The following is an 84,046-nucleotide window of genomic DNA, read 5'->3' on the forward strand; positions in this document are numbered from 1 at the left end:
TCGCGCAATTGCGCCAAGGCCACATTCGAATCATCCACCAGTAGCACTTCACGGCCCCGCGCGCGCTCGAGCACTGGGTCTTCGAGTTTCTCGCGGGACACCTTGGCGTTGTACGGAACAATCTCTGCCAGGACTTTCTCGACATCGATGATTTCCACCAACTGGTCATCAACCTTGCTGATCGCGGTCAGGTAATGCTGACGTCCGGCGCTGGTGGGCGGAGGCAGGATGGCTTCCCAATTCATGTTGACGATGCGGTCTACGCCACTGACCAGGAACGCCTGCACCGAACGGTTGTATTCGGTGACGATGATCGTGCTGGTCGGTCCAGGAACCAGAGGCCGCATGCCGATAGCCTGGGACAGGTCGATCACCGGCAAGGTCTGCCCGCGCAAGTTGACCACGCCGCAGACAAAAGGATGACGCTGGGGCATCAAGGTCAGCTTGGGCAACTGCAACACTTCCTGAACCTTGAACACGTTGATCGCGAACAATTGCCGACCCGCCAGGCGGAACATGAGGATCTCCAGGCGATTCTCACCCACCAGTTGCGTGCGTTTGTCTACCGTGTCGAGAATGCCGGCCATCATGACTCCTGGGCGTGTGCGGATGAATTCATTATGAGGTTATCGGCTATATGAAGCAGATCTTGACCCGTTCATGAAGATGCCACGCCCGGGCATTGATGTCACATTAACATCATGCTCTACTGCCATAGATCCTCCTCCCTGCGCTGGCGCACGCGACAACTCCTCGCTCCCCAGGTTCCCTTGCCTAAGGGTTACCCCTACCCGCAATCAGGCCCCACCTGATATTCGTCCTATCCGATAGCCATTAATGTGATGCCTTTCTCATTGCACGAGTGGAGTCGGCATGCGAATCGACCCTAAGGCGTGGGCTCAGCGGTTCACCGATTTTCAAGTCGAGGCGGAACTGCTGTTGGCCAAGACAGAGGAATGCCTGACTCATTTGCAGCTGATCAGCAATGACAAGGATGCGATCGACTGCATCCTCAGCACCCTGCTCAAATTGGCGAGCAAGGCTGATGCGCTCGCCCTCGTAGCGGTGTCGAGCTTTGCGCTGCAGGTTCACAGCGTGCTCAACCATGCTCACCACCACATGCCGCTGCACGACGAGGCGCTCGCCGCGTTGAAAGACTGCCTGACGCTGATCGCCTGGCAACTTGAGCTGATCGATCGCAGCACCGGCCAGCTATTCCTCGATGACAGCGAACAGACCGAGCTGATTGAAGCCTTTGCCTTTCAGGTCGGCCACCACCCGTTCCAGCCCCCCATGAGCGCAAAGCCATTTACGCTGGTTGGTTTTCCGACCGTTCACGCCTGACCTGCCGCAACTAAGCGTAAAACGGAGGAAAACCGTCGGTATAAGCGTGGGGCCTGACGGTTTAGCCCTCTGATGGCTGCGCGACCAGCGGTATCTTCGGTGCTATCATGCCGACCGTTAATTGACGTCAATTAATGGCGCATTGATTCCACACCCGGATAGGCCACTGCACTTGGCTATCTTCCCCAGCGAACATCCATTGGCTCCATCCGCTATGTACGCCAGCCTGAAGTCAATCATCCCGTGGCCACCCTCCCCCGTGAATGCGCGACGGCTGACGCTGCTGCTGTGCGGCGGCTCGGTGCTGGGCAACCTGCTGGTCTACTGTTTGTCCCTGGAGCTGCCGGCGGGGTTGCTGGCGTTGAACTTCGCGACGCTGTTGGCCCTGTGCCTGCAACATCGCCTGACCAGTCGCATGATCAAGTTCCAGCCCCAGGAGTTGGCTGACCGGCTGCTGCAGGTTCAGGAGAATGAACGCCATCGCCTCAGTCGCGAATTGCACGACGACATTGGCCAGCTGCTCACGGCAGCCAAGCTGCAAAGCGATTGGCTCAAACGCCGTATGCCCGAAGAGCTGCAAGGCCACTGCGCGATGCTCTGCGAAACGCTCGAGGAAACCCTGTTGAAGGTTCGCGATCTGTCGGCGATCCTCAATCCCCGACAGCTCGCCAGCCTGGGCCTTGAAGCCAGTTTGCGCGCGCACTTGCTCAAGACTCTGGCCAACACGCCGGTTCATTGGAGCCTGGAATGCCAGCAGCGTCTGACCGGGATTCCCGAGGAAACGGCCGTTGCGGCTTTTCGACTGACCCAGGAAGCCGTGACGAACGTGCTGCGCCATGCCAGGGCGAAAAACCTGGTGGTGCGCCTGCAGCGCCTGTCCCAGGGGCTTTCACTGTCAATCTGCGATGATGGCCAGGGCTTCACTCCCGCTCCCGATCCAGCGCGCGAGGGACAACGCGGCATGGCCGGCATGGCGGAACGGGTGGAACAATTGGGTGGCACCTTGTTGGTCACAAGCGAACCGGGCAATGGCACGCGCCTCGAAGCACTTTTCCCCTGGGCGCCCCGTGCGCTTGAACGGGCCAGCACGAATAAGGTTCTGCATTGACTTGTAACTTGCTTCTGGTGGACGACCACTCGCTGATCAGGGCTGGCGTGCGCGCCCTGGTACTGGATATCCCTGGTTACTCAGTAGTGGGTGAAGCCAACGACGGCTCACTGCTGGTGGAGATGGTCGAGCGACTGTCGCCGGACATCGTCCTGCTGGATATATCCATGAAGCAAACCGGCGGCCTGGAGGCGTTGCAGCACCTCAAGCGCGTGCGTGCGCAATGCAAGGTGCTGATCCTTTCCATGCACACCGATCCCGCCTTGGTCATGCAGGCGCTGGAGGCCGGCGCTCATGGCTACCTGCTCAAGGACATGACCGCTACCGAACTCGAACAAGCGCTCGATGCGCTGCGAAATAACGAACGCTACCTGAGCCCGGGCATTGCCCACACCGTGATCAACCAGGCGCTGGTGCGCAACCGCACCAGCCAGGCGCCCAGCATCGACACCCATAACTTGACGGCGCGTCAGCTGGAAATCCTGCGCCTGATCGTTCGCGGAAAATCCACCCGGGAGATCGCCAGCGGACTTGGGCTGAGCATCAAGACCGTGGAAACCCACCGCTCGCAGATCATGAAGCGCCTGCAGATCTACGACGTGGCCGGGTTGGTTCTGTTTGCCGTGCGCGAGCAGATCATCAGTCTGGATGACTGACGACGGTCGATCCGCTCAACAAAGGTGAATCCGCCGGCAGATGCACTCGAAGGGCTGCCGGGCGCGCCGCAAAGCGCAGGTTGTCGCCTTCCAGCGGTTCGCCATCGAGGTTGATGTACAGGCCTTCGGAAACCTTGATTTCGACCCAGGGCAAGCGAGCGCGCACAAACATACTATCCAGGCCAAAGCCATCAGCCAGCAGGTTCTTCAAGGTGCCAACCAACTCCTGGGGCGCAGGCAGGATGCTGATATCGAGCAAGCCGTCGTCAGCCAGCGCCTCGGGACACAGGACGTGACCGCCACCGGCCTGTCGACCATTGCCGATGCCCAACGCCAGGAGCTCACCGCTCCAGTGAAAATCAGGCCCCTGCAACTCGCCATAAGCCGCGTGCAATTCGCTGAAGCGCGACAATCCGGTAAACAGATAGGCCGCCCCGCCGAGGACTTTTTTCAGATCTTCCGACGTGTTGGCGGTAACCTGGCTGCCGAAGCCGCCCGTGGCCATATTCAGGAATACCTGATCGCCGGCTTCGCCCAGGTCGATGGCGCTGGCCGGACTATCGAGCAACTCCAACGCCGGTCCAGGCTCCAGCGGCACACCTGCGGCGCGGGCGAAATCGTTGGCGGTGCCCAGGGGCATCAGTACCAGGCTGGCGTCTGCCGAGTGGTTGGCGATTGCTTCGGCGATATCGCGCAGGGTGCCGTCACCGCCCCCGGCAATGATCTGCGAATAGCCTGCGTTGAGCGCTTCATCAACCAGTCGCTGAGCATCGCCAGCCTCCCAGGTCACCCGTACAGCCAGGTCCCAGCCCTGTTGCCGTTTTTCTTCAACTGCGGTACGCACCGCTTCGTTGAGCGCTTGCTTGCCGTGCAGAATCAACAGCGCTTTGCGTTCGCTCATGGCAGTCACTCCCAGGATTGGATTCCGTATGGCAGATGTTGACCTCGGCCGCGTCCAAAAAAGCCGTAAAAAAACCAATTATTTAAGCGATGTCAGAGCAGCGTCCTACAACACGGTATTTTTTCTTACAAAAGGACAGGAATCGGCTCAATTGACCATCCGGATTGATTGGTCCACTTTGGCAACTTCTGTTACCAAATACCCGGAAGAGAAGTGGATATGGAATCTCGCGTCGTTGAACTGAAGGCCCACCTTACGCACATCCATCGAGAAATGGATGAACTGCGCAGAACCGTCAGGATCATCAAGCACCGCCTCGCCTATTCAGCGGGCGCAACAGTCGTGGTCCTGGGTGTACTGGGATGGATCGCCAACAGCCGTTTTGATCAAGTGGTGAACTTGCTGGCTCGCTGAACCGGCGCCCTACACGCCACCTGTCATGCAGACTCGCCGTTGTATCGAGCGAGTCTGCATGACAGGCATGAGCGAGGCGTCAGCCCAGCACTTCGCTCAGAGGAATGAAACCGACAGACTCACCTTCGACCAACGTACGATCTTCGCGCACTTCCACGAGTCCCTCGGCCCACGCGGCACTGCGCAGCACACCCGAGCTCTGGTTCTTGTAGATAATCGCCCGCCCGTTCTCCAGGCGCCCACGCAGGTATTCGCGGCGATTGCCTGCCATTGGCCAATCGAAACCCGCTGGTACCTGGAACTTCAGGGGCTCAATGTCCCGCACGCCTTGACGGCGCAACAGGTAAGGCCGGGTCAGCAAGGCAAAGGTCACCAGGGTCGAGGCCGGATTACCTGGCAGGCCGATTACCGGCACCCCACGAAAATGCCCGAAGGTCAGCGGTTTGCCTGGCTTGATCGCAAGCTTCCACAGGGTCAACTCGCCCTCCTCGCGCAAGGCGATGCCGAGAAAATCAGCCTCACCTACCGAGACACCACCGGTGGAAAGGATCAGGTCAACATCGTTGAGCTGGCCGAGGCGAGCGCGGGTGGTGGGCAGATCGTCGGGGAGAATACCGGCGTCGATCACCTCGCAACCCAGGCGCTGCAACCAGCTGCAGAGCAACACCCGGTTGCTGTTGTAGATTTGCCCTGGGCCGAGGGGCTGACCGGGCTCGATCAGCTCGTCACCCGTGGACAGCACCGCAACGCGAACCTTGCGAATGACTTCCAGCTCGGCACAGCCCAGCGAAGCCGCCAGCCCCTGTTCAATTGGACCCAATCGAGTGCCGGCGGCCAGCACCTGCTCACCTGCTGTGGTTTCCTGGCCCTGGGGACGAATGTTCTGGCCGATACTCATGGCCTGGATGAAACCTACCCGCCCGTCCGACTGGACCTCGGCGTTCTCCTGCATCTCGACGCAATCGGCGCCAGCAGGCACCGGGGCGCCGGTAAAGATTCGCGCACAAGTACCTGGCTGCAGAGGTGGCGGCGCGTTACCGGCAAAAATCTTCTGGCTGACCACCAGCGGTTCGCCGGTCCAGTCGGACAAGCGCAGGGCATAGCCGTCCATGGCGCTGTTCGGCCAAGGCGGTAAATCCAGGGTCGATAGCAAATCCTCGGCCAATACCCGCCCCTGTAGCTGGGCCAACGGCAAGCGCTCGCGCTGCAGGATCGGCGTGGCATCCGCGACTTCCAGCAGGCGTGCCAGCGCCTCTTCGACCGGCATCAGCGTGCCCTTCTTACCTGGCTTACCCGCGGGATTCACAAGGCGCCGCCTGTTTCAGGTGAGCTACGAAGTTGCAAGGGCGGTGGCGCGAGTCCAACTGCTCGGCAAGGATGCCATCCCATCCGGTGCGCACCGCATTGGTCGAACCAGGCAGGCAGCAGACCAGTGTGCCATTGGCCAGGCCGGCCAGCGCCCGGGACTGCACGGTGGACGTGCCGATGTCGGCTACTGAAATCTGCCGGAACAGCTCGCCAAATCCGTCGACCTGCTTGTCCAGCAGGCAGCTCACCGCTTCTGGCGTGCTGTCGCGACCAGTGAAACCTGTGCCGCCCGTGATCAGTACGACCTGCACGACGTCTTCGGCAATCCAGTGGGCGACTTGCGCTCGAATTTTGTACAGATCATCTTTGAGCAAGACCCGCTCCGCCAGGTTATGCCCGGCAGCGCTCAGGCGGTCGACGAAGACCTGGCCAGAAGTGTCGGTTTCCAGGGTACGGGTGTCGCTGACCGTGAGTACCGCAATATTAAGCGGTGCGAAAGGTACTTCAGCCTTGGCTTTCATCGGCTCGTCCAGTTGTAGGAAAAACAGGCCGGTGTTATATCACAGCCCCCACTTTTTTCGCCGCCCCCATGGAGGCCCGCCATGACTCTCGCAACCCCGTTGCCGCCCTGCTCGATTCTGCTCCTGGCCGGCGGACGCGGCCAACGCATGGGCGGGCAGGACAAAGGGTTGCTGGACTGGCATGGCGAGCCGCTGATTGCGCATCTGCAGCGCAAGACCCGGCAGTTGAGCGACGACCTGATCATTTCCTGCAACCGCAACCTGGACAAATACACCCCTTACGCCGACCGCCTGGTGCATGACGATGAAGGGGATTTCCCCGGTCCCCTGGCAGGGATTCGCGCAGGCCTGCACGCCGCGCGGCACCCTTTCATGATGGTCTTGCCCTGTGATGTGCCGCGCATTGATGCCGCGCTGCTGCAGGCCATGCGCGAAACGGCCAGCTTGCATCCGGACAAGCCCTTGATGCTGCGCCATGGCGAGCATTGGGAACCGCTGCTGTGCATCATTCCCGTGGCCCTGCGCGAGGCATTTGATGAGGCCTGGAGCGAGGGGGAACGCAGTCCGGGTCGTATAATGCGCAAACTGGGTTCGATCGCCCTGCAATGCCCGGAAAATGACCCGCGACTAGCCAACCTGAATACTCCGGAGCTATTACGCACCCCGGGCACTGTGTCAGACTGACACTAGCCAAGGAACTTGCGCGCGCTGTACACGTCTACAAGCTCAGTAACCAAAGAATTCATCTCGGAGACACACTCATGACTCAACGGACCCTCGCCACTTTCATGCTCGCACTGGGCCTTGCGACCCTTGCCGGTTGCTCTTCGCCTACCGTGATCACCTTGAATGATGGTCGCGAAATCCAGGCTGTCGACTCGCCAAAGTATGATGAAGATTCCGGTTTCTACGAGTTCCAACAACTCGACGGTAAAGAAACCCGCATCAACAAGGATCAGGTTCGTACCGTTAAAGAGCTGTAATTTTTTCGGCACCGCCCTGATACAGAAAAGCCCGCTTCGGCGGGCTTTTTCGCGACTGGAGAACGGTAATTACCAATCCAGAACCAGCGAGCTTTCGAATTCACGCACCTGGCCGGTCAGCGGATCGATGAAACGCAAGCCTTGGGCCAGCAACTTCAGGGGATTGGCATAGTCATCGACAACATCCGGCAGCACCAGGGGATAGAACGGATCATTGCAGATACCCGCGCCCAGTGCTGACATGTGCACCCGCAGCTGGTGTTTCTTGCCCGTGACTGGATACAGCGCATAACGCCACAGATCGCCGTGTTTTTCCTTCACCTCTACCGCTGTCTCGGTATTACTCACGCCCGGACCTTCCTGCATGCGAAAAAACGGCTCGCCCTCAACCAGCCGGCTTTTGTGCAGCCGAGGAAAAGACAACCCGGGCAATGCAGGGGCAATGGCTTCGTAGCGTTTTTCGATCTGCCGGGTCGGGAACAGCGACTGATAAGCCGAGCGGCTGTCAGGGTTGGCCGAAAACAAGACCAGCCCGGCGGTGTGGCGGTCGATGCGATGCAGCGGCACCAGGTGCGGGTTGTCCAGGCGGCGGATCAACCTGCGCAGCAAGGTTTGCTCGACGTATTCGCCCGCAGGCGTGACTGGCAGGAAGTGCGGCTTGTCCGCCACCACCAGATGCTCATCTGCGTAGAGGATTGATTCGATCACCGGGATCGGCTTTTCATCCGGGACTTCCCGGAAATAATGAATGCGCAGACCTTCCTTGTAGGGCAGGTCGAGGGGGATGGGTTGGCCCGAGCCGTCCAGTACACGCCCTCGGGCAATGCGGTCGAGCCACTGCTCGCGACCGATGGCGCTGAAATGTTCGCACAGGCAGTCCAGCACGGTCGGCCACGCCCCTGGTGGCAAGTACAGCGTGCTGGCCTGTGAATGCGCAGCTGAAAAAGATGAAGTGGACATACGAAAGCTCTAACCCCCTAATGCAGGTCGGCATTATCCAGCAGTGGTCAGAACGAACCTAGAAGAGATTCCTACGCCGCCGGAATCCGGTCGCGGGCGGCAGCTTCGGTGAATTCCTTGAGCCAGCGCAGCACGTCCACCGCCTCCCAGCGGCCAGGGTCATACAACGCGTACAACAACCCCTGGTAGCCGACCACATCCAGTTGCCGGTGATACCCCGCACGCTGGAACAAGGCTTCGATTTCGGCGAAACAGGTATTGAAATGCAGTTTATTGAACGGCGTTTTCCCTTCGGTAACCAGCCCGTCCAGGCGTAATTCGAGCACGGCTTCTCGCACCACGTCCGCCGACATGCGGTTCACGCTGTTCTTCAACTGTTCGACATTGACCATGACTCATCCTCTGACTCGCAGGATCGCCCGCAAGACAGGCCATCCGAATAACTGTATAGGCATACAGTAACTGAATCAGTGAGTTTTCGCCAACGGATCAATCAGGCATAACGACAAATGGAAGTCAGCCTAGAGCAAAAAAGCGACTACCTGCTCGGCGTCAAATGGCCAGTCCAGCTCCGCCCCCGTATCCACACGGCGCAGCACCGGGATCCGCAAGCCGTAGTCCTCGACCCAGTCTTCGTGTTCGGCGATGTCGATCAACTCGACCAGCAAACCGTGCTCGACCAGAGGCATCAGCTCTTCTTCGGCAAGTTCACACAGATGGCAACCAAGGGTGCCGAACAGCTGGCATTCAGGAGGCATGACCGAGGGTCCAGGCAAAGTAGGCGTTCATTCTAGGCCCACGATCCAACCCAGTCGAGGCGAAGGCTGCAGCTTCTGATTAGAGGGAACCGGCAATCCCCTGACTCAAATCATTCGCGGCAAATGCCATATGAGTGATGCTCGGTATTTTTTTGCCTCTACGCTTCAGTAGGCAACTTCAACGTCGGAGAATTCGTGTTCACCAACCTGCTGATCATTCTTGCCTCCTCCCTGGTGGTGATTGCACTGTTCCAGCGACTGCGCCTGCCGCCGGTCCTGGGCTACTTGTGCGTGGGCCTGATGATCGGACCCACTGCGTTTAATTGGGTCAATGAAAGCGAAGAACTGCCGGACCTCGCCGAGTTGGGCGTGGTGTTCCTGTTGTTCTCCCTGGGGCTGGAATTTTCCCTGTCGAAGATGCTGGCCCTGCGCCAGGTAGTGTTCGGCCTTGGCAGCCTGCAAGTGCTGGCGTGCACGCTGTTGCTGGGCGGCTTGCTACTGCTGTTCGGCATGCCAGGCATACCCGCATTGCTGCTAGGTGCAGGACTGGCGCTGTCTTCCACTGCCATCGTCAGCAAGGAGCTGGGCAGCCTTGGGGAAATTTTCAGCAGCCACGGCCAGAACGCCATCGCTGTGCTGTTGTTTCAGGACGTGGTCGCGGTATTGCTGCTGACCCTGGTCCCGGTCTTTGCCGGCAACAGTGAGCAGCCCTGGTACTGGGCGCTGCCCCTGACGCTGGGCAAAACCGTGGTGTTGTTTATCGGCCTGCTGATGGCCAGTCGCTGGCTCTTGCCGCGGTTGTTCCATGAAGTGGCGGCGGCTCGATCCGCAGAGCTGTTTGTATTGCTGGCGCTGGTGATTGTCCTGCTCACCGCCTGGTTGACTCACTTGCTCGGCCTATCGCCGGCGCTGGGTGCTTTTCTCGCCGGCATGCTGCTCGGGGAAAGCCACTACCGGCATCAGATCGAGGCTGACATCCGGCCCTTCCGCGACATTCTCCTGGGGTTGTTTTTCGTCAGCATCGGCATGCTGATCGACTTGCAGCTGTTTGCCAGCCACGGTCTGCTGATCCTGGGGCTGACCCTGGCATTGCTGTTGATCAAGGGCAGCGTCGTCGCGTTGCTGGTCAAATGGCGTGGTAGCGACGCAGAAACAGCCTGGCGCAGCGGACTGGCCCTGGCCCAGGGCGGTGAGTTCTGCTTTGCGCTGATGGCGCAAATGCAAACGAGCAAGATGCTCCCGGCAGACTTCGCCGGAATGCTCCTGGCGGCGACCTTCTGCTCAATGCTGGTCACGCCATTGCTGTTACGTGCGGCGCCGCGCATAGCGGCGCACCTGCACCGCAAACCCAACGAAGAAGCGCAGCTGGAACACATCAGCGCGCTGAATGCGAGCCTCGACGGCCACGTGGTGATCTGCGGATACGGCCGTGTGGGCCAGTCCATCGGCCGCTTCCTGCGCCACGAACAGCAAGCCTACATTGCGCTGGACAGCGACCCGGTGCGAGTGCAGGAAGCCGCCGTCAACGAAAGTTGCGTGCACTACGGCGACTCCCGCCGCGGCGAACTGCTGGTCGCAGTAGGGCTGGACCGCGCCCGGCTGCTGGTGATTGCCGTGGACCGCGCCGACATCGCCATGCTGATTCTCCAACAGGCCCGGCAGCTCAACTCGAGCGTGCCGATCCTGGTGCGCACTCGCGACGACAGCCAACTCGCCGAACTGACTGCCGCCGGTGCCAGCGAGGTAGTGCCGGAGCTCCTCGAATCGAGCCTCATGCTCGCCTCGCATGCGTTGATCATGCTGGGCCTGCCCGCACAGCAGGTGAAGGACCGGGTGGATCAGGTCCGCAGCGATCGCTATCGCCTGCTGCACGGTTTCTATCCGGGATCGAACGACGATGAACGCTGAATCAGTCCTGGCTCACGGCGCCAATCTTGTGGATCGCCAGGTCTGCGCCGTGATACTCGTCTTCCTGGCTCAACCGCAGGCCATGCAGCGCCTTTATTACGCCATAGATCACAAAGCCACCGAGCAGCGCCACGATCACGCCCAGCGCAGTGCCGATCAACTGGCTGATCAGGCTGACGCCGCCCAGGCCTCCCAGCGCAACCTGGCCAAAAATCCCGCAAGCGATACCGCCCCAGACGCCGCACAGACCGTGCAACGGCCACACGCCCAGGACATCGTCGATGCGCCATTTGACTTGCGCAGCGGTAAAGCACCAGACAAACAGTGCCCCGGCGATCGCCCCCGTGAGCAGCGCTCCCACCGGGTGCATCAAATCGGAACCGGCGCAAATCGCCACCAGGCCGGCCAACGGACCGTTATGCAGGAAGCCCGGGTCGTTGCGCCCGACAAGCAGCGCCGCCACGGTACCGCCGACCATGGCCATCAGCGAATTGACTGCCACCAGGCCGCTGACATTATCCAGGGTCTGCGCGCTCATGACGTTGAACCCGAACCAGCCAACGATCAGGATCCACGATCCCAAGGCCAGAAACGGAATGCTCGACGGCGCGAACGCAACCAGCCGGCCTTCGCGATAACGTCCCTGCCGCGGCCCCAGCAGCAACACGGCCGCCAGCGCCAGCCAGCCACCCATGGCATGAACCACCACCGACCCGGCAAAATCGTGGAAGCTGGCGCCGAAGCGTTCCAGCAGCCAGGCCTGCAGGCCATAGTTGCCATTCCACATCATGCCTTCGAAGAACGGGTAGATAAACGCCACGATCAAGGCGGTCGCGCACAGCTGCGGGGCAAACCTTGCGCGCTCGGCGATGCCGCCGGAAATAATCGCGGGGATCGCTGCGGCGAAGGTCAGCAGGAAGAAAAACTTCACCAGTCCATAACCATGGTCCGCCGTCAGCACCGCCGCCGGCTGCATGAACGTAACCCCATAGGAAATCCAGTAGCCTATAAAGAAATAGGCAAGGGTCGAGATGGCGAAGTCACTGAGGATCTTCGACAGGGCATTGACCTGGTTTTTCTGGCGAACCGTACCGACTTCGAGAAACGCGAAGCCTGCATGCATGGCCAGCACCATCACCGCGCCGATCAAAATGAACAACGTATTGGAGCTATGGACCAGACTGTCCACAGCGCTTTGCAGATTTTCCATGGATTGGCAGACCTGAAGGCTAAAAAAGCACCAAAGCAGTTCGCGCAGAAGATTCATGCACCAAGTTGCAACCCCTCAGGCTTAATGTTCGAAGCCCATCGAGCCGATTTGGTGCGCAAGGTCACGACCTTTGCGCGGGTTTGATTTATTTGAGTTAAGGTTTTGCTCGAATCATGCCCAGCAACAGCGCAACGGCGCGGGCTGGCGCACCATGGCAAAGCAAAAGCTGTACCAGTCATTTGTACTGAACCTTCACCCATCGCTCATACTCGAAAGCAACAGACGCCACTTACGGAGATCACCAATGGCCAGCATCAAGGCAAAGACTGCTCAAGAAATACTGATGAATGATTTTCAGACATTGGTCAGCGACACCGAACGGTTGCTGGAACACACCAAGACCATCGCTGGTGATCAGGCTGATGAGTTGCGCGACCAGATCCATGACAGTCTGCTGCGTGCCCGGGAAACCTTGAAGCTGACCGAAGACTCCCTGCGCGAACGCGGGCTGGCTGCGGTTACTGCGACAGAGGATTATGTCCAGGCCAACCCATGGCAGTCGGTCGGTATTGCTGCAGGCGTAGGTTTCCTGATCGGCCTTCTGGCCACTCGGCGCTGATATGGCGATCGGCGAATCCAGCTCGTCCGCGACGGGCACAAGCTCCTCACCGCGGCGCCTGGGTGCCGCTTTTCTCGGATTGCTGCACAGTCATGTCGAGCTCTTCGGCATTGAGTTGCAGGAACAGAAAGCCCGCACCGTAAGCCTGTTGCTGTTTGCAGGCCTCGCGCTGGTGTTTGCCCTGTTACTACTGGTGGGCCTGTCGACCCTGGTAATGATCCTGTTCTGGGATACCTACCGACTGGCAGCGATCATCGGACTCTGTGTTTTCTACACGCTGGCGGCGATCTTCTGTGCCGTGCGCCTGAAAGCAGCGATTTTCGATGAGTCCTCGCCATTCCACGGCACGCTGGAAGAACTGGCCAATGACCGGGAGCGCCTGTTGCCATGAATTTGCCCGAACTGCCACACAACACTTCGCGCACTGAAATGCGCAAGGCGCTGATCCGCCTGCGCATGGAAATGCATCGTCAGGAAATTCGTCACGAATCCGCGCAATTGCTGCAGCCCTTGCAGCGAGTGCGCGGGATGAGTCAAAGCATTCAGGGCGGGTTTGGCATCAAGCATGCGCCGCTGTGGGGCGTTGCAGCAGTAACATTGCTGGGCTTTCTGACCGGCAAAGGTGCCAAGAGCGGCGGCGCCAGCAGCGTGACCCGACTGATTCGCCTGAGCACTACCTTGGGCCCCTTGATCAAATTGGTCATGCAGGGTTCAACGCGCAAGCCCTAGGCAAGCTGGCTGTATTCTTGCAACACCACGCGGGGTTGAAACTCTTTGACCGGAGATTCAACCCCGCGTGCATACGCCTGCGTGCCTGACCGGTACCCGGATTATTCCAGAACAAGAATTTAGCAAGGAGGCCTTGTGATCGACGGGCAACCGCTCGCCTGTTTCCAACCGTTCATAGATACCGCCACCGGTCGCATCGCAGGCGTCGAGGCCTTGGGTCGGCTACGCCAGGCGGATGGCCAACTGACCTCGGTCGGCCCCCTGTTTGCCGACTCCAGAATTCCCGCAGCCGCCCTGCGGCGCCTCGATCGACAGATCCGTGACCACGCCTTGAGCCGCCTGCACCAAGCGCCGGCTGACTGGTTCCTGAGCCTGAACATGTCACCGCGTTGGGTCAATCGCTTGCGCCCGGATCAGGACCTGCCCAGTCTCAAGCAGATGGCCAGGCATGGCGTCGACCCGCAACGCATCGTCTACGAGATCACCGAGCTGGGAGGCGACATTCAGCGCCTGGCAGACGTAGTCGCGCGGTACCGCCGGGCTGGCGCCAGGATTGCCATCGATGATTTTGGTGCCGGCTATTCCCAGCTCGATCGCGTGTTGGCGCTGCAACCGGACATTCTCAAGCTCGACATGCGCTTATTCCAGGCTGCCGCGCTAGGCGGTCCGAGTAGCGATGTGGTCAAGGCCCTGGCGCAAATGGCGGAAAAGACGGGCTGCTGGATCATCGCTGAAGGGGTGGAGACCGATGCCCAGCTCAACTTCGCGCTTGAGTGCGGCTCGCGTTATGTCCAGGGTTTTCTGTTCGCCCGGGCTCAGGAAGACTTCTTTGCCACCGATGCATTCGTCGAGCGCTTCGCCGAACTGCGCCACCGCTATGTTCAGCAGAAACTGCTCGAGCGCGGCCGACTCATGCTCATGCGCCAGCAACTCGGTGAGCTGATGGGCATTCTGCAAGACTGGGCCCAGGCCCGCGCACCGCTCAGCGCCTTGCCGCGTCTCGATGCCTTTCCCTGGTTGCTGCGCTTTTACCAATGCGACCGGCACGGCACACAACTGACACCGAACCTGGAATGGGGGCCACATGGCTGGAAAGCTGATAATCGCTACCTGGGCCATAACTGGTCATGGCGCCCGTACTTCTACCATCTGCTGGCCGAAGGCTGGGAGGAGCGCCGCCTGACGCTTTCCAACACCTACCGCGATGCCACCAGCAACCAATACTGCCTGACCGCCGGGCAATTTTTCGCCAATGGTGAAAGGCTGCTGCTCATCGATATCGACGCTGCCGGGCTTTAGTAGCGCTTGCACGTCCCGAGCTGAACCCGGAAGCTTAGGCCATCAGTCACCTGACGGAGAGAATCAGCCTTGGATTGGCAAACCCTGCTAACTCGCGAACGCCTCGGAAAACCTCTGCATAGCCCCGAAGAACTCGGGCGCAGTCCCTTTCACAAGGACCACGACCGGATTATTTTTTCCGGAGCGTTCCGTCGCCTTGGGCGCAAGACCCAGGTGCACCCTGTCACCAGCAACGACCACATTCACACGCGCCTGACGCACTCGCTGGAAGTCAGTTGCGTCGGGCGTTCACTGGGCATGCGGGTGGGCGAGACCATCCGTAGCGCCCTGCCCGACTGGTGTGAGCCCAGCGACCTGGGCATGGTGGTGCAGTCGGCTTGCCTGGCTCACGACATTGGCAATCCGCCGTTTGGGCATTCCGGCGAGGACGCCATTCGCCATTGGTTCCAGCAGGCCGCAGGCCGGGGCTGGCTGGACGCGATGAGCGAAGTCGAGCGTAATGACTTCCTCAATTTTGAAGGCAACGCCCAGGGTTTTCGGGTGCTCACACAGCTTGAATACCATCAATTCGATGGCGGTACCCGCCTGACCTACGCCACCCTGGGAACATACCTCAAGTACCCATGGACGGCGAAACACGCCGATTCACTGGGCTACAAGAAGCACAAGTTCGGCTGCTACCAGAGCGAGTTGCCGCTACTGGAGCAGATTGCTCATAAACTCGGCCTGCCGCAGCTTGAAGACCAGCGCTGGGCGCGCCATCCGCTGGTCTACCTGATGGAGGCTGCGGATGACATCTGCTACGCGCTGATCGATCTGGAAGACGGCCTGGAAATGGAGCTGCTCGAGTACGCGGAAGTCGAGTCACTACTGCTGGACCTGGTCGGTGACGACCTCCCCGAAACCTACCGCCAACTCGGCCCGGCTGATTCGCGACGGCGCAAACTGGCGATCCTGCGCGGCAAGGCCATTGAGCACCTGACCAACGCCGCCGCCCGTGCGTTTGTCGAGCAACAGGATGCGTTGCTGGCCGGCACGCTGCCCGGCGATCTGGTGGAGCACATGCACGGCCCGGCAAAACGCTGCGTGTTGAATGCCAAGGACATGGCGCGTAAAAAAATCTTCCAGGACAAACGCAAGACCCTGCATGAGATAGGGGCGTACACGACACTGGAAATCCTGCTCAACGCGTTTTGCGGCGCCGCACTGGAGCAGCACGACGGTCGTACTCCTTCCTTCAAAAGCCGGCGCATCCTTGATTTGCTCGGCAACAATGCACCCGACCCACATGGCCCGCTGCATACATCATTCCTGCGCATGATCGACTTCATCGCTGGCATGACGGACAGCTACGCCAGCGAAATGGCTCTGGAAATGACTGGTCGCTCCAGTCACTGAACCGCCCCTGCTGATCGCCATTACGCCCTGCGTAACGGCCGATCAGCCGTGAGGGGTGCCGATACGCTCAAAGCTCGCCGAATCGCCCTACAGCTGTTGTCGAGCTGGCTGATCGATTGCCCCTACCTGCTGCGAAATAATAATGCTCCGTCCGTCCGACGGCTCAGGTGTGAGTATTCCGATGAACGAAGCAGACTGGCGCATCCTGTTAGTTGAAGATCACCGCTTTCAACTTGAAGCCACACAAATCCTGCTCGAAAGCTACGGCTTCGCGCACATCACTACTGCCGACAGTGCCCAGGTTGCGCTGCAGAAAATGCACGAGGCGGCACTGCCCTACGACATCCTGTTGTGCGATCAATGTTTGCCCGATTTGCGCGGACTACAATTGATTGAGGCAGCTACCAAGCTGGGAAAGATCAAACACGCGGTATTGCTAAGTTGCCTGACAACCGTAGAACTGGACGAATTAGCAAAGTCGGCGAGCAAACTGGAATTACCGTTGTTAGGCTTTCTAGTAAAACCACCGAAACGTTTTGAGCTTATAACTCTATTGACTTCTACCAGATAAACAAAATCGAAAATATGCAGACTAAAACTCAGACTAACCCGCCCACGGATATGATTTCATGCAACTTGGGAAGCTGATCTAAATTCTTAAAACCCTGACAAGTCTGATAAAAACACTAGTTGATACGTAGTACTTTTCTTGTTCTCTTGTAGGACTCATCTGATATTACGGATAGAGCTCTGCCTGTTCATGCGATGGCGGAACTATCTGAGCTAAGGTGCGCGCTTTATTTACGTTCGCATGGGATTTGATTATGAACTCCGTTTTTATCGTCGACGACCACCCAGTTATCCGCCTTGCCGTAAGAATGTTGCTGGAGCACGAAAACTTTAAAGTCGTCGGTGAAACGGACAATGGGGTTGACGCGATGCAGATGATTCGCGAATGCATGCCTGACCTGGTCATTCTGGACATCAGTATTCCCAAACTTGACGGGCTGGAAATTCTTACCCGGCTCAACGCCATGAGCACCCGCACTCGAACCCTGGTATTGACGGCACAGAGCCCGAAACTGTTCGGCATCCGTTGCATGAAGTCGGGGGCCTCGGGATATGTGTGCAAACAGGAAGAATTAAGTGAACTGGTCAGCGCCATAAAAGCTGTATTATCAGGATACAACTATTTCCCCAGTGCGGCTTTAAACCCTGTTCGAGAAGGCGACATTTGTTACGCCGAACTCGAACTATTCAAGTCAGTCAATGATCGAGAATTGATGGTGCTGCAGCTTTTCGCCCAAGGCCGCAGTAGCAAGGAAATCGCCAAAGGCATGTTCCTGAGCAACAAGACCGTCAGCACCTATAAAAAAAGACTCATGCAAAAGCTGAAGGCCAGATCCCTGGTAGAGCTCATCGAGATGGCAAAACGCAACGCACTCGTGTGAGAACCAGCATGCCCAGTCGCGCAAAGGAATACCTGATGCTGATGGCCGTGGCCCTCTTGCCGAGCGGTTCGGTGCACGCCGCGCAAATCGACAGCCAAAGCTACACCTTGCTCAGCCGGTCCACGGCCGCACAACTGGAAGTTCCACTGGATAGATCGCAACGCCTCTGGGCCAGGAGCCGATCCGAGCTGATCCTCGGCACCTCGGCACCCGACTATCCGCCCTTCGACATGACTATCGACAGCAGCCAGGATTACGAAGGGTTGACCGCCGACTACGCAGGTCTTCTCAGCGCGACCACCGGACTCCCCATCAAGGTCAGGCGGTTTTCCTCCCGGAACGACGCCATTGAGGCGCTGGAAAATGGCGAGGTCGATCTGCTGGGCACTTCGAATGGCTTCGAGGCTGAGCGTTCGGAGATTCTCCTGCCGACACCCTACGCCGTTGATCAACCGGTACTGGTCACGCGGGAGGAAGAAACCCGATCCCTGACTGATGGGCTCAGGGGCTTGCGATTGAGCATGGTCTATCACTATCTGCCGCTGGAAGAAGTCAGTCGGCTCTATCCCAACGCGGTCATCACGCCCTACCCCTCTTACCAGAATGCGATCAATGCCGTGGCCTTCGATCAGGCCGATGTGTTTCTCGGCGACACAATTTCAACTCACTACATGATCAACAAGGGCTACCTGAACAACATCCGCATGGCCAGCTTCGGCAAGCACGAGGCGCACGGTTTCAGCTTTGCGGTGCATAAAGACAATCGGCAATTGCTCGGCATCATCAACTCGATGCTGGCCGCTTTGCCGACCAGTGAAAAAGACAACATCGGCAAGCGCTGGAGTGCCGGCAGTGACATCCTCCTCAGCGATCACAACCTGCAATTCACCGACCGCGAAAAACGCTGGATCGCCACCCACCCAGTGGTGCGCGTGGTCGTGAACGAAGCTTACGCACCGCTGACGTTTTTCGACCGCGATGGCAACTTTCGTGGAGTCACAGCCGATCTGCTGGAGTTGATCAGGCTGCGCACCGGCCTGCGCTTCGATGTTCAGCGCAGCCGTAACGATGGCGAGATGATCAGGCTGGTCGACGAGAAGCAGGCCGACATGATCACCGCCCTGCTGCCCAGCGCTCAACGTGAAGCCACGCTGAGTTTCACCCGCCCCTACCTGCAGAACTCGTTTGTCCTGCTGACGCGAAAACTCGCGGATAGCCCGCGCAATCTCGAACAGATGCGCGACAAGCGCCTGGCCATCGCCCAAGGCAACCCGATGGTGGAGTACCTGCGTCGCGAATTCCCGCAAATCAAACTGATCGAGACTCCCGACACCTTCAGCGCCGTAGAAATGCTGTCGGACGGTCGCGCAGACGCTGCGGTCAACTCACTGGTGATCGCCAACTATTTCATGTCCGCACGGATCTTCGAGCACGAGCTGCAGATCAGCACCACCATCGGCACCCAACAGGCGGCGTTTTCACTTGCGACCGCGCGGGATGCCAAGGAGCTGAACTCGATTCTCGACAAGGCACTGCTGAGCATTGCCCCGGACGAACTGGGGGTGATCAACAGTCGCTGGCGCGGCTACTCGGCATCCGCGCAGGACTCCTGGCAAAACTATCACCGGATCTTTTACCAGGTCGTCATCAGCGCCGGTGTCCTGCTGTTGATGTCAGTCGCCTGGAACGCTTACATGCGTCGCCAGATCAAGCAGCGCCAGGCCGCCGAGCGCGCGTTGAATGATCAATATGAATTCATGCGCTCGCTGGTCAACGGCACACCTCATCCGATCTATGTTCGCGACCGCCAGGGTTTGCTGCAAAGCTGCAACGACAGCTACCTCGAGGCGTTCAACGCCAAACGCGAAGACGTCATCGGCAAAAGCGTGATGCAGGGCAACATGAGCAACGCCTTCGAGGCGCGGGAATATCAGGCCGATTATCAACGCGTAGTCGCCGAAGGCGTCCCGCTGGTGCTCGACCGGGCACTGCACATCGGTGGACGCCGGCTGACCATTTATCACTGGGTACTGCCCTATCGTGATTCGCGCGGCAAGGTCCAGGGCATCATCGGCGGCTGGATCGACATCAGTGACCGGCGCCAACTGTTCGAGGAACTGCGGCTTGCCAAAGAGCGCGCCGATGAGGCCAACCGCGCCAAAAGTACCTTTCTGGCGACCATGAGCCATGAAATCCGCACTCCGATGAACGCCGTCATTGGCATGTTGGAATTGACGCTCAAGCGGATTGAACAGGATCACCCGGATCGGCCCGCGATCGACGTGGCCTACAACTCCGCGCGAGACCTGCTGGAGCTCATCGGCGACATTCTAGACATTGCACGCATCGAGTCCGGGCGCCTGGAATTGAACCCGGAACGGGTCAACCTCCATGAGGTCGTAGCGTCGGTCGTGAAAATCTTCGAAGGCCTGGCACGGCAGAAACAACTCGAGCTACTGCTGGAATTTCACTGCGCCAACCCCGACATTGATGTACTGCTGGACCCTATGCGGTTCAAGCAGGTGCTGTCCAACCTGATCAGTAACGCTATCAAGTTCACCACTCATGGCCATGTCAGGATCGTCGTTGAACTGAGCCCCACCGAGGCCGACGAGGTACGCCTGAATCTGAACGTGGAAGACAGCGGTATTGGCATCAGCGAGGAAGATCAGCGACGGCTGTTCTCTCCTTTCGCTCAGGCAGACAACTCCGCCAAGGCCGGCCGTGGCGGAGCAGGCCTGGGGCTGATGATCAGTCGCAGCCTGTGCAAGCTGATGGGCGGCAGCCTGCGGTTGAGCAGTCGTCCGGGCACTGGCACTCAAGTCATGGTTGCCCTGCACCTGCCAGCACTACCCCGGAAACCGGCGGTATTGACCATTGAACAGGCGCCCCAACCGCCCAGGACCGCACTCAAAGTCCTGGTGGTCGATGACCACCCTGCCAATCGCCTGCTGATGTGCCAGCAACTGGAGTTTCTCGGGCATGTGTCGCAGGTTGCAGAGGATGGCGCAGCGGCGCTCTGCCTGTGGAAGAGTGAGGCATTCGACCTGGTGATTGCCGACTGCAACATGCCAGTCATGAGCGGGTACGAGCTGGCTCGCGCCATTCGCAGCGAGGAGCGGCGCTCGCAACGTCCGCCCATGGTCATCCTGGGGTTCACTGCCAATGCCCAGCCGGAAGAAATCACCCGCTGCAAGGAGGCCGGTATGGATGACTGCCTGTTCAAGCCGCTGACCCTGACCGCTTTGAGCCACTGGATCGAAAACCTCAACACCGAGACGCACAGCCCGGCATTCAGTCTCGAGGGGCTGCAGCAACTGACAGGCGGGAATCCGCTGTTGGACCTGCGATTGCTCAACGAGCTGCTCAAAAGCAATCGTCTGGACCGGCAGGAACTGCTGGCCGTGGCGAGCACGTCTGAGCCACAGGCATTCCTGGACATTGCCCACAAAATCAAGGGCGCCGCGCGGATTATCCAGGCCACGCGCCTCATCGACAGCTGCGAATTACTGGAGGCCGCCTGCCAGGGTGCATTCGATCCCGGCGCAGTAGCCGACTGCATCGAGGCAATGGAAAGCGCCATGCTGCAACTGGAAGTGGCCCTCGAACAGCAAATAAGCACCCACGAGCGCAGCACAACGATGGAGCCTTAACTATGCTTGGGCGCTGAGCAGTGAGTTAAACCCCTTATGGAGACACTGCAATGCCCAGCCCACTGCGCCCTGATCCGCGGCGATTGCCGCTGCATATCCACATCAGTGTCATGTTCACCTTGCTGTTGTTGCTCACGGGCGTGGTACTGGGGCTTTTCAACTATCACCAGACCACGCAGATCATTTTGTCGAGCAGTGAAAAGCTCTTCGAGCGGATCGAGCAGGACGTCCGGCTAGACCTGCACACCACCTACCAACCCATCCGTCATCTGTTGCGACTGCTGGCCGATAATCCGGCTACCCAGGCGCCAGACCTCGAGCAGCGACTGGCATTGCTCAAGCCCTTCAGCCAGTCACTGACCGATAATCCCGACCTGGCTTCGCTGTACCTGGGCTATGGCAACGGGGATTTTTTCATGGTCCGGCCCTTGCGCACAGCCGAGCTGAAAGCGCGCACCAAGGCGCCGGACGCTGCCGCATTCCAGGTCTGGAGCATCGAGCGTCAGCGCAGCGATGGTCAGATCAAGTCCCAGTCGCTGTTTTTTGATCGCGACCTGCAGCTCATCGACCGCCTGGACCATCCCGACGAAACCTATGACCCGCGGGCTCGCGCGTGGTTTTCGAGTGCTCGCACCGAGCAGGAACAGATCACGACCGAGCCTTATGTATTCTTCTCCACCCACAATGTCGGGACCACCTTGGCCCGGCGCAGCGGCGAGCAAGCGGTGATGGGCGCCGACCTGACCTTGGCCGAACTCTCCGCCACCCTGGCCAAACACGTGGTGACCCCGGCGACTGAAATCGTGCTGTTCGACGCCCAGGGCAATGCCATCGCTTATCCCGACAGCAGCCGGCTTATTGTTGACGACCAGAGCGCCCGCCTGATCAAGGCCGCCGATTTGAGCCCCAGCCTCGCCGCCCTGCTGGGCAATCCAGCGGCGGGCAATCGGCTGGAGGCCGGTGGGCGGCGATGGATTGTCGCCCAAAGCAGCATGCAGGAAGGTGGACCCCAGGGTTTGCATTTGGCCTTGCTGGTGCCTGAAGACGAGTTGCTGGTCGATGCGTACCGCCTGCGCTGGCAAGGTGCGCTGGTGACCCTGGCCACGCTGTTGCTGTGCCTGCCGCTAGGGTGGCTGACCTCGCGAATCCTGGTCAAACCCCTGCGTGCGCTGGTGCAGGAAGCCGACGCCATCCGTAGTTTCGACTTCAATTTTCCCGCCACCAAGCGTTCACCCGTTCTCGAAGTGGACCAGTTGGGTGTGTCGATGGCGCGCATGAAAGACACCTTGGCGAGTTTTTTCCAGATCACTGACAGCCTCAGCGCCGAGACCCGTTTTGGCCCGCTGCTGGAACGGGTGCTGTTTGAAACGGTGAAAATCGGTCAGGCCCAGGCTGGCCTGATCTACCTGCGGGAAAACGATGGTGACCGCTTCGTTCCCCTGGGCCTGGTGATCGAAGGTGCATCCCGGGACCTGGCCGCGTTCGACATTCAGGGACACGAGCCGCAGTCCGCGGAAAGTCCCGAATGGCTGCGGCAATTGGCCGAGGTCGACAGCATCGTGACCAGCCTGGGATTCGAGCAGGCCGAGGATTTGCGTAAAGTACTGCTGGAGCTGGAAAGCCCGCGGGTCCACCTGATCGGAATTCGCCTGCACAACCGGCATAACGAGACGGTCGGCCTGCTGGTGCTGCTCCTGGCCGACAGCGGCCATCCGATTGACCTGGAAAAACTGCGTCCGGATCGCATCGCCTTTCTTCAGGCGGTGTCCGGAGCCGCAGCGGTCAGCATCGAAAGCCAGCGCCTGCAAACCAAACAAAAACAGCTGCTGGATTCTTTCATCCAGCTGCTGGCGGGTGCGATCGATGCGAAAAGCCCCTATACCGGTGGCCACTGCCAGCGTGTACCGGCCTTGACCCTGATGCTCGCGCAAGCGGCGGCTGCCAGCCAGGAGCCGGCTTTCAAAAGCTACCAGCCAACCGAAGACGAGTGGGAAGCCTTGCACATCGCCGCCTGGCTGCATGACTGCGGCAAGGTCACTACCCCGGAATATGTGGTCGATAAAGCCACCAAACTGGAAACCCTGAACGACCGTATCCACGAGATCCGCACGCGATTCGAAGTGCTCAAGCGCGACGCCTGGGTCAACTACTGGCAGGCCATGGCCCTGGGCGCGGATGAGCAGCAATTGGCCGAGCTGCGCGATGCCAGCCTGGTCGCACTGGATGATGACTTCGCGTTCATCGCCCGCTGCAACCTGGGCAGCGAAGCCATGGCTGAAGACGATTTGCAACGTCTACGCAACCTGGCGCAACGTACCTGGACCCGCACCCTGGACGATCGACTCGGCGTTTCATGGGAAGAGAACCGCCGTCAGGCGCGCACCCCCGCGCCGATCCTGCCAGTCAGTGAACCGCTGCTGGCGGACAAACCCGAACATCTGTTCGAGCGCGCCGAGAGTGAATTGATTCCTGCGGAAAACCCCTGGGGCTTCAAGCTCGACGTTCCGCGCTACAAGTACAATCGCGGCGAGCTGTACAACCTGAGCATTGCCCGGGGCACCCTGACACGAGAGGAACGCTACATCATCAATCACCACATGGTGCAGACGATCCTGATGCTCAGCCACCTGCCCTTCCCCGGTCACCTCAACAACGTCGCGGAGATCGCTGGCGGCCATCACGAAAAAATGGACGGCACCGGTTACCCCAAGCAATTGAGGCGCGAAGAAATGAGCCTGCCGGCGCGGATGATGGCGATTGCCGATATCTTTGAGGCACTGACAGCTGCCGATCGCCCGTACAAGAAGGCCAAGTCATTGAGCGAAGCACTGGGCATCATGGCCACGATGTGCCGGGACTCGCACATCGATCCCGAGTTGTTCGAACTGTTCATCGACGCTGGTATCTACCGGCAATACGCCGAGCAATTCCTCGATCCACAGCAGATCGATGCGGTGGACACGGCAAGCCTGCTGGTCAAGGCAGGCTTGCAGCGGTGATCAGCAATCGGTCAAGCGCAGGAAAATCGCGGCCAATTGCTCGATGCCAGCCTGATCCTGTGCGGTAAAACGCGCCAGTTTCGGGCTGTCGAGATCGAGCACGCCGATGAGCCGACCGTCCTTGACCAGAGGCACTACCAACTCGCTGTTGGAGGCGCTGTCGCAGGCGATATGCCCGGCAAATGCATGAACATCCTCGACCCGCTGAGTCTGCAAGGTGGCCGCTGCGGCCCCGCATACACCCCGCCCGAAGGGAATGCGCACGCAGGCGATCTGGCCCTGGAACGGCCCCAGCACCAGTTCTTCGTTACGGTTGAGGTAGAAGCCTGCCCAGTTCAAATCATCCAGCTGGTTGAACAGGAACGCGGAAAACTGCGCGGCGTTGGCAATGAAATCCCGCTCGTCCGCCAGCAGCGACTCCAGCTGCGCATGCAACATGCCGTAGCCTTCGAGGCCCTGGCCGCTCTGTTGTAAATCGATCATGCCTTGTGCTCCAACAGCTTTAACCCGACCCAATAACGGGCAAATTGATAGGCGCAACGGCCGTTGCGGTTGCCGCGCCCGGTGGCCCAGCGCACGGCGAGGATATCCAGCTCCTCGTCACGCTGCCATTTGAGGCCAGCCTTGTCGGCCAATTGCCCGATCCAGTGCTCGACCACGTTCAGGAAGTGTTCCTGGGTGAACGGATAAAACGATAGCCACAAGCCGAAGCGGTCCGACAGCGCGATTTTGTCTTCCACGGCTTCGCTGGGGTGCAGTTCACCGTCGACGCGTTTCCAGTTTTCGTTATCACTTTCCTTTTCCGGCACCAGGTGCCGGCGATTGGACGTGGCGTACAGCAATACGTTGTCTGGCGCCTGTTCAAGGGAGCCGTCGAGTACGCTCTTGAGCACCCGATAGTCGCCCTCGCCCGACTCGAAGGACAGGTCGTCGCAAAACAGCACAAAACGCTGGGGCAGTTTGGCGATCTGCTCAACCACGCGCGGCAGGTCGGCCAGGTGATCGCGCTCAATCTCGATCAGCCGCAAGCCTGCATCGGCATGTTCGGCCAGGAGCGCGCGCACCAGCGATGACTTGCCGGTCCCCCGGGAACCCCACAGCAGCGCGTGGTTGGCGGGCATGCCATCGAGGAATTGTTGAGTGTTGCGGCCCAACTGCTCCAGCTGGCGGTCGACGCCGATCAGGTCGGACAGGCGCATGTCGAGGCTGACTTCCAGGGGCAGCAGAAACCCGCTGCGCCCCTCGCGCTGCCAGCGTGCAGCCAGGCAAGTGGTCCAGTCGATGGCCTGCCGAGGTGCGGGCAGCAGCGGTTCGATACGGGCTAGAACGGCATCGGCACGCTCCAGAAAAGCATTCAATCGGGAATCCACGTCTTCTCCTCGGGCACGTTCACATTGATGATTACGCTACAGCGATGATCCACAGCCAGCGGATGCCCGCTTCAACCCATGCTTCAGGGCTCGCGACAACCGCAGTATCCATGCATCATCGACTATGCTTGAGCAGCGAAGGGAAACGGAAGTGGTTCAACACCCTATGGATATCAAATTCACCAACCGGCTTTCTTACAAACAAGCCCGGCTGACCGTGCTCGTCGGTTTCATTCTTGGCACGCTGCTCAGCCTGCTGCAGATTGGCATCGATTATGCCAGTGAAGATGCCTCCATCAACCGTGAAATCCAGTCTTTGCTGGAAATCAGCCACAACCCGGCGTCGCGCATCGCCTACAACATCGACGCTGAACTCGCCCAGGAGCTGACTCTGGGGCTATTGCGCTCGCCGGCCATCATTGGCGCGCAGTTGATCGATAACAACGGCACGGTGCTGGCGAAGGTCAAGCGACCAGAGCAACAAAGCAGTTACCGGGTGATCAGCGACTTCCTGTTTGGTGCCGAGCGCCAGTTCGAAGATCGCCTGTACCTGGATCACTTGCCCACAGAATCCCTTGGCACCCTGCGCCTGGAAGTCGACACCTATGCATTCGGCAGCCGGTTTCTGCGCCGGGCCGAAGTCACGCTGCTCAATGGATTTGCCCGGAGCCTGTTGTTGACCGGCATCCTGCTCGCGCTGTTCTACGTGATGCTGACCAAACCGCTGGTGCGGGTTATCCGTGAGCTGAGCGGCCGTGACCCACGCAGTGTCGAACCGACCTGGCTGGAATACCCGGCGGGCCATCAGCACGATGAAATTGGCGTATTGGTTAAAGTGGCCAATCAGCAATTCGAGAACATCGCCACGGAAATCCAGCAACGGCGCAATGCTGAAAACCGCCTGACTGACTACCTCGCGCAACTGGAAAATATCGTTTCCGCCCGGACCGCAGAACTCAAGGCGATCAACAATCGCCTCAGCCAGTCCAACCAGGAACTGGAAACCGCCCGCAGCACCGCCCTGGATATGGCCGAAGCACGCTCGGTGTTCCTCGCCAATATGAGCCACGAAATTCGCACGCCACTCAACGGTCTGCTGGGGATGATTGCGTTGTCCCTGGACGGTCCGCTCAATGCTGAACAGCAGCAGCAACTGTCCATCGCCCATGACTCGGGCAAGGTGCTGGTAGAGTTGCTCAACGACATTCTCGACCTGTCGAAATTCGACGCAGGCCAACTCGAGCTCGAGCACATTCCATTCGACCTCGGAGCGCTGGTCGAGGACACCGCCAACCTGCTATCGCAGAACGCCGCGCCCAGTGTCGAACTGACCTGCCTGATCGATCCGCACTTTCCAGCACTGGTGCTGGGTGATCCGACCCGGGTTCGGCAGATCGTCAGCAACCTGCTGTCCAATGCGCTTAAATTCACCCGTTTCGGCCGAGTCGACGTACGCCTTGGCACCTTCAGGGACGGCGTCAGAATTGAAGTCTGCGACACCGGCATCGGCATTCCCCTGGATGCCCAGGTGAAGATTTTTCAACCGTTTACCCAGGCAGGCGCCGGTATTACGCGGCAATTCGGCGGGACCGGGCTGGGCCTGGCGCTGACCTACAACCTTTGCGAAGCCATGCAGGGGCGACTGTCCATCAGCTCGGAAGCAGGGTTCGGCAGCCAGTTCTGTGCCGACTTGCCGCTGCCCTGCCACACCCGCGCCCTGCCTCCTGTGGCCTTGCATGGCAGGGTTATCGCCATCACTGCGGCGAGCAGCGGCCTGGCGGAGTTGCTAAAGACTGTGTTGCCGGTGTGGGGACTTGAATATCAACAGCGCTCGATCGATGACTCGATGATTGGCCTGGACCCCGACGTGGTCATCACCGACTGCCCGGAATGCCTGTTTGTCCTGCGCCCCGCCTGCACCGCACCGATCCTGCTGGTGACCGCCTACGGCAGTTTCATGCCCAGCGAACAAGCCAGCGCCCTCGCCCCGTTGCAACAGCAAGCGCGGCCATTGGCGCGCAACGCGCTGTTCCAGACATTGCGCCGGGTCCTGCAACCGGAGATCAACACGATCAACGATGCGCGATTGGAAGCACTGTCACCCCAGCGCCGCGGGCGGGTGTTGCTGGTGGAGGACAATCCGGTTAACCAGTTGGTGGCCAAGGGCATGCTGGGCAAGCTTGGCTGCGAGGTGATAGTCGCGGCGCATGGCGCCGAGGCCCTGGATCAACTGGAGCAGCACGAGTTCGACCTGGTGCTGATGGACTGCAACATGCCGGTGATGGATGGCTATGAGGCCAGCCGACAGATCCGCCGCAGCGGGCGCTGGCCGCAATTGCCGATAGTGGCGTTGACTGCAAATGCCATGTCCGAAGAGCGCGAACGCTGCCGGGCGGCGGGCATGAGTGACTATCTGGCCAAACCGTTCCGCCGCGAGGAACTGGCGGCCCTGCTGGATTCATGGATGCCGGCTACGACAACGCCTTGATCTGTCCCAGCAGATGATCCAGCCCCTCACGCAAGTCGTGCAGCCGATCCAGATCGACGCCGCTGTCGCACAACAGCCGGGCCTTGAGCGGCCCGACCCGATCACGCAATGCCTGGCCCGCAGGCGAAAGACTCAGGTGCACTTCGCGCTCGTCCCGGGATGAACGTTGGCGCTGGACCAATTGCAGCTGTTCGAGTCGTTTAAGTAATGGCGTGAGAGTCCCGGAATCCAGGGCCAGGCGTTCGCCCAAGGCCTTGACCGTCGGCTGCTGCGGGGCCTTTTCCTGCCACTCCCATAGCACCAGCATTGCCAGGTACTGCGGGTAGGTCAGTCCGAGCTGGTCGAGCATCGGCTTGTACGCGCGGATCACTGCCCGGGAGGCGGCGTACAGTTTGAAGCAGAGCTGGCTGTCGAGCTGCAGGGAGTCGAACGGCGGTTTCATTTGAGCAGGGCTTCGATCTCGCGGCTCAGGTCCTGCGGTTTGGTCGCTGGGGCGAAGCGCTTGACCAGTTGTCCGTCCTTGCCGATCAGGAATTTGGTGAAGTTCCATTTGATGCCTTGGGAACCCAGTACTCCGGGAGCGCGTTTTTTCAGCTGGACGAATAGCGGGTGGGCGCCTGCTCCGTTGACTTCGATTTTTTTGAACAGCGGGAAGCTGACGCCGAAATTGAGCTCGCAGAATTCGGAAATCGCTCCGTCGTTACCGGGTTCCTGTTTGCCAAACTGGTTGCAGGGGAAGCCCAGCACTACCAGGCCCTGGTCCTTGTAGGTTTGCCATAGCGCCTCGAGTCCTTTGTATTGAGGGGTGAAGCCGCATTTGCTGGCGGTGTTGACGACCAGTACGGCCTTACCTGCGTAATCGGCCAGGGTTTTCTGCTCGCCGGTGATGGTGGTGCAGGGGATGGTCAGCAGGTTGTCGGTCATGGTTGGGCTCTGGGCTATCTTTGAGGGGGGGTTGGTTTAAGATAGTTGGCGATTTAATTGTGTGCAATTTAATTTTGACTGGCTTGGCGTTATTGGGGGCATATCCGTTTTTTTTGTTATGGCTGCTTAGGGTTCCGCTCTTACAGCGGGTTACTTTGAAAAGGCTGCGCGCCCCGGCGCAAAGTAACCAAACGCTTTCTGCCCCACCACTCGGCACCTCGCCTAGGCTCGGTGTGCCCTCACTCCGGCATTGCTCCGCGGGTCGCCGCGATGGGGCATCCCTGCCCCAGCGCGGCTAAACCGGCATCCATGCCGGTTTACCCGCTACGCAATGCCTGCGTTCGGCCAGCGTGGTTAATGGGCGCCTGCAATCCAAAGCTCGCCGTGGCGGCCTTCGGGCCGACCAAGGCATCAAGCCGGCGCGCTGCGCTGGTTTGATCGTGCCTGTCCTCTGGCCGTGCCGCCCCCCCTGCTCGCGATGGACGTGAACGATTACGCATACTTACTGAATAAACACGCCCCTGTAGGAGCCTGGCTTGCCAGCGATAGCGCCCGCGAGATCGCCATCGCCGGCAAGCCGGGCTCCTACAGGGGATTTTGGTTGTGCCAAAAATTGCCTTCACGTAACACCGCCGATGCAAAGCCGAACTTCGTGCCAGGTCGGCTTTCAGGCCGCCTCGGCCCGGTTGTTGATCGCGGACGCCCCGTTAACCACGATGGCCGAACGCAGGTATTGCGCAGCGGGGAACCGGCAAGGATGCCGGTTTAGCCGCGCTGGGCCAGGGATGGCCCATCGCGGCGACCCGCGGAGCAATGCCTGCGTTCGGGCACACCGAGCCTAAGCGAGGTGCCGAGTGGTGGGGCAAAAAGCGTTTGGTTACTTGGCGCTTTTCCAAGTAACCCGCCGTAAGGGCGGAACCCTAAGCAGCCATAACAAACAAAACGGATATGTACACGGTCAAACCCAGCCAAACCGCAGTCAAACCGCGGTCAACCCCGAGGCACAAGCTCCAAACAAACCGAGTTAATGCAATACCGCAACCCAGTAGGCGGCGGCCCATCCGGGAACACATGCCCCAGATGCGCATCGCACTTGGCGCACACCACCTCGGTACGAATCATCCCGTGGCTGACATCACGAATCTCAACCATCGCACTGTCACCAATCGGCGCATAAAAGCTCGGCCAGCCACAGCCTGAGTCAAATTTGGTCTCCGAATCAAAAAGCGCCTCGTTGCAGCAGATACAGTGGTAAACACCATCGGTTTTGGTGCCATTGTATTTACCGGAAAACGGCCGTTCGGTGCCCTTGAGACGGCAAACGTTGTACTGCTCCGGATCGAGCATGGCCTTCCATTCTTCCAGGGTTTTTTCCAACTTTTCCATCGTCACACCTCAGCAGCTGAAAAAGCCCGATCTGTACCTTTTCCACGGATCGGGCGGCACGTATGATTGCGCCTCGTCAAACGCCAGTCTGGCAGCCAGACCACGCGCATTCAAACGGATTTACGGGTGCCGCATCTCAAGGCGCCAGGCCTGTGCGAATACGCAGGATTCCCAGTACGGTAGTTCATACGCCGCCTGGATCGTTCATTTTCGGGAACACATCGCCATGCAGGTCAGCAAATCGAACAAGCTCGCCAACGTCTGCTACGACATTCGCGGCCCAGTGCTCAAGCACGCCAAACGCCTGGAAGAGGAAGGCCATCGCATCCTCAAGCTGAACATCGGCAATCCTGCGCCTTTTGGTTTCGAAGCGCCGGACGAAATTCTCCAGGACGTGATCCGCAACCTGCCTACTGCCCAAGGCTACAGTGACTCCAAGGGGCTGTTCAGCGCACGCAAGGCCGTCATGCAGTACTACCAGCAAAAGCAGGTGGAAGGCGTCGGCATTGAAGACATCTATCTGGGCAACGGCGTTTCCGAGCTGATCGTGATGTCGATGCAGGCCCTGCTCAACAACGGCGACGAAGTGCTGGTGCCGGCCCCGGACTATCCGCTGTGGACCGCTGCAGTCAGCCTGTCCGGCGGCAACCCGGTGCATTATCTGTGCGATGAACAAGCCAACTGGTGGCCCGACCTGGCCGACATCAAGGCCAAGATCACGCCGAACACCAAGGCACTGGTGATCATTAACCCGAACAACCCAACCGGCGCGGTGTATTCGAAAGAAGTCCTGCTGGGCATGCTGGAGCTGGCCCGCCAGCACAACCTGGTGGTTTTCTCCGACGAGATCTACGACAAGATCCTGTACGACGATGCCGTCCACATCTGCACCGCCTCCCTGGCCCCGGACCTGCTGTGCCTGACGTTCAACGGCCTGTCCAAATCCTACCGCGTGGCGGGCTTCCGTTCCGGCTGGATCGCCATTTCCGGCCCGAAACACCACGCCCAGAGCTACATCGAAGGCATCGACATGCTGGCCAACATGCGCCTGTGCGCCAACGTGCCAAGCCAGCACGCAATCCAGACCGCTCTGGGCGGCTACCAGAGCATCAATGACCTCGTGCTGCCTCAAGGCCGTCTGCTGGAACAGCGCAATCGGACCTGGGAACTGCTCAACGACATCCCCGGTGTGAGTTGCGTCAAACCTATGGGCGCCCTTTACGCCTTCCCACGAATCGATCCGAAAATCTGCCCGATCCATAACGACGAGAAATTCGTGCTCGACCTGCTGCTTTCGGAAAAGCTACTGGTGGTGCAGGGCACGGCGTTCAACTGGCCGTGGCCGGATCACTTCCGGGTTGTGACGCTGCCTCGAGTGGATGACCTGGATATGGCCATAGGCCGCATCGGCAATTTCCTCAAATCCTATCGTCAGTAAGACCGAGGTTCACCGTGCGAGCCCGTCGCACGGTGACTAATTCAGCAATACATATTCCCCCCCTACCCTGCATAACCAAGGCGCTCCTCAACCGAAGCCCGAATTCAGGCTAAGGTCTAACAACGGCGGGGGCCGGACCTGGGAAATGCCTGACATGCATTTCCTTCGGTGTCGTCGGAAACGCCCTTCAAGCAGCTAATCTGTTGCCGTAGGACACAGTTTGAAATAGTCACCCGGTTGAATAGCCCGTTGCAGCACCTTATATACCCCGCAGTACGCTACATCTTTAGCTTGAGGAGATTTCTACAACCATGATGCGCATCCTGCTGTTTTTGGCCACTAACCTGGCGGTCGTGCTGATTGCCAGCATCACCCTGAGCCTTTTCGGCTTCAACGGGTTCATGGCGGCCAACGGGGTTGATCTCAACCTCAATCAGCTGCTGATTTTCTGTGCGGTCTTTGGTTTCGCTGGCTCCCTGTTCTCGCTGTTCATCTCCAAGTGGATGGCGAAGATGAGCACCAGCACCCAGATCATTACCCAGCCGCGCACACGTCACGAGCAATGGCTGCTGCAAACCGTGGAGCAACTGTCCCGGGAAGCCGGGATCAAGATGCCAGAGGTCGGCATTTTCCCGGCCTATGAGGCCAACGCCTTCGCCACCGGCTGGAACAAGAACGACGCGCTGGTCGCGGTCAGCCAGGGTCTGTTGGAACGTTTCTCGCCGGACGAGGTGAAAGCGGTTCTGGCCCACGAAATCGGCCACGTTGCCAATGGCGACATGGTCACCCTGGCGCTGATCCAGGGCGTGGTGAACACCTTCGTGATGTTCTTTGCGCGAATCATCGGCAACTTCGTCGATAAAGTGATCTTCAAGAACGAAGAAGGCCAGGGCATCGCTTATTACATCGCGACTATCTTCGCCGAACTGGTGCTGGGCATCCTGGCAAGCTCGATCGTCATGTGGTTCTCGCGTAAACGCGAATTCCGTGCTGACGAAGCCGGTGCGCGCCTTGCCGGTACCAGTGCGATGATCGGCGCCTTGCAACGCCTGCGTGCAGAACAGGGACTGCCGGTACACATGCCGGACACGCTGAATGCGTTCGGCATCAACGGTGGGATCAAGCAAGGGTTTGCTCGCATGTTCATGAGCCACCCACCGCTGGAAGAGCGTATTGATGCACTGCGTCGTCGCGGCTGACAGGCTCCGCCAAAACAGAAAGGCCCGCAGAGATGCGGGCCTTTTTATTTGTCTGGATCAGTGGTGCTGATTCAGGCCATCAACTACCTGGCAGAAACCCGATACACCCGCTCCTCAAGCTGCGTCACGCCGGCCTCGGCAAACTTCCATTCCTCCCCCAGAACATCCTGGTCCTCCAGAATCTTCAACGCCCAATAATTGCCAAACAGGCGCTGTACCTCATCATCGAGCACGGCAAACGGCGGACCGTCCTTCTGCGCCTGGTCGTAATCGAGGGTAATCAGCAGCCCCAACGCTTCCTTTGGCAAAATCCGGTTCAGGTGGGCCGCGTACTCCTCGCGCATCTTCGGTGGCAGCGCAATCAGCGCAGCGCGGTCATATAGACCGGCGCAGTCAGCCACATCCCCTGCGGTTAAATCGAAGAAATCTCCACACCACAGCTCGATCGAACCGGCACGGTAGACCTTGAATGGCCCCTGTTCGCTGACATCCGGGTCGAATTGATGTTCACTGAAGAAGTCCTCGACGGCCTTTTCCGACAGTTCAATCCCCAGTACTTCGTGCCCCTGACCAGCGAGCCACAGCAGATCCAGACTTTTCCCACACAACGGCACCAACACGCGAGCGCCCTCTTCCAGGTCCAATTGGCGCCAGAACCGTTGCAGATAAGGATTCACTTCCCGCAGATGGAAGCCGATCTGATTCGACTGCCAACGCTTGTGCCAAAACTCCGGCTGCATAAATAACCCCGAAAATTCGATCAAAACACCCTAAAACTTATATTAGATTTAGATCAATGATCTGACTGAAGATGAGCCCATCTTAACTCTCAGGAGCTCTCTCATGTTCCCCAGCCTGTATATATCCCACGGCTCGCCCATGCTTGCGCTGCAACCGGGGGCGAGCGGCCCCGCCCTGGCGCGGCTTGCTGGCGAATTACCGCAACCCAAAGCCATCGTGATTGTTTCGGCGCATTGGGAAAGCACCGAACTGCTGGTCAGCGGCAACCCACAACCGGCTACCTGGCACGACTTTGGCGGTTTTCCCAAGGCGCTATTCGAGGTGCAATACCCTGCGCCCGGCGATCCGCAACTGGCGCTGGAGATTGTTGAACTGCTCAAGTCTGCCGACTTGCCCGCGCGCATCGACGCCAAAAGGCCATTTGACCACGGAGTCTGGGTACCCCTGTCGCTGATGTACCCACAGGCAGATATCCCGGTGGTGCAGGTCTCGCTGCCCACCCGTGGCGGCCCCGCGTTGCAGACCCGCGTTGGCCAGGCCCTCTCAAGCCTGCGTGAACAAGGGGTACTGTTGATCGGTTCAGGCAGCATCACCCATAACCTTGGCGAGCTTGACTGGCACGCAGGGCCAGAAAGCGTCGAGCCTTGGGCCGAGACGTTCCGTGAATGGATGATCGAGAGACTCGCCGCCAACGATGAAGTCGCGCTGCACGATTACCGCCGGCAAGCCCCGAACGCGGTGCGTAATCATCCCAGCGATGAACACCTGCTGCCGCTGTACTTCGCTCGCGGCGCCGGAGGACCATTCAGCGTCAGTCACAAAGGTTTCACCATGGGCGCCCTGGGGATGGACATCTATCGATTCGGCTGAGCAGGTCAGGTGACATCGACGCCGACATGAATGGCATCGTGTCGCCAGAACTCCAGGTCGCAGTCGATCAGCCGCTCGTGCTGGTCGTAATTGACCCGGGCAATGCGCAAGCCCGGGCTGCCCACCGACACCCGCAGCGCGGCTGACGCGTCTACCGAGAGCGCCGTCGGCACGATCTCGAAGCGCACCCTGCCGTAATGCAGGTCGTAATGCCGGGCATACAGCTCGGTGATGGACTGATTCAGATCAAAGTCGAGAATTCCGGGGAAAAACCGTGGATTGAGGTAGTGCTCGACGTACAGCACCAGCCGCTCGTCAATCCGCCGCGCCCGGCGAATCTGGATCACACTGGACAGCGCCGGCAACTGCAGCCAGGCACAGACCGCCGCTGACGCCGGCTGCAGGCGAGCGCTGATCACTTCAGTCGACGGCACCCGGCCCTGGGCGCTGACCATCGCGTGAAAATGGCTGCGTTGCATCAGGTTGTAAGCCAGGCGTGGCGGCGAAACAAACCAGCCCCGGCGCTCTTCGCGATAGATCTGCCCTTGCGCTTCCAGCTGCAACAGCGCCTCGCGCACGGTAATCCGGGTGGTACCGAACAACTCACTGAGCTTGCGCTCCGCTGGCAGTTTGCTTCCGGGTGCCAACAGTCCGTGATCGAGTTGCTCCTGCAGCACCTGCCCGATTGCTGTCACCGCTTTGGTGGTCTCGATGTGCATCAACGTTACCTATCTGGACTAGACCAGCACTATTTCGGGGCGAGACCCGCACGGTTCTCGCCTGCAACCAGCCTAGGCACTGCATGTGACTGGCGGATGACAAAAATGCCCAACGGCACTGATGGTTGCCTGCAATAACACGGCCATCTCCTTTCATATCAGCCCCTTAGCCATGGTCTACGCTTACTTCGCAGCCTGAGGTTTTCGTCTCTGGAAATACTCGCAGGCCGGCCATCGACATCAAAATGTCATCCAGGCCGCCTAAATTGGCTCAGGTATTGCTGACCTAGACCAACACAACCGCAATCGCAGCGTTGAAAACGCCCAAAAGGAGCTTCGGATGAAACAGCTTTTCCTGGCATCACTGTTAGGCTCGACCATTGCCATGTGCACCGCCGCCATGGCGGCTGATGATTTGAAAACCCTTGAGGCCGCGGCGAAAGCGGAAGGCGCGGTCAACAGCGTCGGCATGCCCGATGACTGGGCCAACTGGAAAGGCACCTGGGATGACCTCGCCAAGACCTATGGCCTGAAACACATTGACACCGACATGAGCTCCGCTCAGGAAATCGCCAAGTTCGCCGCCGAAAAAGATAACGCCAGCGCGGACATTGGCGACGTGGGGGCAGCTTTCGGCCCGATCGCGGTCAAGCAAGGCGTAGTGCAACCGTATAAGCCGACCACCTGGGACCAAATACCTGAATGGGCCAAGGACAAGGACGGTAACTGGGCGCTGGCCTACACCGGCACCATCGCATTCATCATCAACAAGAAGCTGTTGCACGGTTCCGAAGCTCCAACCAAGTGGGCGGACCTGAAGAACGGCAAATACAAGGTCTCCATTGGTGATGTCAGCACCGCGGCCCAGGCAGCCAACGGAGTACTGGCTGCTGCCCTGGCCAATGGCGGTGACGAGAAGAACATCCAGCCCGCCCTGCTGATGTTTGCCGACATCGCCAAGCAAGGGCGCCTGTCGATGGCCAACCCGACCATTGCCACCATTGAAAAGGGCGAGATCGAAGTTGGCGTGGTCTGGGATTTCAACGGCCTTAGTTACAAAGCCAAGATGGCGAACCCGGATGACTACACCGTGCTGATTCCTTCCGATGGTTCGGTCATTTCCGGCTACACCACCATCATCAACAAATACGCAAAAAACCCTAACGCCGCCAAGCTCACCCGCGAGTACATCTTCAGCGATGCCGGCCAGACCAACCTGGCGCGCGGCAACGCCCGTCCGATCCGCGCCGAACACGTGAAGCTGCCGGATGACGTCAAGGCCAAGCTGTTGCCAAACGAGCAGTACAAAGGCGTGACGCCGATCAAGGACGCGGACGCGTGGGAAAAGACCTCCAAATCGCTGCCGCAGAAGTGGCAGGAAGAAGTGATTATCAACATGCAGTAATGCTGCATCCGTAGGAGCTGCCTCAGGCTGCGATCTTTTGTTTTTTTCAAGCAACATCAAAAGATCGCTGCCTGCCACAGCTCCTACACCGTTCAGCACTGATTTTGGAGTCATCGCCCCTATGAAACACAACGTCATCCTTGTCGTGCTCGACGGCCTCAACCATGAGGTCGCACGTCACGCCATGGGGCACCTGCAGGCGTATGTCGGCGCAGGACGCGCGGCGCTCTACAAGCTGCAATGTGAACTGCCGGCCCTATCCCGTCCGCTTTACGAATGCATCCTCACCGGCGTCGCGCCGATCGACAGCGGCATCGTCCATAACAATGTCTCGCGCCTGTCCAACCAGCGCAGCATCTATCACTACGCCCGCGATGCCGGTCTGAAGACTGCCGCCGCGGCTTATCACTGGGTTAGCGAGCTGTACAACCGATCACCGTTCGTGGCCGCCCGGGACCGGCATACCGACGATCCTGCCCTGCCTATCCAGCACGCGCACTTCTACTGGAATGATCACTACCCCGATTCGCACCTGTTCGCCGACGCCGAACACCTGCGCCTGCAGCACTCGCCGAATTTCCTTCTGGTCCACCCGATGAACATCGACGACGCCGGACACAAGCATGGCTTGGACTCCTCGCAATATCGCAACAGTGCGCGTTCCGCTGACATCATCCTCGCCGATTACCTGCAAGGCTGGCTCGACGCCGGGTACCAGGTGCTGGTGACCGCCGACCACGGCATGAACAATGATCGGTCGCACAACGGCCTGCTGGCCGAAGAACGCGAAGTGCCGCTGTTCGTACTCGGCGATGCCTTCAGTCTCAACGCCAATGCTGCGCCGCAGCAGCTTGAGATCTGCGGCACGGTCTGCGAACTCCTGGGCGTGGCCCACGACAAACCTGTGTGCCGGGAGCTCCTCAAGTGACCACCATGACTCGCGGCAAATGGTTGGCGGCCCTGTGCCTGGTGCCTTTTGCACTGTTCTTTATCGTGTTTCAGATTGCCCCGCTGCTGTGGGTCATGATCAATAGCCTGGAGTCGCAGGAGTATGGCTGGGGCCTGGCCAACTTCACGAAAATCTTCAACTCGAAGTTTTATCTGCAGGCGATCCAGTACAGCCTGGAGATCAGTTTCTGGTCGAGCGTATTCGGCATCATCATCGCGGTGCTTGGCGCCTACTCGCTGCGCCGGGTCGATTCCAGGCTACGCAACTTCGTCAATGCGTTCGCCAACATGACCAGCAACTTTTCCGGCGTCCCCCTGGCGTTTGCATTCATCATCCTGCTGGGCTTCAACGGCAGCTTCACCATCATGCTCAAACAGGCCGGGATCATTCAGGATTTCAACCTGTACTCGAAAACCGGGCTGATCATTCTCTACACCTATTTCCAGATTCCTCTCGGCGTGCTGTTGCTGTACCCGGCATTCGATGCATTGCGTGAAGACTGGCGCGAGTCCGCCGCACTACTCGGTGCCAACGGCTGGCAGTTCTGGCGCCACATCGGCCTGCCGGTGCTGACGCCTGCGCTGCTGGGCACTTTCGTGATCCTGCTGGCCAACGCACTCGGCGCCTACGCCACGGTGTTCGCCCTGACTACCGGCAACTTCAACGTGCTGCCGATTCGAATCGCCGCCATGGTTTCCGGCGACATTTCCCTCGACCCGAACCTCGCCAGCGCCCTGGCCGTGGTGCTCGTGGCGTTGATGACCCTGGTGACCATCGTGCATCAGCTGCTGTTGAAGAGGAGCTACCATGTCTCGCGCTGAACTGGGTCCGGCCGGCATTTACCACCGGGTCGTGGTGTACCTGCTGTTTGCGATGCTATTGCTGCCGCTGGCCGGCACCCTGATCTATTCAATCGCCAGCAGCTGGTCGGCGACCATCCTGCCCAGCGGCTTCACGTTCAAGTGGTATGTGCAATTGTGGAGTGATCCGCGCTTCCTCCACGCATTTGGCCAGTCGCTGCTGGTGTGCGTCGGCGCGCTGATTCTGGCGGTAGTGCTGATCCTGCCGCTGCTGTTCGTGGTGCATTACCACTTCCCAAAACTCGACGTGCTGATGAATATCCTGATCCTGCTGCCCTTCGCGGTGCCGCCGGTGGTGTCGTCGGTGGGACTGTTGCAGCTTTATGGCTCAGGTCCGTTCGCGATGGTGGGTACTCCGTGGATTCTGATCGGCTGCTACTTCACTGTGGCACTGCCCTTCATGTACCGGGCGATCACCAATAACCTGCAAGCGATCAACCTGCGCGACCTGATGGACGCCGCCCAGTTGCTCGGCGCCAGCACCTGGCAGGCCGCCTTCCTGGTGGTGCTGCCGAACCTGCGCAAAGGCCTGATGGTGGCACTGCTGCTGTCGTTCTCGTTCCTGTTCGGTGAATTCGTGTTCGCCAACATTCTGGTCGGCACCCGCTACGAAACCCTGCAGGTCTATCTCAACAACATGCGTAATAGCAGCGGCCACTTCACCAGTGCGCTGGTAATTTCCTACTTCTTTTTTGTGCTGGTTCTGACTTGGGTGGCCACTATCTTGAACAAGGACAAAAGCGAATGAGCTACGTCAGCGTCCAACATCTGGAGAAAAATTACGCGGGCACCACGGTGTTCAGCGACATCAACTGTGAAATTCGCAAAGGCGAGTTCGTCACCCTGCTCGGCCCTTCCGGCTGCGGCAAGTCCACCCTGTTGCGCTGCATCGCCGGGCTGACCCCGGTCGACGGCGGGAAAATTTTGCTGGACGGTGTCGACCTGGTGCCTGTGAGCCCGCAGAAACGCGGGATCGGCATGGTCTTCCAGAGCTACGCATTGTTCCCGAACATGACCGTAGAGCAGAACGTGGCATTCGGTCTGCGCATGCAGAAAGTCAATGCCGACGACAGCCACAAACGAGTCGCCGAAGTACTGGGGCTGGTGGAGTTGAACGATTTCGCCAGTCGCTATCCGCACCAACTGTCTGGCGGCCAATGCCAGCGCGTTGCCCTGGCCCGCTCCCTGGTAACTCGCCCACGCTTGTTGCTGCTGGATGAACCGCTGTCGGCGCTGGATGCGCGAATTCGCAAGCATTTGCGCGAACAAATCCGGCAGATCCAGCGTGAACTGGGCCTGACCACGATCTTTGTTACACACGATCAGGAAGAGGCCCTGACCATGTCTGACAGAATTTTCCTGATGAATCAGGGAAAGATCGTACAGAGCGGCGATGCAGAAACTTTGTACACCGCGCCTGTCGACGTGTTTGCCGCAGGCTTCATCGGCAACTACAACCTGCTGGATGCGCACAGTGCATCAAAATTGTTGCAAAGACCGGTGAGCGGACGCATCGCCATTCGTCCGGAAGCCATCGAGCTCAGCCTCAACGGAGAGCTGGATGCCCAGGTGCGCAGCCACAGCCTGCTGGGCAATGTGATTCGCTACCGAATCGAAGCCCGGGGCGTGGAATTGGTAGTGGATGTGCTGAACCGCTCCGCCGCCGATCTGCACCCTGATGGTCAGCGCCTGGCGCTTTCCATCGATCCGACTGCCCTGTGTGAGGTAGCCTGATGACCTTGCTGATGTTGAAGAGAGAAACGTACTGATGGCCCTGGCAATTTTTGATCTGGACGAAACCTTGATTCACGGCGACTGCGCCACCCTCTGGAGCGAACAGATGGGGCGGTTGGGGTGGGTCGATCCCGAATCGTTCATGCGGCAGAACAACGAGCTGATGGACGCCTACAGCCACGGCAAGCTGCGGATGGAGGATTACATGACCTTCAGCCTGGAACCCATGATCGGCCGCACCCCGGAAGAGATCGATCATCTGGTGGGGCCATGGGTGGAGGACTATATCGAGCCGATCATCTTCAGCGATGCCACCAAAACCATCGCTGCCCACCGCAAGGCAGGCGACCGGATCCTGGTGATCTCCGCCTCGGGCACTCACCTGGTCAGGCCGATTGCCGACCGCCTGGGCATCGATGAGATTCTCGGGATCGAACTGGAAGTGGCGCACGGTGTGTACAGCGGCAACACCGTCGGCACCCTGACCTACCGCGAAGGCAAGATTACCCGGCTGCTGGAATGGCTGGATGCCGAAGAGGAGAACCTGGAGGGTGCGAGTTTCTACTCGGACTCACGCAACGATTTGCCGCTGTTATTAAAGGTAGATTTCCCACACGTGGTGAACCCGGATCCGGTGTTGCTTGAGCATGCCGAAAAAGCCGGCTGGCCGATCCATCTCTGGAAATAACCCACTCCCTGTAGGAGCGAGCCTGTGGGAGCAAGGCTTGCCCGCGATGAACGATAACGCGGTCCAGCCCGTGAATCACAGCGCTTCCATCGCGGGCAAGCCTTGCTCCCACAAAGTCAGTCTTCTCCAACAGGATCTGGGTTGTCAGGTAAGGGTTTCGTCAATTATCAGGACTAACTTCCCGGCAACCTGATTGCTAGCCAGCTCGGCAAACGCCGCTTCCGCATCTCCAATCGCATAAGTCTTCGCCAACTGCGGACTCAACCGCCCCTGCGGACTCAACCGCCCCTCCGCAAACAGCGGCCACACGTGCTGATTCAAGTCGCTGAACAGGTCGGCCTTGAACTGGTCATCCCTGGCGCGCAAGGTCGAACCCAGCAGTTGCAAGCGCTTGGCCAGCACCTGGGCCAGGTCCAGCTTCGCCTCACGGCCGCCCATCAATCCGATCAGGACCCATCGGCCATCACTGGCCAGCAGCTTGAGATTGAGCGCTGAATAATTGCCCCCGACAGGATCGAGGATGACATTGAATGGCCCGAGGTCATTCAAGCTGTCCAGATCACTGCCGCGGATTACGCCACCCTGGGCGCCCAACGCCTCGCAGTAGGCCAGACGCTCCGAAGAGCCGACGCTGACCCAGCACGGGTTGCCAAATGCCTTGCACAGCTGAATGGCGGCTGAACCGATTCCACTTGCTCCGGCGTGCAGCAGAACTTTCTCACCGGGTTTGAGCCCTGCAAGTTGAAACAGATTCAACCAAACGGTGGCATAGACCTCAGGAAGCGCTGCGGCTTCAGCCAAAGACAGGCCTTGCGGAACTGGCAACACATGCCGCCCGTCGACAACCACCTCTTCGGCCATCCCGCCCCCGGCCAGCAAGGCGCAGACTCGATCACCCACCTGCCACGAAGAGCCCGCGCCCACCTCGCTGATGATCCCCGAACACTCTAGACCCAGCACATGGCTGGCTCCCGGCGGAGGCGGATAAAGCCCGGCTTTTTGCAATAAATCCGCTCGATTCAGTCCCGCAGCCGACACACGGATGCGAACTTGTCCTACATCACAGGTAGGACTGGGCACTTGCGCCCATACCACTTGACCTTCCACGCCTTGCAATGCTTTCACAGTGCCTCCATAGTGAGTCTGGACTGAGCCCGTAGCTGTAGCGTCGGGCTTTCTTGCATTATGCGACCGGCCCTCGTGGAACCGGCGACTTCAAAGACGGCCTAATATGCGTGATCAATTGTCCCCGCGTCGAATCAGCATGAAGCATTTTTTCCCCAGCACCGCCCTAGCTCTAGTCATTGGTATCGGCCTGCTGCCGATGTCGACCAATTCGTTTGCAGCCAATAGCTGGGACAAGCTTCAGCCTGATCGTGACGAAGTGATCGCGAGCCTGAACGTCGTCGAGTTGCTCAAGCGCCATCACTACAGCAAGCCGCCGCTCGACGACGCGCGCTCGGTGATCATCTACGACAGCTACCTGAAGCTGCTGGATCCGTCGCGCAGCTATTTCATGGCAAGCGACATCAACGAATTCAACAAGTGGAAGACCCAGTTCGACGACTTCCTGAAAAGCGGCGATCTCAACGCCGGGTTCACCATCTACAAGCGCTATCTGGACCGCGTCAAGGCGCGCCTGGACTTCGCCCTTGCCGAGCTGAACAAGGGCGTCGACAAAATCGACTTCACGACCAAGGAAACCTTGCTGATCGACCGCAAGGACGCTCCATGGCTCAAGTCCACCGCCGAGCTTGACGACCTGTGGCGCAAACGCGTCAAGGACGAAGTGCTGCGCCAGAAGATCGCGGGCAAGGACTCCAAGCAGATCCAGGAAACCTTGACCAAGCGCTACAAGAATCAACTGGCGCGTCTGGACCAGACCCGCGCGGAAGATATCTTCCAGGCGTACATCAACACCTTTGCCATGTCCTACGACCCGCACACCAATTATCTGTCGCCGGATAACGCGGAGAACTTCGACATCAACATGAGCCTGTCCCTCGAAGGCATCGGCGCCGTGTTGCAGAGCGACAACGATCAGGTGAAAGTCGTGCGCCTGGTGCCTGCGGGCCCGGCCGACAAGACCAAGCAGGTCGCGCCGGCGGACAAGATCATCGGCGTTGCCCAAGGTAACAAAGAGATGGTCGACGTGGTCGGCTGGCGCCTGGACGAAGTGGTCAAGCTGATCCGCGGCCCGAAGGGCACCGTGGTGCGCCTGGAAGTGATTCCGGCCAGCAATGCGCCAAACGACCAGACCAGCAAGATCGTGCCGATCACCCGTGAAGCGGTGAAGCTTGAAGACCAGGCGGTGAAGAAGTCGGTCCTCAACCTCAAGCAGGATGGCAAGGATTACAAGCTGGGCGTCATCGAGATTCCAGCGTTCTACCTGGACTTCAAGGCCTTCCGCGCTGGTGATCCGGACTACAAGAGCACCACTCGCGACGTCAAGAAACTGCTGACCGAGTTGCAGAAAGAAAAAGTCGATGGCGTGGTCATCGACTTGCGCAACAACGGCGGCGGCTCCCTGCAGGAAGCCACCGAGCTGACCAGCCTGTTCATCGACAAAGGTCCGACCGTGCTGGTGCGTAATGCCGACGGCCGCGTCGACGTCCTTGAAGACGAGAACCCTGGCGCGTTCTACAAGGGCCCGATGGCATTGCTGGTCAACCGCTTGTCGGCCTCGGCTTCGGAGATTTTCGCCGGCGCCATGCAGGACTATCACCGCGCACTGATCATCGGCGGCCAGACCTTCGGCAAAGGCACCGTGCAAACTATCCAGCCGCTGAACCATGGCGAACTGAAGCTGACCCTGGCCAAGTTCTACCGGGTATCCGGCCAGAGCACCCAGCATCAGGGCGTCCTGCCGGACATCGACTACCCGTCGATCATCGACACCAAGGAAATCGGCGAGAGCGCACTGCCGGAAGCCATGCCGTGGGACACCATCAAGGCCGCCATCAAGCCGGCAGCCGATCCGTTCAAACCGTACCTGGCGCAGCTCAAATCCGAGCATGACCTGCGTACCGGCAAGGACGCGGAGTTCGTGTTCATCCGTGACAAGCTGGCACTGGCGCAGAAGTTGATGGAAGAAAAAACCGTCAGCCTCAATGAAGCCGAGCGTCGCGCTCAACACGCCGATATCGAAAACAAACAGCTGGTCATGGAAAACATCCGGCGCAAGGCCAAGGGCGAAGAACCGCTCAAAGAGCTGAAGAAAGAAGACGAGGACGCCATCGCGGCGGAGCCGGACAAGACCAAGCCGGAAGACGACGCTTATCTGAGCGAGACGGGTCGTATTCTGCTGGACTACCTCAAGCTCAATACCGCAGTGGCCAAGCACTAAGAGGATGGCAATACCGGATGATGCTCTGCGGAGCGTCATCAAATAGTCATCATTCTGTCGTGAAATACGGGACCGGACGCGCGCTTGACCAAGCGCTCGTCCGGTCCTTTTTTTTCGCCAGAGATTGCCATGACCACGACCGAACAGCTGAGCGCACTGGGTTCAATACTGACTCAGGGTGGATTGCACAGCCTGTTCCAGCCGATTGTCTGCTTATCGGAAAAACGCGTGATCGGCTATGAAGCCCTCACTCGCGGCCCATCCAACAGCCCTCTGCACTCCCCCCTTGCACTGTTCGCCGTGGCCCGCCAGGCAGGTCGCCTGAGCGAGCTGGAGATCGCCTGTCGCGAGAGTGCCTGCCGCCGCTTCAACAAGCAGCAACTGCCCGGCAAGCTGTTCCTGAACGTCTCACCGGAATCCCTGCTCGAAGCTGCGCATCAACCTGGGCGCACACTGCAGCTGCTGCAGGATTTCGCAATTCTGCCCAGCCAGGTGGTAATCGAGCTCACCGAACAGACCCCGACTGACGACTTCCAGCTGTTGCAAACTGCTTTGCATCACTACCGGGCCATGGGGTTTTCCATTGCCCTGGATGACCTGGGCGCAGGGTATTCCAGCTTGCGGCTGTGGTCGGAGCTGCGCCCGGACTATGTGAAGATCGACCGACACTTCATCGACGGCATTCATCAGGACGCGCTCAAACGGGAATTCGTCGGCTCGATCCTGCAAATCGCCAAAGCTTCTCGTGCGCAGGTGATCGCCGAAGGCATCGAGCTGGTGGAAGAACTGGCAGTGCTGACGGAGATGGGTGTCGACCTGGTCCAGGGTTATCTGCTGTGCCGTCCCCAGGAGCAACCGCCGCGGGATGCACGCACTATGCTGCCCAAGCACGAGAGCAACACCGTGGCGCTGCACGACGAAGGCTGCGACCTCAGCGCCCTGCTCAACGAACAACCGGCCGTGGCTCGCGACACGCCGACAGCCACGGTACTGGAAGCCTTTCGCCGCCAGGCCAACCTGAATTCGCTGGCAGTACTGGACGCTCAGGGCCGCCCGTGTGGCATCGTGCACAGGCATTCTCTCTCGGACGCACTGCTCAAACCCTTCGCCACCGACCTGTTCGCCCGCAAGCCGATCAGCCGGTTGATGAGCGATGACTTTCTTGCCGTGGAGATGAGCCAATCGCTGCAGCAAGTCAGCCGTCTGATCACCAGTCGGGCGCGACAGCGCATCGAGGAGGATTTCATCATCACCCTCAATGGCGGCTATCTGGGGCTGGGCCGGGTGATCGACGTGCTCAAGCTGATCACCGAACTGAAGATCCAGCAGGCCCGATACGCCAACCCGCTGACTTTGCTGCCCGGCAACGTGCCGATTCAGCAGTGCCTCACGCGTGTGCTCCAGGAGCAACGCGAATCAGTGATCTGTTACGTGGACATCGACAGCTTCAAGCCTTTCAACGACATCTACGGCTATGGTCGTGGGGATGAAGTGCTGCTGTGCCTGGCGCAATGCCTGAATGATCGGGTGGACCCATCCCGCGACTTTGTCGGGCACATCGGCGGCGACGACTTTTTGCTGGTACTCGGGCCGGAAGACTGGCGCAAACGTTTGAACCAACTGCTGGATGACTTCCAGAGTCAGTGCCGGCGTTTCTACCGCAGCGAGCACTTGGAGGCCGGCTGCTTTATCGCCCCGAATCGCCAGGGTGTGCGCCAGGAGTTTGCATTGCTGTCATTGTCGATTGGCGTGGTGCACCTGCATCCACAGGCCTGCAGCCAACTCGATGCGAGCCAATTGGCGGAGATGGCTTCCCAGGCCAAGCATCAGGCGAAGAATGTGCCGGGGTATAGCGTGTATTTGATTGATAGTTTGGTGGCGGTCAGGCCGGAGAGTGAACGGCTCGTAGGCCAGCGGTGATTGCATTGGCGCTATCGCGAGCAGGCTCACTCCTACATCGCAACTTCCACAGCCGACTCAGAACCCTGTAGGAGTGAGCCTGCTCGCGATGGCGTCGGCGAAGTCACCTCAGACTGAAGGAGGCGCTTCGAAACCGCGAGACGCCAGCTCTTGCAGCTTGATCTCGGCCAACGGATGCCCCGCCTTCGCCGCAATCCCCCAGAACCGCGCCGCTTCGACCGGATCCGGCGCCTTGCTCGCTGTCCCCGCCAGGCTGAACACGCCTACCTGGTAAGCCGCCTTGGCATCCCCCGCCAACGCCGCCAGACGCAGCAATCGCACGCCTTCCTCTCGAGCACCCAGGCCGACTCCACGAAAGGCCAGAATGTGCCCGTAAAAGCTTTGCGCGCCGACATCACCCAGGTTGGCCATGCGGGCAAACTGGCCTTCGAGCCAACTCCACCCGCGGGGCTGGCGAACCAGCCACGGCCAGTGAAACAGCCGGCGGGCCAGCCAGTAACTGGCCCGGGCCTTGAGTTTGAGGAACATTCAGGCCTCTGCCGATTCGGGGTATTCGTACTCAAACACCCGAACCACTTCCGAAGCGTGCCAGGACGCTGCCGCCACCCCATCCGAGGGCCCGGAGAAACGCCCCAGGCGCTCAACGCATTCAAAAAAACCAGTGCGTGGCAGGCGGCTGGCACCCTGGCTGATCACCAAGGAACTGCGCAATGGTTGCTCCGCCTTGGCGTCCAGCGCAGCCAGGTGCTCAAGTGCAGCAGTCAAGGTCTGCATTGCCGGGGTCGGCAGCTGCAAACGCTCCAGCAATGCGCGATAAGTCAGCAGGTGCCGCTGTCGTCGCGCCTGATCCAGTTCACCAAGCAACCCATCCCAATGTTGACGACTGATGCGTACGCTCACGATTCGTCCCTCCACCCTGGCACCGTCAATTCCCAGGCCAGGCTGCGGCGAATCGCAGCGTCGGGTTGACGCTCGCCACTTTCAATCAGGGCCAGATAAGACGGGCTGATGCCTACCGTGCGGGCGAGCGCCTCGATGGCGATGCCCTTGCCTTCGCGCAAACTGCGTAGTTGATCCAGACCTGGAAGAATCTGGTCTGGTGTTGCCGCAGGAGGTTGTGGTGCGACCCGCGGCGAGGGTTGATCGATGCCTGCTGCTTTCAGTAGAGCCTGGTACTGAGCCCACGGCAAAACCGCATATTCGGGCTCGCCTTCGCGTGTGATTATCTGAATATCCATGACTTCCCCGTAGGACAACGACACTTTGCGAGTCGGCACTTTTCCCTTGAAGTGTAATCCTAACAGCGACCGTGGTCGCGGACCAAGGTCACGAGGTGCATGAATATAGGGGTTATCGTCTATTGGATCAGGGTTTTTTCGGCTTTTGCAGCTGAAGTTGCTCCGGCGTGTCAGGCAGCCGCTCAACCACCGCGAGCTTCTCTGGCAACTGGCGCTTGCGCCACGCACGAAATGCCGACAGCTCGTCGTCCAGCACTTTCATCAACCAGGCCAGCACCGCGATGTCGTCGAGCATGCCGAACATGGGGATGAAGTCCGGGATCGCATCTACCGGGCTCAGGAAATACATCAGGCCGGCCACCACCGAAATCAGCGCTTTGGGGCTGATGGCCCGGTACTCTCCACGCCAATAGGCCAGGCACAATGCCTGCAGCAGGCGCAGGTCGTCCTTGAGCTTACCCAGACGGTTGCCCTGGCTGGCACCTTTGCTGGCGACGGCGAACAACAGGGTGGGCAATCGACCGCGGGCAAGCAGTCGACCGGCCAATGGCAGGAAACGGGCAAAATTCCAGGGTGCTTTCATATTTCCTCCCGCTGAAATGTTATCCACACAAATTGTGGATAACCTTGTGAACAGAGCTGCATTTTGCCGCTGAAGCCCCCGTTTCATAAGGGCTGAGCTCAGATCGGGCGTTTTTTACTCACATAAAAAAACCCAACATTTCATTGACTTGGCGCCTCGGCGCGGCTAGCGCAAGCGTCTTCAAAGGCTATGACTGCAACCTGCCCCTTCGGTTCGTTTTGTTTGGCCGCGGCAAATCCCGAATGCAACAACGCCCCGCATGAGCGAGGCGTTGATTTACAGCAGACGCAAGTTACTTGGCTGCGTCGTCCTGTTTTGCCGGATCCTTGATCGCCAGCAGTTCCAGGTCGAATACCAGCACCGAGTTGGCCGGAATTGCCGGGCTTGGGCTTTGCGCGCCGTAAGCCAGTTCGCTTGGAATGTAGAGCTTGTACTTCTCGCCAACGTGCATCAGTTGCAGGCCTTCGACCCAACCCGGGATCACGCCGCTAACTGGCAGATCGATCGGGCTGCCACGCTCGACGGAGCTGTCGAATACGGTGCCGTTAGTCAGGGTACCGGTGTAGTGAACAGTCACTACGTCGGTTGGCTTAGGCTGGGCACCGTCGGCTTTCTTGACGACTTCGTACTGCAGGCCAGAAGCAGTGGTGGTGACACCCGCTTTCTTGGCATTGTCTTCGAGGAATTTCTTGCCAGCGGACGCCGACTCTTCGCTCATTTTGGCCATGCGCTCTTCAGCACGCTTCTGCAGCGCAGCGAAGGCTTCGACCAGCTCTTCATCCTTCAGCTTCTGTTCTTTCTTGCCAACGGCATCTTCGATGCCCTGGGCAACGGCTTTGGAGTCCAGATCATCCATGCCTTCCTGAGCCAGGCTCTTGCCCATGTTCAGGCCAATCCCGTAGGAAGCTTTTTGCGCCGGGGTTTTCAGCTCTACGCTGGTCTGCGAATCACAACCCGCAAGTACCAGGCTAACCAGGGCCACCGCCGCCGCCAACCGATGCTGTTTCATGCTATTTCCTTGTTCATGCGCCTAAAGGGCAATCGAGTAAAGCCGCGAGCTTATCAGGCGGCCACGACCAATGGCTACCGGCATGAGAGCAGGAAACATCTGATAAGTTCAGGTGTTGTAACGCATTTCGGGATTCTGCGGGTGAAGCTTCTGTCATCTTCTTCCCACAGCGACGATTGTCTTGCGCCGGTGCAATGACACGGTCAGGGCAAATGGCAAATCGCAGACGAAAAAAAGCCCGCACTAGGCGGGCTTTTCCGTGGTGACCTGGCGTTCAGCGTTCCAGGTTACCGAATATGGCGCAGCGGACGGGACTCGAACCCGCGACCCCCGGCGTGACAGGCCGGTATTCTAACCGACTGAACTACCGCTGCGCGAAACGCTTGAAACGAATGGTGGGTGATGACGGGATCGAACCGCCGACATTCTGCTTGTAAGGCAGACGCTCTCCCAGCTGAGCTAATCACCCTTCGCTTCGTTACGGGACGCATTATGCCACAAGTTTTCGTAATGTGTTGATTTAATTGAATATTTTTTCAAATAAATCCGAAAACCAGTAAAACGACACATCCTGCAGGAACAACGTACAAACTTGAGGCAGAAAAAAACCCGCCTAAGCGGGCTTTCCGTGGTGACCTGGCGTTCAGCGTTCCAGGTTACCGAATATGGCGCAGCGGACGGGACTCGAACCCGCGACCCCCGGCGTGACAGGCCGGTATTCTAACCGACTGAACTACCGCTGCGCGTAACACTGAATGCGAATGGTGGGTGATGACGGGATCGAACCGCCGACATTCTGCTTGTAAGGCAGACGCTCTCCCAGCTGAGCTAATCACCCTTCACGTTCGGTGTGGCGCGCATTCTACGGAGCACCCCGGACTCTGGCAAGCACTTTTTTAATTAATTTTCCGAGGCCTTCCAAAGGCTTAGAGAAGGGTTGGCCTATGGCACCGCGAAGAGAATAATGCCCCCCTTTGCATATAAGGAGAGACTCACCCCATGTGGTTCAAAAACCTGCTTATCTATCGCCTGACCCAAGATCTGCCTTTTGATGCCGAGGCGTTGGAAACTGCACTGGCCACCAAACAGGCGCGTCCATGTGCAAGCCAGGAGTTGACCACCTACGGTTTTGTTGCGCCGTTCGGCAAGGGCGAAGATGCGCCCCTGGTCCATGTCAGCGGTGACTTCCTGCTGATCTCGGCTCGCAAGGAAGAGCGCATTCTTCCAGGCAGCGTCGTGCGTGACGCGGTCAAGGAAAAGGTCGAGGAGATCGAGGCCGAGCAGATGCGCAAGGTCTATAAGAAGGAACGCGACCAGATCAAGGATGAAATCATCCAGGCCTTCCTGCCTCGCGCATTTATCCGTCGTTCGTCGACCTTCGCTGCCATCGCACCAAAACAGGGGCTGATCCTGGTCAACTCCGCCAGCCCGAAACGTGCCGAAGACCTGCTTTCCACCTTGCGCGAAGTCATTGGCACGCTGCCGGTGCGCCCGCTGACCGTAAAAATGTCGCCGACCGCCACCATGACCGAATGGGTCACCACCCAGAAAGCTGCGGACGACTTCTTCGTGCTGGACGAATGCGAGCTGCGTGACACCCATGAAGATGGCGGCATCGTGCGTTGCAAGCGTCAGGACCTGACCAGCGAAGAAATCCAGTTGCACTTGAGCACCGGCAAGGTGGTCACCCAGCTGTCGCTGGCCTGGCAGGACAAACTGTCTTTCGTCCTCGACGACAAGATGGTGGTCAAGCGCCTGAAGTTCGAGGATCTGTTGCAGGATCAGGCGGAACAGGACGGCGGCGAAGAAGCCCTCGGCCAGCTGGATGCCAGTTTCACCTTGATGATGCTGACATTTGGCGACTTCCTGCCGGCGCTGGTGGAAGCGTTGGGTGGGGAAGAGCTTCCCCAGGGAATCTAAAGTCTGGTGATGTCCCCTGTGGGAGCGGGCTTGCTCGCGAAGGCGGTGTTTCAGTTAATGAATACTTACCTGGCACACCGCCTTCGCGAGCAAGCCCGCTCCCACATTTGGAACGTCGTGCAACTTCAAAAATAAGGATCAGGCCATGCGCGCACTGGCTGCACTGAGTCGCTTCGTCGGCAACACCTTCGCTTACTGGGTACTGATTTTCGCCGTGGTAGCGTTCCTCCAGCCCGCGTGGTTCGTCGGCCTCAAGGTGGCCATTGTGCCGCTGCTGGGGCTGGTGATGTTCGGCATGGGCCTGACCCTCAAGCTCGATGACTTCGCCGAGGTCGCGCGCCACCCGTGGCGCGTGGCCCTGGGCGTAGTCGCACATTTCGTGATCATGCCTGGCATGGCGTGGTTACTCTGTCAGGTTTTCCACTTGCCTGCAGAAATCGCCGTCGGCGTGATCCTGGTCGGCTGCTGCCCGAGCGGCACCTCCTCGAACGTCATGACCTGGCTGGCCCGCGGCGACCTGGCGTTGTCGGTAGCCATCGCGGCGGTGACCACCCTCCTCGCCCCGTTGCTGACCCCGGCGCTTATCTGGCTGCTGGCCTCAGCCTGGTTGCCGGTCTCCTTCATGGAGCTGTTCTGGTCGATCCTGCAAGTGGTGTTGCTGCCGATCGTCCTCGGCGTGCTGGCCCAGCGCGTGCTCGGCGAGCGGGTTCGTCACGCGGTGGAAGTGCTGCCGCTGATTTCGGTGGTGAGCATTGTGATCATCGTTGCCGCTGTGGTGGCGGCCAGCCAGGCGAAGATTGCCGAATCGGGCCTGTTGATCATGGCGGTGGTAATGCTGCACAACAGCTTCGGTTATCTGCTGGGTTATTTCACCGGGCGCCTGTTCAAGCTTCCACTGGCCCAGCGTAAATCCCTGGCGCTGGAGGTGGGCATGCAGAACTCCGGTTTGGGTGCCGCGCTGGCCAGCGCGCATTTCTCGCCGCTGGCAGCGGTGCCGAGTGCGTTGTTCAGTGTGTGGCACAACATTTCCGGGGCGCTGCTCTCGACCTGGTTCCGGCGAATGAGTGAAAAACAGGATCGCGAGATCGCAGCGCGGCAAGCCGCTGACTGAGTTGGAAACTTGATCGCCCGGTTAATAATGGGCACTATACTGCGCATCGCGAGGACGACCTTGCGGCTCGATCGAGTCATTATCTGGGGACGACCCCGTCAATCGATGGAGGTCTCACATGTCCTGGATCATTCTGTTCTTCGCCGGCCTGTTTGAAGTCGGCTGGGCGGTCGGCCTGAAGTACACCGATGGTTTCAGTCGGCCGCTGCCCACCGCCCTGACCATTGCGGCCATGGCCATCAGCCTTGGTCTGCTGGGGCTGGCGATGAAGGAGCTGCCGCTGGGCACCGCCTATGCCATCTGGACAGGCGTCGGCGCGGTCGGCACGGTCATCGCCGGAATCATTCTGTTTGGCGAGTCGATGGCGTTGTTCAGGCTGGCCAGTGTCGCCCTGATCATCGCTGGCCTGGTCGGACTCAAGATCAGCGCCTGAGCAATCAGCCCGCCATGAAAAAGCCCGCCCCGTCGTCGACCCAGACAGCGGGGCGGGCTTTTTTACACCGGGTCACTGCCGATCAACTTTCCGCCAGCGCCATGCGCTCACGCGTAACCGGTGCCCGTTCCGCCAACTCAAGCACCATGCACCGTTCCAGGAACAGGTACATGTAGTCATAGCTCTTGCAGATAGCCTGGCGCAACTCTGCCTGCAGCGCCTGGCTCGGATTCAGGCCTGCCAGGGTACAGATGATTTCCAGCGCCTCCCACGGATGGGCGTCGTCGTACTGGGCGTGCATCTTCAGCCACTTCATCGCGCGCTTGCGCTCCTCCTCAGGGAAGGATGCTGCGTACACGCCATTGGAACAGACCACGGCCGACCACTCCCCTGTCGCCCCTTCAATGGCGTAGTTGGTAGCGGCAATGGCCACGATCAGTGAATCGGACGAGCTGGTGTGCCAGCACCAGTGGCTCAACGCATGGAGTTCCGGGGCGACACTTTGTGCCTGCAATTCTTCCAGGGTTACGCCATGCGCACGGCTCCAGTGCACCCAGTAGTCGGCATGATTAAGTTCTACCCGAATATTGCGCATCAACCAACGGCGCGCCATGTCCTCGCCAGGGTGGCGGGCAAAGCGCGTCTTGGTCAGGTTCTGCGCCATATACAAAGCAAACTGTTCAACCACCGGCCAGCCACCAATAAGGTAGTGGCGCATGGTCTTCGCACTGAGCTTGTTGTCACGCAGTCGTTGATAGAGTTCATGTTCAACTACCCGGCGCTTGTTCTCGCTGCAATCCTGAATCAGCCGCTGGGCCCAGGCTGGATAACTTGCAGCTTCCATGAGAGGTCCGGTTCTGATGAATGTGTCGATCACTGTCGAGCTCCTTTTGATTGTGATTTTTTAAGGATCGGCAAGATGTTTCAGCGGAAGGTACCCGGGGCCTTGAACAACAAAGGCTGAGGCCGCGCCGGACGACTTTGCAAACTTTCGCAGGTAAACAGATGCGGGCGTTCAATCACATACCCCTGAGCATAATCGACCCCAATCTCCAGCAGTGCCTGCTCGATCTGTGGTGTTTCGACAAACTCGGCAATCGTGCGCTTACCCATTACATGGCCGATGTGGTTAATCACTTCGACCATGGCGAGGTTAATCGGGTCGTCCAGCATATCCTTTACGAAACTCCCGTCGATCTTCAGGAAGTCTACAGGCAAATGTTTCAAGTAGGCGAATGAAGACATTCCGGCACAAAAATCATCAAGTGAGAAATAGCAACCTAACTCTTTGAGTTCATTAATAAATCTTATTGCACTACCCAAATTTGATATCGCACTGGTTTCAGTAATTTCAAAACAAATCATTTCAGGTGGTATTGAGTAAACAATAAACTGTTGACGCAGGAAGTCCAGAAATGCGTCATCTCCTATAGTAATGCCTGACAGATTAATCGCACACATGGCCAAAGGACCTTTATGCTGTTCTTCTATGCACTGCGCAATAATCTTGAAAACGTTTTCCACTACCCAACGGTCAAGGGAAGTCATTAACCCATAACGCTCCGCTGCCGGAATGAAACTGTCCGGTAGAATCATTCGCCCTGCTTCATCATGCAGGCGCAAGAGTATTTCGATGTGTCCGCCGTCGTGTTCGGCATGCCCGAGCGGTGCGATCTGTTGGGCGTACAGACAGAACCGGTTGTCTTCCAGGGCCATGTGCAGGCGCTGGACCCAGGCCATCTCGCCGAAGCGCAGGGACAGTTCCGAATCATCGGCGTGATACACCTGAATCCGGTTGCGCCCCTTCTCCTTGGCCATGTAGCAGGCCATGTCGGCGGCACGCAAGGAGGCTTCGAGGGTGGTCGGATGCTGAGCGACGTGCACCAGCCCGATGCTCACAGTGGTCACGAACGGCCGGCCTTTCCACACGAAGTGCAGGTTCTGTACGGTCTGGCGCAAGCTGTCGGCGATCTTCTCGGCAGCGTCGGGCGCGCAGTTTTCCAGAAGGATGCCAAATTCGTCGCCACCCAGCCTCGCCAGGGTGTCGCCGGCACGCAAGCCTGATTGCAACAGGGCACAGATATGCCGCAACAACTCATCGCCAGCCGCGTGGCCACAGGTATCGTTGACCAGCTTGAACTGATCCAGGTCGAGAAACATCAGTGAATGACGCCCGGCCTGACGCGTCAGGTTGTGCAGGGCCTGCTCCAGGCGAAATTCGAACTCGCGGCGGTTGGCCAGCCCGGTCAGGGCATCGTGCGTCGCCTGCCACGACAGATTGGCAATGTACTGGCGCTCCTGGGTCATGTCGTGCAGCACCAGCACGGTTCCGCTGACCTTGCCGGCGTTGCGGATGGGCGCGCCCACCAGGGTGACCGAGACGGTGCTGCCATCCAGGCGCTGGATCAGCTTGGAATGCTCGCTGCCTCCGCGCAGCTGGCCGCTGAGGATATGTTCGATCAAGGTGAAGCCGTCGGCCTGGGCATTTTCATCGAGTAAATTGAACAGCGCCGCCAGCGGCAATCCCGCCGCCTGTTCGGCCTTCCAGTGGGTCAGTGCCTCGGCGGCCGGGTTCATGTAGGCAATCGCTCCGTCGACGTCGGTCGTGATGACCGCATCGCCGATCGACTGCAGGGTGATCTGCGCCCGATCCTTTTCCAGCTGCAGGGCATCGGCAAACGCGTGCCGCTGCTTGAGCAGCTTGTGGGTGCGCATCAGCGCCAGCGCAATCAGGCCCAGTGCGGTGGCAAGGTTGATCAGCAGCAGCAGGCGAAGGATCATTCGCGAGCCTTCGCCCAATGCATCGCTGAATGCCTTGGCCGCAGGCGTTACGCCGTCATTGATGGCAAAAATTCGGTCTTTCCAGCGAGTGACATCGGCACTGGACGCCTGGCCGTCGGTAATCCGCTGGTGCATTTCGTTGGCAACTTCATCGAGCTGCCCCAGGTAGGAGTCGCCTACAGTCCACAAGTCGATGGCCTTCTCCAGGTAGCTGAAGTGGCGGAAATTGAGGTAGAGCCAGATCAGGCTGGACACATCGTCCGGGTGATTGCCCCCTTTGAGAATGGCTACACGGGCCGCCTCGAGGTTGGGCGGCTCGTGATCCAGCGCCAGGCGCAGCTCATGCCCGCCATGGGGCACTGCTATCGCGGTCTGGTATTTGAGGAAAATTGCCTCGTCGCGATTTTCCGCGTAGAGGTTCAGGTAATAGATGGCATCTTTCTGCCCTTTCGACCACAGGCTTTCGCCAGCTACATAGCCGCGAACCGCCGATAGTACGTAGAGGCTGAAGCCGCCAAGCAACGCCTGAAATAACACGACGGCAATAAATGGCCAGACGATGCCCAGCAACCGTGGAGTTCCGAGAGTCCGCGTTTGATTCATGAGGTCCCTTGTATTAGCACTGCCAGATCAGCATCCCGACGTGATCGCTACACCCAGACTAGGGGGCGTTCTCGCTCCCGGCAAGTTGGACCCCTGCCGGCGTGACTAGTGCTGCTGCAAATGCCCGTAGAGCTTGGCGTATAAGCCACCGTCGGCGATCAGCTGCTGATGGTCGCCATCCTCGGCGATCTGCCCACCGTCGAACACCAGCACCCGGTCCGCCTGTTTCACCGCGGACAGTCGGTGGGCGATGATCAGTGTGGTGCGATGGCTGAGGAACCGGGTCAACGCCTGGTGCAGGTTGTATTCGGTGGCGGCGTCCAGCGCCGAGGTGGCCTCGTCGAGGATCACTACCTTGGGCTCGGCCAGGACCATGCGGGCAATCGCCAGGCGCTGACGCTGGCCGCCTGACAAGCGCACGCCGGATCGGCCGACGATGCTGTCCAGGCCATTGGGCAATTCGCGCACGGTGTGATCCAGCTGGGCAATTTCCAGGGCCTGCCAACAGGCTTCGTCGCTGCGTTCGCGGCCCATGGTCAGGTTGGCCCGCACGGTGTCGTTGAACAGTGCCGGATGCTGCAACACCACCGCGACATTTTCGCGCACGGTTTCCAGGCCGATTTCTTCCTGGGTCGAACCACCAAAGCGAATCGTCCCGGCCAGCGGCGTGTACAGGCCCAGCAGCAGCTGCACCAACGTGCTCTTGCCGCCGCCACTGGCACCGACAATCGCGACCTTTTCGCCCGGGGCGATCGACAGGTTCATCTTGTTCAGGACCAGGTCATCACCATAACTGAAGCTCAGCCCCTGGACTTCGATGCCCACGGTTTCACGGCCCTGGAACGGGTCGACGCCGCCCTGGTACTGCGGTTCATCCGCCCGGGCCAGCAGTTCGTTGATCCGCGACAGAGCCCCACCAGCGGCATAAAAGGCGTATTGCAGGTTCAACAGCTGCTCCACCGGGCCAATCATGAACCACAGGTAACTGAAGACCGCGAGCATCTGGCCGATGGAGAGGTCGGAAAACAGCACGGTGAGCATTGCTGCGGCGCGAAAGATATCGATACCGAACTGGAACAGCAGGCCGCTGGCGCGGTTCGACGCATCGGTCTTCCATTGGGAGGTGATCGCGTAGTCCCGCACTTCCCGTGCGCGCTGCCCGAGACGGCCGAGGAAAAAGCCCTGGCGGTTGCCGGCACGCACTTCCTGGATGGAGTCGAGGGTTTCGGTAAGGGCCTGGGTGAAGCGCGAGGTGCTGTCGTTCTCCAGCTTCTTCAAGTGCTTGACCCGTTTGCCCAGCAACACCGTGGCGTAGATCACCAGCGGGTTGAACAGCATGATCAGCAACGCCAGCTTCCAGTGCATCCACACCAGGATGCTCGCCGTTCCGACCAGGGTCAGCATGGCCACAAGGAACCGGCTGAGGGTCTCGCCGACAAATTTGTCGAGGGTGTCGAGATCGGTCACCAGATGCGTGGTAACCGTACCGCTGCCCAGGCTTTCGTATTCCCCCAGGGAGATTCGCTTGAGCCGTTCGATCAGGCGCAAGCGAATGCGGTAGACAATGTCCTTGGCCAGCGCCGCGAACAGGCGCGCCTGCACCACGTTGAACAACAGGGCCGCGCAACGCAGGCTCAGGGTCACCAGCAGCATCAGGCCAATGTAGCCAGCCGCTTTCTGCCAATGTTCAGGCAGTGCGTGGTTCATGATTTGCAGCGCAGAATCGCCGTGCCCCAGCAGCACTTCATCCACGAGCAGTGGCAGCAGGAGGGGAATAGGTACGCTGCACAAGGTAGCCAGTACCGCGACGCCGTTGGCGATCCACAAGGCTTTTTTATGCTGCAGGGCCAGGCGACGTATTTCAGCCCAGCTCAGTCGATCGATACGCTTGGGAGATGGCTCATCGTCGGGCAGGTCATGCACAGGCGGCGCGCTCCAGCCAGCGGCCGAGTAATGGCGACAGCTCGCTGAACGGTTGATAACCATTGGTCAACAGTGCCAATTGCCCGTCCCGCTCGGCCAGCAGAGTGGGAAAGCCGGCAATTCCCAGATCCTGGACCCAGGTGAAATCGGCAGCGGTCGCGGCGTGTTGATCGGCACGGTCAAATGCCGCTGCGAACTCGATGCGCGGTACCCCGGCCTGTTCCGCCAACTCGACCAGGACACTGGCCTGGGTCACATCGCGACCTTCGGCATAAAACGCATGCTGAATCAAACCCAGCAAGTTCCACGCACAATCCGCTGCCAGGCTGCGCGCGGTGACCAGCGCCCGGCACGCCGGTTCGGTATCGTAGACAAAACCGTCGGGCAATGCCCCTTCCAGCTTGAACGGTTGGCCGGTGGCGTCAGTCACCGCCTGCCAGTGTTCGAGAATATAACGCCGGGTGGTCGGCTCCAGCGCCGAACCGCTACCGGTGCGCAAGCCGCCCACCACCAGATGCACCTCAACTCCCGCTGCACGCGCCTGCGCGACCAGTGCTTCGGCCACTGGCGCAAAACCCCAGCACCAGGAGCACATCGGGTCCATCACATAGAGCAGGCGGCGCGCAGACATGGGATCAAGCCTCGGTAGGAGTTTGCTTGTAGTTGTAGCCGATCGGGTGCGGCATGTTGCGTGCCTTCGCCAGTTCGATCTGCTTCTGCCGATCGATGGCGCTACGGCGAGTTTTCTCGCTCAGCTTATCCCAGCAATGCGGGCAACTGATGCCTGGCACGTAGTGCTCGGATGCGCGGTCTTGCACGCTGACCGGGGTACGGCAGGCATGACATTGATCGTAGTCGCCTTCGCTCAGGTCGTGGCGCACCGTGACCCGGTTGTCGAAAACAAAACAGTCGCCCTGCCATTTGGTCTCTTCCTGCGGTACTTCTTCGAGGTACTTGAGGATGCCACCCTTGAGGTGATAGACCTCATCGAAGCCCTGGCTGAGCATGTAGCTCGAAGCCTTTTCGCAACGAATGCCGCCGGTGCAGAACATCGCGACCTTCTTGTGCACCGCCGGGTCGAAGTGTTCCTTGATGTAGTCGGGGAACTCGCGAAAGCTGGTGGTCTTCGGATCAATGGCGCCTTCGAAGGTGCCGATGGCGACTTCGTAGTCGTTGCGGGTGTCGATCAACAGCACTTCAGGGTCGCTGATCAGGGCGTTCCAGTTCTCTGGATCGACGTAAGTCCCGACTTTTTTGTTCGGGTCCACGCCTTCGACGCCGAGGGTGACGATTTCTTTCTTGAGCTTGACCTTGGTGCGGTTGAACGGCTGCTCGTCGCAGTACGACTCCTTGTGATCGATATCGTCCATGCGCGGGTCGTTCTTGAGCCAGGCCATCAGCCCGTCGATGCCTTCGCGGCTGCCGGACACGGTGCCATTGATGCCTTCTTCGGCGATCAGCAGCGTGCCTTTGATGCCGTTGTCGGCCATTGCCTGCAGCAGGGGCTCGCGCAGGGCGACGTAATCTTCCAGGGTGACGAACTTGTACAGTGCCGCCACAACAATCTGTTGCGTCATCAGGTGCTTCTCCAGGTGGCTACCCTCGTAAGGGGTGAACCGGATTCAAAAAAAAACGCGCCGGGTTAGCGGCGCGTTGCGGATTCTAGCAAAAAAAATGTGGTTTCTGTAGGAGCAAGGCTCGCCCGCGATGGCGATCTTGAGGACGCTATCGCCGGCAAGCCGGGCTCCTACAAGTGCTGATTTTAGTGCTTGCTACCGCCAGCACAGGTCGGCGAGGCCGGGGCCGCGTCCATCTGTGCCCATTCCTCAGGCGTGTAGGTATGCAGCGCCAACGCATGAAACTCGCCCATCAGCTCGCCAAGCGTGCCGTAGACTTTCTGGTGACGCTTGACGCGGTTGAGCCCCTCGAACTGCTGACTGACAACCACGGCCTTGAAGTGAGTCTGTAACCCACGACTGTGCATGTGGCTCTCATCCAGCACCTGCAGATGCTCGGGTTGTAACAGGCCCAGCGTCGATTCAATGCGTTGTTGCATGGTCATACCTGGCTCCGCTTAAGGCTTTTTCTTGGCCGGAGCAGCGCCTTTAGGCTCGAGCTCCGCAGTCATGTCAGCCAGCAGCTTGTTGACCACAGGCACCGCGCTTTCGAGCTTGGCCTGAGTCATCTGGGCCGATTGCTGGGTCAGCTGAGGCATTTTTTCCAGGACTTTCTTGCCCAGTGGCGACTGGTAGAAAGCGACCAGGTCCTTGAGCTCGGATTCGCTGAAGTTGGTGGTATAGAGCTTGACCATGTCCGGCTTCAGCTTGTTCCAGCCAATGGCTTGGTCCAGCGCTGCGTTAGCCTTGGCCTGGTACGTTTCCAGCAGGGCTTTCTTCGACTCAGGGGCTTTGGTTTGTTGAAAGCGCTGAGCGAACATTTGCTGCACTTGCATGTACACCGGAGTGCCCAGTTTGTCAGCGTGCGCCAGGGTCAGGAAAGCCTCGGCACTTGCGTTGTGGCTGGCGGTATCGGCAAAAACAGGGCCGCTGGCGCAAACCAGTGCAACCGCGGTACAGATGGCACGAAGACGAGTCATCGAGTTTCCTTTTCTAGCAGGCGAGGTAAAACCCCAAGGGCGTCCATTCTGCGCCTAAAAAACTCTGTCACTCAACCCCAAGCCTTGTGGGGCCTTATTTAGAGGGGGCAGGGAGGCAAATTCGACACCGATGGAACCACCATAGACGATCACGGCCTAAACTGCGCTAACAGACCTACAGGAGTGTGCAGAATGAGCCGTATCGAAACCGACAGCCTCGGCCAGGTTGAAGTCCCGGATGAGGCCTACTGGGGCGCTCAGACGCAACGCTCGCTGGTCAATTTCGCCATTGGCAACGAACGCATGCCACTGGCGGTGCTGCATGCGCTGGCCTTGATCAAGAAAGCTGCGGCGCGGGTCAATGACCGTAACGGCGACGTGCCGGCCGACATTGCCCGGCTGATCGAACAGGCGGCCGACGAAGTGCTCGACGGCAGCCACGATGATCAATTCCCTCTGGTGGTCTGGCAGACCGGCAGCGGCACCCAGAGCAACATGAACGTCAATGAGGTGATCGCCGGTCGCGCCAATGAATTGGCCGGCAGACCGCGCGGCGGCAAGTCGCCAGTACACCCCAACGATCATGTCAACCGCTCCCAGAGCTCCAACGACTGCTTCCCCACTGCCATGCATATTGCGGCGGCCCAGGCTGTGCAACAGCATTTGCTGCCGGCGATCAACGAACTGTCCGGTGGCCTGGCCGAGCTGTCCGCCCGCCATATGAAACTGGTGAAGACTGGCCGGACGCACATGATGGACGCCACACCGATCACCTTTGGCCAGGAACTGTCGGCATTCATCGCGCAGCTGGACTACGCCGAACGAGCGATCCGCAGCGCATTGCCCGCCGTCTATGAACTGGCCCAGGGCGGCACTGCGGTGGGCACCGGATTAAATTCGCCGCACGGCTTCGGCGAAGCGATCGCGGCCGAACTGGCGGCTCTCTCCGGCCTGCCATTTGTCACCGCGCCCAACAAATTTGCCGCGCTGGCCGGGCATGAGCCTTTGACCACCTTGTCTGGCGCGTTGAAGACCCTTGCCGTGACCCTGATGAAAATCGCCAACGACCTGCGCCTTCTGGGGTCGGGACCACGCGCCGGTTTTGCCGAAGTGAAATTGCCAGCCAACGAGCCAGGCAGCTCGATCATGCCGGGCAAGGTCAATCCGACCCAATGCGAGGCCTTGTCGATGCTGGCTTGCCAGGTCATGGGCAATGACGTCGCCATCGGTTTTGCGGCAAGCCAGGGGCATCTGCAACTGAACGTGTTCAAGCCGGTGATCATCCACAACCTGCTGCAATCGATCCGCCTGCTGGCCGATGGCTGCAGCAACTTTCAGCAGCATTGCATTGCCGGGCTGGAACCGGATGCGCAGAAAATGGCTGAGCATCTGGAGCGTGGCTTGATGCTGGTGACGGCGTTGAACCCGCATATTGGCTATGACAAGTCGGCGGAGATCGCCAAGAAAGCCTACGGCGAAGGGCTGACGTTGCGTGAGGCGGCTTTGCAGCTGGGCTATCTGACAGATGCCGAGTTCGATGCCTGGGTGCGGCCGGAGAATATGTTGGAGGCTGGAGCCAAGGGTTAAATGATGTAGCGTCTGGTGGCCAGTCATCGCGGGCAAGCCTTGCTCCCACAGGTTCAGTGCTCACACATAGGTCCTGTGTCTACACATAGGTCCTGTGTCTACACAATAGGTCCTGTGTCTACACATAGGTCCTGTGTCTACACAATAGGTCCTGTGTCCACACATAGGTCCTGTGTATACACACCGACCCTTCTGTGCTTACACACAGGTCCTGTGTCTCCACACTGAACCTTCTGTGCTTACACACAGGACCTGTGTCAACACACTGAATCTGTGGGAGCAAGGCTTGCCCGCGATGAACGATTACACGGTCTAACTGGCCGCCAACCGCGCCCTGCGCGCCCGCAGCCCGGCAATCAACGAAGGCCCCAACGCCACCAGCGCCGAGCCCAAGACCACCAGCACTGCCCCGCCATACCCCAGGCCATTGATGGTTTCGGCATGCACATACTCAGGCCACAGCCAGGCCGCCATCGCCACTGCCGCAAAGGTCACCAAGGGCGTGATCGCCAGCGTCGCACTCACCCGCGAAGCCTCCCAATGGGCCAGCGCCTCGGCAAACGCGCCATAAGCGATCAATGTGTTCATGCAGCACGCCAACAGCAACCAGCCCTGCAGCGGGCTCAGTTGCAGCACTTCCAGGGGATGCACCCAGGGTGTCAGCAACAAGCCGCAAAACAGGTAGATCACCATCATGACCTGCAGCGAATTCCATACCGTCAGTAATTGCTTCTGGCCCAACGCATAGAAGGTCCAGACCGTGGACGCCAGCAACACCAGCAGCACCCCAGCGGTGTAATCGCTCAGGGAAGTGAGCAACTCAGTCAGGCGCTGGTTGAAAAACAGTCCGAAGCCAATCAGCAGCACCAGCAGCCCAACCCCCTGCCCTACGCTGAAACGCTCCTTGAACACAAACAGGCTGGCAATCAGCAACATGATCGGGCCCATCTGCACCACCAGTTGCGCCGTGCCGGGGCTAAGCAGGTTCAGGCCCATCAGGTACAGCACATAGTTGCCCACCAGCCCCAGCACGGCCATCAGCACCAGCCAGCCACCGCGCGGGCCGAGCACTTTGCGACTGGGCAGGCGCCTGGTCGCCGCCAGGTAAATGAACAGGCAACTGCCGGACACCATCAGGCGAAACCAGGTCACCGTTACCGGGTCCATGACCAGCAGGACTTGTTTGAGCTTGATCGGCAGGATTCCCCACAACAGCGCGGTCAACAAGGCCAGGAACAGGCCGTAGACCCAGCGACCGGATGAAATGTGCATGCGTACCTCAACAAGGCCAGACGGCTAGAACGGTCATTCTAGGCGCATGTACTGCAGGTACACAGGCACAGTTGCCAGTTTGCCGCGCATGCAACTGTGCAGGTCGCATGCCGTCGATCGGTTGATTGAGCGCGCGAACGGGTTCAGACATAAGCTGATTGGATCCACCCATCGGACTGCACTTTCAGGAGAACCTCATGTACGGCATGCGCGCCCAGGACAACGCCCCCGCTACGCATTTTCGCAGTGACCGGTTGTGTCGAGTAAACGGCGAGCTTTATTTCAGTACTCGGGAAAACACCCTGGAGGGGCCGTTTGAAAATCCTGAAGTAGCAGCTCGCGAGATTCAGGCTTATATCGAGCGGATGCAGAGGATGAGTGCCCGGCGCTAGACCGAGGTGCGACCATTCGCGAGCAAGCCCGCTCCCACAGTTTTTTGATGAGTAGATCATTTTGTGGGAGCGGGCTTGCTCGCGAACGCTATTTCACAATCTGCACAAAAATGCCGGTCATTAGCGCACCGCTTCAAACAACCCGGTAGCTCCCATGCCCCCGCCAACGCACATTGTCACCACGCCATAACGCAGTTTGCGCCGCTGCAACTCACGCACCAGATGCCCGACCTGCCGCGATCCGGTCATACCGAACGGGTGCCCGATGGAAATCGAGCCGCCGTTGACGTTGTACCTGGCGTTATCGATTTCCAGACGGTTACGGCTGTAGAGGCACTGCGAAGCAAACGCTTCGTTGAGTTCCCACAGATCGATATCGGCTACCTGCAACCCTTTGGCCTTGAGCAATTTCGGCACCGAGAACACCGGGCCAATGCCCATTTCATCAGGTTCGCAACCCGCCACGGTGAAGCCGCGGAAGAACGCCATGGGCTTCAACCCCAGCTCCAGGGCTTTCTCCAAGCTCATTACCAGGGTCATGGAAGCACCGTCAGACAACTGCGAGGAGTTGCCGGCAGTCACCGAACCGTCTTCGGCAAACACCGGCTTCAAACCTGCCAGGCTTTCCAGGGTGGTGTCGGGGCGATTGCAGTCGTCGCGATCGACGATGCCGTCGAGGATTTGCACCTCACCGCTGTTCTTGTCCTCGACTCGGTATTTCACCGCCATCGGCACGATTTCATCGTCGAACAATCCAGCGGCCTGGGCCTGCGCCGTACGCTGCTGGCTTTGCAGCGCATAGCGATCCTGTTCTTCGCGGCTGACGTTATAGCGCCGCGCAACGATCTCGGCGGTCTGGCCCATGGGAAAGTAGATACCCGGCACCTGCTCCTTGAGCAATGGGTTGATCAGGTTGTCAGTATTGACGCTTTTCATGGTCAGGCTGATCGACTCGACGCCGCCCGCAACGATGATGTCGCTGCAGCCCGAAGCGATCTGGTTGGCGGCGATGGCAATCGCTTGCAACCCCGACGAACAGAAACGGTTGAGGGTCATGCCGGCGGTGCCGATGCCCAGGCGCGACAACACCGCCACGTTACGGCCGATGTTGTAACCCTGGGCGCCTTCGTTGGAACCGGCGCCGACGATGCAATCCTCGACGCTGGCCGGGTCGATGCCCGTGCGCGCCAACAATGCGTTGACGCAATGCGCCGCCATATCGTCAGGTCGGGTCTGGTTGAATTTGCCGCGAAAGGATTTGGCCAGGCCGGTCCGTACGCTGTCGACGATCACCACTTCACGCATGGCATACCTCATTGTTGTTGTCGGTTGAGAGTGGACTGAGCATAGATCCACCCCACAACCGGCCGCGACAATCATTCACCTCGCATATGCGCAACTATCGGTTCACTTCTTGCTTTTCTTGGCTTTGCGGTCGGATTTTTCAAACGCTTCCTCCAGCGCGCTGTTGATCGTGCGCAGCACTTTGACCCGCGCCCAGCGCTTGTCATTGGCTTCCACCAGGGTCCACAGCGAAATATCGGTGCTGGTGCGATCCACCATGTCACCCACCGCAGCGCGATAGGCATCCCACTTTTCGCGGTTGCGCCAATCGTCCTCGGTGATCTTGAAGCGCTTGAAGGGAATCGCCTCCCGAGCCTGGAAACGCTCCAGTTGAGTCTGCTTGTCGATGGCCAGCCAGAACTTGACCACAATCACCCCGGAATCGACGATCTGTTCCTCGAAGTCATTGATCTCGCTGTAGGCGCGCAACCAGTCCGCCGGGGGGCAGAAGCCCTCTATTCGCTCCACCAGCACCCGCCCGTACCAGGAGCGATCGAACACGGTGAACTTGCCCTTGGCCGGGATGTGCCGCCAGAACCGCCACAGATAGGGCTGAGCCCGTTCCTCTTCGGTCGGCGCGGCAATCGGCACGATGCTGTACTGCCGCGGATCCAGGGCCGCCGCCACCCGGCGAATCGCCCCGCCCTTGCCTGCGGCGTCATTGCCTTCAAAGACCGTGACCAGCGCGTGGCGACGCATGCGTTTGTCGCGCATCAGGCCGGAGAATCGCGCCTGTTCGGTGATCAGCTGTTCTTCGTAATCGTCCTTGTCGAGGCGCAGGGTCAAGTCCAGGCTGTCGAGCAGGTTCAACTGGTCGACGCTGGTGGGCAGCGGTGCGGCGTTGACTTTCTCCGGGTGCAGCGATGAGCGCTTGAGCGCGCCTTGCAAGCCGGCGAGCAGAATTCGCCCCACCGCCAGGCTGCGGTAGTGCGGGTCAACGCCTTCGATCACGTGCCAGGGCGCATAGTCGCGGCTTGTACGGCGCATGATGCGCTCGCCGTATTTGACGAATTTGTCGTAGGTCTGGGATTGCTGCCAGTCCAGCGGACTGATGCGCCAGCTGTGCAAGGGATCGTCCGCCAGCGCCTTGAGGCGCGCCTTCATCTGCTTCTTGGACAGGTGGAACCAGAACTTGAAGATCAGCGCGCCTTCGTCGCACAACATCTGTTCCAGGCGTTCGGCGGCGTTGATGCTTTGGTCGAGCCGCGGATTCTTGATCACGCCATGGACTCGATCCTGGAGCATCTGGCTGTACCAGTTGCCGAAGAAAATCCCCATGCGGCCCTTGGCCGGTAGCATCCGCCAGTAGCGCCAGGCCGGTGGGCGGGCCAGCTCTTCGTCGGTCTGCTGATCAAAGGTGCGCACTTCGATCAGGCGCGGGTCCATCCACTCGTTGAGCAACTTGACCGTCTCGCCCTTGCCGGCGCCTTCGATGCCGTTGATCAGGACGATGACCGGAAAGCGTTGCTGCTGCTGGAGTTCGAACTGAGCTTCAAGCAACGCCTCGCGCAACGCGGGCACTTCGGCCTCGTAGGTTTCTTTATCGATGAAATGACCGATTTCAGCAGATTCGAACATGGATGGCTCCCTTCCCGGATTGAGCAAGACTAGCGGATTGACCTCCCCTGCGTGCTAGAAATCCCTCTGTCGTACTCCTGTAGCAGCTGCCGAAGGCTGCGTTCGAGCGCGTAGCGGTCGTTAATCCTGAAGTCCCGTGGCACCTGAAAAATACATTGAATGGTTTGGCGACCGCTCCGCGCTCGAACGCAGCCTTCGGCAGCTGCTACAAGGTTGCATCGGCTAGAATGGCGTCCTTGACGATGCCGAGCCTGCCATGAAATCCGTATTACCCCACGCCCAGCTCGACTGGGACGACCAGGGACTCCCACGTTCGCGGGTGTTCGACGACGTATATTTTTCCGATCTGTCGGGGCTCGATGAAACCCGTTACGTGTTCCTTGAGCAAAATGCTCTGAGCGAGCGATTTGCCGCGCTGCAGGCCGGTCAGCGGCTGGTGATTGGCGAAACTGGATTCGGCACCGGCCTGAACTTCCTCTGTGCCTGGCAGTTGTTCGAGCAACAGGCAGTGCCTGGCGCGCGACTGCATTTTGTCAGCGTCGAGAAATATCCGCTGAGCCTGCCAGACCTGCAGCGCGCGTTGGCGCTGTGGCCTGAGCTCAAGTTGTTCGCCGATCAACTGCTGGCGCAATACGTGGCCATCCATCAAGGCTTCCAGCGCCTGGTCCTGGACAACGGCCGCGTCACCCTGACGCTGCTGATCGGCGATGCACTCGAACAATTGCCGCAACTGGACGCGCAAATTGATGCCTGGTTTCTCGATGGCTTCGCTCCGGCAAAAAACCCCGACATGTGGACCGCCGAACTGTTTGCCGAACTGGCCCGCCTGGCGGCGCCCGGCTCCACCATCAGTACCTTTACCAGTACCGGTTGGGTGCGCCGCTTGCTGAATGCGGCGGGTTTCAAGATGAAGCGCACTCCCGGCATTGGTCATAAATGGGAAATACTGCGTGGAGTGTTTGTCGGCTGGCCGCCAGATGCAGCCCCGCCGCCTCAGCCCAAACCGTGGTTCGCGCGTCCGCAGCCACTGGCTGGCGAGCGCCATGCCCTGGTAATCGGTGCGGGGCTGGCCGGCTGTGCGACGGCTGGCAGCCTGGCGGCACGCGGTTGGCGCGTCAGCCTGCTGGAGCGTCACGCTGCGCTGGCGCAGGAAGCGTCGGGCAATCCCCAGGGCGTGTTGTATCTCAAGCTTTCGGCCCATGGCACGGCATTGTCACAGCTGATTGTCAGTGGTTTTGGTTACACCCGGCGTGTGCTCGAACATCTGCAACGGGGCGCCGACTGGGACAATTGTGGGGTTCTGCAACTGGCGTTCAACGCCAAGGAAGCCGACCGCCAGGCACAACTGGCGGCCGCCTTTCCCGCCGACCTGCTGCACGTAGTGGATCGCGAATACGCCGAGGTTCGCGCGGGCATCGCGCTGCCATCAGGCGGCCTGTTTTATCCCGAGGGTGGTTGGGTGCATCCGCCAGCCCTGTGCGCCTGGCAGGCCGCTCATCCGAATATCGAAGTCCTGCCCCATCACGAGGCGATGCAACTGCGCCGTGTCCATGGGCAATGGCAAGCGTGGGACGGCGACAGGTTGCTGGCCGAAGCGCCAGTGGTGGTGCTGGCCGGCGCTGCCGAGATTAAACGTTTCGACTTCAGCAGCGACTTGCCGCTCAAGCGGATTCGAGGCCAGATCACGCGCCTGCCCCAGACGGTAGACAGCCAAAGCCTGAGCACGGTGGTATGCGCCGAAGGCTACGTTGCACCGGCACGCCTGGGAGAACACACCCTGGGCGCCAGCTTCGATTTCACCAACGACGACCTGACTCCGACGGCGGCCGAACATGTCGGCAACTTGCAGATGCTCGAGGAAATATCCAACGATCTGGTCACCCGCCTGGGTGCAGGCAATTTGCAACCGGAGGCACTGGAAGGCCGCGCTGCGTTCCGCTGTACCAGCCCGGATTATCTGCCGATAGTCGGCCCGCTGGCCGCCGCCCAGGCTTTCACCGACGCCTACAGCGTGCTGGGCAAGGATGCGCGGCAGACGCCGGACATTCCTTGCCCATGGCTGGAGGGTGTGTACATCAACAGCGGTCACGGTTCCCGGGGCTTGATCACCGCGCCGTTGTCAGCCGAGCTGCTGGCAGCCTGGCTGGACAACGAACCCCTGCCGTTGCCCAGGGCCGTGGCCGAGGCGTGCCATCCAAACCGATTTGCCTTGCGGCGGTTGATTCGGGGAAAGGCTTGAAGCAGTCAATCCAGGGCAAAGCAGGTTTTCGCTTCGTCCGCCTCCATCGCCGCCTGGGTCAAGCGCTTTAACAAGCCGGTCTCAGCTGTATTCAGTTCGTCTGCGATGGCGTCGACCCGGGTTCGGTACTGCGCACCAAATGTCGTCTCCTTGGCGATGATGGCCTCCATGCGGGTATGGAAAGGTGCGGTGAGATCGCTGAACTCCTGGCTGTGATGCTCTCTTAGAAAGTCGCTCCAGAACGTGCGACCGCTGATGAACGTCGACAGTTCGGGGGACAGTTCCGCAGTAATGACTTTGCTGTAGGCGGTATCCAAGTCTGCCGGCTTTACACCACCCAGATCCGCGTAACGCATGTGCAGCGGTTGGCCGACGAGTTCGAGCCTGTCAGCCAGGCCGGTGCGGTAAGCCAGTTCCACTTCCACCGGGTCGAGCTTGGGATTGGCACGGGAATACTCACGGGCAATTGTCGCGAGTTTTTCCAGGCGGAACAGGCGCCGCCCAAGATCCAACAATCGGGCGGCACGATCATGGGCATTAGCGGACTGGCGGACCACCGTGTGAATATCCACGGCCACCTCAAGGTTACTGAAGATAGTGGCCGCCGAATCAGCGCAATTGGCCCTGACCGCCATCGCCAGCAATTGCTCGCACAACGCCTTGTCGCTGCGGGTTGCCTCGATGACCTCCCACACCCTGCGGGTCATGTCCTCATGCACGAAGCGGCTATCTGCAGTGCCCCCGACCTCTGCCAGCAACTCGAAGAATTCTGCCGATTTGGGTTCGTTTTTCAACGCCAGCCATGCGCGGTTACGCTCGACATAAGACTGTTCGACACGTTTGGGCATCCACAAGTCCCGAGCCCTCACCTCATTGAGCACCGCAGTAGAATTGTCCAGCAGGCCCATTCCGATGCCCAAATTATCACGGTAGGCTCTCAGCTTCTCGAGACTGGCAGCAGAGACCGGGTTGCCCCTGAGGTTGATGGCTTGCGCAAATCGTGGAGGCATTTGAAACAGCCAGTCTGGTAACTCGAGTATCTTGTTGGTTCGCAAGTCGACGAAGTCCAAATACGGCAGGCGCGAAAGCCCGACCGGCAGTTCTGTGGTGTGGGTATCGCTCAGAAACAAAGTCTGCAGATCAAACATCTTGCTGACGTCAATCGTGGCGCCCAGGCGATTGCCGCCGAGGCCCAGCGTGCGCAAATTGCGCAGGTCGGCCAGCTTACGCAAGGTATGTTCGGTCAGACTTATCTGATTGCCATCCAGCCGCAGTTGTTCGAGGTTGGGCATGTGGGAGATCACTTCCGGCAATCGAGTGAGTTGATTGCGCTGCAGCTCCAGACTCTCCAGCCCTTTGAACGGCCGAAGAAAATACGCCAGCTCATCACCGGCCTGCATGTCGTTGATGGCCAGGTTGCGCACATGCGCGACATCGGCTTCTGTCAGGGCCGGCAACGGGCCGGTCGGATTGCTCGCCAGCGTCAGCGTTGTGACCGGCTGGTTGCGCGGCCAAAATGGATGCGAGACCCGGCGCCAGCAGTTTTCGATGGCATTGGCTACCTGACGCCGGCTCACGCGAAAATCCTCGAGTTTGCCTGTCAGCTTTTTCATCTGCGCTTCGTCGTCGCGCCAGGCGTGCAACACCTTGCGCAGTTGGCGCAGTTGCTGGGCCAATTCCTTGATTTTGTTTACCCGCTGCATGTGGGTAGTGCCGGCCTCGTCGAGAAACGCCGAAACCTGTGTTTCAGTGAACAGCGGATAGAGCTTTCTGACTTTACGGATCAGGCTTCGTGGGTAAACATTCGCTACCGGGGTATCTGCCTGGACACACGCAGCGAGGTGTTTGGGTATCTCGCTACGCTCACCTCGCAGCACCTGGCCGCTATGCTGAGGATCGCCAGAAGCAGCTCGCACCAACCGTGATCGAAGGGTCGCGACATCTGCGGCAGCGGTACCCGTGAACCCCATGCGCGTGCGTTGACTGGCAGGCAATCTATCCAGGATCGCCTCAACCAGCGTGGCGCGGGTCAGGGTCGAAGAAACGTCGCCGGTCATTTGGGTGACTTGATATCCCGTGCTGGTCTTGACGATCACGCCCCGCGACAGGGCGTCGGTTTCGCCCACGGAATCGAGCAGGGTACCGGTCGTGGTGCCCTCGCGTACTTCCAGTCGATAGCCATCGTCCCAACCTTGCACACGGTCCATCAGCCCCAGCGCCAGTTTGTCGGTGTCGGCAGTGGCAAGTTGCGGGCGATACAGCCCCATGAGGGCCCGGTCCATTTTTACTCCGGCGCGAGCCGCACCGAGCTGTCGATCCAGATCCACCCCTGGCATTTTGCGGTCACGCAAAAAGCTGCGATCCCTGGCTGAGGCCTGCTCCAGCACTTCCTGGCTCACGCGGGTGGGAAGGCCTGCGGCGTGCTCGCCCAGGGTCGCAACGTCACCGGAGGCCTTGCCGTCATACCGCTTGTAAAGCCATTCATGCAGCGCTCGCCGATCGCTGCTGAGGTGTGCCGCGATCTTCTTTGCCAGTAACGACGCTTGCGACTCAGTGGTCGAGCTGCCGATCATGGCTTCGACTTCTTCGGGATAGAGACCTTCGATAACTGTATCGAGCAGGCTGCCGGCATCTTTCTCGGCTGATGTCACATGCACGCTGTTGGCGTCATCATCTTCCGGAGCGGTTTCTGGAAAGCGGGACTCGACCAGGTCATCAGCGTCCCATACTTCAATAAAGCGGTCAGCCGGCCAGCCCGCCAATCTGGGCAGCGTATGCAGTTGCTCCTGGGCAAAGGCCGGGTTCGCCGTCTCGCCCTGCTCCATTGCGGCGATCAGTCGGGTAATGCGCTGATCAATGTTAAACCGCTCGATGCAGTCGTTCAGTCGCTGCGGCAACGCGAGGTTGCTTTCATGCAGGTAGTGCAAGTCGTCCGGCGTAACTGCGCAGATGTCGGCGATGGCCTGCACGTCGCTTTCCAATGCAGGCAGGCGCCGACTTGTGCGCCCCAACGCGTAGGCACCGTCGCGCCACTCGTGCGCGTGCTCATAAACATGGCGCCATCCACCTTCCACATTTTTCTCGACCGCTGGCTGGAAGGCGTCCTTGTGTACGGGATGGTTAATATTCCATGACGAGCCGTCAGCGTTTCGGATAACTTCGTATCGCGCCCCATCCATGACGAGCGAAGTCCGGCCTCCATGGTGGTACAGCCCCGAAGAGTCAGGCTGCACATTCGCTGGCAGGGTCGCGGTCTGCTTATATGATTCGAGGTCGGGCTTCCACAATCTGGTTTTGCCATCGGCGCGAGTTATGGCCTCGAAGCCGTCGAAGAACTTCGCCTGCTCCTTTATTCCTCTTTTGAATGCTGTCGAGATGACCTTGCCCCCCGCAGCAAATGCCGCCATTTGCGCGAGGTTCTCAACGATATTCAGCACATGTGACAAGGCCGACTTGCGCTCATCATGTGTCCAGTCCACTACCCCTTCGTACACCTCGATGACGATATCGCCCACGGCCGTCAGCAACATCAGGTTGCCAATCACGGGCACGAACAGAGCGGCCGCGTTCAGCAGCACAAGACCGCCGTCGAGCAGCATTTGAATGGTTTTTTCCCGTTGTTGCTCGTCGACCTCTGCTGTGGGCACCGCAAGAATTTGCGCGTCGAGCTGGGTTTTGCTAACGAAGCTGCTGTAGAAAAAGTCCGCGACGCAGGTATCCGCAGGAGTCGCAGTGAGCGCGCCCAGCGTCCTGCCCTTATCAAATTTCTTTAAGAAGTCGGCTTTATCGTGACCGTGCAGGTACTGCTCGACGAAAAATTTTCGGTAACTTTTACTCTGCAGTTTAAGCGTGAGGTAAACCTTGAACTCATCCAGCGAGGCGTATTCAAAGAGCGGCCGTCGCGGTTCGTTCGGCATGTACACCACGCACTTGGCCTTAGTGTCGGTATCGATGGAAACCTTGGTGAATACCAGTACGCCGCAGATGCAAGTGTCATGGATGGTCAATCCCTGCCAGAGCACCGGCCCGCCATCGAACCGCGCATCTTTCGTTTGAGCCGCAGGGACATCTTGTTCAATCACGCTCGACAGCAGGGTGTAGACCGCCGGGCTGATGTCTTTTTTTAGCCGGGCGATGTGAAGGGCCACTTGCATATCCAGCACCTTCAAGCGGCGGATATCCAAGGTGGAGGGGCGATCATCGGCAGGTGTAGCCGGGGCAGGTCTGGCCGGCAGCGCCAGGGCCGTAGTGATGTGTTGCTGGTAGCGAGCCCCCAGGTCGAGCTCACGACACAGTGCCGCGAATTTTTCCGCGGTGACTTCATTGTCTGTTGAAGCTTTGGCATTGATCAGTAACTTGGCGTCCTTTAACGGACCACCGGGTGTCGCCTGCGCTTGAGTGAAGTTTTCCATGGCGGCCTGCAGCAGGCTGCATGAGGTGGTCGTAACGGTATCCTGCGCGCCAAAGACCGGGAGAGTTCCCGTTGAGGTATATCGCGTTGTAGTGATCGACAGCGTGTCACGCTCGACGTCGAAATCGAGCGTCCACTTGCCTTTGAGGAAAGTGGTCAGTTGCGCTTTGCAAAAGCCATCCAGCGACGTGAGCTTTTCCAGGGCCGTCTTGACCCGCGCTTGCGTATCGAATGACTGCTGGAACGACGACTTCAGCGCCTGCACTATCGTCAGGTCTGCGCTCGCCAACCATTGCGGTATGGCCGTTTGCAGTACTTGAGCCTTGTCCAGATCGGCGGTGTGTTCCACTAACGCCTCCAGGCGTTCGGCGGATGTCATCGGCGCAACCGCAGAAGTGGATTCATCAGTTTCAGTGGGCATGGGCAATTTCCTTATTGCGTTGACAGTCCCCCAGTTTATGAAGCGCCTTAGGCTATTAAAAACTCGAAAAGCTGATCGAACAGCAGCGCCTATGCGCAGCATTTCTCATGCATCACATAATTAATTACCACCGTCGCAATGCGTGTTTTTGCCTTGGTGCGTTTCGCACAACCATGCACCCTTATTACTTATCGATCTAAAACTCCCATGATCTGCACGGGTCAGTTTCTGAGTGCCCGCTATTTTTGGCCGGGTATCGATTGAACCTCCCCAACGGAAAAACCGGTAAGGACTTTATGTGCGGATTAGCTGGCGAGTTACGCTTTGACAATCAACCTGCGGACCTTGCAGCCGTTGAACGAATCACCCATCACCTGGCACCTCGCGGACCCGACGCGTGGGGTTTCCACAGCCAAGGGCCGATTGCCCTGGGCCATCGCCGCCTGAAAATCATGGACCTGTCGGATGGCTCGGCGCAGCCGATGATCGACAACCAGCTGGGTCTGTCCCTGGCATTCAATGGCGCGATTTACAACTTCCCGGAACTGCGTACCGAGCTTGAAAGCCTGGGCTACGCCTTCTATTCCGGCGGTGACACCGAAGTGCTGCTCAAGGGCTATCACGCCTGGGGCGAAGCACTGCTGCCCAAGCTCAACGGCATGTTTGCGTTTGCTATCTGGGAGCGCGACGCCAAGCGCCTGTTCATCGCCCGTGACCGTCTCGGGGTAAAACCGCTGTACCTGTCGCGCACCGGCCAGCGGCTGCGCTTCGCGTCAGCTCTACCGGCACTGCTCAAGGGCGGCGACATCAACCCGATCCTCGATCCGGTGGCGCTCAATCACTACTTGAATTTCCACGCGGTGGTACCCGCTCCGCGCACCTTGCTGGCCGGCATCGAGAAACTGCCGCCGGCTACCTGGATGCGCGTCGAAGCCGATGGCCGCACCGAGCAGAAAACCTGGTGGACCCTGCCCTACGGGCCCCGTGCCGATGAACTGAACCTGACGCTGGAAGACTGGCGCGACCGCGTGCTGGACAGTACCCGAGAAGCAGTCGCGATTCGCCAACGTGCAGCGGTCGACGTCGGCGTATTGCTCTCCGGCGGAGTCGATTCGAGCATGCTTGTGGGCCTGTTGCGCGAAGTCGGGGTGGAAAACCTGTCGACCTTTTCCATCGGCTTTCAGGATGCGGGCGGCGAACGCGGAGACGAGTTCCAGTACTCGGACCTGATTGCCAAGCACTACGGCACCCAACACCATCAGTTGCGCATTGACGAAAAAGAAATTATCGAGCAACTGCCGGCGGCATTCCGCGCCATGAGTGAGCCGATGGTCAGCCATGACTGCATTGCGTTCTACCTGCTGTCGCGCGAAGTGGCCAAACACTGCAAGGTGGTTCAAAGCGGCCAGGGCGCGGATGAGTTGTTCGCCGGTTACCACTGGTATCCGCAAGTGGACGGCGCGGCCGATCCATACGCGGCGTACCGCGAAGCGTTTTTCGACCGCAGCTACGAAGACTACGCAGCGACCGTGCAGCCGAAATGGCTGACAGCGAATGACGCCGCCGGCGACTTCGTGAAGGAACATTTCGCCATGCCGGGCGCCGATGCTGCCGTGGACAAGGCCTTGCGCCTGGACAGCACCGTAATGCTGGTGGACGACCCGGTCAAACGCGTCGACAACATGACCATGGCTTGGGGCCTGGAGGCTCGCACCCCGTTCCTGGACTATCGCCTGGTGGAATTGTCGGCGCGGGTACCCGGCAAATTCAAGCTGCCCGATGGTGGCAAGCAGGTGCTCAAGGAAGCGGCGCGCCTGGTCATTCCAAGTGAAGTGATCGACCGCAAGAAAGGCTACTTCCCGGTCCCCGGCCTCAAGCACTTGCAGGGCGATACGCTCAACTGGGTGCGTGAACTGCTGCTAGACCCAAGCCAGGATCGCGGCCTGTTCAATCCGGCCATGCTTGACCGCCTGCTGACGGACCCACAAGGCCAGTTGACGCCACTGCGCGGTTCCAAGTTGTGGCAACTGGCAGCCCTGAACCTGTGGCTCAGCGAACAAGGAATCTGATCGATGAAACCCCACGCCACGGCTTACAGCCAACGCTTGTTGCGCGGTCAGGCACCTACTTACGAACGCTTGCAGGCGCGCCTGGCTGAAGATGGCAGTGAACCGAGCGCGGCACCGATTGCGCTGCATTGCGGGTGGGGTCGATTGCTGATCGGCCACACCTTCGCCGACCCTGCCAGCCTCGCCCGGGAACTGCTCAACGAAAAACCCGGCGAGCGGGACATCGCGCTCTACGTTGCCGCGCCCCAGCAAGTGTTGGGGCTGGAACCGGCGCAACTGTTCCTCGACCCTTCGGACACGTTGCGCCTGTGGTTCACTGACTATCGCCCGTCCACCCGAGTGTTTCGCGGCTTCCGCATTCGTCGCGCACAGAGTGAGGCGGACTGGCAGGCGATCAATACGCTGTACCAGGCCCGCGGCATGTTGCCCATCGATGCCACCCTGCTGACTCCGCGTCATCTCGGTGGCCCGGTGTACTGGCTGGCCGAGGATGAGGATAGCGGCGCGGTGATCGGCAGTGTGATGGGGCTCAATCATCACAAGGCCTACAACGATCCGGAAAACGGCAGCAGCCTGTGGTGCCTGGCGGTCGACCCGCAGTGTTCACGGCCAGGGGTTGGTGAAGTGCTGGTTCGCCACCTGGTCGAACACTTCATGAGTCGCGGCTTGAGTTACCTGGACCTGTCGGTGCTGCATGATAATCGCCAGGCCAAGAACCTCTACGCCAAGTTGGGTTTTCGCAACCTCTCGACCTTCGCCATCAAACGCAAGAACGGCATCAATCAGCCGCTGTTCCTCGGACCGGGCCCGGAAGCCAATTTCAACCCTTATGCGCGGATCATCGTCGAGGAAGCCCATCGGCGGGGTATTGATGTGCAGGTCGATGACGCCGAGGCCGGGATGTTCACCCTCAGTCATGGCGGGCGTCGGGTGCGTTGCCGCGAGTCCCTGAGCGACCTGACCAGCGCCATCAGCATGAGCCTGTGTCAGGACAAGAGCCTGACGCACAAAGTACTCAAAGCGGCCGGGCTGAAACTGCCATCCCAGCAACTGGCGGGCAATGCCGATGACAACCTGGCATTTCTCGACGAACACGAGCGCGTGGTGGTCAAGCCGCTGGACGGCGAACAGGGGCGCGGCGTAGCGGTGGATTTGCAGACGATCGAAGAGGTTCAGCAAGCCATCGAGTCAGCCCGCCAGTTTGATACGCGGATCCTGCTGGAAAGTTTCCATGAAGGCCTGGACCTGCGAATTCTGGTGATCGGTTTTGAGGTGGTCGCTGCCGCTATTCGCCGACCGGCTGAAGTCGTAGGCGATGGTCAGCACAGCGTCGGCGCACTGATCGAGGCGCAAAGTCGCCGTCGTCAGGCTGCCACTGGAGGTGAAAGCAAAATCCCCCTGGACCACGAAACCGAGCGCACCCTTGCCGCTGCCGGTTACGACTACGAGAGCATTTTGCCGGCAGGTGAGCATCTGTTCGTGCGGCGCACGGCGAACCTGCATACCGGGGGCATTCTTGAGGATGTCACCGGCATCCTGCATCCGACCCTGGTCGATGCGGCTGTGCGGGCCGCCCGGGCGCTGGACATCCCTATGGTCGGGCTCGACCTGCTGGTGCCGGCGGCGGATCAGCAGGAGTACGTGTTTATCGAAGCCAATGAACGCGCCGGGCTGGCCAATCATGAACCGCAACCGACTGCAGAACGCTTTGTGGATTTGCTGTTTCCGCATAGTCAGCCGGCTGTTTCGTAATGATTAAGTGATCCACCGACCCCATCGCGAGCAGGCTCACTCCTACAAGAGTTCGCGGCCGAATTTGAGGAGTGAGCCTGCTCGCGATGACAGTCTCACAGACACACATTTTCCAGACTCATCGAAACCATCGATGCGCTCAACTCATCAGGAGTTTCCATGACCAGTAAAATTCCGGAACCCGATCTCAACTACCTGCAAAAAGTCCTGCTGGAAATGCTCGCCATTCCCAGCCCTACAGGCTTCACCGACACTATCGTGCGTTATGTCGCAGAACGCCTTGAAGAGCTGGGCATTCCCTTCGAAATGACCCGGCGCGGCACCATCCGTGCCACCCTCAAAGGCAAGAAAAACAGCCCCGACCGCGCAGTCTCGGCGCACCTGGACACCATCGGCGCGGCGGTCCGTGCGATCAAGGACAATGGACGCCTGACCCTGGCACCGGTTGGCTGCTGGTCCAGCCGCTTTGCCGAGGGCAGCCGGGTCAGCCTGTTTACCGACAACGGCGTGATTCGCGGCAGCGTATTGCCGTTGATGGCTTCCGGACACGCCTTCAACACTGCCGTGGACGAGATGCCGATCAGCTGGGATCACGTCGAGCTGCGCCTCGATGCCTACTGCGCCACCCGTGCGGACTGTGATTCGCTGGGCATCAGCGTCGGCGATTTCGTGGCCTTCGATCCTCTGCCGGAGTTCACCGAAAGCGGTCACATCAGCGCGCGTCACCTGGACGACAAGGCCGGTGTGGCTGCCCTGCTCGCGGCCATGAAGGCAATCATCGACAGCGGCGAAGAGCTGATGATTGATTGTCACCCGCTGTTTACCATCACCGAGGAAACCGGCAGTGGCGCAGCAGCGGCTTTGCCCTGGGACGTCAGTGAGTTTGTTGGCATCGACATCGCCCCAGTCGCCCCTGGCCAGCATTCCAGCGAACATGCCGTGAGCGTCGCCATGCAGGACTCCGGCGGGCCGTATGACTATCACCTGTCCCGCCACTTGCTGCGCCTGGCCAGCGACAACGAGTTGCCGGTGCGTCGCGACCTGTTCCGCTATTACTTCAGCGATGCGCATTCGGCCGTGACCGCCGGGCATGACATCCGTACCGCCCTCCTCGCCTTCGGCTGCGATGCTACCCATGGCTACGAGCGGACCCATATCGACAGCCTGGCCGCCCTGAGTCGCCTGCTTGGCGCCTACATCCTCAGCCCGCCGGTATTCGCCAGCGATGCGCAGCCGGCGAAGGGTTCGCTGGACCGGTTCAGTCACCAGATCGAACATGACACCCAGATGGAAAGTGATACACGGGTGCCATCGGTAGATAGCCTAGTGGGGCAACGTAACGACAGCTAGGCCTGCTCGGTCGCATTCACTCCCACAGGCTACGAGCCGTCCCGTGAGTACGCGGTCAAATGTGGGAGTGAGCCTGCTCGCGATGGCGGTGGCGATATCGCCACAGTAGTCGAGGGTAGCCGCAGTCATCCAATCGCCGTAGCATCGCGCCATTGTTAAACCGAGGTGCCCATGCTGATTCCCTACGACCAACTTGAAGTCGACACTCTCACCCGCCTGATCGAAGACTTCGTAACCCGCGACGGTACGGACAATGGCGACGACACTCCGCTGGAAACCCGGGTCTTGCGCGTTCGTCAGGCCTTGACCAAGGGCCAGGCGCTGATCGTGTTCGATCCCGAAAGCGAACAATGCCAACTAATGCTCAAGCATGATGTGCCCAAGCATCTGTTCGAGTGAGATGTCCTTTACCGGCGCTTCCTGGGTTTCTTTTCGTTCTGGATGCGCTCGTAGATCTCGCTGCGATGAACGGTAACGTTGCGTGGCGCTTCGACTCCGATGCGCACACTGTCGCCACTGACGGCCAGGATTCGTACGGAAATGGTGTCGCCAATCGAGATCAACTCGGGGGCTACTCGGCTGAGAACTAGCATGGGGTTAGGTCCTACTGGGTTACAGGACCTTGAAGATGCCCGGCAGGTCGCGGCCCATCAATGCGCTGTAGGCAAATCAGTTTTGCCCTACAAGCTTGAGGGAAACACACCGTAGGACGAATCCGACAAAAACGCAGAATGTAAGACTTTTCCTTCAGGAAGCCGATAGGCGCGGACCGAAAAGAATCACCGTCGCGCCAATGACACACAGGGCCACCCCAATCCAGTCCGAGCTCAGCGGCCGTATTCGCTCCACCACCGCCAACCAGCCAATGGACGCCACGATATAGATGCCGCCGTAGGCAGCGTAGGCGCGGCCGGCATAGGTCGCTTCCACTCGGGTCAGCAACAGTGCGAACAGGGTCAAGCTAAGCAGTGCGGGCACGACCCACAGGGCGCTCTTGCCCTGGCGCAACCACATCCAGAACGCGAAGCATCCGGCAATTTCAAACAGGGCGGCGAGGAAGAACCACAGGTAGTTGAGCATAAGGGTCTCGCGAGAATGGCCGATGGCGGCCACCCTAGCGAGGGGCGGAGATTCCGACAAGCTTAGCCTGCGGTTTGTTTGGCTTTGGCGCGCATCTTATCGGCCATGACCGTCATTTCGTTGTACAGCAGTTGCGGATTTTTTTGCTTGATCGCCCAGGCCATGCGGCCTTGCTCATGGGGCAGAATCATGAATTCACCCGCAGCGACCTGTTGATAGATGTAATCGGCAATATCGGCAGCGGTGATCGGAGAGCTTTCGAGCAGCTTACCTACCTGCGCCTTCATCGCGGGTGTCGGGCCACGGAAGGAATCCAGCAAGTTGGTCTGGAAGAACGATGGGCACACCACATGCACTCCGACTTCCTGCTGCGCCAGTTCGATCAGCAGGCTTTCGGACAACGCCACCACGCCAGCCTTGGCCACGTTGTAGTTGCTCATGGCCGGCCCCTGCATCAGCGCGGCCATGGAGGCGATGTTGATGATCTTGCCCTTGCTCTTTTCCAGCAGCGGCAGGAACGCCTTGCAGCCCTTGACCACACCCATCAGGTTGATCGCAATCTGCCAATCCCAGTCCTCCAGGGACAGCTCGCTGAAGAATCCGCCGGAGGCCACGCCGGCGTTGTTGACGATGATGTCGATGCCGCCAAGCTTCTCTTCGCAAGCCTGGGCAAACGCCGTCAGCTGACTGTAGTCGCGAACATCACAGCGCTGGATGAACCCATCGCCACCGGCCTCGCGCACCAGCTTCAGGGTTTCCTGCAGGCCCGGGTCACTGACATCCGACAAAGCCAATTGCCAGCCTTCGCGCGCCCAGCGAAGCGCGATTTCGCGACCCAGGCCCGAGCCTGCGCCAGTGATCATCATGCGATTTTGCATAGCAAACAGCCTTGTTGTTCCGGGAAAGATCTGCCGAGTGTAGCGAAGGACCTGGGCCGAGCCACGCTGCATCAGATTGCTGAATAGGCTGCTCAAACCCTGGGCGCGGGCGGATCAACTAAGCCAATAAAAAAGAAATAAGGCTTTCTTCGAAAAAACATTAAAAAACTTGGAATTTTCCTGTGATGGCCGCAGTCGGATCGTTTAAGCAGCTAGGATTTAATTACATTCCTGCTGATAGTTTTAGCTAGGTCATTCCGGAACACTTTCAACAAGGAAATAGACATGGGCACAATTCTAATCGTTATTCTGATCCTTCTTCTGGTAGGCGGTTTGCCGGTCTTCCCACACTCCAGAAGTTGGGGTTATGGCCCGTCGGGTATCATCGGTGTAGTGCTGGTGGTGCTGTTGATCCTGCTCTTGCTTGGCAAGATATAAAGCTTTAACAGGTACAAAAAAAGAGGCCCTGAAAAGGGCCTCTTTTTTATTGCCTGAAGTTTTAGTCCGGCTTGCCGTCAACCACACCGGCGGTGTTATCGATCAAGCTCTTGGTCGCCGTCTGCAGGAAGGCTTCAAGTTTCTGCTTGAGCTCGGCCGTACGCGGTGCATCCGGGATGACCTCGGCCTTCGGTGTAGCGCCCAACTGGTACTGGTACACCTTAGGCGCCATTTCTTTTTCCTTGGGCAGAACCAGCACTTCATCAGCGGTGATGATCGCAGTGGTCTGCTCGCTGCCCGATGGCTTGATCACACCAAAACCGCTGTCGCCTTCGGGCAGGTTCAGCAGATCGCGGCCCCAGCACTGATGGCGCACTTCGCCACCGATGCGGCCCATGATGGTCGGTACGATATCGATCTGGGTGCCCACGGTGTGGTTACGCTCACCGAATTTCTCCTGGATGCCCGGAGCGATCAGCAGCATCGGCACGTTGAAGCGGCCCAGGTCCATTTCAGTGATCTGGCGTTCGTTGCCAAAGCCGTGGTCACCCACGATGACGAACAGGGTGTCCTTGAAGTATGGCTCCTTGCGAGCCTTCTCGAAGAACTGACCCAGGGCCCAGTCGGCGTAGCGCATGGCCGTCAAATGCTCGTTCAGGCTGCCGCGATCAGTCACGCGCTCGACCGGCAATGGCGACGGCAAGGCGTATGGCGTGTGGTTCGACAAGGTCTGCAGCAGCGCATAGAACGGCTTGCCGTTTTCCCGGGCCTTGAGCTCGACCAGGCCGCGGTCGAACATATCCTGGTCGGACACGCCCCAGGTCGGATCGGAGAACACCGGATTGACGAAGTCATTGCGACCAATGAAGTTGGTCATGCCCTGGCTGCTGAAGAAGCCCGACTGGTTATCCCAGGCAAAGTCGCCGTTATAAACGTACACATCGTCGTAATCACGGGCGCTGAGCAGTTGCGGCAGGCCGGACAGCTTGTGGCTGCCTTCCGGAGTCTGCATCAAGTATTCGAAACCTGGCAGGTTCGGGAAGCACGCCATGGTGGCGAACATGCCTTGATGGGTGTGGGTGCCGTTGGAGAAGAAACGGTCGAACAGCAGGCCTTCCTTCGACAGCTTGTCGAGATATGGCGTGATGTTGCCCGAAGCGCCCAGAGCGCCCACCGAGTGACCGGCCATGCTTTCCATCAGGATCACGACGACGTTCTTGATCGGCAGGGTCTTGTCAGCCGGCGGCGTGTAATCACGACGCACCGCTGCAGTGTCCGGGTCTACCAGCTTGTCGTCGGCCATCACCAGCAGGTTACGCACGATTTGCTGGGCTTCTGGCTGCGGCAAAGTGGCCTTCCAGATGTTGTCACGATCTTCGGACATGCGACTCTTGGCGGCAGCAACCAGCGACAGCGTGCCGTTCAGGCCCAGCTGGTTGGCGAAATTGGAGTCGGTGGTGTAGACATCACCCCAACGCAGCGGCGGGCCTTGGCGCAAGGTGCCACGAGCCGCAACCACGCAGATCAGCAGGCAAACCACGAACACCGCAATGCGTGCATACCACGGAGCGACCTGGCGAGTGCTGATGGTGCCGCCGCTGAACGGACCGCGCGGACGAGTGGCGCGATCGGCGCCCTTGAACGCCAGCGCGAGGATCACTGTGCCGCCGACCCATGCCAACAAGTAGCGAACCACCGGAAAGCCGTACCAGAGCATGCTCATGACGGTTTTCGGGTCTTCCTTCACGTACTGGAAGACCAGGCCGTTGAGGCGCTGGTGGAATTCGCGGTAGAAGTCCATTTCCATAAGGCCGAGGAACAGCGCGATGCTCGACGCCACCGTCAGCCACAGGCGAAAGAACCCCCGTGCCGCCATGGCGCGCACGCTGAACAGTGCCAGTACCAGCGGAATGCTGAGGTAGACCACCAGGCGCAAGTCGAAACGCAGACCGTTGACGAATGCTTCGACGAAGGTCGAGGCCGGTGTATCAAGGATCATTTCGCTGTTGTAGACCAGCAGCGCGAGGCGCAGCAGGCTGAACATGACCATCATGACCAGGGCGCACAGCAAGGTGTAGGCCAGGTGCGATTTGACGGTTGGTTGCAGCAGGCGACTTGAAGCTCGCTGCTGTTTCAGGGCGTCCGGGTTTGCCATGTCGTTTTAGGACCCATTGGAAGTTGAAGTTGCAAAAAATACAGCGGCGCTTAGCCCTCTGTTGGTCGATTCCTGACCCCGGGGCTTGCGCGGTGCGCAAATGTTGCACGATCACCCGCAGCATTGCCATTGATTACTGTTTGGGATTGGCGCGGGCGGGATTGTCTTGGACGGGTTGTGAAAATTTTGTGCAGCGAATATTCGGATACAAAAAATAGGTTTGGCGGGGGCTGCGACCTTTTGATTTTGTCTTGGGTGCATATCCATTGCTGCGGTTACGGCTTCTATTGGTTCCGCCCTTACGGCGGGTTACTTGGAGAAGCGCCAAGTAACCAAGCGCTTTCTGCCCCACCACTCGGCACCTCGCCTAGGCTCGGTGTGCCCTCACTCCGGCATTACTCCGCGGGTCGCCGCGATGGGGCGTCCCTGCCCCAGCGCGGCTAAACCGGCATCCTTGCCGGTTTACCCGCTACGCAATGCCTGCGTTCGGCCAGCGTGGTTAATGGGCGCCTGCAATCCGAAGCTCGCCGTGGCGGCCTTCGGGCCGACCAGGGCATCAAGCCGGCGCGCTGCGCGCGTCTGGTCGTGCCTGTCCTGTCGCCGTGCCGCCCACCTGTAGGAGCGAGC

The 84,046-nt window shown here is 59.4% G+C and carries 74 protein-coding genes, 4 tRNA genes and 1 pseudogene (1 of these 79 running past the window's edge); 39 read left to right on the plus strand and 40 right to left on the minus strand.

Annotated elements, in window-relative coordinates; all coding sequences use genetic code 11:
- Positions 1-587: the 5' portion of a chemotaxis protein CheV gene (locus tag ORL50_RS21080; RefSeq protein ID WP_266017738.1), read on the minus strand. It extends 349 nt beyond the left edge of the window; the window shows 587 of its 936 coding nt (coding positions 1-587); the start codon lies at positions 585-587; its stop codon lies beyond the left edge, outside the window.
- Positions 588-873: 286 nt separating this feature from the next.
- On the opposite strand from ORL50_RS21080, the gene ORL50_RS21085 reads away from it, so the two are divergent.
- From ORL50_RS21085 to ORL50_RS21095, 3 genes are all read left to right on the plus strand, one after another.
- Positions 874-1,344 (plus strand): hypothetical protein, encoded by a 471-nt coding sequence (locus ORL50_RS21085; protein WP_266017740.1) that lies wholly within the window; start codon positions 874-876, stop codon positions 1,342-1,344.
- Between the two features lie 214 nt (positions 1,345-1,558).
- The gene (locus tag ORL50_RS21090; protein ID WP_266017846.1) at positions 1,559-2,452 is read left to right on the plus strand and encodes a sensor histidine kinase; all 894 of its coding nucleotides are present in this window, start codon (positions 1,559-1,561) and stop codon (positions 2,450-2,452) included.
- The gene (locus ORL50_RS21095) at positions 2,449-3,108 is read left to right on the plus strand and encodes a response regulator (protein ID WP_266017743.1); all 660 of its coding nucleotides are present in this window, start codon (positions 2,449-2,451) and stop codon (positions 3,106-3,108) included. The genes ORL50_RS21090 and ORL50_RS21095 overlap by 4 nt, the downstream gene beginning before the upstream one ends.
- On the opposite strand, the gene yegS is transcribed toward ORL50_RS21095, so the two are convergent.
- Positions 3,092-4,009: a lipid kinase YegS gene (gene yegS / locus ORL50_RS21100; RefSeq protein WP_266017746.1), complete on the minus strand. Its 918-nt coding sequence runs from the start codon at positions 4,007-4,009 to the stop codon at positions 3,092-3,094. The genes ORL50_RS21095 and yegS overlap by 17 nt on opposite strands.
- A gap of 201 nt (positions 4,010-4,210) precedes the next feature.
- Here yegS and ORL50_RS21105 point away from each other — a divergent pair.
- A pseudogene (locus ORL50_RS21105) lies at positions 4,211-4,423 on the plus strand (hypothetical protein); the annotation flags it as partial.
- 79 nt (positions 4,424-4,502) lie between these two features.
- On the opposite strand, the gene ORL50_RS21110 reads toward ORL50_RS21105, so the two are convergent.
- Both ORL50_RS21110 and moaB read right to left on the minus strand, forming a co-directional pair.
- A complete protein-coding gene (locus ORL50_RS21110) occupies positions 4,503-5,690 on the minus strand; it encodes a molybdopterin molybdotransferase MoeA (RefSeq protein WP_266017847.1) in 1,188 nt (395 codons plus the stop codon).
- Between the two features lie 22 nt (positions 5,691-5,712).
- Positions 5,713-6,252 (minus strand): molybdenum cofactor biosynthesis protein B, encoded by a 540-nt coding sequence (moaB, locus tag ORL50_RS21115; protein ID WP_266017749.1) that lies wholly within the window; start codon positions 6,250-6,252, stop codon positions 5,713-5,715.
- A gap of 81 nt (positions 6,253-6,333) precedes the next feature.
- Here moaB and mobA point away from each other — a divergent pair, with 81 nt between their 5' ends.
- The gene (gene mobA, locus ORL50_RS21120; protein ID WP_266017750.1) at positions 6,334-6,936 is read left to right on the plus strand and encodes a molybdenum cofactor guanylyltransferase MobA; all 603 of its coding nucleotides are present in this window, start codon (positions 6,334-6,336) and stop codon (positions 6,934-6,936) included.
- Between the two features lie 77 nt (positions 6,937-7,013).
- Complete coding sequence (locus tag ORL50_RS21125) at positions 7,014-7,235, plus strand: YgdI/YgdR family lipoprotein (RefSeq protein ID WP_247292467.1); 222 nt, start codon at positions 7,014-7,016, stop codon at positions 7,233-7,235.
- A 69-nt stretch (positions 7,236-7,304) separates the two neighbouring features.
- Here ORL50_RS21125 and ORL50_RS21130 read toward each other — a convergent pair whose 3' ends face one another.
- The 3 genes from ORL50_RS21130 to ORL50_RS21140 all read right to left on the minus strand — a co-directional run bounded on the left by ORL50_RS21130 (position 7,305) and on the right by ORL50_RS21140 (position 8,953).
- On the minus strand, positions 7,305-8,195 hold the full coding sequence (locus tag ORL50_RS21130) for a pseudouridine synthase (protein ID WP_266017753.1): 891 nt from the start codon (positions 8,193-8,195) through the stop codon (positions 7,305-7,307).
- A gap of 71 nt (positions 8,196-8,266) precedes the next feature.
- Positions 8,267-8,587: a transcriptional regulator gene (locus ORL50_RS21135; protein WP_266017755.1), complete on the minus strand. Its 321-nt coding sequence runs from the start codon at positions 8,585-8,587 to the stop codon at positions 8,267-8,269.
- 129 nt (positions 8,588-8,716) lie between these two features.
- Positions 8,717-8,953, minus strand: coding sequence for a glutaredoxin family protein (locus tag ORL50_RS21140; protein WP_266017757.1), 237 nt, complete (start codon positions 8,951-8,953; stop codon positions 8,717-8,719).
- 195 nt (positions 8,954-9,148) lie between these two features.
- Between ORL50_RS21140 and ORL50_RS21145 the strand changes: the two genes are divergently transcribed.
- Positions 9,149-10,861: a cation:proton antiporter gene (locus tag ORL50_RS21145; RefSeq protein ID WP_266017759.1), complete on the plus strand. Its 1,713-nt coding sequence runs from the start codon at positions 9,149-9,151 to the stop codon at positions 10,859-10,861.
- Between the two features lies 1 nt (position 10,862).
- On the opposite strand, the gene ORL50_RS21150 is transcribed toward ORL50_RS21145, so the two are convergent.
- Positions 10,863-12,071: an ammonium transporter gene (locus ORL50_RS21150; RefSeq protein WP_266017760.1), complete on the minus strand. Its 1,209-nt coding sequence runs from the start codon at positions 12,069-12,071 to the stop codon at positions 10,863-10,865.
- A gap of 304 nt (positions 12,072-12,375) precedes the next feature.
- Here ORL50_RS21150 and ORL50_RS21155 point away from each other — a divergent pair, with 304 nt between their 5' ends.
- The 9 genes from ORL50_RS21155 (at position 12,376) to ORL50_RS21195 (ending at position 24,219) form a co-directional block, all read left to right on the plus strand.
- Positions 12,376-12,690 carry an ElaB/YgaM/YqjD family protein gene (locus ORL50_RS21155; protein WP_266017762.1) on the plus strand — a complete coding sequence of 105 codons (315 nt, stop codon included), beginning with the start codon at positions 12,376-12,378 and terminating at the stop codon, positions 12,688-12,690.
- 1 nt (position 12,691) lies between these two features.
- On the plus strand, positions 12,692-13,081 hold the full coding sequence (locus ORL50_RS21160; RefSeq protein ID WP_266017764.1) for a phage holin family protein: 390 nt from the start codon (positions 12,692-12,694) through the stop codon (positions 13,079-13,081).
- Entirely contained in the window at positions 13,078-13,419 is a 342-nt protein-coding gene (locus ORL50_RS21165; RefSeq protein WP_266017766.1) for a hypothetical protein, read from the plus strand. Before ORL50_RS21160 ends, ORL50_RS21165 begins: the two co-directional genes overlap by 4 nt.
- Positions 13,420-13,554: 135 nt before the next feature.
- A complete protein-coding gene (locus tag ORL50_RS21170; RefSeq protein WP_266017768.1) occupies positions 13,555-14,718 on the plus strand; it encodes an EAL domain-containing protein in 1,164 nt (387 codons plus the stop codon).
- Between the two features lie 69 nt (positions 14,719-14,787).
- Positions 14,788-16,116 (plus strand): deoxyguanosinetriphosphate triphosphohydrolase, encoded by a 1,329-nt coding sequence (locus tag ORL50_RS21175; protein ID WP_266017769.1) that lies wholly within the window; start codon positions 14,788-14,790, stop codon positions 16,114-16,116.
- Between the two features lie 181 nt (positions 16,117-16,297).
- Positions 16,298-16,687 carry a response regulator gene (locus ORL50_RS21180; protein ID WP_266017771.1) on the plus strand — a complete coding sequence of 130 codons (390 nt, stop codon included), beginning with the start codon at positions 16,298-16,300 and terminating at the stop codon, positions 16,685-16,687.
- Between the two features lie 253 nt (positions 16,688-16,940).
- Complete coding sequence (locus ORL50_RS21185) at positions 16,941-17,567, plus strand: response regulator transcription factor (protein WP_266017773.1); 627 nt, start codon at positions 16,941-16,943, stop codon at positions 17,565-17,567.
- Positions 17,568-17,575: 8 nt separating this feature from the next.
- Complete coding sequence (locus tag ORL50_RS21190; protein ID WP_266017775.1) at positions 17,576-21,220, plus strand: transporter substrate-binding domain-containing protein; 3,645 nt, start codon at positions 17,576-17,578, stop codon at positions 21,218-21,220.
- Positions 21,221-21,270: 50 nt separating this feature from the next.
- A complete protein-coding gene (locus ORL50_RS21195; RefSeq protein ID WP_266017777.1) occupies positions 21,271-24,219 on the plus strand; it encodes an HD domain-containing phosphohydrolase in 2,949 nt (982 codons plus the stop codon).
- Here ORL50_RS21195 and ORL50_RS21200 read toward each other — a convergent pair whose 3' ends face one another.
- Both ORL50_RS21200 and ORL50_RS21205 read right to left on the minus strand, forming a co-directional pair.
- Positions 24,220-24,702 (minus strand): GAF domain-containing protein, encoded by a 483-nt coding sequence (locus tag ORL50_RS21200; protein WP_266017778.1) that lies wholly within the window; start codon positions 24,700-24,702, stop codon positions 24,220-24,222.
- Positions 24,699-25,589 carry an ATP-binding protein gene (locus ORL50_RS21205; protein ID WP_266017779.1) on the minus strand — a complete coding sequence of 297 codons (891 nt, stop codon included), beginning with the start codon at positions 25,587-25,589 and terminating at the stop codon, positions 24,699-24,701. The genes ORL50_RS21200 and ORL50_RS21205 overlap by 4 nt, the downstream gene beginning before the upstream one ends.
- A gap of 166 nt (positions 25,590-25,755) precedes the next feature.
- On the opposite strand from ORL50_RS21205, the gene ORL50_RS21210 reads away from it, so the two are divergent.
- Complete coding sequence (locus tag ORL50_RS21210; RefSeq protein ID WP_266017781.1) at positions 25,756-28,077, plus strand: hybrid sensor histidine kinase/response regulator; 2,322 nt, start codon at positions 25,756-25,758, stop codon at positions 28,075-28,077.
- Here ORL50_RS21210 and ORL50_RS21215 read toward each other — a convergent pair.
- The 3 genes from ORL50_RS21215 to msrB all read right to left on the minus strand — a co-directional run bounded on the left by ORL50_RS21215 (position 28,061) and on the right by msrB (position 30,387).
- Complete coding sequence (locus ORL50_RS21215; RefSeq protein ID WP_266017783.1) at positions 28,061-28,519, minus strand: MarR family winged helix-turn-helix transcriptional regulator; 459 nt, start codon at positions 28,517-28,519, stop codon at positions 28,061-28,063. The genes ORL50_RS21210 and ORL50_RS21215 overlap by 17 nt on opposite strands.
- Entirely contained in the window at positions 28,516-29,001 is a 486-nt protein-coding gene (locus ORL50_RS21220) for a glutathione peroxidase (RefSeq protein WP_266017785.1), read from the minus strand. Before ORL50_RS21220 ends, ORL50_RS21215 begins: the two co-directional genes overlap by 4 nt.
- A gap of 990 nt (positions 29,002-29,991) precedes the next feature.
- Complete coding sequence (msrB, locus tag ORL50_RS21225) at positions 29,992-30,387, minus strand: peptide-methionine (R)-S-oxide reductase MsrB (RefSeq protein ID WP_266017787.1); 396 nt, start codon at positions 30,385-30,387, stop codon at positions 29,992-29,994.
- 226 nt (positions 30,388-30,613) lie between these two features.
- Here msrB and ORL50_RS21230 point away from each other — a divergent pair, with 226 nt between their 5' ends.
- Both ORL50_RS21230 and htpX read left to right on the plus strand, forming a co-directional pair.
- Entirely contained in the window at positions 30,614-31,825 is a 1,212-nt protein-coding gene (locus ORL50_RS21230) for a pyridoxal phosphate-dependent aminotransferase (protein ID WP_266017789.1), read from the plus strand.
- A 311-nt stretch (positions 31,826-32,136) separates the two neighbouring features.
- A complete protein-coding gene (gene htpX, locus ORL50_RS21235) occupies positions 32,137-33,024 on the plus strand; it encodes a protease HtpX (protein ID WP_045058082.1) in 888 nt (295 codons plus the stop codon).
- A gap of 83 nt (positions 33,025-33,107) precedes the next feature.
- Here htpX and ORL50_RS21240 read toward each other — a convergent pair whose 3' ends face one another.
- Positions 33,108-33,764: a thiopurine S-methyltransferase gene (locus ORL50_RS21240; RefSeq protein ID WP_266017791.1), complete on the minus strand. Its 657-nt coding sequence runs from the start codon at positions 33,762-33,764 to the stop codon at positions 33,108-33,110.
- Positions 33,765-33,867: 103 nt separating this feature from the next.
- On the opposite strand from ORL50_RS21240, the gene ORL50_RS21245 reads away from it, so the two are divergent.
- Entirely contained in the window at positions 33,868-34,635 is a 768-nt protein-coding gene (locus ORL50_RS21245; protein WP_266017793.1) for a DODA-type extradiol aromatic ring-opening family dioxygenase, read from the plus strand.
- Between the two features lie 5 nt (positions 34,636-34,640).
- On the opposite strand, the gene ORL50_RS21250 is transcribed toward ORL50_RS21245, so the two are convergent.
- A complete protein-coding gene (locus tag ORL50_RS21250; protein ID WP_266017795.1) occupies positions 34,641-35,354 on the minus strand; it encodes a UTRA domain-containing protein in 714 nt (237 codons plus the stop codon).
- A 340-nt stretch (positions 35,355-35,694) separates the two neighbouring features.
- Between ORL50_RS21250 and ORL50_RS21255 the strand changes: the two genes are divergently transcribed.
- The 6 genes from ORL50_RS21255 (at position 35,695) to ORL50_RS21280 (ending at position 40,990) form a co-directional block, all read left to right on the plus strand.
- A complete protein-coding gene (locus ORL50_RS21255; RefSeq protein ID WP_266017797.1) occupies positions 35,695-36,759 on the plus strand; it encodes an ABC transporter substrate-binding protein in 1,065 nt (354 codons plus the stop codon).
- 121 nt (positions 36,760-36,880) lie between these two features.
- Complete coding sequence (locus ORL50_RS21260) at positions 36,881-37,687, plus strand: alkaline phosphatase family protein (RefSeq protein ID WP_266017799.1); 807 nt, start codon at positions 36,881-36,883, stop codon at positions 37,685-37,687.
- Positions 37,688-37,692: 5 nt separating this feature from the next.
- On the plus strand, positions 37,693-38,529 hold the full coding sequence (locus tag ORL50_RS21265) for an ABC transporter permease (protein ID WP_266017848.1): 837 nt from the start codon (positions 37,693-37,695) through the stop codon (positions 38,527-38,529).
- A complete protein-coding gene (locus ORL50_RS21270) occupies positions 38,516-39,316 on the plus strand; it encodes an ABC transporter permease (RefSeq protein WP_266017801.1) in 801 nt (266 codons plus the stop codon). Before ORL50_RS21265 ends, ORL50_RS21270 begins: the two co-directional genes overlap by 14 nt.
- A complete protein-coding gene (locus tag ORL50_RS21275) occupies positions 39,313-40,302 on the plus strand; it encodes an ABC transporter ATP-binding protein (protein ID WP_266017803.1) in 990 nt (329 codons plus the stop codon). The genes ORL50_RS21270 and ORL50_RS21275 overlap by 4 nt, the downstream gene beginning before the upstream one ends.
- Before the next feature lie 34 nt (positions 40,303-40,336).
- Complete coding sequence (locus ORL50_RS21280; protein WP_266017804.1) at positions 40,337-40,990, plus strand: HAD family hydrolase; 654 nt, start codon at positions 40,337-40,339, stop codon at positions 40,988-40,990.
- Between the two features lie 144 nt (positions 40,991-41,134).
- Here ORL50_RS21280 and ORL50_RS21285 read toward each other — a convergent pair whose 3' ends face one another.
- Positions 41,135-42,115: a zinc-binding dehydrogenase gene (locus tag ORL50_RS21285; protein ID WP_266017805.1), complete on the minus strand. Its 981-nt coding sequence runs from the start codon at positions 42,113-42,115 to the stop codon at positions 41,135-41,137.
- Positions 42,116-42,254: 139 nt separating this feature from the next.
- On the opposite strand from ORL50_RS21285, the gene ORL50_RS21290 reads away from it, so the two are divergent.
- Together ORL50_RS21290 and ORL50_RS21295 are read left to right on the plus strand one after the other, a co-directional pair.
- A complete protein-coding gene (locus tag ORL50_RS21290) occupies positions 42,255-44,336 on the plus strand; it encodes a carboxy terminal-processing peptidase (protein ID WP_266017850.1) in 2,082 nt (693 codons plus the stop codon).
- Positions 44,337-44,465: 129 nt separating this feature from the next.
- A complete protein-coding gene (locus ORL50_RS21295) occupies positions 44,466-46,256 on the plus strand; it encodes a bifunctional diguanylate cyclase/phosphodiesterase (RefSeq protein WP_266017807.1) in 1,791 nt (596 codons plus the stop codon).
- Positions 46,257-46,364: 108 nt separating this feature from the next.
- On the opposite strand, the gene ORL50_RS21300 is transcribed toward ORL50_RS21295, so the two are convergent.
- The 9 genes from ORL50_RS21300 to ORL50_RS21340 form a co-directional block, all read right to left on the minus strand.
- Entirely contained in the window at positions 46,365-46,784 is a 420-nt protein-coding gene (locus ORL50_RS21300) for a sel1 repeat family protein (protein WP_266017808.1), read from the minus strand.
- Positions 46,785-47,156, minus strand: coding sequence for a hypothetical protein (locus ORL50_RS21305; RefSeq protein ID WP_003223109.1), 372 nt, complete (start codon positions 47,154-47,156; stop codon positions 46,785-46,787).
- Positions 47,153-47,494, minus strand: a complete 342-nt coding sequence (locus ORL50_RS21310; RefSeq protein ID WP_266017815.1) for a helix-turn-helix domain-containing protein — start codon at positions 47,492-47,494, stop codon at positions 47,153-47,155. The genes ORL50_RS21305 and ORL50_RS21310 overlap by 4 nt, the downstream gene beginning before the upstream one ends.
- A 127-nt stretch (positions 47,495-47,621) precedes the next feature.
- The gene (locus ORL50_RS21315) at positions 47,622-48,077 is read right to left on the minus strand and encodes a YkvA family protein (RefSeq protein WP_266017816.1); all 456 of its coding nucleotides are present in this window, start codon (positions 48,075-48,077) and stop codon (positions 47,622-47,624) included.
- 292 nt (positions 48,078-48,369) lie between these two features.
- A complete protein-coding gene (bamJ, locus tag ORL50_RS21320; protein ID WP_266017817.1) occupies positions 48,370-49,086 on the minus strand; it encodes a BamJ family beta-barrel-assembly machinery protein in 717 nt (238 codons plus the stop codon).
- Between the two features lie 297 nt (positions 49,087-49,383).
- A tRNA-Asp gene (locus ORL50_RS21325) sits at positions 49,384-49,460 on the minus strand.
- A gap of 19 nt (positions 49,461-49,479) precedes the next feature.
- Positions 49,480-49,555: transfer RNA gene (locus ORL50_RS21330), tRNA-Val, on the minus strand.
- 197 nt (positions 49,556-49,752) lie between these two features.
- A tRNA-Asp gene (locus ORL50_RS21335) sits at positions 49,753-49,829 on the minus strand.
- Between the two features lie 19 nt (positions 49,830-49,848).
- Positions 49,849-49,924 (minus strand) — tRNA-Val (locus ORL50_RS21340).
- A 161-nt stretch (positions 49,925-50,085) separates the two neighbouring features.
- On the opposite strand from ORL50_RS21340, the gene rdgC reads away from it, so the two are divergent.
- The 3 genes from rdgC to sugE all read left to right on the plus strand — a co-directional run bounded on the left by rdgC (position 50,086) and on the right by sugE (position 52,550).
- Complete coding sequence (gene rdgC, locus ORL50_RS21345) at positions 50,086-51,006, plus strand: recombination-associated protein RdgC (protein WP_266017818.1); 921 nt, start codon at positions 50,086-50,088, stop codon at positions 51,004-51,006.
- A 145-nt stretch (positions 51,007-51,151) separates the two neighbouring features.
- A complete protein-coding gene (locus tag ORL50_RS21350) occupies positions 51,152-52,117 on the plus strand; it encodes a bile acid:sodium symporter family protein (RefSeq protein ID WP_266017820.1) in 966 nt (321 codons plus the stop codon).
- 118 nt (positions 52,118-52,235) lie between these two features.
- Positions 52,236-52,550 (plus strand): quaternary ammonium compound efflux SMR transporter SugE, encoded by a 315-nt coding sequence (gene sugE / locus ORL50_RS21355; protein ID WP_045061667.1) that lies wholly within the window; start codon positions 52,236-52,238, stop codon positions 52,548-52,550.
- An 82-nt stretch (positions 52,551-52,632) separates the two neighbouring features.
- Here sugE and ORL50_RS21360 read toward each other — a convergent pair whose 3' ends face one another.
- The 7 genes from ORL50_RS21360 to ORL50_RS21390 form a co-directional block, all read right to left on the minus strand.
- A complete protein-coding gene (locus ORL50_RS21360; protein ID WP_416236039.1) occupies positions 52,633-53,394 on the minus strand; it encodes an iron-containing redox enzyme family protein in 762 nt (253 codons plus the stop codon).
- An 80-nt stretch (positions 53,395-53,474) separates the two neighbouring features.
- Positions 53,475-55,934 carry an EAL domain-containing protein gene (locus ORL50_RS21365; RefSeq protein ID WP_266017822.1) on the minus strand — a complete coding sequence of 820 codons (2,460 nt, stop codon included), beginning with the start codon at positions 55,932-55,934 and terminating at the stop codon, positions 53,475-53,477.
- A 105-nt stretch (positions 55,935-56,039) separates the two neighbouring features.
- Positions 56,040-57,857: an ABC transporter ATP-binding protein gene (locus tag ORL50_RS21370; RefSeq protein WP_266017823.1), complete on the minus strand. Its 1,818-nt coding sequence runs from the start codon at positions 57,855-57,857 to the stop codon at positions 56,040-56,042.
- Entirely contained in the window at positions 57,850-58,452 is a 603-nt protein-coding gene (locus ORL50_RS21375) for a DsbA family protein (protein ID WP_266017851.1), read from the minus strand. Before ORL50_RS21375 ends, ORL50_RS21370 begins: the two co-directional genes overlap by 8 nt.
- Positions 58,453-58,492: 40 nt before the next feature.
- Positions 58,493-59,434, minus strand: a complete 942-nt coding sequence (gene trhO / locus ORL50_RS21380; protein WP_266017824.1) for an oxygen-dependent tRNA uridine(34) hydroxylase TrhO — start codon at positions 59,432-59,434, stop codon at positions 58,493-58,495.
- A gap of 185 nt (positions 59,435-59,619) precedes the next feature.
- Positions 59,620-59,919, minus strand: coding sequence for a BolA family protein (locus tag ORL50_RS21385; RefSeq protein ID WP_054051883.1), 300 nt, complete (start codon positions 59,917-59,919; stop codon positions 59,620-59,622).
- 12 nt (positions 59,920-59,931) lie between these two features.
- A complete protein-coding gene (locus ORL50_RS21390; RefSeq protein WP_266017826.1) occupies positions 59,932-60,453 on the minus strand; it encodes a DUF2059 domain-containing protein in 522 nt (173 codons plus the stop codon).
- 192 nt (positions 60,454-60,645) lie between these two features.
- Between ORL50_RS21390 and ORL50_RS21395 the strand changes: the two genes are divergently transcribed.
- Complete coding sequence (locus ORL50_RS21395) at positions 60,646-62,040, plus strand: class II fumarate hydratase (RefSeq protein WP_266017827.1); 1,395 nt, start codon at positions 60,646-60,648, stop codon at positions 62,038-62,040.
- Positions 62,041-62,352: 312 nt separating this feature from the next.
- Here the strand turns inward: ORL50_RS21395 and ORL50_RS21400 are convergent, their stop codons facing one another.
- Positions 62,353-63,312, minus strand: a complete 960-nt coding sequence (locus ORL50_RS21400) for a DMT family transporter (RefSeq protein ID WP_266017828.1) — start codon at positions 63,310-63,312, stop codon at positions 62,353-62,355.
- Positions 63,313-63,509: 197 nt separating this feature from the next.
- Between ORL50_RS21400 and ORL50_RS21405 the strand changes: the two genes are divergently transcribed.
- Positions 63,510-63,704: a DUF6316 family protein gene (locus ORL50_RS21405; RefSeq protein ID WP_266017829.1), complete on the plus strand. Its 195-nt coding sequence runs from the start codon at positions 63,510-63,512 to the stop codon at positions 63,702-63,704.
- A 120-nt stretch (positions 63,705-63,824) separates the two neighbouring features.
- Here the strand turns inward: ORL50_RS21405 and ORL50_RS21410 are convergent, their stop codons facing one another.
- Entirely contained in the window at positions 63,825-65,009 is a 1,185-nt protein-coding gene (locus ORL50_RS21410) for a thiolase family protein (RefSeq protein WP_266017831.1), read from the minus strand.
- 102 nt (positions 65,010-65,111) lie between these two features.
- Positions 65,112-66,626 carry a polyphosphate:AMP phosphotransferase gene (pap, locus tag ORL50_RS21415; protein WP_266017832.1) on the minus strand — a complete coding sequence of 505 codons (1,515 nt, stop codon included), beginning with the start codon at positions 66,624-66,626 and terminating at the stop codon, positions 65,112-65,114.
- Positions 66,627-66,882: 256 nt separating this feature from the next.
- Here pap and mnmC point away from each other — a divergent pair, with 256 nt between their 5' ends.
- On the plus strand, positions 66,883-68,865 hold the full coding sequence (gene mnmC, locus ORL50_RS21420) for a bifunctional tRNA (5-methylaminomethyl-2-thiouridine)(34)-methyltransferase MnmC2/FAD-dependent 5-carboxymethylaminomethyl-2-thiouridine(34) oxidoreductase MnmC1 (protein ID WP_266017833.1): 1,983 nt from the start codon (positions 66,883-66,885) through the stop codon (positions 68,863-68,865).
- Positions 68,866-68,870: 5 nt separating this feature from the next.
- Here mnmC and ORL50_RS21425 read toward each other — a convergent pair whose 3' ends face one another.
- The gene (locus ORL50_RS21425) at positions 68,871-73,625 is read right to left on the minus strand and encodes an NEL-type E3 ubiquitin ligase domain-containing protein (protein WP_266017834.1); all 4,755 of its coding nucleotides are present in this window, start codon (positions 73,623-73,625) and stop codon (positions 68,871-68,873) included.
- Positions 73,626-73,993: 368 nt separating this feature from the next.
- On the opposite strand from ORL50_RS21425, the gene ORL50_RS21430 reads away from it, so the two are divergent.
- From ORL50_RS21430 to ORL50_RS21445, 4 genes are all read left to right on the plus strand, one after another.
- The gene (locus ORL50_RS21430) at positions 73,994-75,766 is read left to right on the plus strand and encodes an N-acetylglutaminylglutamine amidotransferase (protein WP_266017835.1); all 1,773 of its coding nucleotides are present in this window, start codon (positions 73,994-73,996) and stop codon (positions 75,764-75,766) included.
- A 3-nt stretch (positions 75,767-75,769) separates the two neighbouring features.
- A complete protein-coding gene (ngg, locus tag ORL50_RS21435; RefSeq protein ID WP_266017836.1) occupies positions 75,770-77,518 on the plus strand; it encodes an N-acetylglutaminylglutamine synthetase in 1,749 nt (582 codons plus the stop codon).
- A gap of 159 nt (positions 77,519-77,677) precedes the next feature.
- On the plus strand, positions 77,678-78,868 hold the full coding sequence (locus tag ORL50_RS21440) for an osmoprotectant NAGGN system M42 family peptidase (RefSeq protein ID WP_266017837.1): 1,191 nt from the start codon (positions 77,678-77,680) through the stop codon (positions 78,866-78,868).
- A 171-nt stretch (positions 78,869-79,039) separates the two neighbouring features.
- The gene (locus ORL50_RS21445) at positions 79,040-79,267 is read left to right on the plus strand and encodes a YheU family protein (RefSeq protein WP_266017839.1); all 228 of its coding nucleotides are present in this window, start codon (positions 79,040-79,042) and stop codon (positions 79,265-79,267) included.
- An 8-nt stretch (positions 79,268-79,275) separates the two neighbouring features.
- Here the strand turns inward: ORL50_RS21445 and csrA are convergent, their stop codons facing one another.
- The 3 genes from csrA to ORL50_RS21460 all read right to left on the minus strand — a co-directional run bounded on the left by csrA (position 79,276) and on the right by ORL50_RS21460 (position 80,826).
- Positions 79,276-79,461, minus strand: a complete 186-nt coding sequence (gene csrA / locus ORL50_RS21450; protein ID WP_266017841.1) for a carbon storage regulator CsrA — start codon at positions 79,459-79,461, stop codon at positions 79,276-79,278.
- A 154-nt stretch (positions 79,462-79,615) separates the two neighbouring features.
- Entirely contained in the window at positions 79,616-79,948 is a 333-nt protein-coding gene (locus ORL50_RS21455) for a YnfA family protein (protein WP_266017842.1), read from the minus strand.
- Between the two features lie 62 nt (positions 79,949-80,010).
- The gene (locus tag ORL50_RS21460; RefSeq protein WP_266017843.1) at positions 80,011-80,826 is read right to left on the minus strand and encodes an SDR family oxidoreductase; all 816 of its coding nucleotides are present in this window, start codon (positions 80,824-80,826) and stop codon (positions 80,011-80,013) included.
- 279 nt (positions 80,827-81,105) lie between these two features.
- Between ORL50_RS21460 and ORL50_RS21465 the strand changes: the two genes are divergently transcribed.
- On the plus strand, positions 81,106-81,264 hold the full coding sequence (locus ORL50_RS21465) for a DUF3309 family protein (protein ID WP_169858239.1): 159 nt from the start codon (positions 81,106-81,108) through the stop codon (positions 81,262-81,264).
- 61 nt (positions 81,265-81,325) lie between these two features.
- On the opposite strand, the gene ORL50_RS21470 is transcribed toward ORL50_RS21465, so the two are convergent.
- Positions 81,326-83,419: an LTA synthase family protein gene (locus tag ORL50_RS21470; protein ID WP_266017844.1), complete on the minus strand. Its 2,094-nt coding sequence runs from the start codon at positions 83,417-83,419 to the stop codon at positions 81,326-81,328.
- Positions 83,420-84,046 lie beyond the last annotated feature (627 nt).

This window comes from Pseudomonas sp. RIT-562 (genome assembly GCF_026241895.1).
GTDB classification, from domain to species: domain Bacteria; phylum Pseudomonadota; class Gammaproteobacteria; order Pseudomonadales; family Pseudomonadaceae; genus Aquipseudomonas; species Aquipseudomonas mandelii_F.

Coding starts and splice junctions, on each gene's coding strand:
- ORL50_RS21085 (WP_266017740.1), top strand. CDS start 874: ATGCGAATCGACCCTAAGGCGTGGGCTCAGCGGTTCACCGATTTTCAA.
- ORL50_RS21090 (WP_266017846.1), top strand. CDS start 1,559: ATGTACGCCAGCCTGAAGTCAATCATCCCGTGGCCACCCTCCCCCGTG.
- yegS (WP_266017746.1), bottom strand. CDS start 4,009: ATGAGCGAACGCAAAGCGCTGTTGATTCTGCACGGCAAGCAAGCGCTC.
- ORL50_RS21110 (WP_266017847.1), bottom strand. CDS start 5,690: ATGCCGGTCGAAGAGGCGCTGGCACGCCTGCTGGAAGTCGCGGATGCC.
- moaB (WP_266017749.1), bottom strand. CDS start 6,252: ATGAAAGCCAAGGCTGAAGTACCTTTCGCACCGCTTAATATTGCGGTA.
- mobA (WP_266017750.1), top strand. CDS start 6,334: ATGACTCTCGCAACCCCGTTGCCGCCCTGCTCGATTCTGCTCCTGGCC.
- ORL50_RS21125 (WP_247292467.1), top strand. CDS start 7,014: ATGACTCAACGGACCCTCGCCACTTTCATGCTCGCACTGGGCCTTGCG.
- ORL50_RS21130 (WP_266017753.1), bottom strand. CDS start 8,195: ATGTCCACTTCATCTTTTTCAGCTGCGCATTCACAGGCCAGCACGCTG.
- ORL50_RS21135 (WP_266017755.1), bottom strand. CDS start 8,587: ATGGTCAATGTCGAACAGTTGAAGAACAGCGTGAACCGCATGTCGGCG.
- ORL50_RS21140 (WP_266017757.1), bottom strand. CDS start 8,953: ATGCCTCCTGAATGCCAGCTGTTCGGCACCCTTGGTTGCCATCTGTGT.
- ORL50_RS21150 (WP_266017760.1), bottom strand. CDS start 12,071: ATGGAAAATCTGCAAAGCGCTGTGGACAGTCTGGTCCATAGCTCCAAT.
- ORL50_RS21155 (WP_266017762.1), top strand. CDS start 12,376: ATGGCCAGCATCAAGGCAAAGACTGCTCAAGAAATACTGATGAATGAT.
- ORL50_RS21160 (WP_266017764.1), top strand. CDS start 12,692: ATGGCGATCGGCGAATCCAGCTCGTCCGCGACGGGCACAAGCTCCTCA.
- ORL50_RS21165 (WP_266017766.1), top strand. CDS start 13,078: ATGAATTTGCCCGAACTGCCACACAACACTTCGCGCACTGAAATGCGC.
- ORL50_RS21180 (WP_266017771.1), top strand. CDS start 16,298: ATGAACGAAGCAGACTGGCGCATCCTGTTAGTTGAAGATCACCGCTTT.
- ORL50_RS21185 (WP_266017773.1), top strand. CDS start 16,941: ATGAACTCCGTTTTTATCGTCGACGACCACCCAGTTATCCGCCTTGCC.
- ORL50_RS21190 (WP_266017775.1), top strand. CDS start 17,576: ATGCCCAGTCGCGCAAAGGAATACCTGATGCTGATGGCCGTGGCCCTC.
- ORL50_RS21195 (WP_266017777.1), top strand. CDS start 21,271: ATGCCCAGCCCACTGCGCCCTGATCCGCGGCGATTGCCGCTGCATATC.
- ORL50_RS21200 (WP_266017778.1), bottom strand. CDS start 24,702: ATGATCGATTTACAACAGAGCGGCCAGGGCCTCGAAGGCTACGGCATG.
- ORL50_RS21210 (WP_266017781.1), top strand. CDS start 25,756: ATGGATATCAAATTCACCAACCGGCTTTCTTACAAACAAGCCCGGCTG.
- ORL50_RS21215 (WP_266017783.1), bottom strand. CDS start 28,519: ATGAAACCGCCGTTCGACTCCCTGCAGCTCGACAGCCAGCTCTGCTTC.
- ORL50_RS21220 (WP_266017785.1), bottom strand. CDS start 29,001: ATGACCGACAACCTGCTGACCATCCCCTGCACCACCATCACCGGCGAG.
- msrB (WP_266017787.1), bottom strand. CDS start 30,387: ATGGAAAAGTTGGAAAAAACCCTGGAAGAATGGAAGGCCATGCTCGAT.
- ORL50_RS21230 (WP_266017789.1), top strand. CDS start 30,614: ATGCAGGTCAGCAAATCGAACAAGCTCGCCAACGTCTGCTACGACATT.
- htpX (WP_045058082.1), top strand. CDS start 32,137: ATGATGCGCATCCTGCTGTTTTTGGCCACTAACCTGGCGGTCGTGCTG.
- ORL50_RS21240 (WP_266017791.1), bottom strand. CDS start 33,764: ATGCAGCCGGAGTTTTGGCACAAGCGTTGGCAGTCGAATCAGATCGGC.
- ORL50_RS21245 (WP_266017793.1), top strand. CDS start 33,868: ATGTTCCCCAGCCTGTATATATCCCACGGCTCGCCCATGCTTGCGCTG.
- ORL50_RS21250 (WP_266017795.1), bottom strand. CDS start 35,354: ATGCACATCGAGACCACCAAAGCGGTGACAGCAATCGGGCAGGTGCTG.
- ORL50_RS21255 (WP_266017797.1), top strand. CDS start 35,695: ATGAAACAGCTTTTCCTGGCATCACTGTTAGGCTCGACCATTGCCATG.
- ORL50_RS21260 (WP_266017799.1), top strand. CDS start 36,881: ATGAAACACAACGTCATCCTTGTCGTGCTCGACGGCCTCAACCATGAG.
- ORL50_RS21265 (WP_266017848.1), top strand. CDS start 37,693: ATGACTCGCGGCAAATGGTTGGCGGCCCTGTGCCTGGTGCCTTTTGCA.
- ORL50_RS21270 (WP_266017801.1), top strand. CDS start 38,516: ATGTCTCGCGCTGAACTGGGTCCGGCCGGCATTTACCACCGGGTCGTG.
- ORL50_RS21275 (WP_266017803.1), top strand. CDS start 39,313: ATGAGCTACGTCAGCGTCCAACATCTGGAGAAAAATTACGCGGGCACC.
- ORL50_RS21280 (WP_266017804.1), top strand. CDS start 40,337: ATGGCCCTGGCAATTTTTGATCTGGACGAAACCTTGATTCACGGCGAC.
- ORL50_RS21290 (WP_266017850.1), top strand. CDS start 42,255: ATGAAGCATTTTTTCCCCAGCACCGCCCTAGCTCTAGTCATTGGTATC.
- ORL50_RS21295 (WP_266017807.1), top strand. CDS start 44,466: ATGACCACGACCGAACAGCTGAGCGCACTGGGTTCAATACTGACTCAG.
- ORL50_RS21300 (WP_266017808.1), bottom strand. CDS start 46,784: ATGTTCCTCAAACTCAAGGCCCGGGCCAGTTACTGGCTGGCCCGCCGG.
- ORL50_RS21310 (WP_266017815.1), bottom strand. CDS start 47,494: ATGGATATTCAGATAATCACACGCGAAGGCGAGCCCGAATATGCGGTT.
- ORL50_RS21315 (WP_266017816.1), bottom strand. CDS start 48,077: ATGAAAGCACCCTGGAATTTTGCCCGTTTCCTGCCATTGGCCGGTCGA.
- bamJ (WP_266017817.1), bottom strand. CDS start 49,086: ATGAAACAGCATCGGTTGGCGGCGGCGGTGGCCCTGGTTAGCCTGGTA.
- rdgC (WP_266017818.1), top strand. CDS start 50,086: ATGTGGTTCAAAAACCTGCTTATCTATCGCCTGACCCAAGATCTGCCT.
- ORL50_RS21350 (WP_266017820.1), top strand. CDS start 51,152: ATGCGCGCACTGGCTGCACTGAGTCGCTTCGTCGGCAACACCTTCGCT.
- sugE (WP_045061667.1), top strand. CDS start 52,236: ATGTCCTGGATCATTCTGTTCTTCGCCGGCCTGTTTGAAGTCGGCTGG.
- ORL50_RS21360 (WP_416236039.1), bottom strand. CDS start 53,394: ATGGAAGCTGCAAGTTATCCAGCCTGGGCCCAGCGGCTGATTCAGGAT.
- ORL50_RS21365 (WP_266017822.1), bottom strand. CDS start 55,934: ATGAATCAAACGCGGACTCTCGGAACTCCACGGTTGCTGGGCATCGTC.
- ORL50_RS21375 (WP_266017851.1), bottom strand. CDS start 58,452: ATGTGCTCCTGGTGCTGGGGTTTTGCGCCAGTGGCCGAAGCACTGGTC.
- trhO (WP_266017824.1), bottom strand. CDS start 59,434: ATGACGCAACAGATTGTTGTGGCGGCACTGTACAAGTTCGTCACCCTG.
- ORL50_RS21385 (WP_054051883.1), bottom strand. CDS start 59,919: ATGACCATGCAACAACGCATTGAATCGACGCTGGGCCTGTTACAACCC.
- ORL50_RS21390 (WP_266017826.1), bottom strand. CDS start 60,453: ATGACTCGTCTTCGTGCCATCTGTACCGCGGTTGCACTGGTTTGCGCC.
- ORL50_RS21395 (WP_266017827.1), top strand. CDS start 60,646: ATGAGCCGTATCGAAACCGACAGCCTCGGCCAGGTTGAAGTCCCGGAT.
- ORL50_RS21400 (WP_266017828.1), bottom strand. CDS start 63,312: ATGCACATTTCATCCGGTCGCTGGGTCTACGGCCTGTTCCTGGCCTTG.
- ORL50_RS21405 (WP_266017829.1), top strand. CDS start 63,510: ATGTACGGCATGCGCGCCCAGGACAACGCCCCCGCTACGCATTTTCGC.
- ORL50_RS21410 (WP_266017831.1), bottom strand. CDS start 65,009: ATGCGTGAAGTGGTGATCGTCGACAGCGTACGGACCGGCCTGGCCAAA.
- pap (WP_266017832.1), bottom strand. CDS start 66,626: ATGTTCGAATCTGCTGAAATCGGTCATTTCATCGATAAAGAAACCTAC.
- mnmC (WP_266017833.1), top strand. CDS start 66,883: ATGAAATCCGTATTACCCCACGCCCAGCTCGACTGGGACGACCAGGGA.
- ORL50_RS21430 (WP_266017835.1), top strand. CDS start 73,994: ATGTGCGGATTAGCTGGCGAGTTACGCTTTGACAATCAACCTGCGGAC.
- ngg (WP_266017836.1), top strand. CDS start 75,770: ATGAAACCCCACGCCACGGCTTACAGCCAACGCTTGTTGCGCGGTCAG.
- ORL50_RS21440 (WP_266017837.1), top strand. CDS start 77,678: ATGACCAGTAAAATTCCGGAACCCGATCTCAACTACCTGCAAAAAGTC.
- ORL50_RS21445 (WP_266017839.1), top strand. CDS start 79,040: ATGCTGATTCCCTACGACCAACTTGAAGTCGACACTCTCACCCGCCTG.
- csrA (WP_266017841.1), bottom strand. CDS start 79,461: ATGCTAGTTCTCAGCCGAGTAGCCCCCGAGTTGATCTCGATTGGCGAC.
- ORL50_RS21455 (WP_266017842.1), bottom strand. CDS start 79,948: ATGCTCAACTACCTGTGGTTCTTCCTCGCCGCCCTGTTTGAAATTGCC.
- ORL50_RS21460 (WP_266017843.1), bottom strand. CDS start 80,826: ATGCAAAATCGCATGATGATCACTGGCGCAGGCTCGGGCCTGGGTCGC.
- ORL50_RS21470 (WP_266017844.1), bottom strand. CDS start 83,419: ATGGCAAACCCGGACGCCCTGAAACAGCAGCGAGCTTCAAGTCGCCTG.